We start from the raw sequence: 115343 nt of genomic DNA, 5'->3' as shown, positions 1-115343 counted from the left end.
CTCCCACATGTCGAAGGCTTCCGAGACAATCAGCAGGCCCATTTCATCGGCCAGCTCCATAAGTTCCACAGCTGGCATATTATGCGCGGTACGGATTGCATTCACGCCCATCTCCTGCAGCAGGACGAACTGGCGGCGCAGCGCCGCCTTGTTCACAGCAGCCCCCAAAGCGCCCAAGTCATGATGCTGGCAGACTCCGTTTATTTTGACATGACGCCCGTTGAGGAAGAAGCCCTTGTCACTGTCCAGCTCCAGGGTCCGGAAGCCGAACCTCTCCTGCTCCACTTCAATGACTTCATCATCAGCCAGCAGTTCAGTTTGCAGACTGTAGAGATAGGGACTGGAAATGTCCCATAGCAAGGGCTGGTCAACAGTCAGGCGGCTGTGGGTATGTACGGTTAATTCACCCTGCACCGTCACCTCAGTAACTTGCCCGGCAACTAGGGTTCCTGCTGCATCCAGAATGCTATGCCGCAGCTTCAGCTTCGTCCCTGAGCCCGCTGCTTCAGCGGTATGCAGTTCAGCATCCACATCTACAGTCCAGGCCTGACCTTCCGTTGCCCTGGCTGCAATATACAGCCCGTCAGCGGCGATATGCGTCTTCGGTACCGTCTTTAGCCAGACAGGCCGGTAAATACCGGCGCCGGAGTACCAGCGGGAATTCGGTGATTCGTGGATCACACGCATATAGATTTCATTCTCACCTGCTGTCAGGTGCGGAGTTATATCGAATTCAAAGGTTGAGTATCCATATTTCCACTCACCCGCTACCTGTCCGTTCACATATAGTGTCGAGTTCATATACACTCCCTCGAAACGCAGGAACACAAGCTCATTCACCGGCACTTCATCGAACCGGAGGCGGGTGCGGTACCAGCCTTCTCCATTCTCGTAGAGGTTACGGGTATCATAGATCAGCCAATCATGCGGCAGAGTAACAGCTATCCAGTCCGCACCTGCGGCCACCTTGGCAAGCTCCGAACGAAGCGGCTGCTTGCTGAATTGCCAACCTTTGCTGAGTTTCCTTTTTAGACTCATGGCTATACTTCCTCCTTATCCTCACCATAGCTAAGCTTCCTGAATGACTTCATGCCTCATCCCTTCAATGCTCCAACCATTACGCCCTTGACGAAATACTTCTGCAGGAACGGATACAGCAGCAGGATCGGTGCTGTGCTTACGATGATTGCCGCATATTTCAGCGTTTCGGTCACATCACGGCTATGGAGCAGTGTTGTAGTCCCCAGCATGCTGGCATTATCATTCTCAAGAATGATGTTTCGGACCACGAGCTGGATCGGGAACAGGCTCTGGTCGCGCAGGAAAAGCATGGCGTTAAACCAGCTGTTCCAATGGCCTACGCCGTAATACAGAATCAGCACCGCAACTACCGGCATGGACAGCGGAATGAAGATGCGGAACAGAATGGTGAAATGGCCTGCACCGTCCAGGAAGGCGGACTCCTCCAGCTCCTTCGGTATCGCCATGAAATAAGTACGCATAATGATTAAGTTGAACGTACTGACCGCCGTTGGCAGAATCAGCGCCCACAAGCTGTCGAGCAGGCCATAGGATTTCACGATCAGGTAGAAAGGCACAAGTCCTCCCTGGAAGAACATCGTGAACACGATGAAGAACATAATCGGCTTTTGCAGCATAACCCCTTCTCTGGACAGGAAATAGGCGCCCAGGGCAGTAAGCGTCATATTAATGACAAGTCCTACCGCCAGGATGAACAGCGTATTCTTGAAGCCGCTCAGAATCACGGGGTTGTTCAGCACCGCCTTGTAAGCTGCCAGCGAGAAGCCTTGCGGCCACAGCAGGATACCGTCGAAGGAGACCAGCTGGTTCCCGTTGCTTAAGGAGGAGAACAAGATATATAGCATAGGATAGAGTGTAAGAATAATCATTAGAACCATAATAATAGAATTGCAGATATCGAAGATACGTTCGCCGGGCGACGTTTTAATCATAGGTGTGCACTCCTTACCAGAGACTGTTCTTGCTTGCGCGTTTACTGAATGAGTTGGCGAGCAGCAGAATGGTGAAATTGATGACGGAGTTGAACAGGCCTACCGCTGCACTGTAGCTGTAGCTGAATTCCAGAATCCCTTTCCGGTATACAAAAGTGGATATGACATCAGCCGTCTCATAAATACTGGCGCTGTATAACAGAATGATTTTCTCGAATCCGACATTCATAATATTTCCGAGCGCCAGAATCAGCATAATCATAATCGTCGGCAGGATACCGGGCAGGGTAACGTGGCGGATCTGCTGTACCTTGGTGGCTCCGTCTATTTTGGCTGCCTCATACTGCTGCTGGTCAATGCCGGTAATGGCCGCCAGATAGATGATTGTGCCCCAGCCGATCTGCTGCCAGATCTCACTGATGATATAAATGGGGCGGAACAATTCAGGCTGTTGCAGGAACGAAATCCGCGCCCCGCCAAAAAAGGCAATAACATCGTTGATCAAACCATCCGATAAAGTGAAATAACGCACGATTCCTGCTACCACCACGAGTGTTATAAAATGCGGCATATACGTAATCGTTTGCGTGATCCGGCGGAAAAGCGGGCTTTTCAATTCATTCAGCAGCAAGGCCAGAATAATGGGTGCGGGGAAACCGATCAGCAGATTGAAGAAGCTTAGCAGAACTGTGTTCTTAATGACACGGATGAAGTAGATACTGGAGAAAAAAGCTTCAAAATGCTTGAATCCGACCCATTCACTGCCCCAGATCCCTTCGGAAGGGACAAATTGCTTAAAGGCGATAATGGTCCCGTAGAGCGGAACATAGTGGAACAATACATAGTATAGGATGACTGGCAGCACCATCAGATACAGCCATTTATTACGCTGGATGTCTTTCCCCAGTCTGGTTTTAAGCATATTTCTCTCTCCTTTGCTGCAACTGCATGGTCTTAGGCCGGGGCTGCCGGTACCTGTTGTATGTGTTGCAGCCCCTGCCCGCCCAAATTAACGGTTCAGATAACGTTCATACGCCGCTTGTTGAATTTCCAGTGCGCGTTCGATACCGAGGTCCTTCATCTGCTGCACATATTTATCGTAATTGTCTACGGAATCAGTGCCCAGGATGATCTTGAGCTCGGCCTCTTTCACAAAAGCGTTAATGTCGTTCATAATACTGCTCATTTCATCTGCTTCTTCGGCAGTCGGTGTGACCGGAGGAAGCAGGTGGCTCTCATGATTGGTTCGTTTCCAGATGCCGATAGATTCGGTTGTAGCCGGATACTTCGCCGGCAGATTATTGTCCTGCTGAATCATCGGGAAGTTGGTGCCATGAGAATATTTGCCCATTACCTGGTCGCTGCCGAGGCCATCCGGGTTCTGCACCACAAGATCGGTATACGCGGGCTTTCCGTCTTTGAGCGTGTAGGTAGTGCCTTCAACCCCATAGGTATTCAGCATTTTGCCTTCTTCGGTAAAAGCGTAATCGAGCCAGCGCATAGCAGCCTCGATATTCTTGGTTGTCGCTGAGATCGCTGCCGAGCTTGTCCCCGCGTAGGCATTATCCAGCTGTCCGAACTCCGGAAGCCCGCCCTTGACGGCAGCCGGGTATGGAGCGGCCACGAAGTCGGCCTTCGGATCTGCTTCCTGTACGGCTGAATTATATTTCTCAATATAATACTGCCAGCCGATTGTTGCTCCACTGACATTAGAGGTCATTTTCTTATCCACTGTAGCTGAATCAATCGAGGCGAAATCCTTATCGATCAGGCCTTCTATGTACCACTGGCTCATCGTTTTCAGATATTCCTTATAGCCGGGCTCCAGATAGCCGTAGACTACTTTGCCGTCGTTGACGTAGAAGTTCCCCATCACACCGAAGGCTCCGGCGAATCCGCCGGTCCGTTCTCCCAGGAACATCGTGCGGAAGGTTACAGGGGAGGCCGCCTTTTTCTTCTCTTTAAAAGCAGTCAGTACGGTGTGCCATTCATCAATCGTCTCCGGGACACTGAGCTTCAGCTCATCAAGCCAATCCTTGCGGATAATCGGCCCGCCGTAGACCCGTCCGGCCTCCGAGCGGATGAACGGGAAGGCGTAGTAGGTGCCGTCATCCGTTTTAATCATTTTGTCGATTTCCGGATTCTCCTGAAGCGTTCTCTTCAGATTCGGCGCGTATTGATCCATGAGGTCATTGAGCTTCAGAATATACCCCTGCTCAACGGCTTTATCGGGACCGCCAGGGTATTGCAGCCAGGTATTTAGGAAGATATCCGGCAGATCGCCCGAGGCCAGCAGCAGACTGAATTTCTGATCGGTCATGGGGGTTCCGCCCAGCTGCTTGATGGCGATGCCTGTACGTTTCTCATATTCGTCATCGACCGGCAGCCGCTCCGGTGTGCCTCCCAGTTGTTCATTCATATAGGTCAGCTCTATTCCGCCTTTCATCGGATAAGCAAAAGCTGCTGCGGCTTCATTGGAAGCCGGGCCGTTCCCCGCAGGGTTGTTAGGGGTACTCTCATCATTTGCATTCTTGGAACTAGTGCAGCCGGCAGCCAGTATGGTGAAACCTAACAAAATGGCAAGCGGTTTGTGGAGCCTTTTCATTCCAGATAATTTGATCACTAGTATGACCTCCGTAATTTGTGTAGTTGACGACTTAATGCCTCTACAATGTATGCTGAATCTTGTATACAAACAATATTCAAAATGCGTAATTCATTGTCAAAAACGCAAAAGAAGGATAGATCCGCCCTGCTTCTATCCTCCTGTCAGGAAATTGTGTATTCTGTTTGTTTATTGCAGAGCTTTGAACCGCCCCGGCGTGATGCCTTCATACTTTTTGAATACCCGGATGAACGCACTGCTGCTGGAAAATCCTACACGGGAGGATATCTCCTCAATGGTGACGCCTTGCTGAAGCAGTTTCTTGGCTTCGGCTGTACGAACCTGACTGATGTAATCATGCAGTCCCTGCCCGCTCTGTTCTTTGAACAACCGTGATACATACTGCGGCGTGATCCCGAAATGGGCACCAATCATAGACACGCTAAGGTTGATATCCGCATAATGATCCTGCACATAGGCGGATACCTGGTCACCGATTCCAGAATTTGAAGCAAGCTTTTCCGAGGCTTGGCTGCAGGCCAGCTGGATCAGCTCGGTCAGCTCGTTACGGAAATCTGCACGCGTTGAGCAGGCCAGGAGCCTTTTCATCGGACGCCATTCTTCCCATAGCTTCGAGCGCTTCGTCTCCTGGGGGACTGCCTTCATAATAGAGCTGCTTAAATCAATCATGGCATATCTCACAAGCTCTATAGACACCTGGGAGCCGAAGAAGCGGCCCAGAATCTCCTCCACCATCGCTGCTGCCTTCCCGAAGTCACCGCTTTTGACCAGATTAATAAAAACAACCTCGTCATTGATCGTCAGGTAATAATCCGTCTGCTGCTGCTCAATATCCCCATACCAGACCGTCGTATTTTCCTCCAGCACCAGCCGGTATTCCTGAGCCTCCAGCGCCTGCAGATACCCCTGATGCAAACTTCCCATGCCCGAGAGCAGCTCACTGCCGGCCATGGCGATCTGCAAACCGTATTTCCGCTGAATGAACTCCAGGGTTTGGCTGAGCGCTTCTTCAATATCCTCTTTCCATCTGCCGGAACGCCCGGTATTAATGTTCATCACTGCCGCCAGCATACCATCCATCTCGGTGAAGCTCAGGACGTGATCCGGTCCGGTGAAATCCATAATGATATTGGATACAATGAAATTGGACAGGCTTGGCGAAGGCCCCTCTTCCCCGCCGGACTGAATATAGAATAGAAGCACCGCAAAATCCTCGGAATCCCACTGAAAATGATGCACTCTGGCCACTTCCTCCAGCGATAATCCGTTCTCCGCCTGCCCTCTGAGCAGCTGCGACAAGTAGTAGGTCTGGAGCACACGGAGCTGCTTGAACTGCCGGCTGTTCACATCATCCCTCTCCCGGATGGTAGCCAGTGCACTCTCCCGGATGAAGGAGAATTCATCCAGCAACCGCTGCGTCTGTTCATCGGCGGAGGGCGAGAACATATGGACCAGCTCGCGGACAGGATTATAGTTCTTGCGGGCAAAGTAAGAAATAACCACCGTCCCGATCAAAAAGCTGATGAACAGCCCAAGCAGGTTCAAATTGCGGATTTGCCGCGCTTTTTCCCAGAATACGCTTGAAGGAAATACGCTGATATACTTCCAGTTCGTGTTATCGGAATCAATGAAGGAGACCATGTTCTCCGTGCCGGCAATATCCTGGAAAGAAGTACCCGCCGTCTCACCGCCAGCCTCAGCGTCAGGCATTGGCTGCTGCGGAGAAGCCTCATTATTATGAAATAATACCTGATTATGATCATCGGTAATGTACACATCACCGTTATTTACCCAGTCTACGTTCTTCAGCATGCTATGAATCTTACTGCCGTTCAGCGGAAGAACCAGCATCCCCTTCTGTCCATTGCTTGCAGTGGCACTGGCGAAGGGCTTCATCATCACAACCTTCTGCTCCCAGCGCTTAAACTCAATGAACGGAAGGGAGGCTTCCCGCCCTGCGGTCTCACCGTTCAGCTGTGCCAGCCACTCCTGATAAGACAATCCGATCATCTTACTGTTCATTGCATAAAAGGTTTCACTGTCCGTATAGGTCTCATCCGTCAGCACACTGTCCAGACTGCTTGAATACAGATAGATTCCATCGATGAAATCATTGGCGGATTTGTATTTGCTGAGCTCCTGCCGGAGCTGATAGATCTGAAAGGGACTGTCCCTCTCTGTGCCAGGTGTGAGGGATAAGTATTTGTTCACACCGCTATGAATCGATAACTGCATCGCCAATTTCTCAGCTTGATTAATCTCGCTGTCTACCGTATTCTGCATCTGCTTAAGCATGGCGTTGCCTGCACGTTCAATCTCATATTCGACAATCTGTTTGGTCTGCAAATAGATGATAGCGCTAACAATAAGCGGGATAATCATGATTACTGAATAGGAGATGATCCATTTGAAGGCTACACTTCTGCTGAACCTCAGGTGCTTGTGCTTCATCTTCTACGCTCCTTACCTCATATAGAATTCCACTATATGATAGTTGTGCCCGGGGGGCAATCCGCAATATGAACCAGATCGTCAATTTGTAAACAAGTCCGGTATACCATGCCATCCGGCTGGACAAACAAAACCTCTTTGCCGGCAGAAGACCTAAGGGGAAAGCCATTATTCCCGGGTCTTCAACCTTCAAAGAGGCTGCGCTATCTATACAATTTGAAACACTGGCTGCTCCGGAATGAAGTGAACCGGCATCTCCGGGAAGCGCCTGCTCAGCCGCTCTGCCAGCAGCTTCATTCCCGGCGCTTCGCTCTCGGCATGGCCGAGCATGATGAGTGCCCTGTCCTTGCCCTGCCTGACCGCATCACGGATATACTCAGGCACCTCCCATTCGAAGCCTTCACCGGCGATGACCAGATCAAGCGACTCCTGCTCATACATCGGGATGACGGTACTGCCGTTCCCCCGGAAACCCACCAGCACCCCCACCCTGGAGCATGCAGCAGAGAGGTTCCCGGCAGCACGGACATAAGGGATATTCAGCTTCTGCTTCACATAAGCGGCCACTTCCGAAACGGTCATCTCAGGGATGGTGAGGATCGACACCTCAGGCAGATGCCGCTCCACATATGCGCCCCATTCCAGCTCCTGCAGCAGCCCTTCGACGATTCCGTCCAGCGTGTAACGGTGTATCGTGTCATGGAAGCGGTAGAGACTTATTCCGCTACGGGCAATGAGCTCAGACTTCTGCTGGCAGACGGAATCCTGCGGCAGCCCGTCCGGGTGATCCCGGTGGGTATAAAATACACCTTCATGCGTAATCACCAGGTTGGCGCCAAGCCGGACCGCCTGCTCCACTACATATTGTGAAGCGGCGAAGGCCGTCACGATTCCCTGCACTTCTGTTCCCGCAGCATCCGGTTCCAGCTTATCCACCGTATCCGCTGGCAGCTGTACCCCTGCATTCAAGTGCTCCATCACATCACTGAAAGTCAGTGCCATGAGATCTATTCCTCCTTGATATTAGCCAAATGAGTTCCTGGAGCAGGCTGTCAAAAGACAGGACAGAACCATCGGGTACTCAGACGCTTCCTTAGTGGATGGTCCGGCCTAATGCATCTGCAATTCCGCTCTTTCGGTAGAAATACGTATTAATCTGGTCACGCCATTCCTTGGCATGAGCCGCCTGCCCCTTAAGGCGTTCCTCCACCTGCGTGTACAGGCCGTCTGCGATGCTGCCCTCCAGTCCGCCCCAGGCGTCCAGCAGCCCTTCGGCACGCTCTGCACCTTCGAAATGCGTATCGTAGATATGCTGGATCACGGTTTTGCCGGAATGCAGTACATGAGTGTATGGCACATGGTGGAAGAACAGCAGCAGCTCATCCGGGCATTCCTCCAGCGAATCGTAACGCACGGCATTGCTGCCCATGTATTGCGCGCTGTAGCCTGTTCCGGTTGCTACGGTGCGGTCTACCCCGATGCCCTGGTGATCGGCATAATGGTAGGTTCCCCACATCGAATATTCATAGCCGTCCACATTCGGGCCGTAGTGATGCTCAGGATTGATCATCCAGCCCACGCCAAGCGGAGATGTGTAAGACTCGTAGATTTCCCATGAATCGAGCAGAATCCGGCCGATGACTCCAGCCACCGCAGTGTCTGTACCGAAGGTTAATGCGATCCACTCCGCCGCAATCTCCTCCGCACTCAGCTCGGGATTCCAGGCCAGCCGGCCGAAGCCGTACAGGTTGGCCTGGGCCAGCAGATGGCCGGTCCAGTTCCGGTCATTGCCCACATTGGATACCGCTGCAATCCCGCTCAGGCGGTTGCCCCACAGCGATCCGTCAACGATACGCTTTACCGGAGCCGGGCCGCCCTTCGCCTGTGTATCGAATTCCATGATCTCCTTCCACTGGGGAACAAGATAGCAGACATGGCGCTGCTGTCCGGTGTATTCCTGGGCGATCTGGAATTCAATCACATGGTTGGTGCGTTCCAGCGCTCCGAACAGCGGAGATACCGGCTCTCTGACCTGGAAATCCATCGGCCCGTTCTTGATCTGCAGAATGACATTATCATGGAACTGGCCGTCCAGCGGCTTGAAATGATCGTAGGCCGCTCTCGCCCGGTCGGTTTTGCGGTCACGCCAGTCCTGCTTGCAGTTGTATACAAAGCAGCGCCAGATCACAATGCCGCCGTAAGGCTCCAGGGCTTCCGCCAGCATGTTGGCTCCATCCGCATGATTCCGCCCGTAAGTGAACGGGCCGGGACGGTTCTCCGAATCGGCCTTGACCACGAAGCCGCCGAAATCGGGAATCGCGGCATAGATGTCAGCCGCTCTTGTCTTCCACCATTCCCGCACGCCTGCATCCAGCGGATCAGCGCTGCCGACTTCCCCTTCGTGCATAGGTCCGGCGAAGTTCACGCTCAGGTACAGGCGGATGCCATAGATGCGGAAAATATCGGCGATTCCCGCCACATCCGGCAGATAGGCAGAGATAAACAGCGTCTCCAGTGCATGAACGTTAACATTGTTGATTGCTAGCGCGTTGATGCCGGCGGTAGACATCAGCCGCGCATAGTCTGTAATCCGGTCCATATCCTTCGTGAACTGGTTATTCTCATACAGGAAGGATCTGCCGGAATAGCCGCGCTCCACACTGCCGTCGAAATTATCCCAGTGATTAATCATCCGCAGCGAATTCACAGGATTCACTACTTCATCCAGATTCTCAATGTCCTTGCCGCTGGCGATCAGGCGCAGAAGATGGAAGACGCCGTACAATACACCTGCCTGGGAGGAAGCCCCTACAGCAATGCATTTACGGGACTGGCTGGTACGGATGGCGAACCCTTCTGCTCCCACAGCTTGGACTTCCTTGTCATCGAACAAGCCCTGAATCAGCGGATGATTACCCGCGAAGGTGCCGAAGGCCACACCGAATGCTTCCGGCTGCGGCTTGGATACAACCTCAATGTCCAACAGCGAGGCAATGCCTCTTGTCCATTCCTGAAGTGCAGCCTGGATGGTCTCCCCGCCTTCTGTAACGGATACCGCTCCGCACCATTTCACATATTGCTTATATAGCGGGCCTTGTTGAAGCTTAGGATAGCTTAACCACGCATTGTATCCGCTGTCATATTGTGCAGCATACTCATTCCCGGATTGTTGTCTCATGTCCATATCTCCTCTGCATACATCTTGTATACTAGATTTCTTTCAGGTTCATCCTACCACGCAGCCGCAGCCCCGGAACATTGTCAAATCACGCTAATATTTACCCAAATCAAGCAGAATCCTGTATACTAATAACAAGTCGAAACGGCTTTGCCCTCCTTTTAAAGGACGGTACCGTTTCAGCGGGAAATATAAATTCTTATATTCCGGATAAAACAGGCACATCGCCTGAACATCTATCACGAGAACGCAAAGTATCAGGGGGCGATCCTATTGGTTGCAGCTTTTGAACCGCCGGTCCCGGGTCAAAGCCTTAGTGAAACTATCATCCCGGATGTGAAAACCACGCTCAACCTGTTCGGCATGCATCTGCGCAAGGTGAGCGGGGAATGGGATTATCCGCAGCACGCCCATCCCCAATATGAATTTAATTATGTGCTTGAAGGAGAGCAGCAGCTCACGGTCAACAACCACAGCTATCTCCAGCGCGCCGGGGATCTGGTCCTCTTGAGGCCGGGCGATATCCATTCCAGCCGCAGCGGAAACGGCGGTTCCTTTACCTATTTCTGCATCCATTTCGATATCGATGACAAGCTGTTCATTTCACTTCTCAGCCGGCTGAATCATGTATTGTTCACCTCAGAGAGCAATGTTGCCCACAGATTAGGACCGCTCCTCAGCCGGCTGGTGGAGATTTCCACCTCCGGCTCCGGCAGCATCACGATCTCCCAGCGCATGAGGCTGCAGTCCGCCGTCTTCGAGCTGTTCGCCCAGCTCTGGGAGGTCTTCTCCCTGGAGGCTGACAATTCTTCTCCGGGCACTTATGAGCGAATGGAGCTGGCCCACCAGATCCGCAGCCGCCTCCAGAGCCTGGTCTATCAGCAGTTCAAGCAGGAGGTGCCGTATGACAGCCATTATGGTGTTGACGATATCGCGGCTGAGCTGGGGATCAGCCCCTCACACTGTTACCGCGTCTTCCGTCAGGTCTTCGGCCTCTCCCCCCGCGTCTACCTGTCGGAGCAGATGCTGCATGAGGCCAAGGTGCTGCTGGATGACCATAGCCTTAGCGTCAGCCAGATATCAGGTCTGCTCGGCTACCGCGATATCGCCCATTTCAGCAGACAGTTCAAGCGCTGGAGCGGCCAGTCGCCGCGGGAATACCGCGAGGGCCGGAGCTAGGCAGAGTGCGAAGCCTCAACAACCTTATATCAAGTAGCAACGGCTTCGCCGTCCTTTTAAAGGACGGTACCGTTTCAGCGAGAAACAGAAGGATAAGTTATCGTGTGAAACATATAAGTTCTTATATTTTTAGTACAAGCCTGCCCTCATGGATGATGAAGGCGGGCTTGTTGCGCTATTGCGGGCGGGATTTGATAAAGTCCTGCCCTATTTTTTGATATACGTGGCAAAATGCTCCTGGAGGTTCTTGGAGTCGATATCCGCCCGCAGATGATGGTGCAGCAGCTCGTTGATCCCCGCGGTGTCGCCCTGCACGATATAATCCAGAAGCTGCTGATGCTCCTGCCGAATCGCCGTCAGCTTCTCGTCCTTCAGCATATGCAGCTTGCGGTAGCGGATGTAGTGCACATTGAACTGCTGGAGCACCCCCCACAGGAACTCACGTCCGGCTAAGCCGAACATCGTGCGGTGGAACTGGTCATCCAAGTGCAGGAATACCTCCGCCCCCTCCGCCTGCTCGATACACTTCTGCTGCTGCGTTAGGTTATCCCTCAGCTCATGCAGCCCTTTTAGCGGGATATTCCCGGCCAGCGACTTCATAATCTCCTTCTCCAGCACATTGCGCAGGTAGATAATCTGTTCCACGGACTCCAGGTCTATGTAGGATACGAGATTGCCTTTTTTGGGATAGATATCGACGTATTGCTCCAGGGACAGCTGCTTCAGCACATCACGGATCGGCGTCCGCGACAGCTGGAAGCGCTCGGACAGAGCCGTCTCACTGATCATCGCCCCCGGCTTCAGCTCAAGGGAGAGAATCTCCTTCTTGAGGTAGGCCATTATTTCTTTTTTGGAAGTCATGCATAGACCAACTTTCTGTTCGGGATTGTTCTTCCCCCCATTATATAGAAAAGGGATATGAATTTCATTGACAAAGATGTACGCATATTCTATGATCATTACGAATCAAACTTGTATACAAGATTATGCCACATGTAACGCTGGTTCTGTAAGATCAATTGTCACAAGGCTTCGGAAGGTTATCATTTGTATTTATGCTTATCTTACTTAAGGAGGAAAATGACAATGAATATGACTTGGAGATGGTACGGCGAGGGCAATGACAACATCACTCTTGACCACATCCGTCAAATCCCGGGCGTTATGGGTATCGTCTGGTCGCTGCACCACAAGGTGGCCGGTGAGGTCTGGGAGATGGAAGAAATCCAGAAGGTTGCCGATCAGATCACAGCCAAGGGCTTCAGCACAGCGGTGGTTGAAAGCGTCAACGTTCATGATGATATCAAAATCGGACTGCCGTCCCGCGACAAATATATTGACATCTATATCGATACAATCCGCAAGCTGGCCAAAGTCGGCGTTAAGGTGATCTGCTACAACTTCATGCCGGTATTCGACTGGACCCGTACCGAGCTGTATAAGGAGCTGCCGGACGGCTCAAATGCACTCTTTTATGAAAAGGCTGCCATTACCGATAATCCGCGCGAGATGGTAGACCGCATCCTGAAGGGTGCCGGACAATTCACCATGCCGGGCTGGGAGCCGGAACGCTTGGCCAAGCTGGATGAGCTGTTCGCGGCCTATGCTGACGTTACTGAGGATAAGCTGTTCGACAACCTGAAGTATTTCCTGGAGCGCATCATTCCGGTGTGTGAAGAAGTGGATATCAAAATGGCGATTCACCCTGACGATCCGGCCTGGCCGATCTTCGGACTGCCGCGCATTATCCGCAGCCGCGATACGATCCGCCGCTTCCTGGACATGGTGGACAGCCCGTATAACGGCCTGACCTTCTGCACCGGCTCGCTCGGAACGAACCCTGAGAATGATCTGCCGGCGATGATCCGCGAGTTCAGTGACCGGATTTATTTTGCCCATATCCGCAATGTGAAGGTGTTCGATAACGGCGACTTCATTGAAGTATCCCACCGCGGACGCGACGGCAGCGTAGATGTGGCTGAGGTTGTTAAGGCGTATCATGAGAGCGGCTTCACCGGTTATGTGCGTCCGGACCACGGCAGACATCTCTGGGGCGAGGAGAAAAATTGCCGTCCAGGCTATGGCCTCTACGACCGGGCGATGGGCATCATGTATCTGCTGGGCGTATGGGACAGCCTGGAGAATGTTAAGGGGGCCAAGTAAATGCTGAGTCTGAACAGAAGCAGCATTGTGGACCGGGAAGCTTGGGAAGCCGCAGGCGTTGAATTGCCGCAATTCGATTATGATGCGGTGGCGGCGAATACGCTGAAGAAGCCGGAGTGGGTTCACTTCGGAGCGGGAAATATCTTCAGAGGCTTCGTGGCGAATGCGCACCAGAAGCTGCTGGACAGCGGAAAGGCCGACACCGGCATTATCGCGGCCGAGACCTTTGACTTCGAGATGATTGATAAGGTCTACAAGCCTTATGACAATCTGACTCTATTGGTGCTGATGAATGCGGCGGGCGACTTCCAGAAGCGGATCGTCAGCAGCATTGTGGAAGGCATCACGGCAGATAAGACGCGGGAAGCGGATTACAGCCGGTTGACTGAGATTTTTGAGAATCCCAGCCTGCAGATGGCGAGCTTCACGATTACGGAGAAGGGCTATTCCCTGACCGGTCCTGATGGACAGTACCTTGGCATTGTACAGAAGGACATCGCCGGCGGGACGGAGCATCCGGTTCATGCGATGAGCATCGTGGCTTCCTTCGCCTACAAGCGTTACCTGAAGGGCCAGTACCCGATGACCTTCGTCAGCATGGATAATTGCTCGCATAACGGCGACAAGCTTAAGCAGGGCATGGTCACCATCGCCAAGGAATGGGCAGCGAAGGGCCATGTAGAAGAAGGTTTCGTAGCCTACCTGGAGGATGAGCAGAAGATCACCTTCCCGCTGTCCATGATCGACAAAATCACCCCGCGCCCGTCCGAATCCGTCCAGGCCGCATTGCTGGAGCAAGGCATCGGAGGCATGGATGTGATCGTCACCTCCAAGAACACGTACACCGCTCCCTTCGTTAATGCGGAGATCAGCGAGTATCTGGTCATTGAGGATAAGTTCACGAACGGACGTCCGGCGCTGGAGGAAGCCGGTATTATCTTCACGGACCGCGACACGGTTAACAACGTGGAGACGATGAAGGTAACCACCTGCCTCAACCCGCTGCATACGGCGCTGGCGGTCACCGGCTGTCTGCTCGGTTACACGCTTATCGCTGACGAGATGCAGGATGCCACGCTGCGCAAGCTCGTGGAAACCATCGGCTACAAGGAAGGCCTGCCGGTTGTCGTTGATCCGGGCATCCTGAGTCCGAAGCAGTTCCTGGACGAGGTGCTGCAGGAACGGTTCGCCAACCCGTTCATCCCTGATACTCCGCAGCGGATCGCTACGGATACCTCGCAGAAGGTCGGCATCCGCTTCGGCGAGACGATCAAGTCGTACATCCGCCGGGATGAGCTTGACCCTAGGGATTTGACTGCCATTCCGCTGGCGATTGCAGCGTGGTGCCGGTACCTGCTCGGCGTGAACGATGAAGGCGCAGCGTTCACGCTGAGCCCTGATCCGCTGCTGGAATCGCTGCAGGCGCGGCTTGAAGGCATTGCTCTGGGCGCGGATGCGGCTACGGCCGCTGGCGTGCGCGCGGTGCTGGAGGATCAGGCCATCTTCGGCGTAGACCTGTACGCTGCCGGACTGGGCGGGACTATTGAGGATATGTTCACCGCGATGGTGGCTGGTCCAGGCGCGGTCCGGGCTACACTGGAGAAGTACACCGCCTGAGTTGTGGGCGGGTGCGCGCGAACACGCGAACTTAAGTAGAAAGGCTAGGCTCTCCTTTAACAAGGAGGGCCTAGCCTTTTTTTGTATAGTGAGCGTCGAAAGGATGGCAGGTGGCGAGGAAGGACTCCTCATTTACTCGTTGAGCCAACTTTCCCGGGATTCAGGGGCACTTGTGCTCCTCATTCGCTCGTTGAGCCAACTTTCCCGGGATTCTGGGGCACTTGTGCTGTTAGTGTTAACCGTGGACACCCGTTAAGAGAATAGAGATAATGAGTTTAACGAGGAGGTGTCCGCATGAGTGGAACACGGAGAAGCTACAATGAAGAATACAAAAGACAGGCCGTAAAGTACATCCAGGAGCAGACGAAAACGGTGGCGGAATTGGCCCTGGAGCTGGATGTCCCCGCCAAAACGTTGCATAAATGGCTAGGTCAGTACCGGCAGTTTGAGAATGAGCCCATCATTACTCCAGACAAATACAGAGAGCTGGAACGTCAACTGAAGGAGCGGGAGCAAGAACTCGCAGACCTGACAGAGGAGATGGCCATCCTAAAAAAAGCCGTGCACATCTTCAGCAATCCAAAGAACTGAGATTTCGGTTTATTGAAGATCATCGCTCCGAGTTCCGCGTGGAGAAGATGTGCAGTGTCTTTCAGGTGTCCCGGAGCGGGTATTACAAATGGAGAACAGCGAAGCCCAGCCCTCAAGCCACTCGTAAAGCCTTGTTGCTAAAGCGGATTGCCTATCATTTTCACGACTCTAAGGGTCGCTATGGCAGCCCCAAAATCAAGGTTCTCCTAGTGCGTGAAGGGCACCAGGTCAGTGAACGCACGGTAGGCAAGTACATGAAAGAACTGGGGCTGCGCTCTTGTGTCGCAAAGAGATTTCGCGTATGCACCACCGACTCCAACCATCCGCTACCCATTGCCCCCAACTTGTTAAACCAGCAATTTCACACGGAAAAGCCGAACCAGACGTGGGTAGCGGATATCACCTACATTCCCTGCCGGGAAGGACGAATGTACTTGGCGAGCGTGTTGGACCTGTGTACCCGGGAGATTGTCGGCTGGCGGCTTAGCGACCGGATGACCACTGACCTCGTACAGGGCGCTCTGGACGCTGCCTACCAGGCCAAACGCCCCGGAAAGGGCTTGATTCACCATTCGGATCGAGGCTCCCAGTACGCCTCTGCAGACTACCGGGAACGCCTAAAGACGTACCAGATGACCGCAAGCATGAGCCGCAAAGGAAACTGTTATGATAACGCCTGTATCGAATCTTTTCACAGCCTCTTAAAAAAAGAGTTGGTGTACTGGAATCGATTTAAAACGAAGCAACAGGCGTATGATGCCATTTTCCAGTACATTGAATTTTTCTACAACCGTAAACGAATCCATGGGGCACTGGGGTACGTTTCTCCGGTTCAGTTTGCAGCCACATTTAAGCGAAAAACGTTGTAGGTTTTGTCTACTTTCTTGACAGGAGTCCATTTATCCCCTTCATTTCCTCCTCCCGCCCTCTTTTGGCGGATTCAAAGGGATTTATCCCCTTCATTTCCTCCTCCCGCTCACTTTCGGCGAATTCAAAGGGATTTATCCCTTTCAATTGTTCATTGCCCTAGTTTCCCTTTCAGCCTTAGCCTTATGGCAACATCATTTTCGATGTTACAGCTATAGGCTACTTTACTCTTGCTCCAGATACTCAAAGTAATCAAAATCAGCCGGATGCAGCGTGCCGCTGAGGTCCTGGGCGCACATGCCGATGAAGGTGCCGGTAAACCGGATATAGGCCGGGAAATCATCGGACAGATGGTAGATTTCCAGAGCCGGGCCGATCTTCTCCCAATCGGAGCCGCCGGTGCTGTAATAGAACTGGGCCAATTCGCCGTCAATGACGACCTTGAGCGCTACACTTGCTCCGGGAGGCAGCGGTACTTCAGGCGTCAAGGTGTCTTCATAGACTCCATCCTTGGAGCGGATGAGTCCCAGGGTTCGGCCAAGGACTTCATCGTGCGTGATCCGCAGATAGAGGTAATCCATCGTATCGTAATAGACGATCAGGCCGGCCATCTGCTGGAAATGCTGCGGCTCGAAGTCCACCGAGGTCTCCGCGCTGCAACGGAAGGCCTGCTGGCGCAGGGCAACCAGGCTCTGGCGGTGCATGGAGCTCATCGATTCCCTGCCACGCAGGCGCAGATAGCCGGGACGCTCCTGGAGCGAGAGCCAGGTTTCATCGGCCGGCACGCGTAGTGTGCTCCAGCGGACATCCAGCTGCGGAGCGTCGAAGTCGTCGCGCGGAGCGGCTGGCGCAAAAGGATGCGCCGGAAGATCCGGGCCTTCCACCGTCAGCGATGGAGCATTTCCGCCCCCGGACAAGGCCAGCCAGCCGTCTGCTGTAAATTCAACGCGCTGAATCGCCGTCTCCCGGCCTAGGTTGCAGTACTTGTCCGTAACCGGACGGCCGCACAGATGCACCATGTACCATTCGCCGGTCTGCGTCTCTACCAGGCTGGCATGGCCTGCTTTTTGCAGCGCAAGCCCGGGGTGTCCTGCAGAGGTCAGCAGCGGATTAACGGGAGCGGTCTCGTAAGGACCTTCAATCTGCTTCGCGCGGGCTACCGTTACCGCATGATCATACTGCGTACCGCCCTCAGCAGTAATCAGATAATACCAGCCGTCCTTCCGGTACAGGTGCGGGCCTTCGGTCAGCTTCAGCTCCGTCCCTTTGTAGATGTTAGTAACCGGGCCGATCAGGCGCTGCTCCTCCACCGAATATTCCTGGAGCACAATCCCGGCGAAGCTGTTGCGGCCGGTGCGGTGATCCCACAGCATATTGACCAGCCATTTACGCCCGTCCTCGTCATGGAACAGCGAGGGGTCGAAGCCGCTACTATTTAGATAGACTGGCTCGGACCAGGGGCCTTCAATATTCTCGGCCGTCACCAGATAGTTAGGCGTATCCTTGAAAGCTCCCTGACGGCTTTTGACATCGGTATAGATCAGATAAAAGAGTCCATTGTCGTACGTGAGACAAGGTGCCCAGATGCCGCCGGAATCGGGGTCCCCCTCCATATTGAGCTGCGAGCTGCGGGTCAGCGCATAAGTCAGCGGCCGCCAGTTCACGAGATCGCGCGAATGATGAATCCGCACGCCGGGGAACCACTCAAAGGTTGAAGTAGCAATGTAATAGTCATCTCCAGCCCGGCAGATCGACGGGTCGGGATGAAATCCGCGCAGAATGGGATTATGAATCAGATTTCGGCTCATAGTTTCTCCTCCAATGCTTGCCGTCCTGCTTCCAGTAAGGCAATGATTTTATCAGTGTCGTAGATACAGCCCTTCCAGGTTCCGCCGCTGGCCGCCTGCAGAGCAGCCCACAGCCGGGTATCCTCCGGCAAGCCCGGGTCTACCGCCAGGCCCGGATGAGGTGTCCGCGAAGCCAGAATCAGCGTCCCCGCTTCCTTGGTCAGCGGCTCATTCCCCTCACCGACCAGATTCACGCTTCCTTCCAGATTCACAGTATCAATCCGCACCTCCACCCAGTCATTATCACGAAGCTTGCCAAGCGGGCCACCCGCCAGTGCCTCCGGCCCCATATGGCCGATGCAGGCACCTGTGGAGACGCCGGAGAAGCGGGCATCCGTGATCAGCGTGACATATTTGCCGTACGGCAGATGCTTGAGCGCCGAGGTGAGCTGGTAAGTCTCCTCCATCCCGGTTCCGCTCGGTCCACGGCCGATGACAGCCAGAATATCCCCCGCTTGAACCATACCCAGCTTGATGCTGCGGATGGCGGCTCTCTCTGTGGTGAACACCTTCACTCGCCCGGTATGGCGATAGACGCCCTCGCTGTCCAGAACGGCAGGATCAATGGCTGCCGATTTGATAACTGCACCTTCGGGGCAGAGATTGCCGATAGGGAACGTCATCGTAGACGCCATGCCCTGGCGTTTAGCCTCTTCCGGACTCATGATCACGGAATCCGGGTCTACGCCATCCGCTTCCAGCAGCCGCTGCCGCAGCTCCGTCCGGCGCTGCGAGCTCTCCCACCAGTCCAGATTCTCGCCCAGTGTGCGCCCGGTTACCGTCAGCACGGACTCATCAATCAGCCCCAGCTTCCGCAGATGCAGCATAACTTCAGGAACTCCCCCTGCGAGGAACACCCGGATGGTCGGATGCGGTACCGGACCATTCGGCAGCACGCTGACGAGGCGCGGAACCATCCGGTTCACCCGGTTCCAGTCCTCAACGGTCGGAACCTTCAGCCCGGCGGCATGGGCGATGGCCGGCAGATGCAGCAGCAGATTCGTAGAGCCGCCGAAGGCAGCGTGCAGCACCATGGCATTCTGGATCGACTGATCTGTCAGAATGTCACTCATCACGATTCCGTTCTGATCCAGATGCTGAAGGGCCCGGGCCGACTGGCGGCCGATGTTCTTCCAGATCGGCTGCCCCGAAGGAGACAGGGCCGAATGCGGCAGCGCCATGCCAAGTGCCTCCGCAATCACCTGGGCGGTTGCGGCGGTGCCGAGGAACTGACAGCCGCCGCCCGGCGTCGCACAGGCCCGGCAGCCGAGATCTGCCGCTTCCTCCAGGGACAGCTCCCCGTTGCTGTAGCGCGCCCCGATGCTCTGCACCTTACCTGCGTCCTCTCCCTCTATAGGAGGCAGGGTCACGCCGCCGGGCACGATGATGCCCGGCAGCTTGTGCATGCCGGCAAGGGCCAGCAGCATGGCGGGCAGTCCTTTGTCGCAGGTCGCTACGCCAAGCACGCCCTTACGTGTGGGGAGTGAACGGATCAGCCGCCGCAGCACGATGGCCGCATCATTGCGGTAAGGGAGGGAATCGAACATGCCTGTGGTTCCCTGGGACCTGCCGTCACAGGGATCGCTGACATAACCGGCGAACGGAATCCCCTCATTTGCGGTAAGCTCCTCCGCGATCTCTTCCATCATCACACCGATCTCCCAGTGACCGGTATGGTATCCGAGCGCCAGCGGAGTGCCGTCCTCACGCCGGATGCCGCCCATCGTTCCGAGAATCAGATACTGGGGCCGGTTCAGCAGCAGCGGATTCCAGCCCATGCCCGCATTCTGGGTCATGCCAAAAATCTCTCCGCTCGGCGCATTCCGCAGCACCTCCCCGGTGATCGGCAGCTGGCCTGCCGGCCCTTCTGCAGCGGTATGTACCGGAACAGCTTCAATGATGTCTTCCTTCATAATCTCTTGTACGGTCAATTTCACAGTAACCCCTTCTCTCCCTCAGTATGAATGATCTTGCCCGGATGCCTAAGCTAAGACAACGAGAGCTTCCCTGCCAGTGCCTTTACCTCCCGCAGCGCAATCTCCCGCTTCGCCTCGAATGCATGCTGAAGCATCGAGGTGCTGACAGCGGCAACTGCCTTGCCTGAGGCATCCAGAACCGGCGCTGCGGCGCAGCTGATGCCTTGGATAATCTCCTCCTGATCCAGCGCATAGCCGGTCTTACGGATCGCAGCCAAGGCTGCAGTGAACTTAGACCAGTCTGTGAGCGTGCGGGCAGTGACGGCAGGCAGCATTTTATCGGGATAACGCCGTTCCAGCTCACCCTCCGGCAGCAGCGCCAGCATCATCTTGCCCATCGCCGTCGCATATGCCGGAAACCGCATACCGGGGCTGGACTCCAGCCTTACCAGAGACTGCCCCTCCTGCTTGGCCAGGTAAATAATCTCATCGCGGTCCAGCACCGACAGCTGAAAGGTCTCGCCCACCGCCCCGACACTCTGCACCGACTCTGCCAGAAACCGCTCTACCAGATTCATATTCTGCTTAAGCGAATCATTGTAGACGGTATTATAGTAGGAGATCCCGGCGCCAAGCACATACCTCTCGCCCGCATCCTTCACCACCCACCCCAGAGTCTCCATTGTGCGCAGCAGCGAGAACATCGAGCTTTTGTTAATGCCGGTCTCCTCGCAAAGATCTGTCATTTTGAGCGCTCCGGTCTGTCTTGAGATGGCCTTAAGAATCAGATCTGCCCGTTCCAATGCCGGAACCCAGTACTTCTGGTCCACACCTTCATTCCCCTCTCATAAATCCATTGATTAAGCCTTTCAAGTTCACTATAATAATCATATGTTTATAATAACAAACCAGGAGGCAAAAATAAAATGAAACTTAGCCACCCGAATGCAGGTGTCATTCCTCCCGTCCCGACGATTCTGGATTCCGCCGGTAAATTCGACCGTGACGGAATGAAGCTGCTGATCGACAGCCTGATCGCCAAAGGGGTTCACGGTCTATTCTTCCTTGGAACAGCCGGAGAATTCACCCTGTTCACCGCAGAGCAGCGTGAAGAGATCGCAGAGCTATGCCTGGAGTATACGAATGGCCGTCTTCCAGCCTGGATTGGCACTGGCAGCAATACGGCCCCTGAGACCCTCCGGCTCTCCCGTCATGCCGCTGAACATGGAGCTACCGGCATCGTCATTATGAATCCGTATTACTACAAGCTGAGCGGGGACGCCCTGTTTGCGCATTATGCTGCTGTTCTGGAAGCCGTCGATGTACCGCTCATGCTGTATAACTTCCCGGCCATGACCGGCCAGGATCTGACTCCGGCCTTCGTGGCCCGCCTGGCCGCACATTATCCGAATGTACTCGGCATCAAGGATACCGTGGACCAGCTTAGCCACATCCGCCAGATGATCATGCAGGTCAAGGCGGTCAGCCCGGACTTCTCCGTCTTCTGCGGCTTCGACGAATATTTGCTGCCTACACTGGCTGCCGGTGGAGACGGTGCGATTGCTGCCAGTGCGAACTTCGCTCCACAGCTGATGCTTGGCGTGTATGACAGCTTCAAAAAGGGAGATCTGGCAGGCGTCCTTCAGTTCAACCGGCAGATCGTTGAAATTCCGGCACTCTATGCCATCGATGACCCGTTCATCGCTTCGATCAAGGAAGCTGTCCGCTTGTCCGGTGTTCCGGTATCCACCTTCAGCCTGGCTTCGCCTGGGGTATGGAGCGCAGAGCATGAGGAGAAGCTGAAGCTTATATTCAGCCGGGCGGGTATTGCCCAAGGGTAAGCGATATTTATAGTGCGGACCCATCCATTCTTATTTCTCAAGGTCCTACCGCCCTTCAAGGTCAGCCCAAGTCTGGGCTGGCTTTTTTGGTGCCGGGTGGTACTTCGTGCTACGGCTAGTGATGTTCCTCCTTTCTTCGCTGTGAAGGTTGGTCTATAATTTTGTTCAGATGCACAACGAGTGATTAAGAGGCAGTATAGGGCGGTTACCCGCTCAAGAGGAGGAGGGAGTTCCGGTTGTTTCAGCTATCGGAGAAGCAGGCTCAGGAGATTGTAGACAAGATGATGATGGATATCCCCTATAACATCAACATCATGAACGATCAGGGAATCATCATCGGCAGCGGACATAAGGCAAGGGTCGGCACCGTTCATCAGGGGGCTGTCGAAGCGCTGTCCACCGGGCATAGGGTCGAAGTCATGGAGGACGGGCGATATGAGAAAAAGGGCACCAACGAACCGATTGTCATCGGCAATACCCGCGTAGGTGTAATCGGAATCTCCGGCAGCCCGGAAGAGGTCCGCCCCTTCTGCAATATCGTGAGGACCACGGTATCGCTGCTCATTGAGCAAAGAAACACGCTGGAGCATCTGGCCAGCGAGGCCAACCGCAAGAAGGCGCTGCTGGAGATGCTTCTTAACCATCAGGGAGCTTACTCCCAGAAGCTGCGAAAAGAAGCGGCGGCCTATCAGATCGACCTTCTGCAGAAGACCACCGTGCTGTATCTCAAGCATGTGCAGCCGGAGCTGGATGAGACAAAGCTTTTGTTCCTGCATCCGTCCTTCCAGCTTGATGGGGATACATGGGTAATCCTGGTCCAGAACCGGCCGGACTGCAGCCGGCTGATTGCGGAGCTGCTGCACAATCAGCCGCAGCTCCTGCTGGCTTCGGGCCGGCTGGAGGCCAGTATCGCAGAGGGCTACCGTCAGGCCAAAGCTGCCCTCGGTGTTATTCTGGCACTCCGCCCTGCTGCGCAATCGATCCGCTACGAGGATGCGGAATTCCTGGTAAAGCTCAGTCAGGCGAAGCTGTCAGACAAGCCCGGCACGGCGATGAAGCTGGAGGATACCGCCGATCTGCTGGAGACGCTCCGCAGCTTCATCAATCACAATTGCAGTGTCTCGCAGACGGCTGAGCAGCTGAACATCCACCGCAATACGCTGCAATACCGCCTGAAGCGGATCGGGAGCATCACCGGCAAGGACCCGAGAAACCTGCTGCAGCTCTTCGAGCTTACGCATGAGCTGCTGGCGCTGTATAAGTAGCTTGTGGCGGGGATTGCGGAGATGCTGGGACGGAGTACGAATGGACGTCGGGGCAGACATTGAGGCGGAAGGAGCCGCGTAGCAGATCTGTTCAAGAGGAAGACGGGGCGCACTTCCGATAGGTAGCGTAGACGCGAGGAAGTAAGGTGGGGTTACAGAACAAGTTCCCCAGTGGGCACGCATGAGGGACAATGAAGGTAACACTAACTTGCTTCCGGCTAACTTTACGCGCTTATCGCATGACGCTAGGTGGATTAGGTACATCTAATTTTCGGCTGATTGACAAGCTGGGGAATTTAATTGGAAAAAGGGCATTTAATTCAGCCCAGCTCCCGCCAAATGCAGGTTTCCGGCTCAGCAGTTGTACTTTTTCCATCTAAAATCCCCAAATGTGCGGATTAGTGAGAATTAAATGCTCTTTTTCCACTTCTTTCATCCATATGGCCGATGCGGCTACGCCTCCATCCGTTCAACCACACAACACAAAACTATGGCCCCGGGGAAATCTTATTCCCGGGGCCATAGTTTGCACATTCTATTCAGCCAGCTTCAGCAGCCTGGCGATATTCTCGCAGGTCCGCTCGACATTGGCGGGGCCGTCAGCCAGCAGCTTCTCCAGGCTGGATGCGCCCGGCACAATGCCGAATACGGCATCGATGCCTTCGGCATACAGCGTATCAATCCCTTCGCCGATATAACCGGCCAGGGCGATCACTTTCTTGCCGCCAGCCTTGGCGGTGCGGGCGACGCCGTATGGTGTTTTGCCGAATTTGGTCTGGAAGTCAATTCCGCCTTCACCGGTGAAGACGAAGTCCGCCTGCTCCAGCTTCTGCTGGAGAGCAGTGTATTCGATGACGATCTCAATCCCCTTCTGCAGCGTTGCCTGCGTGAAGATCATCAGGCCCGCGCCCAGTCCCCCTGCTGCACCGGCTCCAGGCAGATCGCACACATCCTTGTGCAACTGCTGCTTCACCACCGCCGCATAATGGGCGAGATTGGCGTCAAGCTGCCGGACCATGTCAGGGGTGGCTCCTTTTTGCGGACCAAAGACCGCCGAAGCCCCCTGCTCGCCGCATAACGGGTTCGTCACATCGCAGGCAACGATGAGCTGAACCTGCTGCAGTCTCACATCAAGCCTGCTAACGTCAACACTGGCCAGCTGCCCCAGGCTGCCGCCGCCGCGCGGAAGTAAGTTCCCCGCCTCATCCAGGAATCTAGCGCCGAGCGCTTCGGCCATGCCGGCACCGCCGTCATTGGTGGCGCTGCCGCCGATGCCGATGATGATTTTGCGGATGCCCCGGTTCAGACATTCCAGAATCAGCTCGCCCGTCCCGTAAGTTGTGGTAATCAGCGGATTGCGCTCGGCCTTGTCCACCAGTTGAATGCCGCTGGCCGAAGCCATCTCGATCGCCGCCGTCTGCCCGTCGCCGAGAATTCCGAATTTGGCCATAACCGGCCCGCCCAGCGGCCCTGTTACCTCTTTATCGTGAATCTCTCCGCCGGAAGCATCGACAAGGGACTGTACGGTCCCCTCCCCGCCGTCCGCCATCGGAACATGGATGTAGGTTGCTTCTGGGTATATCTTGCGGAGCCCGGCCTCCATCGCTGTACATACTTCTTTCGCGGTCATGCTCTCCTTGAAGGAATCCGGCGCCAGTACAAAGGTTCTCTCTCTCATTTCTACACCTCATCTATCCTAATTTAATTATTATAGTAAAAATCCGTATACGATTGTAGCCACAACCGTCATCGTGCCGCCAACGATGGCCTCATACGGGATGAGCCCCATACGCTGCTTGATCGACATTTTCATACTGTCCGCCGTGACATGGAAGTAAGTGCCCTGCGGCAGCGAGTCGATGACCGTAGCTCCGGTATGAACCATCACAGCGGCAGCGAGCGGAGCCGTACCCATATTCAGAATGGCCTGCCCGAAGGAGCCTGTAGCGACAATAACACCCGTGGAGGTTGAGGCGGTAGCCGCAGCCATCAGTATCCCGGAAATCGGGGCCAGGAACGTACCGGAAATGCCGGACAGCTCAATCAGATGAACCACCTGGGCGGACAGATCGGAAGCCGAGATCAGACCGGCGATGCCGCCTGCCCCGATCAGGATCAGGACGGTTGCGGTCATTTTGCTAAGGCCGGAGGATGTATATTGCAGCACCTTGTTGCCTTGCCCCATCGCCAGCATCCCGATAATCCCCGCCAGCGGCAGAATGTATAGCGCATCCACCTTAAGCTTGGTGAGCGCTTCGATCCCGGAGATGGAGCCGATCGGGTTAATCATGAGCAGGACGATGGCCACCAGAGGAGCTACAATAGCTCTGCTGAGCGGCGGGTAAGCGGCAGTATTCGCGTTGTCTGTCCCGTTCGCAGCTTCCGCCGGGGTGACCATGACACCTTTTTTCTTCAGCAGAGTGGCTAAGATAACGGTTACAATTAACCCGCAGATGGCCGGAATCACGCCCGCCAGCATGACATTGCTCAGATCAAGATCAAAGCCGCGTGCAGCAGCAATCGTATTCGGATTGGGCGAGATGATGTTCCCTGCCTTGCCTCCGCCCGACAATGCCAGCAGCAGCGCCAGCTTCGAGATCCCCATTTTGTTACCTACGGATAAGGCAATCGGAGCCACAATCAATACTGCTACCGGGATGAATACGCCCATCGCCGTAATAACCATCGTTGCCAGCGCGAGTGCCAGAATGGCCTTGCTTCCGCCGAACTTTTTCACAATCGCCTGGGCTATGGCTTCCGCCGCTCCCGACTCCATCATCACACCAGCGAGCACACCGGCGGCCAGCACCCGCAGCACCGTGCCCATTACACTTTGTGTACCGCTTACAAGAACGCTTACCGTCTGTTCGAGATTGGCTCCGCCGATCAGCGCCCCTACAATGGCACCCAGGAAGAGAGCGTAGACCGGATTCAATTTTCTAAGAATCAGAATAATGGCAATTGCCAGTCCTGCAAGCGCTCCATACCAACCAATGATTAATCCTTCCATTTCAAAGTTCCCCCTAACAACTTGTTGAACACGCTCTCATTATAAGGTCTCCGGGGAGGAAAAGAATATTGATGAACGGACGAAATGCATTGTGCAAGTGACCAATGGATTAGGGGGTATACGGGATCATTGCTCCATTAGTGTGGTTAACAGCTTTTGCTGATTGCGGTACTCCAGCGGGCTTACACCTTCGCTTTCTTTGAACACTCTATTAAAATTCTTAGTGTTCCCGAAGCCTGACATACCGGCTATTTCATAGATTCGATCCTCCGTATCCCGCAGCAGCTCCTTCGCCTTATTGATCCGCAGCCGCTTCAGGTAGCTTACAAAATTCTCTCCGGTGTAGTCGCGGAAAGCCTGGCTGAAATAGGAGTAGTTAAAGGACACTATGCTGGAAACCATCATCATATTGATGTTATGCGAATAATTGTCGTGGATGTAATGAAGTGCATGCTCTATCCCCTCATTCTCCTTCTGTACGGGTATGATATCGGAAGCAGGCTGCAGAAATGAATCTTCCACTGTAACCTCCGCTTGTTCACAGGTTGTATGAAGCTGCTCCTTGCCGGGGTGAAGATTGCTTGACGAAACGTTTAGCTCCTCTTCAATCCGCTCCAGCACTTCAGCTAATTCCTCACGAATGACCGGCTTGAGCAGGTACTCATTCACTTCATAGCGGATAGCGGCTCTGGCATACGAGAAATCATCATACCCGCTCACAATTACAATGGCCGGCCTTGGCCTGAACTCCTGAAGCTTCTTAATCAAGCCAATTCCATCCAACTCGGGCATACGGATGTCCGTAATCAGAATTTCTATTTTCATTGATGCGATCATGTCCAGAGCTTCAAAGGCGTCACATGCCAAGTGGATATCATACCGCCCTGCAGCCTCCCGCTCAATCATGGCCCGTAGCCCGCACCGGATATTCTTCTCATCATCTACAATCAGCAGCTGTCTCATAGGCTCTGTATTCCTCCTCTAACGGGTGTCAACAAAGGTAGCTTAACCCTCACTGTGGTATAGCTTCTCTGCCTGCTCTCTACACAAATTCCATAATCCTCCCCATAATGCAGCCGGATGCGCTGATTTACATTACGCAAGCCGATCCCGTTATGTCCTGTGCTATACTCGGCAGTCTCCTGCGTTAATTGATTGAATTCTTCGTCACTCATGATCAACTTGTGATTCAACTGCTGTAGCCCATCCACTGGAATTCCGATCCCGTTGTCAGTTACCTCTATGTAAAAAAAACCCTGATCTGCATACGCATGCACGCTGATTATCAGCCCGTCACCACGCATCAGAGCCGAATACATCCCGTGCTTCAACGCATTCTCAACGATGGGCTGCAGAGACATTTTCAATAATTCATGAGCATGGAATCTGTCTTCTGCATGAATCTCAACCTTAAGCTTCTCATCGTAACGGATGTTCATGATCGAGATGTAATGCTGAATATGCTTCAACTCGTCTGCCAGCTGCACTGTATCGCCAGTCCATCTGAGATTGTACCGCATAATGCTGCCGAGTGAGGTAAGTGCATCCGATACGGTGTATTGGCCCTCTACCTCAGCGAGCATCTTCAAATTCTCCAGGGTGTTGTACAGGAAATGGGCATCGATCTGATTGCGTAAGGCCTGAAGCTCCGCTTCTTTAGTGGCAGCGCTGCGCTGTACAGCTTCCGCAATCAAGCCATTGATTGTGCCTAGCATCTCCCTGAAGTGGCGCGCCAGCTCACCGATCTCATCGCCGCCCTGTACATCAATCTCCACATGAAAGTCCCCCTTACGAACCTTCTGCATCGACTCCCGTAGAACATGCAGCTTATTCAGAACAATGGATTGAATCCAGTAAGTAATGACCGCAAGCAGAACCAGCAGAAGAACGATGAGCAGAATGACCTTATTTCTGGTACTGACGAATGTAGAATAGGTGCTGTGCAGAGAAATGACGTTTACCAGATCCACATGTAAGCGGTCGATGGGCTCAAGGAGATACAGGAAATCCTCACCCCCCGCTGAAAATAACAAGGACGAACCGCTTCCCTGCTTAACCTTAACGGCAGCCTCCAGGATCTGAGCTTCATTCAACCCACTGAGCGGGTCTATGCTGCTCATGTACAATTTGTCTTGCTGATCCAGAATGAAGAACCTTGAATCGCGTTCCCCGCTGTTGTTATACGCCTTGTCAAAAAGATTCTCAATCCGCATTTCTACTTTGACAATGCCAATGTGCTGCTTGTTGGCCAAGTTACTTTTAACTGCCAAGGAGACCATGGAGTTTGACCGTTCATCCACTAGCGGACCGGTATCCTCGAATATAGCATCCTCCGGCTGGATCTCCCATAAGGCATACTCCTTCTGATTCATCAATTTCGTGTACATGGGGCTGCCCTTAATCCGTTCTTCCTGATAAATAATCGGCCATAGCTCGCTGACCCGCGGATTGTTCACGAAGAAACGGACACTCGCAATATAGGGATTATTGAACAATACGCTCTGTAAGTAGTTTAGCGAGTAGTCCTGAAATTGCTTGATCTCATTCACTCCGGGCTCCGCTTCAGCAGTCACATACTCCCCCAGGCTCCGGTCTGAAATGAGCAAATAAAATGACTTCTCCATCATTTCAAGCTTGCTCATGATCGCTTGCTTCTCGTTATGGATCTGGAATCGGTTCTCTGTAATGATGTCATCGACCGTATCCTGATAGAAATCAGCAAACAAATAGTTAGAGATCACAATGACCGGGACCAGAATAATGACGACATACGCCCCGATTAACTTCAAATGAATGGATAAATCAGCAAACCACCTTTTCAGCTTCCCTGCCGAGCTCCTGATGCTGGCCATCTCCTGCCCTCTTCTCCTCCAACTGTTCTAATATCATTATTATATTTCATTCCTTTCCTCATCATAAGGCTTCAAAGTTCAGTCAGGGTTGCAGGATTTTAGGTAAAATATTTTCATGACATATATTGGCTGACGTTTTCGCGCTATACTCTATTGTAAGCGTTATTACAAATGTGCTAACGGAGGGGATTTCATTCGTGTATACCCGTATCATCACCTTCATGAACAACCTGAAGCTCAGGACCAAGCTCTTCCTCTCTTTCGGCAGTGTTGTCCTGATACCGGTGCTCATTGTGGGGGTGTTCCTGACCAGTGAGCTGCGGAATATGGCAATGAATAATGCGCTGAAGCAGATTACGGCGAATGTCGACCGTGTGAAAAAACGGACCAGCGAGATGCTGAACGTTCCGGTGGATATCGTCTACCGCCTGTCCAATGACAGCCGGCTGGAGGAGGCCGCGAATCACCGGTACGAATCAGTCTATGATGTGGTGCAGGCCTATTGGGATTACCCCGACTTCCGGGATTTCGTCCGCTTGTACAAAGAAGTCTCCAGCATCCGGCTCTATATCGACAACCCGACGGTGCTTAACAACTGGGAATTCCTCCAGGCCGACGAAGCGGTTACCCGGGAGCCGTGGTACCAGCTCGCCCTCGCCCAGAAGGGGCTGGCGTTCTGGAGTTACATTCCTGACAGCCGAAACGGACAGTATTATCTCAGCCTGATCCGCAAGGTAGACTTCCTTAAGCAGCGCACAACCGGTGTGCTGGTCGTGAATGTCAATTCGGATCAGCTCAGCAGCATCCTGAAGCAGGAGACCTTCGAGACCTTTATCGTTGATGAGAACGATAATATTGTCGCCTCCAACCGGGCTGGCACTCTCGGCAAGTCGCTGCAGGACATCAACCTCAAGCCGCTGTCCACCCTTGCCGGCCACGGGCCTGCGGACATCACGATTGACGGGCAGTCCTTCAAAATGCTGATCGACGACTGGCATCCCGAAGGCAGCCTGAACAGTCTGCGGATCATCTCTATTTTCTCTGTAGAAAGTATTGTGAGTGAGCCCAACCGGATTATTTCCCTGGCTACTTCCGTCATTATCTCCTCCCTAATTCTTGCAATCATCCTAATCTACTACTTCTCCCGCCTGCTCACCGGACGCATGCTGCATCTCAGCAAGCATATCTCCAAGGTCGCTTCCGGGAATCTGGAAGCCCGGCTTGTGATTGACGGCAAAGATGAGATCGGCCAGCTGGCCCGGCAATTCAATCACATGGTCCGCAATGTCAACGACCTGATGAGCGAGGTGCAGGAGTCCAACCAGCAGAAGAATGCCATCCTGCTGAAGCAGAATGAGATCAAATTCAAAATGATGGCCAGCCAGATCAATCCCCATTTCCTGTTCAATGCCCTGGAATCGATCCGGATGAAGGCCCACACCCGCGGCCAGACCGATATTGCGCAGGTTGTCCGGCTGCTGGGCAAGATGATGCGCAAGAACCTGGAGGTCGGCGGAGGCAGAATCACTCTGCAAAGTGAGCTGGAGACCGTGAACTGCTACCTGGTTATCCAGAAATTCCGCTACAATGACCGGCTCGCCTACGAGCTGTATGTAGATCCGGCAGCGAATACCCTAAGGATTCCGCCGCTTATTATCCAGCCGCTGGTGGAGAATTGTGTCATTCACGGCTTGGAGGACCGGATGGACGGCGGAATGGTCCGGGTGGATATCCGGGTGGAGGAGGGCAGCCTTACGGTTCAGGTCTCCGATAACGGAACCGGAATCTCGCCGGCCCGGCTCGCAGAGCTGCGACAGATGCTGGAGAACAACGATGACTATGAGACCCACAGTATCGGAATGCGTAACATCCATCTGCGGCTGAAGCTGACCTATGGCCCGGAATGCGGCCTGATTCTGGCCAGCCAGAGCGGATACGGCACACAAATCAGCTTCGCCATCCCTTTAAGGAGTGATTCCTATGTATAGTGTGTTAATTGTTGATGATGAATTGTCGATCCGCGAAGGACTTGCCACCCTGCTGGATTGGGAGAGCCTCGGCTACCGGGTGGTAGATACCGCAGCCAATGCGGTTGAAGCCAGGCATAAGGCTCAGCTGTATTCCCCGGATCTGATGATTGTGGATATCCGTATGCCCGGAAAGGACGGACTGGAGCTGATCGGCGAGCTGCGGGAGGATCATGAGGAGCTGCATATTCTCATATTGAGCGGCTATGCCGACTTCAGTTATGCCAAGCGTGCGATGTCCTACAATATCGATAACTACCTGCTTAAGCCGGTCGATGAGGAGGAATTGCAGCTGTATCTTACCGGCCTGTCTACCATACTGAATGCGCGGCTGGCCCACCGCAAGAATCATGAGGCTGTTAAGGTCTGGAGCCGGGAGATGCTGGTTCAGTCCCTGCTGATGGAGAGCAGTCTGCATCCCGCCCCCGCGCTGATGGAGTCGGCATTGGAAGCGGGGCTGCTCTGGGATTCCTACCAGATCGTGCTGATCCGGCTCCTGCTGCAGGATCATGCGGACAACGGACCCTCCAGCAGCGTCAAGTCCCGGCTGACGTCCAGCTTCGAGGATAACCGCTGGGGCATCGTTTTCGCGCTCGATTCTTATCTCGGGGTGCTGCTGCAGCCCTCTTACCAAAAGGAGCTGGTGCGTAAACGGATGGCCCAGCAGATTCGTGAAGCTGCTGCTGCAGAGGGGCTGGAGTGCATCATCACCGCCGGGGATATGGTGGACAGTCTGAGGGAGCTGCCGGTCTCCCATCAGTCGGCGCTGGCGCGGATGAAGGATCACTTCTTCTATGATGAGCCGGGGATGATTGGCCCCGATTCCCTTAAGCTGAAGCAGGGTATGCCTGCGAACCCCCAGGATACCGAGAGCAGGCTCGCTCCCGTGATGGACCGGCTGTATTTCGCCTTGGATACCGGCAATCTGAGCGTAATCTCTGCCCTGATCCAGGAAGCGGGGGACCTTATGGCTGCTGCGGGGTTATCCGAGATGGCGGTGAAATCCTATTATGTACGGGCCGTAACCTCCATGTCCGGGAAGCTCTCCGTTCATTATAAGGAGCTTAGCGCTGCGCAGAGCCGGATGGAGGAGCAGATTCAGCAGATCTACAGGCATACCTCCCTCCCCCAGCTCCAGCGCTATATCACAGGTCTGCTGGAGGAATACGCCAGTGGAATTATCCGCGACGATACGGATGTCCTGATAAAGCGGATGGTCGATCTGATCCACCGGCACTATGACGAGAATCTGAAGCTAGAGGCGCTGGCCGATGTGTTCACCTACAGTAGTGCCTATCTTGGCAAGCTGTTCAAGAATACTATGGGCTGCTCCTTCAACACTTATCTGGATACGATCCGCATCGAAAAGGCCATGGAGCTGCTGGACCAGGGCTGCAAAATCCATCAGGCAGCCAGCAGCGTCGGCTTCAGTGATGTCGACTATTTCCGCGAGAAGTTTAAAAAAATCGCAGGCATCTCCCCATCCGCTTACCGGAGAAAGGAGCCGGAGAATGCTTTTTCAGAAAGCGCTTACGAAAAAGACTGATTTTCCCCTGTTTTTACACTTAAATCTTCGGGTGTTTCCTGGCCAGGCGGCAGATTATGATAAAGCTATATCGAAGGAGGGACATAAATGAAAGCGATTACCACCGCGATGAAGCCGGAGCCGAAGAAATCCTCCTCCAGCTTCTGGGGGAAATTCCGGCAGCAGAAATACCTCTATATGATGGCTGTTCCTTTTGTCCTCTGGGCCTTTGTCTTCAGCTATCTTCCGTTATGGGGGTGGATGATGGCCTTCCAGAAGTATAAACCGGGCAAATCCTTTTTCGAGCAAAAATGGGTCGGCCTCCAGTACTTCCGGGAGCTGTTCCAGGATGAGCAGTTCTTCAACGCCCTGCGCAATACGCTGGCCATGAGTATCATGGGACTGCTGGCAGGCTTTATCATTCCGATTATCTTCGCTATTCTGCTGAATGAGGTACGGCTGCAGGTGCTGAAGCGCTTCGTTCAGACGGTGTCGTATCTGCCGCACTTTGTGTCCTGGGTGGTTGCTGCCGGGATCATCACCAAGATGCTCTCCACGGACAACGGCGCCGTCAATGACCTGCTAATGGGCCTTCATATCATCAGTGAACCGATCCAGTTCATGGCCAAGGGCAATCTGTTCTGGGGCATTGTCACCGCATCGGATGTCTGGAAGGAGACGGGCTGGAACACCATTATCTATCTCGCCGCCATCTCGGGCATCGGGCCGGAGCTGTACGAGGCAGCCAGGGTGGACGGAGCGAGCCGGCTCCAGCAGGTGCGTCATATCACTTTTCCGGGCATCCGCGGTACCATCGTGATTCTGCTGATTATGTCCATCGGCCATCTGATCAGCATCGGGTTCGAGAAGCAGTTCCTGCTCGGCAACAATCTGGTGCGTGACTACTCGCAGACCCTTGACCTGTACGCGCTGAATTACGGGCTGGGGATGGGACGGTTCTCCTTCGGGACGGCGATTAATATTTTCAACTCCGTGGTGAGTGTGATTCTGCTCTTTACCGCCAATGGCATCTTCAAAAAAATAACCAAGGAAAGCATCATATAGGAGGCCCTGCTCATGATCAAAAAACTGGCTGCGGCCTCCTGGTCGGACCGCATCTTCGATTTGGTTGTCTATCTGGCGATTACGGTGGTAACTGTTGCTACGCTGTACCCTTTTCTGAACGTGCTGGCGATCTCCTTCAATGACTCGACGGACAGCATCAAGGGCGGGATTACAATCTACCCCCGGGTGTTCACCTTCAAGAATTACGAGACGATCTTCGCCTTCTCCGGCCTGATTACCGGGTTCAAAATTTCGGTGCTGCGGACGATTATCGGGACTCTGCTCGGACTGGTCAGTGCGTCCATGCTGGCCTTCACCTTAAGCCGGGTGGACTTCCAGGCCCGTAAGTTCGTTTCCACCTTCCTGGCATTGACGATGTATGTATCTGGGGGCCTGATCCCCTTTTATATTCTGATCAAGGATCTGCATATGATGGGCACCTTCGGCGTGTATGTCCTGCCCGGTCTGGTGAGCGCCTTCAATGTGTTCGTGATCCGCTCCTTCATCGACGGTCTGCCTTACGCCCTGCAGGAATCCGCCAAGCTGGACGGAGCCAATGACTTCACCATCTACTGGCGTGTTATTCTGCCGCTGACCAAGCCAGCCTTAGCAACCATCGCCCTGTTCCTGGCCGTCGGCCAGTGGAATGCGTGGATTGATACCTATCTGTATAACGGCTCGAAGGACTCGCTGACCACGCTGCAATTCGAGCTGATGAAGGTCATTCAGAGCACCACGACCAATGCGGATAATTTCCGCGGGCGCAATATGACTGAGGTTATGGCCCAGATCTCCCCGGAATCGGTCAAAATGGCAATCACCATTGTCGTCACCGTGCCTATTCTGGTGGTCTATCCGTTCCTGCAGCGCTATTTCGTCAAGGGCATGACGCTGGGTTCGGTTAAAAGCTAAGCTGCTTACTGGTATCTTCAGGCTGACGCCTGTGAATACAATATGATTCTACCAGACAAAGGGAGGGTTTCTATTCATGACAAGAAAGACGGCGAAACCGGTTGTGGCGCTGATGGTGCTGACCTTGCTGCTCAGTGTGCTGGCAGGCTGCGGCGGAGGCAATAATAACGGCAACAAGAACACGGCCGAGAATACCGGGGCCAAGGCGACGAACAGCGGCAATGCCACGGCAACGGCTGAGGCTACGGCGGCGGCTGAGGACTTAAGTCCCCTGACACTATCCTTCTTCGCGGAAGACCCCAATCCGAACTGGAACAATATGAAGGATGAGGTCAGCACCGTCATTACGCAAAAGACCGGCGTGACCCTCGATGCCGAATTCGCTGTCGGTGATCCGCAGCAGAAGATTGCCCTCATTGCTGCCGGCGGGGATTATCCCGACATTATCTCGGCTAAAGGCGACATCGGTAAGCTGGTGGATGCCGGTGCAGTCCTGGATCTCACCGATCTGATCGATAAGCATGCTCCTAACATTAAGCGCGTACTCGGCGATAATCTCGCCCGGGCCAAGTATACGAACGAAGACCAATCGATCTATGCGATCCCGACCTGGGCAGCGGTGGATGAGAAGAAGTTCGTAGCAGGCGGCGGCTTCGAGCTGCAGCACCGGGTCTTGAAGGAAGCCGGATATCCCGAGATTAAGACCGTCAAGGATTATGAGAACGTTATTAAGGCGTACCTGGATAAGCACCCTACCGATGAGAACGGCAACAAGAACATCGGCGTCTCCCTGAACGCAGACGACTGGCATATGTACATTTCCGTTACCAACCCTGCGGTAGCCACTACCGGGGGCTCCGATGACGGTGAATATTACATCGATCAGGAGACTCACGAAGCGATCTACCACTTCCGCCGTCCGGAGGAGAAGGAATATTTCCGCTGGCTGAACCACATGAACGATATCGGCCTGCTTGACAAAGAGAGCTTCGTGCAGAAATACGACCAGTACAAAGCCAAAGTAGCGACTGGACGTGTACTCGGCCTGATTGACCAAGACTGGGACTACAATGACGCGCAGCAGGCGCTCAAAGCCGCCGGCAAATTCGATCAGACGTACGGACACTATCCGGTCACTTTAACTGATGAATACAAGGAAACCAGCTTCTGGCCTACCGGCTTCATGGGCGGCTACGGGATCTCCATCTCCACCACTAACCCTGATCCGGTCCGCACCATCAAGTTCCTGGATTATCTGGCCTCCGATGAAGGCCAAATCCTGAACAACTGGGGAATCGAAGGCAAGCACTATAAAGTAGAGAACGGCAAACGTGTCGTTCCGCAGGAAGTTCAGGACCGCATCAACAATGACAATACCGCCTTCACCAAGGAAACCGGCATTGGCTTCTACTGGAATATGATGGTTCACTACGGCGACGGAGCCAAGGATTCCACCGGCAACTATTACACCAAGAACTTCCCTGAGCAGCTCGTGCTTGGCTATAGCGATGTGGAGAAGGAGACGCTGGCGGCTTACAAAGCTACGACCTGGAAGGACCTGTTCCCGAAGGAAGAAGAATTCAAGGAAAAAGCCTACGGCGCAGCCTGGAACATTTCGATTCCCGGTGAGGACGAAGTCGCCATTCTGGGCAATAAAATGAAGGATATTACCTGGAAGCGCATCCCGCAGGCCATTCTGGCCAAACCGGCTGAATTCGATAAAATCTGGGATGATTACATGGCCGATCTGGAAAAAGCCGGCGTTAAGAAAATGGAAGCCGGCTACACCAAGTATGTGCAGGACCGTGTGGAGCTGTGGACCAGCAAATAAGATTCCATAAACCTTGATGGAAAAATCTTAGTAATAGAGTAGTCGCCACTGCGGAGCTTTTGGACTTCCGGCCGCTGTTGTTGTAAGAATTTCCTGATTTAGACCGCTGGTTGCGGTAGAAATCCGGAGACTGCTGATGCTTCCGAAGCTAGCTTTCCTGCGGAAAGCTTTCAGGCGGACGCTAACGCTCCTACAGTTCCAAAATCTCCTCCGCCGCTCCCTCCTATTTACTAAAGTTTGTAGTTCAACCTATATTTCATTGCAGAAGGGCACCCGTGCGGAATAGCACGGGTGTTGTTTGCTGCGTAATAAGGGTAGTTAGTAGCTCATCGGATCTAAATGCGTGAATATTACTTTAACTAATGGCTTGCTGAGGAGGTACCGTGCCGATTAGGGTGCGAGGGGTAGGCTTAATTGTAATTTGTACAACTAAATCGTCCGGTGTGCCACCAAATCTCCATTTAGATGTAGTTCGTGCAATTAAAATGCTCCTATACCTGGATTTTCGCCCATTCTAGCAGATTTAGTTGTATGGAATACAGTTAGGAGAGGAATGCCTTCCTTTTCACTGTTTTTAGATGTACGGAATACAACTATCACCGACTGGCTCGGTTCAAACGCAACTTCATACATTACTTTATTTATTGAATAAATTCACTTGTTTAGCTCTGATGCTCTATTAGTTATGCAGCTCGCGGTAAGTTTCGTTGATCATTTCGGTGTATATGGAAGGCGGGTATTCCATCGCCTGATCATAGGCAAACCCGGCCAGCCGCTGTGCCTCCTCCTTCATGCCCCGGCGCATACAGATTCGTGCGCGGTAGGCATAAGCGGTCAACAGGTTGCCGCGGTCAAGCGGGTGGTAGACCTGTTCCCCCGGCTCAGCCTTGGTCAGGCAGCTCAGTGCTTCATCGTCCTGGCCGAGATGATACCAGGCGATGCCGGACATGAGCTGAACGCTTGGCGCGTACTGTTCATCCTCCTGCGGATACTGCCGCGCCAGTGCAAGTACCTTGCTGTATTCTCCCTTAGCTACCGCAAGTCTGATCTCTCCGATCAACACCAGCTTCAGCGAATCCTGAGACTCGGTGAATTCGGCGAATGCTCTGGCCTTCTTCAAGGCCTCCTCTGCCGCCAAGGTCTCTCCTTCGGTCAGCGCCAGAATCCCGAGCACCCGGTACAGATGATCCGTCATATAGTAGATTCCCTCTTCCCGCGACACTTGAAGCGCCGCCTGTGCAGCTTCACGGCTTCCCGCATAATCCCCCAGGGCAGACAAGCTAATGCTCTCGGCATAATGAAGATCGATTTCAAAGATAAAATCATTCCCCACCTTGTTAGCCTCGTATTCCTTGCGGACCCGGCGGATCAGCTCCAGCCCTTCCGCGTATCTGCTCTGTGCGAAATTCAGGGCATAGGAAATATACTGCACCTTCGCACGTTCCACAAATAAACCGAAGCGTTCATAGATCAGTGCCGCCCGCTCCAGCTCCGCTTCCCCGCCTCCGGCACCTGTATAGAAAAGGGAGCTTACATAGAACTCCAGCAGACGCGCAGCGTCAATCGTCATCGGCAGCGTACGCTCTGTGAACGGCTGTAGCCGCCGGATGACCTCACTGTAATTCTTCGCCTTGAACTCGGCCTCCATCTCCCGGACGAGCGGAGCCAGCTCCGCCTCCTCCTCACCTTCGAGGAAGTAGCCCGGATCCACTCCCAGCCTGCCGGCCAGAACTTGCAGGCTGTTCATCGAGGGCAAGGCGCGTCCATTCTCGATTTGACTCAGCATGCTCTTGGTCATATGGTCTCCGGCAAGATCCGTCTGCGTAAGCCCCTTAGCCTTGCGCAATTGCTTGACTTTCTCTCCGATAGTTTGTTTGGTGGTCATCTGCTTGCCAACTTTCCAGGTAGCTTTTCTTTTCAGTATAGCTTACCTATACCCTAAGAGAAAGATAGAAATACGTTAAAGTTAAATTAAATTAAACTTTTTGTTGCATTTCCGAACTTTTACTCATACAATAAGTTTAATTAAATTTAACTTTTTGATCAAAGGGAGTGCTATTATGTCTCAATTAACATCCGCAACCCATGATAAGGCAGCGGCTAACCGTAACATATTCCTCTTCTTCAGCAGCAAGCTGGTCTCTGTTCTCGGCTCCAGTATGTATACCTTCGTAGCCGGTCTGTACATTCTAAACGAGACTGGCTCAGGGAGTAGCTTCGCAGTTACACTGCTGTGCGGGCTGCTGCCCGGTATCCTGCTGTCCCCCTTCGCCGGTGTGCTCGCCGACAGAGTTAACCGCCGCAGGCTGCTGATCGGTTCGGATCTGGCCAGTGCCCTGATTATGTCTCTGGCCTTTCTGTTTGTCTCGCTGGAGGGGATGTCACTATGGACTATCTATCTGTCGCTCATTCTATTATCTATCTGCTCTACCTTCTATAGTATTTCAGTCTCCTCCTCGATGATGATGCTTGTAGACAGCAGCTCCGTCCAGCGGGCCGGATCACTGAATCAGATTGCCGGATCAGCTGGCCACCTGCTGGCTCCGATTCTCGCCGGTCTTCTGTATGCCTTCCTCCCTCTTCAGGATTTCATGCTGCTGAACGCGGCAGGCTTCACCGTTTCAACCGTGATGGGCTCTATGCTGAGATACAAGCCGGTTCCACGGCTTCAAGCTGCCCTTGACCCTGCCGAAGCCGCAGACCCCCAGCCGCTCCGCGAACGTATGGGCACTGCTGTTAACGGGGTCCGAATGAATCTGAAGGAAGGCTTCGCTTATGTCATCCGCCGTCCGGTCCTCCGCTCCCTGATGGGGATTGTATTCTGGATTAATTTCTTCGTCGTCGCCCTGAATGTTGTGCTGCCCTACGTTGCAGTACAGACACTCGGGCTCTCCTCGAAGCAATATGGAGTCCTCGAAGCGATGCTGGCGGCAGGTGTACTTCTGATGTCGCTGCTGCTTGCTGTACTTCCCCAGAGCAAGAGTCCAGTAAAGCCGATCCTTGGAGGATTAAGCGCACTGGGACTCTTATTCCTAGCGCTGGCGGTGCCGCTGCTGCTTGATTTCACCCCGACTGCCACCTTCCTTCTCTTCCTGCCGCTGCTGGTCATTATCGGCGTCATGATTATGGTCATTAACATTCCGGTTCAGGTCTATCTGCAGCAGACCACTGAGGAAGAGTACCGTGGACGCGTATTCGGGCTGGTCGAGGGCGTGGCCGGTTCTATCGCTCCGCTGGGAATGCTGCTCTACGGGGTGCTTCTGGACCGGATTCCCGGCTCGGTCATTCTGCTCGTCTCCGGTGCAGCTATTCTGGCAGTCACCTTCGCCGGACGGAGAGGCCTCATCCGCAGCGGTGCCGCCGAGCAGCCGGGTCAGGTGAAGACGGAGCAGGCGGGTGCCTGAATGTCTGAATTGACCATAGCTGGCAAGCTGTTCAGTTGATACGCTTAACGCAGCAGAATTTATTCAAGGAGGCTGAACGCTATATGTACGCGCACCACAGGCAGACGCTGGGGAAGCTGGCGGAGAAGATGGAGCAAGACCCTTCTTGTCTGGCGGCAATCACCAGCGGATCAGTAGCCAAGGGAACCGCCAGCGAGACCTCGGATGTGGATGTCCATCTGGTCTTCACCGATGAAGCGTATGCGGAATATGAGCGGAACAGCAGACTGTCCTATTTGGACCGCGAAGTCAGCACCTATGAAGGCGGATATGCAGATATCAAGGTGATCAACCGCCGGTTTCTGGAGCTGGCAGCCCGGCAGGGCAATGAGCCGACGAGGTATGCTTTTACCGGTGCAGAGGTGCTATTCTCCAGAATCCCGGAGCTGAATGAGCTGGTAGCCCGGATTCCCGTCTATCCTGAGGAGAACCGCGAGCACAATTTGCGGGATTTCTGCGCCCAGATCTATCTGTACGGGCTGTATTTCGCCACGGAAGCGGGCAAAAAAAATGACGCCTACCTACTCGCTCATACGGCGGGCCAACTGGTCTTTTTCAGCGGACGGATGATTCTGGCGTATAACCGGCTTCTGTTCCCAAGCCACAAAGGACTGCTGGATGCCGCCAGTGCTGCTGAAGCCCAGCCGAAGAATTTCCGTACGCTGGCAACAGAGCTGCTGCAATCGCCCAGCGCAGATAAGAGTATGCGTTTCGCCGCGAAGATGCTGGCCTTCTATAATCACGGCCTTTCCTTCGAGCAGGCGCTGGGAATATATGTGCTGAACAACGAGCGTGTCTGGATGGAGCATCCTCCTTCGTTGCAGAACCGATAAGACACAAGCAGCGACTCTCCGGTAACGGAAGTCGCTGCTTGTGTGTTTAGAGTATTGGCGGGTTTGCTTCACAGATAGACCCGGTGCTGCTGCGCCTCGTCCCAGATTCAGGAGCTCTTCGTTTGCAAGCAGTGATATAACAGCTCTCTGAACATTTCCCTTTAACATAGCCTAGTCTCTTTTTAATCAAAGGCATCAAATTTCATAATGTGTTGCTTAACATACGTTTCGTGAGTATCTGCTGGTTGTATTCATGGGAATGTCGTACTAATATCATATCAAACAGGCGTTGCCTAAACAACTTGTGACTACTTCTTCAAAAAGAAAGGAATGGATATAACAATGAAAGCAATGGCTTTAACCGGCTTCGGAATTCCTGAATCGTTGGAGGAGCAGGAAGTGTCTGTTCCTGCAATTAAAGACACCCAGGTACTCGTGAATAGTGCATAAGGATGAAAAAGATAGCCGCCTTGCCTCCGTACAGGGAATACCGTATTTTCTGTTTAATAAAACGCATTCCGTATCGGGTGCCCGAGATCAATCAGTATTCAAAGAAGTGCTGAATCAGGCATGGTCTAAGGCGGAGACTGTATCCGATAATAATACCGAATCCGCCACCAGCCCCGGATGTCTGGATGGCTCCTGTCCTATCAGATAAACATGCACTAGCAGCGACTCTCCGGTCAGGGGGGCGCTGCTGTGGCGTTTGGTTTCGGTCATTGACGGTCCGCTTCACAGATAGACCCGGCGCTGCTGTGGCGTTTGGTTTCGGTCATTGACGGTCCGCTTCACAGATAGACCCGGCACCGCTGCGCCCCGGCCATGATCCGGGCTTGCAGCTGCACCCGTTCCCAGGTAGCGCCCAGGCCCTCTGCTTGTTGCCCGCTCATAATTGCTGCAAAAGTCTCCAGCTGGCCCACATAATAGTTCAGCGGTTCGAATTCGCATAGAGTGGTGCGGTTGTCCGGCAGATCATGCCGGATTTTGAGCTTGTAGAACCCCTTGACCGGCCGGAAGAAATCCGGGACGCTCAGCACGGTATGGTCGAAATACAAGGTATGCGAGGCCCGGAATGGCAGTTCGAAGGAAGTGAGGCATTCGGCCCTCAGCCCGTTCTTGTACTGCAGCGCCGCCTGAAAGGTCCAGTCGCAGCCATCCGGCCCGTCAAAGGCCGACTGCCCCAGAATCTCCTCCGGCTGAAGACCTGCAAGGGTCTGCACGAACTGCAGCCAATAGCAGCCCAGATCATTAAAAGCACCTCCGCCCTTCTCCCGGACACTCCGGTAATTTCCGGCATGCCCGTTCTTGGCAGGAACGGAAATCCGGGTGCTGATCCTGCGCAGCGAACCGAATTCGCCAGAATCGACGATCCCCTTCAGTGCCTGCTGCCAAGGGTGACAGGCAATCATCAGCCCCTCGGAGAGCTTCGGGGCAGCAGGGTTGTCCTTCGCCTGCCTTAACTGCTCCGCTTCTTCGGGATAGAGGCAGATCGGCTTTTCCACCAATACATGCTTGCCCGCATTCAAAGCCCGGATCGCCCACTGCGCATGAAGCTCATTGCTGAGCGCAATATATACTCCATCCAGTTCGTCTAGCTCCAGCAGCTCGTCCAGACTACCTGCCACATAGGGAATCTGGTATGCCTCGGCCATGGCCTCCGCCTTCGCCAAGGTACGATTGGCAATTGCCGTGACTTTTACCTTGTCCACCACCCGTGCAGGCTCCAGCATCGCTGGAACAGCAATACTTGAGGCACCCAGAATGCCGAGCTTATAGGCGGGCTGCTCTCCCCCGCTGCTCATATCTGGGCCAGCGCAGCATAGGTGTTCAAGTACAGCACATTACATTTGGAGCAGGCCGGCGACAAGCCTTCATCCAGAATCCGCCGCAGCCGGTCATAACGCGCAGAATTCCATATGTCTGTCAGCGTCTGCTCCTTCACATTGCCAATAGCCAGCTCGCCAAAAAATTTACACGCACTCACCATCCCGTTCGGGGCAATATCCACCCGGGTGCTGAGCGCCAGACATTTGGAGGTACTGCGGGACAGCATCGGCTTCCCGGCCACGAAATCCTCAATCTCATCAAAGTCCAGCCCCGGCTGATAGCGGATTCGGGTATTATTCCAGGTGTTGCTGTTAATCCGCCGCAGGTCATCGGTCAGCCTGGTGATATTCTCCGGCTTGATATGGTATTTGAACGCGTGCCAGCTGCTCCGGTGATCCGGCGGAAGCTCAGCCAGCCACTGGAAGTGCTCATCGTAGAAGCGGTCCATCTCAAGACTGGTGTCTTCCGAGATATACCAGGGGAAGCAGAGCAGCACCAGATCAACACCCTTGCGCTCAAAAAACTCCACCAGCTCATACAATCGGCCGATCATATTATCATTTATGACATTGTGCACGGAGATCCGGCCGCGGAAGCGGCCTTGCTCGCGCAGCTCCAGCAAACGGTCAACGGCGTCGATGACCTTCTGGAACGAATTTTTGCCGCGCAGGAAATCATGCTCCTCCTGGAACCCCTCGATCGGGATCAGCAGCTCCAGATTGTCGGAGACCGCGCACAGCTCCTCTTCGAACTTAGGGATCATGTAGGCATTGGTACAGATCGTAGTATCGCGGGGATGCTCCTTAAGAAGGTCCAAAATCTCCTTGGCCTGCCGGTGAAACAGCGGCTCCCCTCCCCATAAATACAGGCGGGACTGCGCCTCGTCCGTCTCCTCCAGCAGCCTCTGGATCATGCCCAGATCCATATCCAGATTCTGCTCGGCGGTATCCATATCATGATGGTAGCCGTCTTCATTCCATTGATAGCAATGCTTGCAGCGCAGATTGCAGCGGTTGGTCAGCTTGAGGGACATAATCTCCGGCATCACCGTCTTGAAGCCGGGATCATGCTTACGTTCCCGGTGCGGAACCACCACATTCTTGATTGTACGCTTCAATGCCTCAAAGGACTTGGCGTCCAGACTCACTTTACTGGTAGGCTGCATTAGCTTCTCCCTCCTGCTGCGGATAGTTGTCCGGCATAGCTTGCCGCATAATCCGGGTATTGGCCGCCGGCGTCCCTGAGGTTATCCGCCAGCTTAAGCAGCTCATCATCATCATAACCTGACGCAGCCCATTCTCCGTAAGTAATGCCGTAACCAAGCTTGACCCACAGATCGCTGTTGATCTTCTCATGCGGGCCGAAGGGATCAAGCAGCACCAGCGGTGTGCCCGAAGCCAGCGAATCGATCAAAGCGCCGCCGCCCGGCTTGCTGATGACTGCGTATGCCTGCCGGATGACTCCGAACATCCCCTCCCCATAGCTCTGACAGGGCGGGAAATGCTCCGTCCGGTTACCGGTTACCTCTGCAAACGGCGGGAAGGTATACTGCCCGCTGCTGTCCTTCGTCCAGGTGCGCCACTGCGGATCATTCATATAATAACGTCTTCCATGGGTAGCCTCGCCAATCTCCTGAATACTGTAAGCGGCGATATCCAGCTCGTACCCCGCCGACTCCAGCGCACCAAACTTCTCACGGAAGGTTCCAATCCCCCAGCCGCCCCCATGAACGACCAGCCGCCCGTTCCTCGCCGCGGCAGGCAGTGCTTCCCCAGCTCCGGCATCGATGCTGCACAGAATCTCCTGCTTCCCGGGATCATACAGGCTTACTTCATGATAGCCTTCCACATAACCCGGATTCAGTTTGCGCAGATTTTTCCACGATGGCGACAGGCCGGCGTCAATATACAGCAGGTCAGCATATACGCTCACCCCCGCCAGTCTACGGTACTGGTCCATGACATGCACCCAATGCCCGGACAAGACGATGAAGTGCTGCCGTTCCTCCCGCTTCCATTGCTCCAGCAGTTGTTCAACGGCTGCAGGGTCAAGACTGCTTCTTATATCGGAAGGTATTTTCTGTGAGGTCAGGGCTACGGCGAAGCTCTGCTGGTACGCCCTGCGGCTGTTGTCTGTCTGCTCCTTTTTGCGCTCAGGCATTAAGGTCTCGAACACCTCAATCTCCGCCTGTAGGCCCAGCGCGGTTAACTTGCGTTCCAGCAGCAGGCCAGGAACATAGAAGCCCAGGCCAAAGCCCGAGCATAGAATCGTCACGGTGTTATTCATTGGAGGGTTCCTTTCTTTATCGCAGGATAGTATAGCCTGTGCGCATGAGAGACTCGTCCAGCGTACGGATGAGCCCATGCTTGCGGTCTTCGTTCCGGTAAGTCAGGGCCGCATACAGCTTGCCCTTCACGGAACCGGCAGTACGGGCGGGGTCCAGCGGCTGGAGCGCGCTTGAGGTTAAGGGCATCACACCTTCCCCCGTCTCCAGCGAGAACAAAATCCCCGTCTCCTCCATCCGCTCCAGCAGCTCCTGATAATGAACCTTGCCCATAGCCGCCAGCGGTACCTGAATCAGGCAGGTGTGCAACCCCTCCTGCTTGAACCGGAGGTCCACATGATGCTTAATCAGACTCATCGACTTGCGGGCATTGATCTCTACCAAAGGCGCCAGACTTCCGTCACGCAGCAGCATTGAATCGACACATACGTCACCGTAATATCCGTCAGAGTACAGCTCCCGGCCTATGCCCTGCATTGTCTCCCAGTAGCCTTCCTTATCCAGCTTGTCCAGCAGAGAGGGCTGCGGGGAGTGGGATTCTCCGAAGGCAAAGCCCTGGTTCACCAGCTGCTGAACGGACAACAGGGTGATCCGGCCTTCCGGATCAATCTGAAACTGGCAGGAGAAGTCTGTCTCCCGGTCCAGCAGCGGCTCAAGGACAAACCGGATTCTTTTTCCCTGATTGCGGCTCGACTCCAGATACCCGGTCATCCGGCGCAGCATACGCTCTGAATCCACCAGTTGATTCCCTTTACCAGATACCCCGTACTCATCCTTGATCAGAAAAGCTCCCTTCTCCAGCAGCGCTTGTCCCGATTGCAGCAGCTCCTCCATACTCTGGACCACTACCGCAATATTCGGCAGCTCCAGCCGGTCACGCATCGCCGTAGAATAGCTCTTGGTATTCACTGCCCGTACAATGTCTTCATTAGGCAACGTAGGCAAAAGCTTGTACCGGCTAACCGCCTCCTGTGTCCCGGGAAGCACGGCGAAGGGCTCCAGCAGCGCTCCTTCCGGTATTAAGCGGTCCGGCTCCTGCCCGGCGTCCATCCGGCCCAGCAGCTCAAATACATTCAGCGCCGCCTGTGCGGGAACAGACTCCTCTGCCTCCAGACTGAGCGTATCCATATTGGTGCTGAATGCATAACCGAGCGATTGCAGATAGTCATATTGTGCCCGGTTCATCCCCTGGCGGGTTAAGAGAACATCACCGCTTCCGCAAAAGACAAACAGCATTTCATCCATCGCTTGTACGATAGCCAGTGCCTTCGCATCGGGAATGGCCGGCAAGGAGGCCAGATCCTCCTCCCGCCAGTACCGCTCCGACTCCAGGCTGCCGCAGTGCACAGCATTCCTCATTGTACGGCAAGCCCGGCAACATAAGCGGAGAACCGGTCCACTGATTTCAGGTGCTCCAGATCAAAGGTGTCGAAATCTACCTCTATATTGAATTCGTCTTCGACTCTCAGAATAAAATTAATGATCTGCAGGGAGTCAAGTGCGGCGTCCAGGGTCAGGTCAGAAGCTCCGCTGAGCGTCTGAAGCAAGCCTGGTTCCTCCTTGATTTCGGCGATAATCTCAATGACTTTCTGCTGCATGTGTCTACCCCTTTCAGGTTGCATAATTGGAATGAATAGGATGAATATACCAAATTTTAAGTTGTTAATATATGGTTGAATGCGCCAAAATATTCAGATATACTAGGGTGGATTCCAGTCATCCAACATAAGGAAGCAGGAAACGGAGGTTTGTTTATGGAAGCTTTTCCGGTATTCACGGGGGATTATGTATTCGACTCCTGTTCACCCGTACAAATGCTCCTGACTCAAAAAACGGTCACTTCTGTACGTCATCAGCATGATTTCGTAGTGCTGGCCTACGTGGTTCAAGGAACGGGCATACATCTGGCGGGCGAGGATAAAATGCAGGTAACGCAGGGGGATGTGATAGTGATTCCGCCGGGGATATCCCATGTCTTTCATCCGCAGGATCTGAGCGGTACCGAGCCGCTGCTGATCCTGAATTGTATGCTCAGGCCCGGACTTGACAAGGTGCTTAGAGAGCTGCCCGGGCCCTTGTCCGAAGAGGTTCTCATGCCGCTGCTGAAGCTTCTGGAGGTGCGGCAATGGTTCGGATACAGGGAGAAGAACAAGGAAATCCTCTTTCTGCTTGGGCGGCTGCACGGGATGCTGAACTCCGGCCTGCCTGTAGTCGAGCAGCGGCTATACCCTCCGCTGCTGGAGCTGGCGAAGCTGATTATGCCCGCTGCAGATCTTCCCTTCACCGAACGTCCGGGGACTCAGTATGACCCGCTGCATGATGTCCTCTTATATATGATCAGTAACTATAGTGAGCGGATCACGCTGAATGAGATGAGCCGCCAGCTTGCGATGAGCTCCCGCCAGTTCCAGCGGCTGCTCAAGAATAAGACCGGCAGGTCCTACATCCAGATCTTCCAGGAAATCCGGATGAAATACAGCTGTCTCCTGCTCCTGTTCACGAAGCTTGGCGTGCAGTCCGTGGCCCTAGAGGTCGGCATTTACGACATGAAATATTTCTACCGGCTCTTCCGCGAATTCAGCGGCATGACTCCCGCTTCTTACCGCGACCGGCTGCACAGCCACTTCAGCTCGGCGAAGGAGATGATGAGCAGTGTTGAACATTGCTCCTGTTAAGAGTACCCTGTACCCCAAGCTGCGCAGCTGTATCGATGATTGCATCCAGTCTGTAGCGCAGTGGCAGGGACTGGACAGCAAAGGCATGTACGGCGATGCCTGGCAGATGTACCTGGATGAGCCGCAAGCCCCGGACCAGCCGCTGATTGAGCGGATACGGCTGCCCCGGATCAATACCGGCTACCTGTCTGCATACCATGGCCTTACCTTCAGTTATATCGAACGGACCGGACCGGCAATGGCCCGAAGCTACATGCTTGACTTGCTGGAGCATCAGCTGTCCTCAGGCATGCCGGTTCTGGTCGGCTTCGACTCCTATGACTGTCCCTGGTGTGTAGCCTACCGCAGGCTGCATACGAGCCATGCCTGTCTTGCCGTAGGTCTGGACCGGGAGAAGAATCTGATCTATCTGACAGATGCTTACTATGGAAGGGAACTTGAGACGGTGGATTTCAGCATCCTTGAAGGGGCTTGTCATTTCTACGCCTTATTCGGGCGGTGCGAAACCTCCCGTTCCTGCTCAGACTGGCAGACGATCCTGCAAGAGGTGCTTACCAGCCCTGCCCGACAGGTTCGGCCAGATCAGGTGGGCGTCCAGCTCAGGGCGTATGCCCAGGCCTATCTGGAGACCGGGATACGGCCTGATAACACAGCTGAAGCCAGTTCAGCCTTCAAAATCTACGCCAACGCCCTGCCGATCAGCCGAATCCGGTTCAGCCAGTTCCTGCAGCTGCTGGAGCGCGAAGGCCCCGCACCTGCTCTTTCCCGCGGGGCTGAAGGCTACCGTCAGGCAGGCGAGAAGTGGGATCTGGTGAATCAGTTCATGATTAAGGGGATGTGCTCGGGCAACAAGCCCGCCGCACGGGTGAAGCTTCACAAGAATATGTGCGGGATCATCCGCCTGGAGGAGCAGCTTCTGGAGGAGCTGACAGATTTGACGATGACGACGCAGCCTGGCAGATAGTTCCCTCTACCATACACAACAAATAGAGCAGCGGCCCCCAACCGGGAACCGCTGCTCTGCTCTTTTAATCAAACTATCCTGCTACTTGCGCACCGAGAGGACGAACCGCTCCAGCGCGCTTATATCCGTAATGCTCTGATTGCAGCCCTGATTATCCATACATACATACTGGCCCACGGAAGCAAAATTATCTGCCGCCGCCAGCTCCGGCTTGGTCTTGACGGTCAGGAAGGCAAGCTCCTGCTGCCGGTTGCAGAACAGGCAGTAGCCCTTCTTGTGCACAGGCAGCATCCGGCCTTCCACGCCAATGAACTGCCCTTCATGCGGATAGACGATGAACAGCTTGTTCGTTGCGATGTCCGCCCAGGCCAAGTAAGTGACATAGCGGAAATCAAAAGACTGCAGATCAGGCAGCTTCATCTTTTTATTCTTGGGAAACAGCTTCTGAATCTGCTTCAGCGTAATCGGCGGAAACTGCTCCAGATAAGGCTCCAGCCCGCTGGTATACTGCTGGAAGTCCTCGGCCTTCTCGAAGGTGGAGATGGCCCGCAGCATCTGCTCCTGCCCGGCGGTCAGTGAAGCAAAGGCCCCCGTCACGTTGAGCTCGGCGCTGTATCTTACGGTCTCCAGGACACGGCGGTCTGCTACCGAACGCAATGTTTTCAGCACAAAATCCGCTTGTTTCTTAATGTAATTATATTGATGGTTTCTAATAAATGTTGGTGTCACAGCTCTTCAGCCCCTTATTATGATTGATTACAGCAATAAGGTGCAGAGCCTGCGATTAGAAACGATAATATCTGTTTGGGCGATCAAGATTGTCCTGCCGCACCCCACGCAAAGTATCGCCCCGGATCAGGCTCTGCATGAGGACTCCCTAGCTAATGAGCAATTCGTTGCCATCCGTGTAACCCCCTATCAAACTAACCTGTCAAAAGTATAGCAGGAAATTACGGAGGGAACAATTCCATATCCCTGCCTGATCCTCAAGGTCCTATGATATGACAGGTGTGCACAGAACAGGCCCGGTGGTAGAATATTGTGGTGTGCATCAATGTTACAGCAGTAAGGAGGAAGACCCGGTATGAACATTCATACATACGAACCGCTTGTGCCGAACATCGTGCTGTTCGTGGACCGCAGGTCTTTTGCAGAGTGGGAGATTGTCAGCAGCCCTATCGATTTCCATGATCTGACGTTCATTGTGGAAGGCAAAGCGGTCTATTATATTAACGGGGAGCGGTTCCCGGTGGAAGCCGGTGATATTCTCTATGTCCCTTCCGGCAGTACCCGGGAAGCCCATACGTTCGCAGAGGCACCTATGCATTCCTATGCGTTCAACTTCTTCTGGGAAGGAGCGGACAATCCGGTGCATCTGCCATTCGCGGCCGTAACCAAGGGCTGGATGACCAAAGAAATCCTGGAGGATATCAGGGAATTCTCGCATATCTGGATGAGCTCCCAGCCGCTTTACCGGATGAAGGCCCGGGCTATTTTTCAGCTGATTATCTATCGTCTGCTTAACATCGCTTATCATCAGGAGGCACCGCTGCTTGATCCGCGAATCCATAAGGTAATGGCTTATATGATGGATCATTATGCGGAGGAGGTTACGATCAGGGATCTGGCGGAAGGCATCGGACTGAGCCCGGTCTATCTGGGCAAGCTGTTCAAGCAGAATACCGGGTACACCTGTAAGGAGTTCCTGAACAAGGTCCGGGTGAACAACGCCGAAATGATTCTGTCTGCGGGGGGCTTTAATGTATCGGAGGTGGCTGAGCATTGCGGGTATCATGATGTGGCGTATTTCAGCAATGTGTTCAAGAGCCTGAAAGGATATCCGCCGTCATCGGCTCTGAAGGGATGACGGCGGCATGGTAGAGCTATTGTATAACAGGAGTGCCCCGTTTAATTAATAATCATAACGCCCCAAGCATCAAGTGTAAGTTCTTCATCCTGCCCGACCGTATCGCCGGACAACAGCTCCTGACCAGCCTCATGCGGATACTTGAAGCTGAGCGGCTGGGCGGAGTAGTTGTAGTAGTAACGGATAGTGCGGCCCTGGCGGTTCACGCCGGACTTCACGATGAGCGGGAACGACAGCTGCTGGTCCGCACCCCATAACCCGGCCAGCTGGAGCGTGTCGCGCAGGATCTCCGCAAGTGCGGCAGGTCCGGTCATACAACCGATGTAGGTGGCTGTTCCTTCGCCGAAGGTATTACGGGTGACGGCAGCATATTCGCCCCACTGGGGATGATCGTAGCTGGCCAGCACCTCCGCTGAACCGGGAACGATCATTTCCATCCAGGTGTGGACGGTGTGAACGCCTGCTTCGTCTCCCTCAGGGAACAGCTTGCCGGTAAGTCCCGTAACCGCATTCGGCGTGGCAAAATGACTGTAAGCAATGCCGCAGGCCTCATGAATGATCCCGGGCTGCGCCGTGTGACGTACCTTCACCTGTTCATCAGTGAATCCGCTCTTGAAGGAGTAGACCACATGCCCGCCGCTGCGGACGTAGTCATTCAACTGCTGGAGTGCTTCGTCCCCGGCGGCATACAGTGCAGGAACCACAACCAGCTCATACTCGCTGAGGCGCGGGCTTCCCGGCTGGATGAAATCGCAGGCGATGTTCATTTTATAGAGCTCATCGTACATCCAGCGGACCACATCGTTATAGATCAAACCGCCGGGCAGCTTGAACCATTCGATCGCTGACAATGCTTCATTGCTGACCATAACGGCCACCTTGCTGCTCTTCTTCAGTCCGATAAGCTGATCGCTTAACCGCTTGAAGTCCGCGCCGATAGTCTGGGCTTCCTTATATACCGGATTCGGCAGGAAATCATGGCTGAGCAAGCCCTTCCAGTAGGTCTCGAAGGAATTATGAATCGAATGCCAATGCCAGTAGGCGACCATTGAAGCGCCTGAGCCCAGATGGCTGAACGCCAGCTGCCGCAGCTGTCCCGGATAAGGCGTCCACTCGGGGAATGCTTGCGCCTGGGTCTCCAGCACGAAGTAGTTATCCTGCTTCAGCGAGCGGGTCATATCTCCGCCGAAGGCAATCTCGGCACCTGTAAGCTGATCCTGAGACGGGTGATAGATATCTGTGCCTGCAATGTCAAAGGGCTGCGAAGCCGCAAAATGATCCACCGAAGGCTGAACGCCGAACGAATACCCCCGCCACTCAAAATCGAAATTATGGGTGGTGAACTGCCCCGGCTGCTTATACTCATTCACGATTCCGACCTGCCATGCCAGGAACTCATTCACCAGTCCCCGCTGGAACCGGGCGAATTCCGCCCCCAAGCTGCCGTTGATCGTCCCCACCATGGACGGGAAGTCCTCCCAGCTGTCGATCCGGTTACTCCAGTAATCCAGACCGAACTGGTGGTTGATGGCTTCAAGTGTTCCGTAGGTTTCCCTCATGTATTTGACGAATCTAAGCTGGACGTTCGGTCCGGCTGTCTCATAATGCTTGGTCTCATTATCGATCTGGTAGCCGATGACTGACGGATGCTTATGTACCACAGCCATCAGCTTGCGGATGATCCGCTCCGAGTGGAACAGATACGCCGGACTAGTGATATCCATAATCTGTCTGGCGCCATATTTGCCTTCCCCTTTCACAGTCACGGCCAGCACCTCAGGGTGCTCCTTGACCATCCAGGCCGGCACCGCATAGGTAGGTGTTCCCACAATGACATGAATTCCGGCCTCATGCATCGCATCGAGCACTCTCTGTACAGAAGAGAAGTCGAATACCCCGTTCTGCGGCTCATGCGTGCTCCAGGTGGATTCGGCGATCCGGACGGTATTAATGCCCGCATCCTTCATCATTTGGATGTCCTGCGTAAGACGGTCATAAGGCATGTATTCATCATAATAAGCAACGCCGTATAACAAGTGATCCATTATAGTCCTCCTGAAAGTTTTGATAGCATATTCATCCTGAATCTCTTCGCAAAACTGGCTCCGGAAGCATACGCTTAGAGTTTTGTTAGCATACACATCCTGAATTCTCTTCGCAAAACTAGCTACGGAAGCATACGCTAAGAGTTTTGTTAGCATACACATAGAGCTTGGTTCGCTTTAAGTTTAGCCTTTTACCGCACCTGCTGTCACACCCTTGGTAATCTGTTCATTGAAAATGGCGTAGATGACAATGGCCGGTATCGATGTCAGCACCATGACCGCAAATTGTGAGCCGTAGTCTGAGGAATACTGGCCGGCGAAGTTCATGACCGAGAAGGGCAGCGTCTTCAGCGCATCTTTACTGAGGAAGGTCGATGCCATAATGAATTCATTCCAGCAGTTCAGGAACGTTGTAACGATGACCGTAACCAGTGCAGGCGCGGTAAGCGGTGCAATGATCTGGAAGACAATCCGGTAAATGTTCGCGCCGTCTACTACAGCGGACTCTTCCATCGCCTTCGGAATGCTCCGCATGAAGCCGGTCAGGATGAAGGTCCCCAGCGGTACAGACACTGCGGTGTAAGGCAGGATCAGCCCCAGATAGGAATTGGTCAGTCCCAGCGCCTTGAAGATGGCAAAGTTAGGCAGCAGGGTCGCATGAATCGGAATCATAATCCCCAGCAGGATAATGGTGAAGAAAATGGGGCGCAGCTTCCACTGCATACGGGTAAAGGCATAGCCCAGCGTAAGGGACAGAATCACTGTTAACAGAATGGTTACCGAGGTAACGAAGGTACTGTTAATGAAGTAGCGCAGGAATTTACCGTCCACCCAGGCATTGATATAGTTCTGCCACTGGGGATCACTCGGCCATTTCAGGACGCTGGAGGAGTAGAACTCATTGCTGCTTAAGAACGAGAAATCAATCAGCCAGATGAGCGGGAACAGCTGGACCAGGGCGACGATCAGGAAGAACACCCATAGTATGGTTTTTGTGCTTTTTGTCATGGTGATTCCTCCTTAGAATTCCGTCGCATCACTGCGGGTCAGTTTGTTGCTGATATAGGTGGCAAGCAGGCAGACAATAATGAACAGAATTGAAATGGCGTTGGCATAACCATATTGGCTGGCCGAGAACGCCTTGTTATAGAGATACACAGCCAGGAATTGGGTGGAATCACCGGGACCGCCGTTAGTGGTCAGGAACACGGTTTCCATCTGTTTCAAGGCGGTAATCATAGCCAAAGTAATCTGCACCGTAATAACCGGTGACAGCAGCGGAACTGTAATCCGCCAGTGCAATCGGAAGCCGGAGGCTCCGTCCAGTGAAGCGGCTTCATACAAATCATCGGGAATGCCTTTGAGTCCTGCATAATAGAACAGCAATCCCCAGCCGAAGCCGGCCCAGATCAGGATGAACAGCATGGAGATCAGCGCGGTGCTGCTATCCCCCAGCCAGGCATGCTTAAGCATTCCAAGCCCCAGGGAATCAAGCATTTTGTTGAAGGCGCCGAAGGTAGGGTCCAGCAGGGACAGCCACATTTTTGAAATAACGACTACAGAAATGACACACGGGATGAAGAAAATCGTTCTGAACCACTTCTCTGCCTTACCGCCGAGGCGGTCCAGCATAATGGCAAAAAAGATGGCAATCGGGTGTTGGATCAGGATGAAGCCCAAACCGAGCAGTACAGCATTTCTAAGCGCCAGCCAGAACCGTGAATCGTGGAACAGCAGCTGCGTATAGTTGGCGAATCCGATGAATGCCGAGGGCGTTCCCGGAGACAGGGTGTCTCTGAACGAGTAATACGCGCTAAGCACAATCGGCACGAGAAAGGTCAGGGAGAACAGGAGAATCCCCGGAAAGACGAACAGAAAGATTGCCATTTTGTTGTTAAATACTTTTTGCATGGAACTCCAACTCCATCCTTAAGATTAGAGAGGGGCAAGAATGCTTCCCGCCCCGTCTCCTTTCACTCTCTATAGTAGTAATCTATAATCTGTATTTGTGATCTGTTATTGTGTTTCCGCAGCCTTTTGAAGATCGGCCAGCAGCTGCTCAGGTGTTGATCCGCCGGCGAAGAACTTGCCGAAGGCATTCTGTGCATCATCCTTGAACTTAGGTGTACCGGAGTCGAGGGCGATAGAACCCGCTGTGCTGGTAGCGCCTGTCAGGACTTCAGTCAGCTGCTTCTGCAGCTCGCTCTCTTTGCCGGTAAGCTCATATTTCTGTGCCGGTACAGCCGCTCCGGTATCCCATACAATCTTGGCCCATTGATCGGCGGACATCATATAGTCGAAGAACTTCTTGGCTTCTTCAGGATGCTTCGAGCTGCTCACCAGTGAATATCCGCCGCCGTTCCAGGCCAGAAGATCGGTGTCCTTGCCTTTGCCGCCTTCAACAACCGGGAATTTCAGGACATTCACATTGTTGCGGAAGTCTTCCGGCAGCTTGTCATTCGTTGCCATCCCTGCTTCCCAAGAGCCCATATACCACATAGCAGCCCGGCCTTGCGTGAACAGGTTCTGGGAAGCGCCGTAGTCTGCTGTCATGAACGATTCCTGGAACAGCTTGGTGTCTCTGGCCTGGGCCAGCAGCTCAGCAGCCTTGGTGAAATTCTCGTCGCCAGTGAAATTCTTCTTCTTCGCTACCGCATCCAGCATCAGGTTCTGATCGCCGGTAAGGCGTACCACAAGGTCCTGGAAGAAGGCCGCGAAGCTCCACAGGTCCTTACCGTTCATCGACATCGGCTCAATGCCTTTGGCGCGGAACTGCTTGCCTGCTTCCAGCAATTCGGCGTAGGTGGTAGGAATCTTGATGCCGTTGTCATCGAACAGCTTTTTGTTATAATAGATCACTTCATAGTCACTGTTGCGCGGCAAGCCATACAGCTTATCATTGAAGGTAAAAGATTTGTACACGCCCGGCAGGAATTTATAAGTATCTCCTTCATATTCCTTAGGGTCCAGCTCTTTCACATAGCCGGCTTGTACCAGCGTATTCAGCTCTGCTCCGCCGTGAACCATGGTCACATCCAATGCTTCGTTGGAGGCCATGTACGCCTTCAGCTTGTTTTTGAACGGCTCCTCGGCGAGGGTCTCGATATCGATCTTCACATTGGGGTTCGCTTTGATGTAGTTGTCGATTACCATTTGCTCTGCCAGCCCCTGGCCGGATTTACGGTCGGGAAGGTTCGAGAACAGACGCAGCGTCACTTCCTTGTCGGTAGAGCCAGTTGTACCGCCGTTCGTGCTGCTGCCTGCATTATTGTTCTTGTCATTACCGCCTCCGCATGCGCTAAGCACCGAGACCGCCGCAAGGGCCGTAACCAGCAGTATATTACGTGTGGATTTTGAATTCATAACCATGTCAATTCCCCCTATTTGTTATGGATCGTGGGTTGCTTTCTTTGTTTCTGAACACATCGTACCAGAGCATCAGAGTCAGGGTCAGTAGAGAAAAAGAGAGTAATGTTGAAAATTGTCGACTTCGTTTGTCAGCTCCCTTGTGTATATTCGGCATTGCGCATAAGATAAAAAACAAAAAGGTTAGTGATCCTGTGCTGCGCTACTACTTGAATTTGAACCTGCGATACAAGATAACCATACTGATCTTCCTGCTGATTACCGGGGTGGCCTGCACGCTCGGCGCTTATTCCTATAAGATCTCCAAGCAGCAGATTATCAATAAGGTGAGCAATTCCAACCAGAGCGTGCTCAAGCAGATTGACAGTAATCTCGCCCGTATGCAAAAGACGTTAGCCGACTGGGTCACGGTATTCAGCCTCGCTCCAGTCGTCCAGGACACTCTGCGGAGCAATACCCCGGATTCCGCGAAGATCGAGAACCAGCTCTATAACGGACCTACTGCGTCGATTATGAACCAGATGCTGGTGACCGGAAGCTTCGACTATCTGGCTCTGTACGGCAGCTTGTCCGAGCCGCTGTTTCAGGTTGCCACCGATGACAGCAGCGGTGCGTATAGTTTGAGCAAAATTACCTCAAATGATACTTATAAACAGACCGTTGCCTTAAATGGTGCCTCCTACTGGTTCCCGCTGACAGAAGAGAACAATGTATTCATTCAAAGCAACCGCAATGACAAGCTCGGCATGACCCGGATTATCCGTGATATTGTGAACGGGAACCGGATCGGCTTCGTGTTCGTCGGCATTAATCTGGAGACCATCCGCAGAACCTATCTGACAAATCTGTATGACAAGGATCACGGCATCCTCATTCTGAGTGAACAGGGCACACAGCTGCTGTCGGCAGGCAAAGAGACCTATAGTCCCGCAGCCGTAAATTTCGTGATGAAGCAGGGGAAGGCCGGCATCCGATCCGGCAACACCATTGTCAGCCTGGAGGGTAAGGATACGCTGCTGAATTACAACATCAACGAGGATGGCTGGATTACCCTGTACAGTGTTCCACTCTCTTCGCTGACCGGGGAGCTGAATTCCATTAAATCGGCAGTGCTCATTATGGTATTAGCCAGCCTGGTGCTTAGTATTCCTCTGCTCATGTTCTTCTCCTCCTTCCTGACAGCGCCGATCAAGACGCTGCTGTTGTCCATGCGGCGCTTCCAGAACGGGCAGTTCGAGGAGAAGGTGGAGATCAAATATTGGGATGAGATCGGCCAGCTGAGCCGGGGCTACAATAATATGGTCAGCAACATCAAGGCGCTTGTGGACGACGCCTATCTGCTGAAGCTGAAGGAGCAGGAAGCGGAGCTGAAGGCGCTGCAATCCCAGATCAACCCCCATTTCCTCTACAACATGCTCGACACGATCTTCTGGGAAGCGGAGGCGGCAGGACAGGACAAGATCAGCGAGATGGTCATCAACCTCTCCCGGCTGTTCCGGTTAAGTCTGAATCAAGGCAAGAGCTTCACCAGCGTAGCCAAGGAAAAAGAGCTGATTGAGCTGTACCTTACGCTCCAGAAGATGCGGTTCCAGGAATCTCTGGAGTATGTGATCGACATTCCTGAGGAGCTGTACCCCTATGTCATCCTGAAGCTCAGCCTGCAGCCCTTCATTGAGAACGCACTGATCCACGGCATCGAACGCAAGCGCGGCGGCGGACGGATTAGTATCAGCGGACAGCGGACCGGAGATCAGCTAAGGTTCGTGATCGAGGATAACGGGGGCGGGATGAGCAGTGAGACGCTGCAAAAGCTTCTTGCCATGCCTGACGAGACAGATGTGTACACTGCCCGGGATGTCGGCGGCTATGCGGTGCAGAATGTACAGGCACGGCTGAAGCATTTTTATAAAGGTGACTATGCCTTGAACTATACCAGTGTTCCCGGAGAGGGCACGCGCGTAGAGATCGTAGTACCGGTGATCGTAAATGACATGCAAGAATAGACACAGCCAGGCGGACAGACAATACAAATACAGATCGGAGGGGATGGTCCCTTGTATAATATGATTATTGTGGATGATGAGGAGCGGGCGCGGGTAGGCATAACGACCCTGATTGACTGGCAGGCGCACGGCATCCATATTGCAGGCGAAGCCAGAGACGGACTGGAGGCACTTGAACTTCTGGATACCTATGCGGTCGATATCATGCTAACGGATATCCGGATGCCGCAAATGGACGGACTGGAGTTAATTAAGATTGTCTCCGAGAAATACCCCAGCGTCAAATCTGTCATTATGAGCGGATACGATGATTTCGCCTATGCCCAGCAAGCCATAAGGTCGGGAGTCAGCAACTATCTGCTGAAGCCGAGCCGCCGGCAGGAGATTCTGAGCACTGTGCTGGCCATCACGGAGCAGATTCAATCGGAGAAGCTGGAGATTAGTACGCTTGAGCATCTGCGGCAAGGCTTCCGGGAGAGTCTGCCCCTGCTGAAGGAGAAGACGTTAAGCCAGCTCATTCTCACCGAGAGTCCCTCGTATTCCCGGCTGCTGGCTAATCTGAAGATGAACCAGCTGGTTTTCCCTTATCTGCTGTACGGCATCATTCTGCTGCGGATCGACAATTTCCAGCTGCTGCATGAGAAGTATATGCATGAGGATACGGAGCTGCTGAAGTACGGGCTGAAGAATATTTGCGAGGAGTCGCTGCCGGAGACTGTGCTGTGTGTTGCCTTCGAGCATCAGGACGATATTGTGCTGATTCTGAATACGGATGAGCTGCCGGATCAGGCTGAATTAAGCGGTTATATCCGGATTATTCAGGAGAATATCGCCAGCTTCTTGAAGTTCACTGTGTCCGCCGGGATCGGAAGCATTGACAAGAATATTGAGCATCTGCGCCACTCCTTCGTGGAGGCCTGCCAGGCTTTGAATACAACCAACTACACTGGCATTGCTAAAATCGTGGAGTACAGCGGGGAATTCGATGCCGAGTCCTCTCAGTCCTCCTATCCCCTGCATGAGGAGCAGGAAGTGCTGAAGGCGGTACGCGGCGGTTCTCCCGGCGACATTGCCGATAAGCTCACGCTGTTCAATGTAGCCCTGAAGCCTGAGACGGTATCCAGGGACCAGGTGATCAAGTCGAGCTTCGCCCTGTTCTTCGCCCTGTATAAATTATGTATTGAGAACAATGTCAATGTAAATAAAGTCTTCGGGCAGAATCTGACCGAGCTGATCCATGTCCTGTCCCGCTCCAGTCTGGATAACCTGTTCCAGTCGCTGCTGGAGACGGCAGAGCGGGTCAGTGAGCATCTGACGTCCAAGAAGAACAGCAACAAGCTGCTCGAAGCGGCCAAGAGCTATATCGGCGAGCACTTCATGAAGGATATCAACCGCGAGATCGTTGCCAGGGAGATCTATATTACCCCCGGATATTTAAGCTTGCTGTTCAAGCAGCAGCTTAAGATCAGCTTCATCGATTATTTGCACAAGGTCCGCATTGAGCATGCCTGCCAGCTATTCAAAGATCCCGGAATGCGGATCGAGGATATCGCTCTGCAGTCCGGGTATAATGATACGAAATATTTCTATCAGGTGTTCAAAAAGTATAAAGGCCTCACACCCAATCAGTTCCGCAGCAATACGGAGTGAGGGGTCAGGAAGCTCTCCTGCGGCCCCAGACAGGATGCCGGCAGCGGCCCGCGGGACAGCACCAGCTTCTGCAGGACCAGCCCGGCATCCAGGCCGTAAAAGCGCAAGGTATGCTGCCCCGCTGTCAGAGGGTGACGGGTCACGGAAACATGGGCATTGTCCATTACTGCGCGGCACCAAGGCCCGTTGCTGTGATTGCCGCCTTCATAATCCGGCGGCAGCGCATCGGCGGTGACCGGCGCTTCCCCGTCGAACCCGGCAGCATACCTCAACCCGCTGACCGGCGACAAATGATTCGTCGGCGCCAGGAAGACGCTAAGCAGGTATTCACCCTCGTGCCGGACGAACAGCCGGTACTCCAGGTAAGGGGCCTTCTCCGGCCGGCCGAAGGAGACGCCGGCCGGGAACATTTTGACAGCTGACAGCGTCCGTCCGTAGTTCTCGATAATCTTCCATTCCACCCCGCCGCGCGATACGCGGCTGATGGCATGCTCCGCTTCCATAGACACCACTCCATGAGCCTCAATAAAAGTAGCCGGCTCGAATCCCTCAAGATCTGTCCAGTCCACAGCAACAGTAACCGTTACGCTTCCTCCGGCACCTGTCAGGATAATCTCGCCTGTTAAGGCTCCCGTTACCTTCGTCCAGTCCACAGTTACGCCAATCTCCGCCCCGCTGTCTATCCAGCCCTGCTCCTGCTCCAGCCTGATCCAGTCTGCGCTGCTTACCGCCTGATACTGGAACCCTGCTCCGCCCGTGCTGACGGTAATCAGGTATCGCTCTTGCAGCAGATTGGTGAACGGCGGGAGCGCGGCGGTCCCTGCTGTGTATCCCTGCTCTACTCCCTCCACCCCTGCAATCATTGCGGCCTCCCGGCCGGGGATCACTCTGCTGACCTCAGGATAGCTCCAGCCCTCCGCATCCCAGCGGACATAGCCGACATGCGGGGAGCTCATCATGCCCTGCCATTTGCCGTTCGAGATTCCTGTGTTATAGCGCTGCTCCAGCTGCTTGTCGCGCTGAATGGCCTCTTCCACAAGAACAGCATAGCTATTAGCTAATATACTCCCGCGCCCTGCATGCAGCCTGTTCAATCCGGCATAGATCTGCATAGCGTTCACATTGGCGGAAGCGGCTGCGGGATAATAGACCAGCTGGTAATATGCATCCCTGAGCGCTTCAGGCAGCCCCAGCTCATACGCTGCCGCTGCCCGCTCCAGACGGAGCGCCTCGGCAAGCAATCGCTGCGCCTCCTGATGATGCAGCAGGCTGAAGGTATCAGGCCTGATAATCTCGGGCTTGCGGCGCCCGTTCATCCGGGTGTAATCCGCCAGCACTTGGGCGATTCCGGCAACCGTCTCCGGCCGGGCTCCGGCCCCGAACTGCTGCCTGGTCCAGCGCTCCGTATACTCCGCCGTCCGGTTAACCGCATCTGTTCCCCAAGCCTCGTAATCATAAGCCAGGTCCAGGAAATAAGAGACCGGCAGTTCCATCGGCTTCAGATCGCCGGCATTCACCACCCATAGCTCACGGATGCCGTAATCGAACGCCATCGTCATCTGCTCCCACACCTTCTCCAGCGGAGTGGTATTCACCCATTCATAGGAGTGGGGACCGCCGTGATAGTCGAAATGGTAGTAGATTCCCCAGCCAGGGGAGCGCTTTTGCTCATGCTTTTCCGGGATTTTGCGCAGATTGCCGAAGTTATCGTCCGACAGCAGAATGATTACATCCTGCAGAACATCCCAGTCCTTAAGCCCCTCCGCTTCGGATGTACCGTACCAGTAGGTCTCAACCTCCTTGTAGACAGCCAGAACCTGCGGCAGATGCTCCAGGTTATACTGCTTCAGCAGCGCCTTCTGGGTCAGGATAATCTGCTTCAGCAGCTCAATATTCTCCTGGTCCGAGCCTTCCAGCGCCGAGTCGCTCTCGCCCCGCATGCCGAGCGTCACCAGGCTCTCATATGCCCCATTGCGCTTGAGTCCGTCCTCCCAAAATGCAGTAATTGCCCGGGAATTCCGGCGGAAATCCCACAGGTTACTTGTCCCGTACTGCGCATAGACCTTCTGCCATTCACTGCCGGCCCGGAACAGCGGCTCATGATGCGAGGTCCCCATCACAATGCCGTATTCATCCGCATGCACCGCATTCGCAATCGGACTGCTTGCCCCGTTCAGGCTGAATTCCGCACTCCACATCGCCGGCCACAGGAAATTCCCCTTCAGCCTCAGAATGAGCTCGAATACCTTGTCATAGAAATGCTCATTGAAATCGCCGAAGGCATGGGTTACCCAGGAGCCGAGCGAAGGCCAGTCATCGTTAAGGAAGATCCCCCGGTATTTCACTGACGGCTCTCTGGAGCTGCGGTTCAGTCTGCTTGCGGGAAGGGCCAGACTCTCCACCTGCTGCGGAACCACATCGGCAAAATACACCCACGGACTCACTCCGATCAGCTCAGAAATAGCATACATGCCGTAAATCGTCCCGCGTTTATCGCTGCCCGCAACGACCAGCGCCCGCTCCACTCCCGGTAGCGGCTGCTCTATAATTTGCAGCCGGTAGCATTCCCGCTTGCCTTCAATAGCAGAGACATCCAGACGGTGCTCTGCAATCAGCCTGCTGATCAGCCCGTTCCCGCCGGCCGGCCCGGCGATAATAACAGTGCCCGTGAGCTGCTCTGCTTGGGTGAGTATTGCAGGTGCGATTCCGCTAACCAGTCTGATATCCGCACACAAAGACTCCGCCACCCGGCGCAGCCCCTTATAGTCAGTCCCCTTCGGGTCCAGATATAGCTGAACCGCCCCTTCCGGGGCGGCAATGATAAATTTCTCGTCCGATATCATGCTCTCATATCCTCCGCTTCTTTCGTCTTCGCATACTTATCACATTATATCGGGAGAGCGGTTACAGACTCCATGGTCTAACTAGCAAGAGTTTGTAATTTGTAAAGGAGGCGGTGTTGGGCGACTTGGGACGTTTAGCGGGTTGGGACGTTCAGGTGGCTGAAAGAGATAGGGTAGGTTGGGCGGGTTACGATGTTCAGGTGGCTAAAAGAGGTAGGGTAGGTCGGGGGCATTCGTTGACTGGGGGCGTTCGAAGCGAATATTCGGTGTAGTTGTATTCTGTACATTTAAAAACAGTAAAAGGGACAGAATTACTCTTTTAGTTGTATTCTGTACAGCTAAAACTGCCCCAATATGTGAAAAACCGATTATTGAGGCAGTTTAATTGTATGAAATACACCTAAACGGTTATTCGGCTATACATCAGATGATTTAGTTGTACAGATGGCACTTATACATAGCGCTTGATTAGACTAATGAATGGGTTCAGAGACGAAACCACTTGCTATTTCCACTATATTAAATCCAATGCCGACGTCCTATTGAAGATGCAGCTAATGTTTTATTGTAACGGAACTATAATCTCTGACCCGCCAATAGTGGTAATTGAAATGCGCTCCTTGCTGAACTTAACCCTCAGCATTGCTTCAGGCGATTGGTCCAGAATTGAGCTGACTTCGCCCGTACTGTTGGCAGATCCATCTACTGAAGGATCACCGTACACGGCGGAGGCCAGCCAATGAACTCCAGGCTCTAGGGAGACCGTTAAGGTTGGCAGCACTGTCCGGGGACGAAGCAGGTTCGTATTTGCATTTGGCCAGATTAACTCAGCCTTCGAGTAGCCCGTCAGCCCCTTGATGCCGCTTGTGCCCCATGCAGTAGCTGCCGCTGTGCCGATTCCGCCGAACTGCTGCGCAGGCTTCGCTTCCTGTCCCAGCGCGAACCCTCCCTCGGCTGCATCCAGCGTCCGTCCTGTCTCCAGCCGGTGAATGCGAATATGCCAGGGCAGTCCTGCTATGACCCAGGTGTGCACCTCAACGTCCGTCCAAGGCTTCCAGACCGACCGCAGGACGTTGTCCGTGATCTCAGATTGCAGATTCCGGCGCCGTACCCGGTAGAGGTTATCTCCCCTTTCGCTCAGCGCAAGCATAGAATCATAGGCACCCTGTGACAATCCCCATTCTGAGCGGGGAACGCTGAATCCGAAGCCCGTGGAATAGACGAATTTCTCGTATTTGGCTGAGGTATGCGTATGCTCATTGGTAGATAAATGCCCGCTGTTGAAGGCGGCCACATGACCGGAAGCCGGTTCGTGGACCAGAACAAGATGCGGCGGAAGCTGCACACTCAATGCCGGAAGCTCCGGCAGCGGCAGCTCCGGTTCGCTCCAGAACGGATGCTCCGCGCCGAGGGCAAGCGGCAGGAATGTCTTCAGCGCCCAGTAAGGCGAGCCGGGAGCATTATAATTCTCTGCCATGACCAGATTCGGATACGTGTATCCGATCGTCAGTACACCCGCAGCATCGAAGATCGGCTGGCGGAACCACCAGCGCAGATTGCGCAGGATGATACCTTTGACCACTCCGGCAGGGAAGCCTTCCACCTCTGCATACGCCAGGGCGCTCCAGAATGCAGACTGGGCGAACCGGTAGGCCAGACTGCGGCCGTAGGGAAGCGCAGCGCCGTCCGGGGCGAACCAGCCGATGAATTCAGCAGCGAACAGCCGGGCGCGTTCTTTGAACAAACGGGAACGCTCCGGGTCTTCCCGTTCCATCAGCTTCGCATACAGCAGCGAATAGTAATGGATGGCGAAGGGCCCGTAATAATCACAGTGTCCGTTAACGCCGTCGCTGTACCAGCCTTCCCCCAGATAGAACGCATCCATCCGCGTCAGGTTCCTCTCCAGCTGCACCGCATCATAAGGCCGTCCTACCGTACGGAAGCCGACATTCACTAACACGTTGAAGAACAGCCAGTTGCAGTCGTAGCAGGGATGGGAATTGATCTGGTTTAGCCAGTTGTACAGATGCTCCTGCTCCTGCGGAGCAAGCGGGGACCAGATATGCTCCGGCACAGCCGCCAGCGCGAAGCCGAAGGCGGCCATCTCGACCAGCCGCTGGTCATAGTCTCTCACATTGCCCCAATATTCCTCATGGGCCGGATCGGTGCCGTGCCGGATGCCCTCCAGCACAGTGGCCCATAGCCTACTTTCCCCGCCTCCGGCGAGCAACGGAATCATTCCCCAGAGCACCCGGGAGAAGCCTTCCATTCCGGCAGTGGTTGCCGGATAGCTAGCTCCCGTAATTCCGATCTCAAGTCTGGCGCTGCCTCTGCTATAGAGCGGCTGAAGCGGCTCTGTCAGCTGGTCAAGGGCAGCCAGCAGATCGCCGCGAGTCTTCAGCGGATTGCTCTGAATTGCCAGATTGCCCCTCGCCAGGCCGCCTGCCGCCGGATTTCCAATTACCGGAGTCATCTTATTATTCGTCATTGTCATACTCCTCCTACTCCCAGTAGAACGGGCCTGCTCCCTTGATCCGGGCCAGTGCCTCGACATAGAAGAAATCCCCGTAGATCAGCGGCACATCGATGTTCCGGTCCTCAGGATAGTTGCTGGTGCCGTGAAGCAGCAGCCCCTGTTCGCCGGGATTGTCCCAAGTTCCGTAATTGCGGTAGAGAGATTCCGTGATTCTAAGCGCCCCGTTCCGGTAGACATGAGCCTCAGATTCTTCCACCAGCCCGGCCAGGAGCAGCAGACCGCTTGCTGCGCAGGAACCGGCTGAAGTATCGCGGATCTCACCAACCTCACCTGGAGCGCGGAAATCCCAGTGCGGTACCTGATCCTCAGGCAGCCGGGTCAGGAAGAAATGTGCAACCTGCTTGGACGCATTCAGATAGCTCAGCTTGCCTGTATGGTGATAGGCCAGCGCCAACCCGTATAGTGCCCAAGCCGCACCGCGCGACCAGGCCGATTCCGGCGCATAGCCCTGTCCGCCCAGCTTCTCTGCCACTTCGCCCGTCTCCGGGTTGAAGCTGACAATATGATAGACCGAGCCGTCCGGCCGGATGAAATGCTCCAGCACCGTATCCATATGCGCCTCCGCGATATGCCGGTAACGCGGGTCTCCGGTGACTTCGGAGGCCCAGAACAGCAGGCTGGTGTTCATGCTGCAGTCGATAATGGCCACCCCGCTGTTGTCCTCGCCTTCTCTCCAGGGATTCCAGGCCCGGATATAGCGGCCCTTCAGGTTGAAGCGGGCGGCCAGATAGTTGGCGGCCTTCAGCCCGCGAACCCGTGATTCTTCTCTGCCCGTCAGCTTGTAATTGGCAACGCTGGTCAGCAGCCACATGAAGCCAAGATCATGGTCCAGCTTCACATAGCCGTCCAGCACCTCATCCAGCCGCTCCTCGCAGCGCTCGGCTACAGCCTTCAGGCTCTCATCTCCGCTCCCTGCATAGAGCTGCCAGAGCATGCCCGGCCAGAAGCCCGCAGTCCACCAGCTCGGCACTTCCAGGACATACTTGCCGCCTTGACTGGCATGCGGGAACTCGGCCCCGATGCTGATGCTGTTCGTTCCCGTCTTCTCCAGCGCCTTACCCCAAGCCTCATCTACCCAAGTCTGATCTATGGTTCTGTTCATTTGAATCCCGCCTTTATGTGAATGTAGTACCCGTGCCGTGCGTCTTACATAAACTCAAAAGTAAGCACCAATACGCCCTCTGCCCCGGGCTGGAGAACCTGGAAGTCCAGGCTATGCCACACCGTGTCCTGGCCATAGTGGTCCTGGTACACATGTGCGGTAATCTCCGGCCGCATGATCTGCGGATCGTAGGTTACCTGAACGCCGTGTCCTTCAGCACCCGGTAGCAGTACTAGCCCTGGAGCCGACAGCTCCGGTCTGTGCCACGTTACGAACCGTTCCGTCCAGCTTGCCGGAGCTCCGTCATACTGATAGGTGTCAGTCAGCTCCAGACGGGGCAGCTCCTCCTTATGCCAGACCAGCGAACGGACCAGGGATTGCAGTCCGGCTACCGGGTACGCCCGGGCCAGCTCCAGCGTCAGCTCATCCTTCACCTCCGCCGCCGATGCATGCAGCACCGTTGCCTCGAACTCCCGGCCGGCCCCCTGAAACTGGCCGTCAATAATTGGCACGCTATGGCCCTGCGACCCGTTGCAGTCATAGCCGTAACGGCCGGCACCGAAATAGTCCGCCGTGTACTCTCCGCTGCCCAGATCAGCCGCGAAAATCTCCCCCCGGCCGCTCAGAATAAATTGGCCCAGGTCATTATGGTTATGCGGCTCGTCGTTATGGCCTCCCTTGGCCGCGAAGCCGTAGGCGCCCGCAGCAGAGACATGCCGCGATACGAGCCAAGCGGCATCAGGCAGATAGCTGCTGCCTGCCTCCCAGGACTCGTTCTCCTGCCCGGCTCTTGTCCAGATCAGATTACGCAGCGCCGGTGCGAAGCGGCTGCAGTGATCCTCCGTGAACGGGGCGCGCAGCGCAGACGGCGGGCGCAGGACATCCGGATAGACGTCCGCCAGATAATGGGAGAGTCCCATATGCACCCGCACCCGGGGGACAGAATCAGAGAAATTGGCGACATAGCTGTCGTCCATAAAGCATTGCTGCTGGAAGCGGGCGATCTGTGCCACCTTCACCTGCTTGAACCAGTCCAGCCTGCCTCCGCTTCTTGAACGGAGCAAATCACTGTAATAAGTGAAATAGCCGAATCCGTAATTCCAGTAGCCCAGCCCCTCCTGGCAGGCCCCGTCTTCCCCGAAGCCCTGCAGATAATAATTCATGCTGCTCTCTGTCTTCAGGAGAATATCCGCCAGCAGGTCCTTGTCCTTCACAAGGAGCAGTGCAGCAGCACCCACAGAACCCGCGCAGACTGCCGCCCAATTGTGAGTGGAGGTCTCCCAGAAATACGGGCCATGCGCAAGGAACGGCTGGAAAATCCTGCGCTCCACCTCACTGCGTATCCGGGAGCGGAGCAGCAGCGGGAGACGCTCCCCGAGCAGCAGCAGACACTCGCTTAACGTAAAGCCTGTCTCGGAGGAGAACAGATCGATATGCCGGTTAATCTCAGCAGCATCATGCTTCTCAGGAAGATGAGCGGGAACACACCACGTGTACTCATCGCAGATCGCCCATAGAATATCTGTAAGCTGCTCCAGAGCTGCTGCGTTCTCCGGCTCCAGCAGACTAAGGAACACATACGTATTCAGCCTTCTTCTGCGTTCAAAATAAGGGCGCTCATATTCCAGTCTCGACCCCGTCTGCCGGAAAAGGGTAAACAAACTATACTTCAGCAGCGGTATAGACCGCCCTTCCAGCCGCTGTGCTTCTGCGCGAATCTCACTGATACTGGCCTGCAGCACTTCAGAAGATGCTGCCTTACTCCAAAAAGCAGCCGAATCTCCCTGCGGATAATATAGGCTGAGATCTGCCGGCTTCATGTTCTCTACGATTGCCTTAAGTTCCTGTATGTTCATGCCTAAGCTCCCTCTCATGTTCAGTCTGTCTGTACTCCTTATTCCAAAGCATGGTCCCGCATCACGTTCTCGCCGTCTGCGATTCTCCGTGCCGTCCATTTCATGTCCCCGCCCGACCAGAAGGGGTCAGCAGGAGAAAGGCCCAGCGGCAGGAACACGGCGGCGCACAGATACAGACTGCCCGTATTAATGTAGCTCTCGGCCAGCTCCGGCTGATAGCCGTAGATCCCCGGCTGCAGCCAGCCGTTCTCATCCAGCGTGCCCGGGTATTGCATAATCCGGCTAATGACAGCGGTCAAGGCGCAGCGCACCTGGGCCGGAGGCAGCGAGTCTTCCAGGAAATGCTGGAGCGCCGCCTGCGACAGCAGCTGAAATGCCCCGAACCGGTAGACAATAGAACGCCCAAGGAACGGATATGTTCCGTCCGGGGCAATGCTGCGCTCCAGCACAGATGCATATCTCTGCGCCCGCTGCAGGACCAAGGGTCTAAGCCGGGCATACTCCTCATTCTCCTGTTCGAAAAGGGTAACCACATCCACCAGCATCGGCTGAATGACAAAGCTGTTGTAGTAATCCCAGTGGAAATCCTTCCCGTCTCCGTATACTCCGTCACCCTTGTACCAGTCCATGAACATGTGGACCGCATAGCCCACCCGCATCCGGTCATAATCCGGGTCGCCCAGCAGATATAAGGCTGCTTCCACCATCGCACTGAACAGCAGCCAATTGCTGCCGCTGGGAGCGGTCCGCCGCGTCTGCTTCAGCGCCGCAATCAGATTGCCCTTGACCCGTGCGTCCAGCCGGGCTGTAACCGCTTTCGGTGCACGCACCAGCGCATGGGCCAGAAATGCCGCATCGACCAGCGGCTGGCCTTCGGTCTTGAATTCCATATAGTCAGGCGACTGCGGATCGACCGCCGCATCAATTGCCTCAAGCAGCAGCCCGGCATAACGGGCTCTTAAGCGCTCTTCTTCTCCCTCAAGCCCCTCAAGCTCCAGCCAGGGAGCCATTCCGCATGCCAGCCTTGCAAAAGCCTCCAGATGTGCAAACTGGCTGCGCCCGCTATGAAACTCCGCAGGTAACCGTTCTTTCAGTTTCCGTGCGGCAAGCGCCTCCAGGACCGGTGTTCCAATCCGCAGCATCGTATCCAGCCAGTATTTACGCTGTTCTATCCCACTCATCCCTAGTTCCACCCTCTCAGGTATTCTTCTTCTCTAGTGTATTGTGGTATTATTGCAATGTCTTTGCGAATAATGATGATTTATTGCGTATGTTGTGATCAACATGAAAGGAGCTGTGACTATTGAAGCATGCCCGGTATTATGAAACCTTCGACGGCGATATTCTGGCCGGGATCGGCAATTCTCCGATCTCTCCGACGAGGGATTTCCATATCCATGACCACTATGAAATCTTCCTGTTCCTGGGCGGCAGCGTGAACGGCTTCGTGGACCAGTACAGCTATCCGCTGGAGCGAGGCGACGTCCTGTTATTCAACAATCATGAGATTCATAAAATCATTAACCGCTCCCCCGAGCCTTATGAGCGGCTGACCATTCATTTCAAAGCACCGCTGGTCTATCCGTTCTGTACGGCGACCACGAATCTGCTGGCCTGCTTCCAGAACCGCCAGCCCGGGGAGAATAACCTGGCCCGGATGGAGGAGCCGCTGCTCTCAGAGTACACCGCCCTCTCCTCACAGCTGATTACAGCCCTGGAGCGCAAGCAGTACGGCAGCGAGGTGCTGGCCCTGACGTACCTAATTCAGATTCTGGTGCTGGTCAACGAGCTGTACAGCCGCACCCGTGCCGCCGTGCCCAGCATTATCTCCTCCCATATTCAGTCTGCGATGAGTTATATCGACAACCACCTGCACCTGAATCTGTCGCTGGGGCATATCGCCGGGGAGCTGAAACTGGATAAATATTATCTCAGCCATCTGTTCAAGCAGCAGACCGGCGGCACCATCTACCGCTATGTCCTGCTCAAAAAGATCGCGTTATCCAAGCAGCTCCTGTCCGCCGGCAACTCTGTGTCCGATACCTGCTACCTGTCCGGCTTCAATGATTATGCCAATTTCATCCGCACCTTCAAGAACATCACGGGCATTCCACCCGGAAAATACGGCAAATGAAAACGGCAGCGCCTATCCTCAGCGCTACCGTCTCAGCAAGTGGAAACGGCTTCGCCGTCCTTTTAAAGGACGGTACCGTTTCAGCGAGAAATAGAAGAATAAATTATCGTGTGCAACATATAAATTCTTATATTTGAACAAAATGCCTACGGCATCCCTATTGTGATCGGTTTTCCGACCTTATCCGGCTCGCACGTCTCTGCCGCACCAAATGTAGTCGGTTTTTCGACCTTATCCGGCCCACTCGTCTCTATCGCACCGAATGTAGTCGGTTTTTCGACCTTATCCGGCCCATTCGTCTCTGCCGCACCAAATGTAGTCGGTTTTTCGACCTTATCCGGCCCACTTCGTATCTATCGCACCGAATGTAGTCGGTTTTTCGACCACATTTGGCCCAGATGACCATGCGCTGTACATGTGTTCGGTGAAATCAGCGAAGTCATTCCTATGACTGATCCAGAATATAGTCATCCTGCCGATGCGAGCTTTCCAGTAGAAAGCTTTCAGACGGTCGCTACCGCTCCTCATACCCGCTACTGCTGCCGCTCCCCTCCCCTATACTCCGTAGGACTTACGCCCGTATAGTCCTTGAACACCTTAGAGAAATAGTGCTGGTCGCCGAAGGACAGCAGCTCCGACAGCTCCTTGACCTTCAGCTCCGGCCGGAGCGCAATCAGCCGGCAGGCTTCGGCTATCTTCAGCCGCATGCTGTAATGCACGAAGGTCTGGTTCGAATAACGCTTGAAGATCCGGCTGACATAGGAAGGGCTTACGTGGAACTTAAGCGCTACTTCCGTAATGGAGAGCGGAGCGTAGAGCTGCTCCTGCAAATATTGCTCCAGCTGCCGGAACAGCTCCTCGCTGCTCTTAGGCCGGGGCGGCCCGGGTGAGGCCAATCCCTCCGGCAGCCCCATTCTGCTGCCCTCCTGCTCCTGCAGATGGGCGACCAGCCGCTGCATGACTTCGGCAAGCTGCTGCCGCTCCACCGGCTTCAGCAGATAATCGAATACCTGCAGATTCAGCGCTTTGCGCGTATACTCGAAATCACTGTAGCCGCTGATCAGCACTGCCTTGAGCGCCGGATTCACCAGCCTGCACTCCCCGATCAGCGCAAGTCCGTCCAGCTTGGGCATGCGGATATCGGTCAGCAGGATATCCACCGGATGCGCGCGAATATATTCAAGCGCATCCAGCCCGTTCGAGGCGGTGGCGGCGATGCTAACAGGCAGCTCCATGGACTGCATAAGAGCCTCAATATTCCGCAGAATCGGCTTGCTGTCCTCGGCAATGATAGCGGTATACATAGCGGTCCCTCCCTAGCTCTAGTAGAAGTCTTTACTCATAGATGCGATAATCTGGACCGTGGCACCCTTTTCCCCGTCCAAGTGGTTGTAGATGTTGAAGAACAGCCGGTTCCTGTACATCAGCTTCAGCCGGTTCACCGTATTCACAATCCCCATATTGCCAATCCCTGAGGTATCATGCCGAAGCTCGTTGACCCCGGAATCCGAGTCCTCAATATTGTCCAGAATGTCCCTGATCCTGCCCGGCGCGAAGCCCTCTCCGTTATCCCGGATTTCGATGGCCCACAGGCCGTTATATACCTTCACCCGCACCTCAATCCTCCAAGGAGGGTCCGTATTCTTAAAGGCATGCTCGATACAATTCTCCACGAACGGCTGGATCACCAGCCGGGGCAGCTCAATCCGCTCCAGGCCCCCGTCCCCGTCAATCTCCCACTCCAGGTCATCCTCGAAATTATGCTGAATCAGGGACAAATAATGCCCGGTATGCTTCAGCTCCTCCGTCAATGTCACATGCTGATAAGGGGAGGATACAATATAACGGAGGCTGTCCGAGAGATGCTTGCACATTTCGGTCACCACGCTATTCTTTCCTTCCTGGGCGGCAATACTGATCAGATACAGCACATTGTGGATAAAATGCGGCGCGATCTGGGCCTGCAGGGCGGAATTCCGCGACTTCACTTCTTCGTGCAGCGCAAGCTTTTCCCGTTCGATAGATTCCTGTAACCGCTCCAGCAGCTCCTGAAAAGCGCTATTCAGTTGAATCAGCTCATTGTTGTGGGTACGCGGGCCCGCCTTCATATTCAGGTTGCTGTAGTTCATCCGCAGAATCTGGCTGCGCAGCTTACGGATCGGAAGCAGCAGGTTCCGGGTCGAGAAGTAGATGAAGATGAACGAGAATAGAATCAGCGCGGTAATCAGCAGAATAGAGAGGTATTTCACCGAATTGACCGGGCCCAGCACCACATTCCTGGGATTCACCACATAGGTGGTCCAGCCCGTCTCGGCAGAGCGGTGGTAAGCCACATAGTTCTGGCCGCTGCTCAGATAGATTCCGTTAGCTGCTGCAGACTCAGAGGGAGACGCTGCGAATTCGGGGACCTTCTCCCCTTCCCGCAGTGCCGGAGAACTGGAGACCAGCCGCTGGTCCTGATCCATAATATAGACCTTGCCGCCCGCCAGGCCCGCAGCAGATCTGTTCAAGTACCGCTGGTCGAGCTGCACCGCCAGATAGCCGAACACCTGACCATTCTGGTTCCTGATCGCCCGCACAAAAGAGATGGCATCCGCCCCCTGCCGGTACAGCGCGTAACCGCTTGCATTCCAGGTCGGCAGCTGGCTGCTCTCTTCCAGAAACGGCCTGAGCGAAGCCGGGCTATCCGCGTATCCGATATAAGAGGCCACCCGCTCCCCGGTCAGATCATAGATCATCATATCCTCAATGTTCAGACTCGGCCCCAGCGCCTGGAACATGATGTCCTTCAGCCTGCGGCTCCGGGTCAGCCCTTCAAGGGTAAGCTGTGAGTAATCGCCTGCGGACAGCAGCGTGAACACCTCTTTGTTCGACAGAATCCGCTGGGAGAGCTGGTTCTGGTTATTGATGTAGAGGTTCAGCTGATCGCTGACCTGGACAGCCGCCAGCTTCATTTCGTTCTCCGTCTTGTCCTTGAGCGGCTGGATCACCATATAATTCACATAGACCAGGAAGCAGCCCAGCACAATCAGCAGCAGCAGCATGAAGGTGAAGAAGAATTTCGTTTGCAGACTGGCCTGAACCCTTCTCTTGCTTAGTCTGTCGTAAAAAGTAGCCAAGCTAAAGCCCCCCTGAATCTTAGGATGCTGCCTACTTTACAACCAATCGGACGAAATGACAAGCCGTCCCGGAGTTCAGAATATTACACAGAAAGTGTCAAGTACAAACATGTACCTTGCGCCGTCCTCATTCTATAATGGGCAATGTAAACGGATTCAGTTCACAGAAAATTCACTACGGGGGCGATCACATGAGTAAGCAAATGAAGAAAATCGCAACAGGCCTGCTCGCTGGAATCATGACCTTAACGCTGGCGGCATGCGGCTCTGACAATTCAGGCAAGGGCAATGCTGCGGCAACGGACAGCGGAGGCGGTAACAGCGGAGGCGGCAGCGGCAGCGGCAAAAAGGTAACCATTGAACTGGCCATCTCCAAAAGCTCGCAGGATTCAGCGTTCGTGGCTCAGGATGTGCTGGATGAGTTCGAGCAGAAAACCAATATCAAAATCAATCTGCAGCTGCTTCCGGCAGAGCAGACCGCCACCGTATTACAGACCAAGCTGGCCGTTGACGAGGTGCCGGATCTGATTCAATACAATCTCGCCAGTGCGACTACGGACCTGAATCTGGAGCGTAATTTCGAGATTCTCGATAACGAGCCTTGGGTGGGCCGTCTGCTGAATAAGGATGTGCTCTCGGCTTACGATCACGTCTACAGCTTCCATTACAGCCAGGATACCGGGATGCAGGGCGTCGTCTACAACAAGGATATTTTCAAAGATCTGGGGCTAGAGATTCCGAAGAATTACGAGGAGTTCCTGGCGGTCTGCGAGATAATCAAGGCCAGCGGCATTACGCCGGTCTTCATGCCGTTTAAGGATAACTGGGCGGCGAATATCTGGCCGGCGGCTGCTTTTGCCGACTGGGCTGCCAAGAACGAGCCTTCCCTGTTCGAGGACATTAATGCCGGCCGCAAGAAGTGGTCCGATGTTCCCGAGTTCGCTACCTTCCTCGATCAGCAGTATGAGGTCTACAAGAAAGGCTACACCAACACCGACATTCTCAGTGACAGCTACGATATGGCGGTAGGTAAATTCCTGAACAAGGAAACGGCGATGATGTTCATGGGCGACTGGCTGATTGTAAACGTGGCCGAGAAGGACCCGAATGTGCATCTGGGCCTGTTCGCTATTCCATCTTCAGAGGATGCGAATCTTGGCGCAAGTCCACTGGGCGGCCAGCTGTTCATTCCGAAGAAAGCCAAGCACATGGCCGAAGCGAAGCAGTTCCTGGAGTTCCTCGCCAGCAAAGAGGTCGCCCAGAAAATGGTTGACAGCCAAGGCTCCGTCTCCAACTTCAGCGATGTGACGACACCGAAGCTCCCGGACTACAAGCAAGAGATTGTCGATCAATATATCACGCCTAAAAAGACTACGCTGACCACCGATGCCTACATGATCGTGGACCGCAGCGAGCTGTACCGTCTGCTTCAGGATGAATTCGCCGGCGGCCTGGACGCCAAGGGCGTGCTTAAGGCCTGGGATGAGAAATTCAGCCAGCTGATGAAGGACAAAGGCGTGGAAGGCTTCTAATCCGCTATTCAATCATATAAACCATACCGCAGGCAGAATAAAGTCCGCTCGGGGCTTTATTCTGTCCTGGGCTATATAGGAGTGTGAAGAGATGAACGTATCCAAGAAGCTGTATTCGTATTACCTGATCTGGCCTGCGCTGCTGATCTATTCTATCTTCTTCGTGCTGCCGGCGCTGATCGGACTCTTCTATTCCTTCACGGACTGGCGGCTGGACCGGGAAGCCATTAAGTTCATCGGCTGGGATAACTTCGAGCGGATTTTCACGGATAGAACCCTATTGCTTGCGATGAAAAATACAGCGATCTTCGCCATCGTTACCGTGCTCGGCAAAAATCTGCTCGGCATCGCGCTTGCGGTCGGCCTGAACATGAAGCTAAAATCCAAAAACCTGCTGCGGGCGGTCTTCTACTCTCCGTCGATCCTGAGCGTTTTGGTTATTAGCATTGTGTTCACGCCCATGCTGCGCTCCGACGGGACGATTAACCGCATCTTCGAAGCCGTTGGCTTGCCGTCGCTGAGCCAGGCCTGGCTGACCAATCCGGCGCTGGTCATCTGGACCGTGGCATTTGTGTCCATCTGGCAGCATACCGGCTTTCAGATGGCCATCTATCTGGCCGGGCTCCAGTCGATCTCCAAGGAATATTATGAAGCCGCAACCATTGACGGGGCCGGCTCCTGGCGCAGCTTCCGCAGCATCACCATTCCGCTGCTGCTCCCTGCGATCAATATCAACCTGATGCTGACGCTGATCGGCGGCCTCAAGGTATTCTCCGAGGTGTTCGTGCTTACCGGCGGTGGACCCGGTAATGCCTCTCAGGTGGTCGGCACGATCATCCTCCGCTCCTTCGGTGAAGGCAGCTGGGGGCTGGGCACAGCCGTCAACACCCTGCTGTTCGCAGCCGTAACGGTCATCGCCATTCCACTGTTGATCTTCATGCGGCGTAAGGAGGTATCGGAATAATGAGCTTTTCCCGTAAAATGGCCTGGCGCAACTATCTGGTCGAAGGCTTCCTGATTCTGGCCTCGCTGCTGATCATCCTGCCGCTCCTGATTATGCTGTTCGGCAGCTTCATGACCAGCTCCGAGGTGCTGAAGTTCTCATTGCGGCTCCCGGAGGAATGGAAATTCTCCAACTATACGACCGTCTTCCGCGAAGGCGGTCTGGGACGGGCATTCCTGAACGGGATGCTGATTACCGGCATCTCATCCGTGCTGAATATCTTCACCTCCTCGGCAGCCTCCTTAATTCTGGTGCGCCGGGAGACCAAAATGTCAGGCTTCCTGTATATGTTCTTCTTCATGGGCCTGATCGCGCCGATGTCGACCATCACCACGATCCGTGTCGTGCAGTGGATGGGCTTCTACGGCAGCATCACCAGCGTTATCCTGATCTACGCCTCGCTGAATACGGCGTTCAGCGTGTTTCTGTATAGCGGATTCATCCGGTCCATTCCGAAGGCACTGGATGAGGTTGCTTTTCTGGAGGGGGCTAATACGTTCGATGTCTTCTTCAAGATTGTGACCCCGCTGATCGTCCCGGTCAACGCCACCGTAGCGATTATGGTGTTCATGTCCGTCTGGAACGACATCACCATTCCGCTCTACTTCCTGACGGACAGCTCGGACTGGACGATGCCGCTGTCGGTGTATAATTTCTACGGCAAGTACAGCCGGGACTGGAACCTGATCTTCGCGGATCTGGTGTTAACCTCCCTTCCCGTGCTAATCCTGTATATCTTCTGCCAAAAGTACATTGTTAGCGGACTTACGGCGGGAGCGGTGAAGGGGTAACCTCTGCCCTTTTTGTGGCTTTCTTGGACGAATGGATTATTCGGGCCGGAGCATCCGGACATACCCTACAGCAGACAACCTGATGCGGCATCCGGGAGAATCCGGCGCGCCTGCCCATCCGGTTGTCCGTCCGCCGGGCCCGGCGAGTCCATGAGCCAGAAGCACATGAAAGGGGAATTTATTATGAATACGGAAATAGCAAACCGCAGAAGAAATCTAGCATCAAATTTTAATCCTTACGTGTTTGCGAGTTATGAGCTTTCCCATTATTTTGGCTACGTTGCTGTCATTGATCCTGTATACAATAAGGTCACCAAACGGATTCCAGTAGGCCTTAACCCTGGTCCTATGTGCTTGAATCCAAGTCTGGATAAGCTCTATGTAGTAAATACGGGCAATGATTCGGTCACTATCATTGATGCATATAACTTCAACGTTATCAAAACCCTTCACATTGGCAGCTCATCCAATTATAGTGCTCCTGTTGCTATCTTCGCTGCTCCTAACGTGAACAAAGTCTATGTAGCCCATTCGGGTGACAGGGCCGTTACAATTATTGACTCCGTCACAGATACGGTTATTAAGCAAGTGGATTTGCCTAGCGGAAGCGGCTACCCTTTTGCCTTTGCCGGTAAGATGAACAGCTTCTTTGTCTTTGTTGCATGTAAGTGTGATGATAGTGAAAAAGGCAATGTTGTCGCCATTGCTGTTGACGATGACACCGCCCATCCCGTTGGGGAGGATACTCCGCTTGAATTTGACGGGACCCACAACCCCTTGACCGTGTACCCAGGCGGAGTGGAGCTGGTCACACTTGGAACGACTGGCATGTTGACTTTATTTTCATTTCATTTAATTTTGGATTCCAAAGCTACAAGTCTGCTGGACAATACGGTATCCGGAGTCTACCTGGACAACAATTTGTTATTTTGCACATCGCAAAAAGATAGAGCTTATCTGAAAAAATTTAAAAAGCTAACTCTTAGCGGGACAGGAAACATTACCTATGATGAATTTACAGAACCCGCCAGCTTCAAGGGCCAAGATAAAATTCGTGCTTCACGTAGTCAAAATTATATTGGCGTCACCATACAGCCCACCACTTCCCCGACAGGTGGTCTGCAACTCTACGATGTAAACACTTCTAGTTCAAAGTTTGTTCCGCTCTCCTATGTAGGTGATTTAGCGTTTGCCGGTGACAGCACGGCTTATGTAGGAGAGGTGAACTCGATTGTTCCGATTGATGTGGGAACGGCAACAGCGCTGCGCCCTCTTCTGATTGGCTCCAATTCCACTGATCGCATCACCGTCAATAATATAATCTGCGGTTACAGCAATCAATCCTTGTAATGCATATTTAGTATAAAAATTGAGCTGCCGCTTCAAGTCGAACTGGACTTGGGGGCAGCTTTTTTTCTATCTTACTGGACATTAGGACTACTCGGGCCGGAGCATTCAAACATAACATACAGCAGACAACCTGATGAGGCATCCGGGAGAATCCGGCGCGCCTGCCCATCCGGTTGTCTGTCCGCCGGGCCCGGCGAGTCCATGAGTTAGAAGACATGAAAGGGGATTTTATATATGAATATGAATCAAACAGCACAGCAAAGCAGAAATACACGAGGCGGCGTTTCTTATGTCTATGTGTCTTATGTAACTAGCAATGCTGGGTATATCGCTGTTATTGATCCTACTACTGATGAGATTATCAAACGGATTACGACCGGCCGCAACCCTACCGCAATGTGCTTGAATCCCTCTGGGGATAAGCTTTACGTGGCGGATGCCTATGTGCCCGCAGTCTTTGTCTATAGTACGGAGACCTTTAACCTAATAGGAGAAATTCCAATTTCAGGAAAAAATCCTGCTGCTATCTTCGTAGATCCTAGCGGTAAAAAGGGCTATGTAATCAACTATGGAGATTCCAGCGTGGCGATTTTTCATGCCATCACTTTTAAATCATTAGGAACTGCATATTTGTACAGGACACCTCTCGGCTTTGCGGGCAATGAGAACAGTCCATTCCTCTATCTTGCCTGCAATGTACTCCCTCCCGATCCAGATTCTATTCTTGTAATTGCCACTGCCACTGACACTGACACTGACACTAACATTGACATTGACACTAATAATAGTGTGGCTAATTTTGACATTGGAACAGACCAGGTAGGTATAAATGACACGCCCCCCAACCCCTTGACCGTTCACCCGAATGGACACACTGTGGTGCGGCTTGGAAATAGCGGATACCTTTATTTTGTTAATCCTAATAGTAATTTCATTTCAAAGGAGACCAGTTTGCTGGACAATACGGTATCCGGGGTTTATCTGGACAACGGCATGTTATTCTGTACTATGCGTGAAGAAAGGGACTTTTTGAAATTATTCAAGAACCTGGATATCGATAAGAACGGGAACATTACCTATGATGATTTCAAAGAAATTCCCAGTTACAAAGGTCAGGATAAAATTCGCACTTCGCTTACGCAAAAGTATATTGGTGTCACCATAAAGCCCTATGATTCCCCGCTGGGTGGTCTGCAAATCTACGATGTAGACCGTGGCACTTCCCGGTTCGTTTCGCTTGCATCCATTGGCGATCTTACATTCTTCTCAGACTCCAAAGCTTATGTAGCAGGATTTAACCAGGTTACTCCCTTTGATCTGGCTACTGCAAGACCTCTAACACCCATCGCCATCGGAACAGTGCGCTTCAGAGTGAAGAATGTTATTTGCGGTTATAGCAATCAATCTTCCTAACACAAAGGAGATTTCATTCATGAATATGAATAAGGCAAATCACAGCGGGAAGCTGTCATCAGGTCATCCTTATGTGTATGCGAGTTATGAAATTGGTTATGATTTCGGATATGTCGCTGTCATCGATCCTGTACAAGATACGATCATCGAACGGATTAGGGTGGGCAGCGAGCCTGGTCCCATGTGCATGGACCCCTCGGAGAAAAAGCTGTACGTCATTAATACCCGTGAGGATTCAGTCAGTATCATTGATGTGGATAGCTTAAAGGTTCTCAATACCGTTCACATTGGCAATCCGTTCGTCAAGTTCTATCCTAATTCTATCTTCGCTGCTCCTACGGGTAACAAAATATATGTAGCCCAATCAGGTCCGGGCATTACCATAATTGACTTCCTCACAGATGAGGTTATTAAGGATGTGCAACTGGCAGGAGGGATTACTTGGCCTTTCGCCTTTGCTGGAAATGAGAACAGCTCCTTTGTCTATGCTGCCTGCCGGAGTAATGATGTTATCGCCATTTCCATTGACGACGACACCGTTCATCCCTATACAGACGGAATGGAGTTTACCTTTGATGTGAATCATAATCCATTGGCCGTTCATCCCGATGGGCACACCCAGGTCACATTTGGGCCTGCTGGTATGTTAACCTATATTGACAAACATTCTATTGGGTACTCCAGTACGTCAAGTCTGCTGGACAATACGGTATCCGGGGTCTACACGGACGACAAAAGATTATTCTGCACCTCGCAACAGGATAAGGCCTATCTGAAGCAATTTAAGGACCTGTCCATTGATATAAATGGGAACATTACCTATGACCAATTCAGCGAAATCCCCAGTTCCAAAGGCCAGGATAAAATCCGGATGTCCCGTACTGGGCGATATATTGGCGTCACTGTTCAGCCCGCTACATCTCCGACAGCTGCTTTGCAAATTATTGATGTAAAGACTGGCAGTTCAAGCTTTGTCCGGTTTCCTTATGTCGGTGATCTCGCATTCTTCTCCGACACCAAAGCCTATGCGGGACAATTGTCCTCCATTCGCCCGATTGATGTAGCGACCGCAAAACCCCTGCCTGCTATCGTGTTCGGGGACGGCACGGATGGCCTCAAAATCAATAATATTATCTCCGGTTACAGCAAGCAATCCTTGTAATATGATTTGAACATACGCAGAGCAGCGGTTCTCCAATAGCCGGAGAACCGCTGCTCTGTTTTGACTTAAATCATTCGTTGAAGTTACATATGTCCCAGCAGGTTAGCGAGGACCTGCGCACTCTCGGCACGGGTCATGGCCGCCTGAGGTGCGAATTGCTGATTGCCGCGTCCACGGATCAGGCCTGCCTGTTCGGCAGTAACGGCTGCATTCTTCGCCCATTCCTGAATCCGGGTAGCATCACTGAACAGGCTTGCCGCCATGCTATCCGCTTGCCCTCCTGACAGGTTAGCACTGATCTGGCTTCCCGGCAGGGTCGCATACGCCCGGACGATCATAACCGCCATCTCCTCGCGGGTAATACGTTCATCTGGAGCAAAAGCATCCTTGCTGCGTCCAAGCACAATGCCTGCTTCATTCACAGCGGCAACCGCGTCAGCGTACCAGGCCTTGGCATCCACATCCGTGAAGGCCGATGCGGCTGGGCTTGCCGCCTTAAGGCCAAGCGCACGTGTAATCATGGCGGCGAATTGCGCTCTGGTCACTTCCCCTTGCGGATCGAAGCGGCCACCAGGCACACCTTCGATTATATGCTTCGCAGCCATGGATTTAATGACTGAGCTTGCCCAGTGGCTGCTGCTGACATCGGTGAAGCTCTTATCGTACTCCAGCACAGCGTACTGGCTGAAATGCTTCACTTCAGAAACAAGCTTACGATTACTATCCACCAGCTTACCGCCCACATATTCCACTGCTCCGCTGGCAGCGATATGGTAGACGCCAAGCAGATCGCGGTTCGCCTTAGGGTCTACATTGAAGGTCACAGCCAGCGGCTTGGCAAAATCCGTTACCGGTATTAAGCTTCCGTCCGCAGCAACAACCTCCAGGCTGAAGCTGATGACCTCGCTTGCCGCTGTTAACCGGACAGACCCGTTGATGGCCAGATTATTCATCCGCTGCTGTAAGCTGTCAGCGTCTGACTTCACCGCCGACAGTCTGATGGCAGCTCCCTCCGGTTGAACTCCACCTGCTGCAACGGTATTCAGGATGCTCTTCAGAGCGTCCGGGCTCAGATCCACAGCAACCGTATTCCAGACAAGACGCAACGTATTCGCGCCTGTCATGCTTGTGACTCCTGCCGGCAGCAGAACGGATTCAGCAGCGTCCGTGAGTTGAATGGTTATAGCTCCGCCCGCCGGTGCCTGGAAATCAGCCGCTGCAAGAACTTTCTCCTTCCGTGGGGATGGTGCTACAGTTGGTTTAGGTGTTGGTGTTATAGTCGGTGCCGGTATCCAAACCGGTTCATTCGTTGGAGCCGGTGTTGCTGTCGGCACCGGAGTTGGCGCCTGTGTTGGATTCACTTCCGGCGGCAGCTTCTCTTCTATTACAGTGACCTTTCTTATCACTTCAGCAGCCGCATTACCCGCTGTATCAGTCACATTATAGTGATAGACGTAGCTGCCTGAGGCCGAAGTGTCCAGCACTGGCACTGTCTCACCACCATGCGTAATCGTTGCAACAATACGCTCTGTAATATCGCCATCTCGATCATCTGCCGCCGTAGCTCCGGCATCCGTATAGCTTGCCCCCTTTTCCAACTGAACAGATGCTTCACCCAGCAGGGTAATCACCGGCTTCGTAACATCCGGGTCCAGCGTAACTACGACCCGTCTGGTCACCTCAGCCGCCGCGTTGCCTGCCTTATCAGTGACATTATAGTGGAAGGTATAGATATCTTCCTTGGCCGTATCCAGCTCCGTCAAGCCATATACTTCACTGGTCACAGTTGTCGTAATACGGGCAGTGATGTCCCCGTCCTGATCGTCATAAGCGGTAGCACCCGCATCGGTGTATTCCGCACCGATTGGCAGATTGACTGTTGCTTCGCCAATGAGCGTAATAACCGGCAGTACCGTATCCGGCTCCGGCAGCGTGATCTTACCGCTGGCCGAGCTGTCTGCTCTTGCTTCGCCCTTACTCAGCGTTACTGAGAAGGTGAAGCTACCTTCAGTATCCTCTGCGGCTGCCTGGAAGGCAGACAAGGTAATATCCCCCAGGGTAACTCCCGTATCACTGAAGCCCGGCAACCCGCCAATGGTCTGCGCCAACCAGACCCGGACAGCTTCTTCACTATTCGCTTGCGCCATCTTGACGCTGTAAGCTGCCCCTTCAATCATACTCTTCGCCTCAAGTACAGCCTGTTCATTGGCCGCGCTGACCATGTCCTTCGCCACTGCCAGATAGCTGATCAGCGAAGCCTGGCTGAACGTATTGTTCACCGTATATTTCACCGTACCGCTGACCGGCAGCGTGAAATCATGTTGAACCAGCACTCCGCCCAGGCCAGCAACCAGTCCGGTCTTCACCGTCTCACTCACGATCTTCCCCTCTGCGTCAGGGTAACTGAGAGTAATGTCCATCGTCCGGCTCCCATTATTCCACCAATCCAGATGATAGGAAGTAACCGTATATTTGCCTGCACTCAGAGGCAGGTTGTAGACCAGCGGCGTATTCCTCGTATTCGAGCCGTATACTCCGGTCTGGGCTTTATTGGTGATGACTACATCACCGCCCAGCCCTTTGACACTATAGTTAGCGCCCGTATTTGTATGGCCCCATACCGTATCTCCTGTGGACAATTGATCTGCCTTCTGATTCAGCAGGCTGACGCCTGATAGATCCCGGATGGCTGTATATGGCGGGGTGCCTCCATCCCCGGCAACACCCATATCCAGGAAGTACACCAGCCCCTCAGGAACCACTTCCACATAAGCAATGGTCTTCAAGCTTCCATAGGTGCCGGTGACCGCTACCCGTTCGAATGGCTTGCCGAAGCTAACCGCATCCAGATTCCACTTCACAGCCACCTGTATTTTAGAGCCGTCTGCGAGCGTGGCTTCTACCTTGGCTGGCAGCTCCGGCAGCTTCCCTGCATAAGTAGCCCTATCGGGAATGGATGCAAGCTCTCTCACATCTCCGAGCAGCAACAGATTCAGTGCGGAAGACAGACGTTCTGCAAGCTGTGCTGCCCCTTCCTGGTCCAGCCGGTAGAGAACGGGATCATCCAGCGCTGCCTGGGCAGTATCCAGGGCATTCGTGAACAGCTTCCAGTCCTTCTCCGGGTAGCTCTCTTCCCTGCTGACCGTAAGTGCAGCACTCACCGCCTGCTGAAGCCCCGCTGTATCCGGGTTGCCTGCGCCTTCCCCGCCAATGACCGCTACGGAATCCACAGTGAGGGTCCCGCTCAGCACTTTGAGCTGAACCGTATGCTCACCGTATTTCAGTCCACGGAGCGTGAAGGTCTGGTACAGCTCCTTCGCAACACCCGCAGCACCTGATACTACCAGCGTCTCGCCGTCTACCACAGCTTCCAGCTTGGCGGAGCCGTCGTTCGGCCCCAGAATATCAAGTCCCGTACCGGTAAAAGTATACTTCAGCACCGCACCGGCCCCTTGGCTGGTAGAGAGGGAACGCTGATAGACATACATGCCTTTCCCATTCTCATGGGCCCAATTGCCTTCATAGACCAGCTTCATTCCCGGGACTTCAGCCAGATCCGTCATCTCCAGGTTATCCAGCTGCTCGGCATAGTAAGGGGTATATCCGTCTACCCTCTCCACCTTCAGATTATCGAAGCGGGTATGATAGAAGCCGCTGGCAAGCTGCACGCGCCCGGAGAGCTTCGGATTCGGATCGGTATAGGAAGCAAGCTCAACCTGATCCAGATAAGCAGTGACCGTATCCCCAGCCACCTGAATGGCAATGTTATGCCACGCGTCATGTGCCGTATTGAAATCAGGAATCTTCACCCCCCCGGAGCCGGAAGCTGCGTTTCCGCTGGCCACCACAGTCCCGCTGGACAGCAGCTGCCAGCCGCCATCGAACCAGAACTTGAGCGCATAAGGGGTGCCGTTAATCGTCTGCGGCCCGCCTTGGTATCTGGCCCCAATCGCTGCGTAATTGGTTCCGCCATACGTGCTATTTTGTTCAAAAGACACATCGGCGCTGGCCTTATAATTAGTCCAGCGGTAATCTCCGATGGCCGTGACCGGGTCGCCGCCGTTCCAGGCACCGCCTACTCCGGTGGTCGTCTGGTCCAGCTGCTGCCGCAGCACATAGTTATTTGTGCCATCCACCAGGTAGCCCTCGAATGCCCCATTGAGGTCCTGCGTATAACGCGGCATAACGCTGTACGGACCGCCGCGCGAGCTGACATAGCTCTCTTCGCCGGTAATCTGTCCGCCCTCTCCGATCACCGGAACACTCCGGCCGCCATAATTGAAGTCATCGGCATATAGCCACTGGTCTTCCGTATTCTGCACGGACCCGGTAGCATCGGTATCCAGCACGGTGCGTTCGCCCTCCACCGGAAGCGGTGTGCTGAACCCTTCCTTATTGCGGTTATCCAGCGTGGTGACAGTGACAATAGAGAACGGCTTCACACGAATGGTGTACTCACCGCTGCCATCTGCCTGAACATCCCCAAGATCTTTCATATAGTTGTTATTAAAAGCCTGACCTGTCTCTGCGCCGCGGGTCTCCCACATCTCCAGAGACGGGTTGCCGGTATAAGCCATGTTGACGGCCTGAAGCTTGTAGATCTTCTCCGTCTCGCTGTCATTGATGATCACCGTCGAGAAATCCTGCTTGTCAGGTGAAGCCAGGGTCATATAGCTTGGAGTCCCGTTACGCCCGCTGACCGGGTTGGTGCCGGTTGCTCCGGTGTAGCTCGCCTGAGGAACGGCCCTCCAGATTCCTGCCGTATTGTCTTCGTTCTCCCAGCCGGTTGTCGCAAACCCGTTAAAATGCTTCAGAACCAGCAGTCCAGCATCATAATGAATGAAGCCTGACCACGGGTCGCGGGCGCTGAGCAGCTCCTTGAACGAGTACTGCCCGCCTTCATAGAAGGAGCCGATCGCCGGCTGATAGATGAAATGCGTCCGGCGCGAATTCACAAAGCCCTTAATAATGGTATTACCCATCTCCAGCGGTCCGCCGGTACCGCCGATCCCCGTCCCGGGCACTAACGGGTCCTTCATATTATTGTGGGGACGGAAGGCCGAATTACTGAAGGTGGCCTGGGCTTCACTATTCCAGATTTCCTTGTCAAGTTCATCCGCCAGCCGCTTGAAATTGCCCTTACTGTCATCATCGGTGTTGTAGTGATAACCGGCAGCGGCTACCGCTTCTCGCAGGGACAGATCATTCACCAGCGCATCGCCGAAGGAGCCGATGCCGACTTCATCGGAAATGACCAGCTTAATGCTGTGGTACAGCTCCTTCTCCTGCTCGTCCTTGAAGTCTGACGTATCCGCTTTGACCCTCTCGCCATACTCCTTCGTCCAGGCCAGATCCGGCGCGTGCTCATTGATATGAGGATTCACATAATCCACCATATAGCCGTATTCTCGGTAAGCGGCCAGAATGGTTTTCTTGTACCACGTATAAATTTTGTCGTTATTGCCCGCCCAAGCCGGAGCATTCCAGCGCAGGAAGCTCACCTTAACCGCCGGATTGACAGCCTTGGCATCGGCCGCAAGCTGGAAGCCGGGATGCCTGGCTACATTGGCCTCCTCATCCTCCGTGCGCATAGTCGAAGGGTCGGGACCGGTAGAGTTATTGCGGTCATTGCCCATCTCGATTTTGACATGGTCCATCAAGGGGCGGTCGCCCCCGAACAGAATCTGCAGCAGCTGTGCATAGGCCTCCGGCTGCTCGGACTTATAGTCCATCAGCAGGGCGCTGGTGCTGTTGCCGCTGAGTACGCCGAACCCCTTGAAGGTCAGCCCGTTAACATTCCCGTCCTTGATGTCCTTACCGTCAAGCTGAATCCGGACCGCAGAAGCATCATTCTCACTGGCAGATGCTACAGACGTACCTAGTGCAGGGAACATTCCGGCTACAAGTGCAGCCGATAACAGCACGGAGAATAGCCTTTTCTTAACACGGTTCTTTCTGTTCATTCATTAATCCTCCTCTTTCTTAATGAAGTAAGCGCATTCAAAATACAGGTATAAAAATACCTGGCAGACTGCGAAAAGCTGCAACTGCCAGGCTGTTACTCAACTACCCTCAATCCACTACCCCTTAATCCCCGAAGCAGCAACTCCCTGTACAAAGTACTTCTGAAGCGCCAGGAACACAATCACTACCGGAATGATTGACACCACACTCGCCGCCATAATCAGGCCATATTCTGCAGAATACTGTGAGATGAACATCCGCAGACCGATCTGGATGGTCTTAAGCTTCGTATCGGTCAGATAGATCATTGGCCCCAGGAAGTCATTCCAGGTGGCCACGAAGGTGAAGATGGTCAGCGTGGACAGCGCAGGCTTGGATAGCGGAAGCATAATTCTCGCCCAAATTCCATATTCGCTCAGTCCGTCAATCCGGGCTGCTTCACATAATTCATCCGGCACCCCCTGATAGAACTGGCGCATCATGAACACCCCGAAGGCCGAGAAGGCTTGCAGCAAAATGATCGCCAGGTGAGTATTGTTCAAGCCCATATAGCGCATCAGAATGAACTGCGGCACCATGTAGGCCTGCCAAGGGATCGCGATCGTGGCGATGTACCCCAGGAAGATCACATTTTTGCCTCTGAAATGCAGCTTGGAGAACGCATACGCGGCGAAGCTGGAAGTCAGGAGCTGCAGAATCGTAACGATAATTGACAGCTTCGCTGTATTGTAGATGAAGCGCCCGAGCGGAATCCGCGTCCAGATATCCTGGAAGTTCTCCCAGCGCGGATTCGCCGGAATCCACTTCATCGGGAAGGAGAAGACATCCTTATTCAGCTTGAGCGAAGACGACAGCATCCAGATGTACGGCACCAGCATTGCCAGCACGGTCAGAATTAACAGGGCATATACAAGCACCATTAAGCTGATTTTAAGTCCTTTACTTTTACCAACCATATCTTATAGATCCCCCTATTGTCCGTATTTCTTCTCGCCGCGGAACTGGACGATGGTGATGCCGAGTACCAGCAGGAATAGTACAATTGCCATGGCACTGGCATACCCGTAATCCAGCGAGCGGAACGCCGTGTTGTAGATCTGATAGACCATGACCCGTGTAGCATTGTTGAGCTGGTTATCGGCGCCGGCGAACAGGTTGATGAAGATATCGTAGACCTTGAACGAGTTGATGACCAGAATCATCAGGACAAAGAAGGTGGTTGGTGCCAGCTGCGGCACAGTCACATTGCGGAATCTTCTCCACGGGCCTGCGCCGTCCAGCTCAGCAGCCTCATACAGCTCCGGGTTAATCCCCTGGAGACCAGCAAGATAGATGACCATATAATATCCCATGTTTTTCCACACGGTGAAAAGCACTACTGTAAACATCGCCCACTGCTTATCCGCCGCCCAGCGGGGCAGCTCCTCCAGCGGAATGCCGGTAATCAGATGCAGGATGTTGTTCACCGGACCCATGGTCGGGCTGAAGATGAAGTTCCATACCGCAGCAACCGCGACCAGCGATGCCACATATGGAAAAAAGAAGACCGTTCTCATGAAATTACGGCCCATGATCTTCTGATTGAGCAGAATCGCCAGCGCCAGCGCCACGATCATGGTCAGCGGCACGACACCGATGGTGTAGACAATCGTGTTCCACAAGGCTTTGTGGAAGGTGGTATCCGAGATCAGCCGGGAGAAGTTGTCCAGCTGGGTGAACTTCATCGGATTGGCCCCGTCCCATTTCACAAACGCCAGAATAAAGGCAAAGATCATCGGTACCAGGGTAAACAGGGCAAATCCGATAAAGTTCGGCGCAATAAAGCTATACGCGACCAGGTTATCCCGGAGTCCGCGCGACAACTTGCTTTTTGGGCTCTTATTTGTACGCAATATGGTTTCGTTCTGCATTCGTTCTCCTCCAAACCTTATCTAACATCCCCGCAAAGTGGGAATTACTTCAATGCCTGTTCATGTGAGTGCTGTGATGTCCCTTATTTATATGGAAGGCGGGCCTCCGCCCGCCCTTCCTTCAGGACACTAACGTTACACATTCACCTTAATTGTTCAAAAGCTGGCCTACCCGGTCATTCATATCCTTCAAGCCTTCGTCGATTGTAGCGTTCTTGGTCATGATGTTGTCATGCGCTTCATTCAGAATAACCTCAATGTCCGCACTCTTCTCATGAATCGGCATTTCCAGATAAGTCTGAACTGTATTCAGCGCAGCCTTGCTGTTCTCGTCTGACGGGAAGCCATCGATGGAGGTAATGGAATTGATAACCTCATCGTTTTTGATCGCAGGAATCGTACCGGTAGAAGCAATCACCTTAGCGCCTTCCGCTCCGGTTACAAAGTTCATGAAATCAAGGGCCGCTTCTTTGTGCTTGGACTTTTGGTTCACGGCCAGGGAAGTAATCGTTCCCAGCGTCGTTCCGGCTTCTACGCCTTCAGGATGAGGATACTTCACGATGCCCCATTCTGCGGACTGGGATTCGCCGCTCTTCACCTTCTCAATCTGAGTGGCAATGAACCAGCTGCCCATGTTCATCATGGCTACAGAGTTATTGTAGAATACGCCGGAGTAATGCGTGCTGGAGGTCTTCAGGGTAGCGTAATCCATAACGATGCCATCTTCCTGCTCCTTCAGAATGCGCTCATAGGTAGGCTTCAGGAAGTCATAGTTGCCGCCGACCACGGTGTTCTTGCCATCCAGAATGCCGAACAGTTGAACCGCGCTGCGCCAGGTGTGGTAGTGGGCACCGTATACTTTTTCCGAGCCGCTGCCGGAAGTCATCTTGCGGGCCAGTTCATCGTATTGGTCGAAGGTCATATCGTTGGTCGGATAATCCACGCCTGCTTTGTCGAACAAGGCCTTGTTGTAGTAGATCAGCCAGAAGTCACTGCGGAACGGAAGCGCATACACCTCGCCGTTCACTTCAATCTGCTCCACCGTACCGCCGTATACCGAAGGATTGATCGATTTGTCACCCATGTACGTCTTCAGCGGCTCCAGGTGATTCTGCTTCACAAGGTTCGAGTAGCCCGGAATGTCTTTGATCGTCAGAACGTCCAGATCTGCCCCGCCCGAGAGTTGAGTGCTGAGCATGGTCATATAGTCGGTGGAGCCAAGGTCCACATACTCAATAGTTACGTTCGGATGTGCAGCCTTGTAAGCATCGATCAGCGGTTTGTAGTAGGCAGTTGCTTCCCAGTCCCACAGCGCCCACTTCAGTGTTACAGGCTCCTGACTTGGCTCGGAGGAAGCGGTTGCAGCGTTGCCCGAAGCAGGTGCATTCGTTGCAGCAGCGTCTTTCGTATTGTTATTGCCGGAGCATCCGGCCAGCAGGCTCACGGAGAGCGCGGCGCTTAGGGTCATGCCGTAGAATCTTTTTAAGTTCATGTAAGTATCCCCTTTATCCTCTTATGGTCTATCAGTGGCCGGCACATTTGCTTACCCGGCCTTAGTTCAAATTGTAAGCCTTTTCAGACCCGATGGGGATGCAAAATCAAACACAGTTCATTCACTATTCTGTGCTCTTCTCCGCACGGCCTGCCCCAAACCTGTAATTTCTTATCCGAAACCTGTAAAATTCTCAGCTTCTCCCCCTGACCCTATATTGAAACGCAGGAATATGCTATGGTAGTTGAAAACGCTTTATATAGGTTCATTATTCATGAAGGAGTGTTCACCACGGTACGTAAATCTACTATTAAAAGCCGCATTATTCTGCTCATGACCGCCTTTGCGCTGCTGATTGCCTCGCTGCTGTCCTGGTTCAGCTATGAACTGATTACGTATTATCAGCGCAAAACGACCATCCAGGCGACGGAGTTCAACCTCCAGCTCGTCTCCCATATTATTGAACAGGATCTGATTGACCTGACCACCCTGGCAATGACCAGCAGCACCAACTCGTCCACGAACACCCTGCTTACCGAATATTTCGAGTCGGCGGAGGCCAGCCCCAAGCAGGCGCTCAATGTGTTCAACGCGATGCAGGACGATGTGCGGATCAACCGCTCCTATAGCTATGTACGCCGCCTAATTGCTACAGATAACAGCGGAAAGTTCCTGCAGGTGGAGAATTTCGGCACCTCCGTTCCGCTAACGATCCATAATATCGGTCAAGTCACCGGTCTGACGAATGAGGCCGAAGAGCAATGGGACCGGGTCATTAAGGACCCGCTCTCCAATTCCTACGGAATTCCCTTCGTGTTCCCGATCTATGGCCGGGGAGCCACCCGGGTGGGCACCGTCTACCTACTCGCGAATACCTCCGTCATTACGGACAAGCTGAAGGGCTATGCCCTGCCGGAGCACTCCCGGCTGCTCCTTACGCTCGGCGAGCATCATTATCAGCTTACCGGCGATCAGGTCAAAGCCATTGAAGGTCCGTATGAGCCGGTAGCCTATACCAGTGACAAGCCTGTCGGTCCGGGTACCGAGCTGTCTATGGTGAAAATGCAGGATGATCGTGAAAGGCATATCGTGGTATCGTATCCGGTACGCAGCGGTGTCATGCTCTCGCAGACCTTGTCCAGCGACCAGTTCGCGCCCCGGAGCAATATATGGATTCTCGTCCTGCTGGGCGTCTGTCTGCTCGTGCTTGTCTTAAGCGCAATCATTACGCTGTATTTGACCCGCACGATCAGCCTTCCGGTGGAGAAGCTGAAGAAGCGCATGGACAAGATTGCCCAGGGCAACTTCCTGCTGGACTCGGGTATTGAATGGAACAGCGAGCTGGGCGATGTCGGCCGGGGCATTAACCGCTTGTCCCAGGACATCGTAGCCCTTATGGACAGCCGGCTGGCGGACGAGAAGCAGAAGCAGGAGCTGGAATACCGGATGCTACAGAACCAGATTAATCCGCACTTCCTGTATAATACCCTGAATTCAATCAAATGGATGGCTACGATCCAGAACGCCACCGGCATTGCGGAGATGACGACCTCCCTGTCCCGGCTGCTCCGCAGCATTGCCAAGGACAACCGGCGGCTGATGCCGCTGAAGGATGAGCTGAGCCTGCTGGAGGACTATTTCCTGATTCAGAAATACCGCTATGGCAGCACGGTTACCATGGTCACAGAGATTCAAGAGGAAGCGCTGCTCGCCGGGCTTATTCCCCGCTTCACCCTTCAGCCGCTGGTGGAGAATGCGATCTTCCATGGCATCGAGCCTAAGGGCAGAGGCGATATTGTGGTCCGGGTCACGAAGAGCGGCTTCGCGGATCTGCTCATTACGATCGAGGACAACGGGGTCGGGATGAAGGAGGAGCAAATCTCCACCATCCTAACCGTTCCCGGGGACGAGGCCAAGGGAATGCTGGAGAATATCGGGCTGCGCAGTGTGAACGAGCGGCTGCAGCTTGCTTTTGGCGGGGAGTACGGCTTGTCGATTGAGAGCGAGGTCGGCCGTTTCACCAAGATGAAGCTGCTGCTGCCCTTCCGGCTGAGAGAATAGTCCCCGGCGCCCTGCAAACTGAGCAAGGATGTGATGAGCTTGATCAAATTATTAATCGCAGACGATGAAGCCCTAGTCTGCATCGGACTCCAGTCCATGCTGAAATGGGAGCAATATAACATTGAGATTGTCGGCATCGCCCACAACGGTGCGCAGGAGGAAGAGATGATCGACACCCTCCGCCCGGACATCGTAATCAGCGATATCAAAATGCCGATCAAAAGCGGCCTTGAGGTCGCCGGCTCGGTCCGCCGCAAGTTCGGGCGGCTTCCGCTGTTCATCATGCTGACCAGCTACGAGGAATTCCAGTATGCGCGCGGAGCGATTGAGGTCCAGGCCACCGATTACCTGGTGAAGCTGGAGCTGACCCCGGAGGCACTGGCCGAATCGATCCGCCGGGCCATTAGTATTCTGGAGGAGTACCAGACCATGGAGAGCTATCCGAAGCTGGTCCACCGCGGCAATCTCCAGGCCGAGCGGGATAAATTCTTCATCCGGCTGTTAAGCGGTCTGTTCGAGAACAAGAACCAGTACCTGCTGCAAAAGGAGGATCTGGAGGTGGACCTCTCCGCGCCGGCCTATCTGGTCTGTACCTGCCGCATTCTCGGGCCGGACACTGTCCCGCCGCGCGGGGATAAGCTGGTCGCCTTATGCTCCAGCACGGTGCAGATGGCCAGGGATACGCTTGCCGTGAGAAGTGCCTGCTATGTCACCAGTCTGGATCTGCGCAATTTTGCGCTGACCCTGCCTGTGCCGGGCCCGGACCCGCAGCTCTGGATGCCTGACATCCAGAAGCTGCTGGCGGATATGGCTTCGGTGTTGCATAATTATTTCAATGTGACCATTATCGGGGCGATTGGCTTCGCGGCGGAAGATCCGTTTTTGCTGCAGGGAAGCTATCTCGCCGCCCGGAAGGCACTGCCCGCCGCAGTGAAGGAGCGCTCCTTCGTCTTCTTCACGGAAGGCGAAGCCCCGCTGCAGGAGCACCTGCTGTTTGATTTCTCGGAATCACGGCAGGAAATCCGCAGAGCTTTTGAAGAAATGGATACCCGCGCCCTGCACAGCATTATCTCCCGGATGATCGAGAGCTTCGACGGACGGCCTGACCTGCTCGTTCCCGCCACTGATGCCGCCTGCAACATTCTGTATATGGCGACCTCCCTGCTCGCGGACGGAGACAACATGGTGGAGCAGATCTTCGAGCAGGAGCCGGAGGGCTACCGGGCGATCTACCAGATGCATACGATTGAGGAGATTATCAGCTGGCTCGTCCAGTTCCGGGACGGCTGCGTCCGGATGCTCTCCACCCGCAGACAGAGCTATAAGGAGCAGGTGGTGAAGAATGTCCAGGAGTATATCAAAAGAAATCTCGGCACCAAGCTCTCGCTCCATCAGGTAGCGGATGTGTTCAACTTCAGCCCCAACTACCTGAGCCACCTGTTCTCCAAGGTCGCCGGGGTGAACTATGTTGAGTATATCACAGAGACCAAAATCACCGCCGCCAAGGAAATGATGATCCGCGGCGAAGGCCGGATCTACGAAATCTCCCAGAAGCTCGGCTATGAGAGCGCCTTCTATTTCAGCAAGGTGTTCAAGAAGGTCACCGGGCTCTCTCCCCGGGATTATATGCAGCAGATTGAGGGGGATGCGGGAGGGGAGTAAACAAAGGGAAGAAACGAAAGAAAAAATTAAACGAAGCATGAAAGGAAGGAAAGACCAATGAACAAAGGACAAATCGTATTTCTAAACGGAGTGACCAGCTCCGGCAAAACCTCAATCGTCGAAGCCATACAAGCGAGGTCGCCGGAATTCTTTTATGTGGTAGCCAATGATCTGTTCGAAGAAACCATCGGGGAACGTTACTTGCGTGAAGACTACTGGAAGTATCTTAGTGAAGCTATTATCATGATGTATCATACCGCCAAACTATTCTCGGATCATGGCAAGCATGTGCTGATAGACGGCATTATCGTGGAACGTCCCGGACTTGCGCCTCATTATGAGAAGGTAAAGGAGATTTTCAGCGGATACCCGCTATCCATTATTGAAGTATTCTGTCCTCTGGACATCTGCCGCCAGCGCAACCTGGCCCGGGAGCACAGAGGCGAAGACCAGTCTGAGGAGCAGCACAAGCTGATGGCCCATGGTATCGAGTATAGCTTTAAGGTGAACACGCATGAGAACACTTCTGAAGAATGTGCGGATCTGATTGTGGGGCATGTGTTTGGTGAGCACACCGCAGAATGATGGGGATGAGATAGCGTTATTTGCTCGAAAAAAAACGGACGAGGCTGCCTGGATAGGCAGCCTCTCTTCTATTTGCACACAAACTGGATTACGGGCTTCTGCTTCACTACTCTTGTGTCAAACTCGTACCGGGTTGGGTCCGCCTCTGGCAGGTCCTTGATCTTCTGTGTGCCGAACCCCCCAGTTAATGCCCCCTCCTGCTCTTCAGCAAATACGCCTGTGACCCATGCATAACCGTCTGGCCGGACCACCCACGCCGTAGTCATGTCCTCATAGGGATGAAAATCAGCCACAAACACCTGCGCATTCTTCCAGTCAGCCGCATCCGCTCCACGGGTCAAGTCTGCACATAGCGCTCTGACCTGCTTATCCATGACTGCAACCACTTCCCGCTTGTGCGGTGAATCCCCATACTCGATCTGGTGAGGCGGGTTCACCTTTACCGTGAAGCTCCCGACGGTCTCGTAGGAATCTCCCGGCCAGGCATCCGGGGACTCTTCGCTAACCTGCCCATCTGCGTACACATAACCGTCCTCATTCTTGAAAATCACCAGCCAATCCCCGATGTCGGTATGGCCGTATAGCTTGTCTTGGCCCTCAGCATCCTTATATACACGTACCTCCACCTGGAGGGTATGGCCGATGAAGGCATCGAATTTGTCCATCCCCTTGCCCTCTATCTTCTCCGGGTAGTACCAGAGCCGCTCGTTTATGTAATTTTCCATGGCTGTCTGGAGCGTACCGATGGAATATCCGTCCGCTAATTTAGCACTATTGCTGGCGCTGGCGGCTCCGGAGGAGCAGGAGCCTAGCAACAGAGCCAGCCCTGCTATAGCCATTATCCAAATCCCTCGCAGATTCATTTCACCACTCCACTCTATTTCATTTGCTCTTCTGTGCACTATTGATATTTTAGCATGTGACGGACTCAGAGGACGCTATTGCGTGAAAAAACAGACTTTTGGTGGTTTCGCGGACTCAGTGGCCGTTATGTTGCCGTGTAGCGCTGGAAACGAGGGGAATATTGCTCATTATCGGAATCTGCGTCCGCCTGCCCCGGTTGGATCGCAGAATGAATACAAATAACGGCCTATCAGTCCGCGCAGTCTCAGGGCAGCACGATGCTGATGCGGCGGCAAGCAAAATGTAAGCGCTCAAAAAATCCTCTTGAAAGAACCTTCGGCGGATGATAGGATTAAGGCAAATATTTAGTAAATTTATTAACTAAAAAGGCGTGATCAGCTTGGCAACGATTAAAGACATTGCCCGTGAGGCCGGCGTATCAGCCGCAACCGTATCCAGAGTGCTGAATAACGACCTGTCCCTGGCTGTCAGCGAGGAGACACGCAGCCGTGTATTCGCCGTGGCCGGGCAGCTTGGCTACAAGCCCTCACGGGTACGGCAGCTGAAGCGGGAGAATGAGCTGGGCAGCAAGACCGTCACGCTTCTGCTCTGGTGTACAGCCGAAGAGGAACGGGACGACCCTTATTACGGCTCCATCCGGCGCGGCGTGGAGCTGCGCTGTGAGGAGCTGGGCATCCGGCTGGGCCAGACGCTGCGCGGGCACAGCACGCCCGCCCCGCTCCGGCCCGCCGGTGACGGGCTTATTGTAGTCGGCGGAAGCTTCCAGCCAGGAGAGCTTGCGAAGCTGCACCCGGACCCAGGCACCACGGTGCTGGTCGATCATTACTCGGAGCGCACGGAATATGACTCCGTACGGACACATTTCCGGCAGGCTGTCGACCAGGCGCTGGGCCATCTGCTGGAGCTGGGCCACCGCGAGATCGCCTTCATCGGAGGCGGCAGCGGGGAGGAGCGCCGCAGGCATCATTACACCCGGATCATGCAGAGCCAGGGCTGTTATGATCCGGTGCTGATCCGCACGGGAAGCTGGACCAGTGCTGACGGCTACCGGATGATGAGCGAGCTGCTGACAGGTGTAAAGCGGCCTACGGCCTGCTTCGCTGCCAGTGATCCGCTGGCGGTCGGCGCCCTGCGTGCCCTGCATGATCACGGGATACAGGTGCCTGCCGGGATGGCTGTCGTCGGCTTCGATGATATCGAGATGGCAGCCTATGTTCAGCCTCCGCTGACAACGGTCCGCGCCTATCCCGAGCAGATGGGCAAAGCGGCGGTTCAGCTGCTCGCCGAGCGGTTCGAAGGACGCGAAGCTCCTTCGCACACGATGATCGGCACGAAGCTGATTGTCCGTGAGACCAGCGGCGGGATAGCGGATTAGCCGCAGCCCGGCTGCCCAGCAATCGTAGATTGCTTTTTCCAAGATATCCAAACCTTATCCCAATACACAAGGAGTGTTAAGATCATGAACATTTATGCAGACGAATCACTAGGCTTGTTCCATCTTCAGGCCAAAGACACCAGCTACATCATCCGGCTGGTAGAGGGGTACCCTGCCCATGTCTACTGGGGCGCACGGCTCCGTCATGATGACAGTCTGGCCGGAGCACTGGAGCTGCGTGAACGCGCCTCCTTCTCGCCGACCCCGCTGCCGCAGAAGCCCGCCCTCTCGCTGGATGCCCTGCCTCAGGAGTATCCGCAGTATGGCAGCGGTGACTTCCGGCGTCCGGCGTACCAGGTGCAACTGGCTGACGGCACACGGATCTCTGAGCTGAAGTATGCAGGCTATGCAATCACGCCGGGTAAGCCGGCACTGGATGGACTGCCAGCGGTCTATGCAGAGAGCGAAGCAGAAGCGCTTACGCTTGAGCTCACCCTGAAGGATGACTACACCGGCCTTACGGTCAGACTGCTCTATACGGTGTTCGCTGACCATCAGGCGATTACCCGCTCCGTCCGCTTCGAGCATAACGGCGAAGCCCCGCTCCGGCTGGAGCAGGCCCTTAGCGCGTCGGTGGATTTTGCCGATTCCGCTTATGACACCCTGCACCTGAGCGGCGCATGGGCCAGAGAGCGCCATGTTCAGCGCCACCCGCTTAACCCTGGAGCCGCGCTGTCCCTGGAGAGCCGCCGCGGATCAAGCAGCCATCAGGTCAATCCCTTCCTCGCGCTTCTGCGCCCGGGTGCAGATGAAGATCAGGGTGACGTCTATGGCTTCAGCCTCGTTTACAGCGGCAGCTTCAGCGCTACGGCCGAGGTGGAGCAGTTCGGCCAGACCCGTGTAAGCATCGGGATTAATCCGTTCGACTTCTCCTGGCTGCTGGAGCCGGGCGAATCCTTCCAGACCCCGGAGGCCGTGCTTGTCTATTCCAGCGAGGGCATCGGCGGCATGTCGCGCACCTATCACCGGCTGTACCGGACCCGGCTCTGCCGCGGGGTTCACCGTGATCAGGCCCGGCCGATTCTGGTCAACAACTGGGAGGCGACTTACTTCGACTTCAATGCGGACAAAATCGCGACCATCGCCAAAGCAGCAGGCCCGCTCGGCATTGAGCTATTCGTCCTTGACGACGGGTGGTTCGGCAGACGCGACAAGGATAACAGCTCACTCGGCGACTGGTTCGAGGACCGCCGCAAGCTGCCTGAAGGTCTGGCGGATCTGGCAGACCGGGTCAACAAGGAAGGCATACAATTCGGTCTATGGGTGGAGCCGGAGATGGTCTCGCCGGACAGTGATCTGTACCGCAAGCACCCGGACTGGTGCCTGCATGCCGAGGGACGCCGCCGCACGGAAGGCCGCAACCAGCTGATCCTGGATCTCTCCCGCCCGGAGGTATGTGACTATCTGTATGAGACGTTAAGCGCGGTCTTTTCCAGTGCCCCGATCCGCTATATCAAGTGGGACATGAACCGCAATATGACTGAGATTGCATCGGTGAAGGCCGCCCCGGAGCGGCAAAAAGAAACCGCCCACCGCTATATGCTCGGCCTGTATCATCTGCTGGAGCGCCTGACCTCCCGCTTCCCTGACATTCTGTTCGAGAGCTGCTCCGGCGGCGGCGGCCGGTTCGATCCGGGTATGCTGTTCTATATGCCGCAGACCTGGACCAGCGACAACACCGATGCGGTGGAACGCCTGGCGATTCAGTACGGCACAAGCATCGTCTACCCGGCCAGCAGCATGGGCGCGCATGTATCTGACGTTCCTAACCATCAGGTAGACCGCATTACCTCCCTCGCTATGCGCGGCGATGTGGCGATGAGCGGTAACTTCGGCTACGAGCTGGACCTCACCAAATTCACCGCAGCCGAGAAGGATCTGGCCGCCCGGCAGATTGCCCAGTACAAGGAGATCCGCACACTGGTGCAGCAAGGGGATATGTACCGTCTGCTGAGTCCGTTTGGCGGCAGCGGTGAGACCGCCTGGATGTTCGTCAGCGAGGACAAAACCGAAGCCTTCGTCGCTTACTTCCGCGTACTCGCGAGACCTAATCCGCCAATCTCGCGCCTTACGCTCAAGGGGCTGAACCCGGAGCTGGATTACGTCATCGAGACCGGGGCTGCCGGCAGCAACGAGCATGTCCACGGCGGCGCAGAAGCTGCTGCGGCAGCTGGAGGCGACAGCTCCGGTCCGTTCCAGAAGGCCTTTGACGGCACACCGCTCGGCGGCGACCGCCTGATGCGAATGGGCCTTGTGGTCTCCGACCTGCGCGGAGATTACGCAAGCTGCACTTACCGCCTGAGAGCAGTGGAGCGCTGATCAACAGCAGATTGATTCTGCGGGTGGTGTAGCGCTGAACCTCAGCGGACTTTCGTTCTGCGGCGGTACAACGCTGATCAACAGCTTACTTATCATTATAAGGCTGCTGCTTCGTGCAGCTTCAGACACACCACAGGCGTCAGCCTCCTTTTGGAGATTGACGCCTGTTTTTTGTGGAGAGCTGCAGTCAGGAAGGCGGATTTGCTGCCGGTTCATCAGCTACTTACCGCCTACTTACTTCTACTTCCTGCCTACCACTACTCCTCTCCTAGTCCTGTTCTTGTTCATGCTCCCGGCCAAGTAACCCGCTAAGCGCCTCTGTTACATTCATGCCGGTCAGCGTCTTGGTCAGCTCAGGCACCTGGGCCATGATTTTGGCGATATCGCCGGTGATTTTGTTCACGCCTGCGGAAGCCCCGTCCTGGGAGATGACGGTGATCTTGTCTACCTTGGCCAGCGGGGAGGCGATTTTGTCAGCCAGCTCAGGCAGGATTTTCAGGAATTCCACGGTCAGGGCCGCTTGAGTGAACTGTTTGTACGCCTCAGCCTTCTTCTGCAATGCTCCCGCTTCCGCCGCTCCGGCGAGCTGGACGATCTCTGCATTCGCCTTCCCTTTTGCCAATTCCGCCTCCGCTGTTGCCAATCCGCGCTTGGTCGTCGTAGCTGCTTCGGCTTCCGCCTCCAGAATCTGCCGCTGCTTGGCGGCTTCCGCTCTCATGATTGTCGCCTGATTCTCCGCCTGGGCAGGCTTGATTACCGTTGCCTCCAGCTCCCGCTGTCTCAGCTCGACCTCGATCTCCCGGACTGTGCGGTTGGCTTCAGCCTCCATCTGAGTGATTCGGACCTGTTCCGTAACCAGTGACTGCTTGATCTTGTTCTGCTGCAATTCGTACGCCAGATCCGCCTGCGCCTTCTTCACTTCTGTCTCCAGCTTGAAGTCCGCCTGCTTAATATTCAGCTCCTTCTCGAACAGGGATTCCTTGGCACGGGCGGCGGTTCCCGCCTCTATGGTCGCCTGATGGGCATTGGCTTTGGCAATCGCAGATTCCTTCTCTGCTTCGGCCTGCTTGATCTGAATGTCGCGTTCGGCTTCGGCCTTGGCAATACTGGCGTCGCGGCGGATACGCTCAATCTCGGGCACGCCCATATTGTCGATGTACCCCTTATCGTCGGTAATTTTTTTGATGGTGAAGCTGACTACCTCCAGCCCCATTTTGTCGAGGTCCTCTGAGCAGGTCTCCCGCATCTTGCTGTTGATTTCGTCTGGGGTCTTAAGTATAGATTCTACGCTGAGCTGGCCGATCAGGCCGCGCAGATGCCCCTCCACCGAATGCAAAATAATCGTCTCACGGTCCTCTTCCGGCCGGTCAATGAACTGTTCACTGGCGGTGAGAATAGCGGTTGGATCGCTTTTTATCTTAATTTGGGCCACCGCCTCCAGGTTCAGCTTGATGCCCTGGCGGGAGAACATGGCCTGCGCTGGAATAACATCGAAGCTCATCAGCATCATGGAGATGGTTTTATTGTTCTGGAAGCCGGGGATGACGAACGTCCCACCGCCCTGGACGACTCTTTTGCCGCCGAGGCCGTATACGATCATGGCCTGATTGGGCGGCACTTTTTTATACGCGGTCACAATACTGGTTAACGCCAGCAGAATCACTACAACAATAGCTCCGGTTACATATAAAATTAACATTTGCTCCGACACTCCCCGTTAGTTATGTTCCATTTCCCGTTCGAACAGGGTGACCGCTGCGATCCCCTTATCCGTCTTCACAATAATCACCCGATCGCCCCGCAGCAGCGACTGACCGGATTTGGCCCGCACGCCGATGGAACGCATGGTTCCGTGCAGCACATACTTCATCTCTCCCACGGCCCCATCCGCGGCGGCGATGCTGATATACCCGAGCTGGCCGGCCGGATCATAATCCAGTTCACTCATACTGCTGTCGTACCGGGTCATCACCCGGGCCAGCACGGTGTAGAGCAGAATGCCCGGCAGCAGGGCGATTAAGCTACAGACCAGCACCACGGCGAGCAGCTGCATCCCGCTGTATTTGACAAGCATATACCCGGTGCCGCCCCAGACGGTGACAAACACCGTCAACGGAAGAACCGGCAGAAAGCCCGGCCCCCCGCTATCCCCTCCCCCGACATGCAGGTGGCCTGCCAGCCCGTGACCATGAATGCTGCCACTGAGGATAAGCAGAAGGCCCACCCAGAAACAGACGATAAATACAGTAGCGATGGTAATCCCACCTTTCAATGCAATATGACGATGTAGTAGCTGACTATTTCGATGATGCGGAAACAGACTATTGTGGCGATGCGGAAACAGACTAATGTGGTACCTACAAGACTAATTCATATTAAATTGACTAATTAATGTTGTTATATGATTTAAATGCGCTCCACTCCGTCACTATTCCTCCTAATTTCCACTTAGGGCTGCTTGGTTAGTAGGGTGCTGAGGCGCAACTTGGCATTACCGGGATTCAGGTGCACTTGTGCTCTTCATCCTCCCACTTTCCGTTGCATTTGAGGGATTTATCCCTCTCATTTCCACCTCCAGCCCATTTTCAGCGCAATTAGTGGGATTTATCCCTCTCATTTCCACCTCCAGCCCATTTTCAGCGCAATCAGAGGGATTTATCCCTCTCATTTCCACCTCCAGCCCATTTTCAGCGCAATCAGAGGGATTTATCCCTCTCATTTCCACCTCCAGCCCATTTTCAGCGCAATTAGTGGGATTTATCCCTCTACTGCGCAGCAAAAAGACCACAGCAGCGGCAGGGCTCTCCGTGGTCGGTTAATCGATCATGGCGCTCATCCTCTCTCTTCGAGGCTTACGGGGTTAGCTGACGGATTCGGGCAGCGAGATTGCCCTACCTCACCAGAGCCATAGCAGCACGCTGGCAAGGATTCACCCCGGGTACCCAGCAGCCCATCCTTAAGCCGCCTGCACCAGTTGGTTCCCCCGTTCCCGTTATGGAATTCAGCCATTTCAAGAACAGTGTCATTTCATTCGGTTGTTGATTGAATCTTACGCCTGCAGCCATTTAATGTAAAACCTCGAGGATGACAAAAGAAGCCAAAATTGCTGTCCCTTCGTGAATGAAGGCGCATTCTTCAGCTCTACTCTTATCTACCCGGGGATTTGCTCGTGCTATCGTCTGTTTACACCCATGTTACTCTTCCTCCCACGTACTGCTTATTGCTCACCTAATCTCCTCCCACTCTCATTCTCACTCCCCTACTCTTACGCCCACACTAACTCTTACTCATTTACCTACTCGCTTACTCTCTTACTCTCTTACTCCCTTACTCACTTACTCACCTACTCACTTACTCACTTACTCTCTTACTCCCCCTACTCCCTTACTCTCTTACTCTCTTACTCTCTTACTCTCTTACTCTCTTACTCTCTTACTCTCTTACTCTCTTACTCTCTTACTCTCTTACTCTCTTACTCTCTTACTCTCTTACTCTCTTACTCTCTTACTCTCTTACTCTCTTACTCTCTTACTCTCTTACTCTCTTACTCTCTTACCTTCTTACCCTCTTACCCTCTTACTCCCTTACTCACCTACTCAATTACTCTCTTACTCCCCTACTCATCTCCCCTTACTCACCTACTCACTTACTCTCTTACTCCCCTACTCATCTCCCCTTACTCCCACACTAGCTCTCACTCACTAATTCACTCACTTACTCCCCACGCCCTCCTAACCTAATTCCCTAACTCCACCTTTCTTCCCCTGCCCACTACTCTAAATTTGAAATATTCACATTTCCGTCACTCGATGCTCATTGTGCAATCTTTCCCTTTGAGCAATAATAGAACCTATAGATTCTATAGTGCTTGTAGATCTTAGGGAAAGGAGGAACGTTGAAATTTGAATTCGAAACTGAATCTGCGGGACAAAAAAAAGGAAGCCACCTCCTACGCCCTAGCCGTAGCGGCCTTCGAGCTTGCGCTTGAGCATGGCATGGACGGCTTCATTGTTGACGATGTTGTTCAGATGGCTGGATATTCCCGGCGTACTTTTGCGAATTACTTCTCCTGCAAGGAGGAGGCGGTAGCCGCCTATTTCATTGGCATAATTGCTGTCCAAGAGAAGGAGGAAGAGAATAACCCGCTGGCCGCGCTGCCGCCAGATGCTACGCCGCTTGATGCCCTGTACAATCTGCTGAAGCTGCAATTCACCTCAGAGTTCCTGCATAAGCTGCGGCAGTTCGTCTCCCTGGCGAATCAATACCCGTCCCTGGAGCCTTACATTCTCAATGTCTTCCGGCATTTGCAGATCACCGCCCAGGAGACGCTGGAGCAGTTCACCCGTGGACGGTATGCCGATGGGTATACCCACCTGCTGGCCGGTGCCGTCTACGGGGCCTTCGTGCCCATTCTGGACGGACGGCTCAATGTTATGCTGCCGGGTGAACAACTGAGCGAAGACTCCACTGCTATGTCTTTTGACCAATACCTGAATTCCATGTTTGCTTATTTACGCAACGGCTTCTAAATTCACAGATAAAGAGGAGAAACCAATACATGTCTACCTTTCTATACCGCTTAGGAAAATCGGCTTATGCCAAGCCCTGGGCCTTCATTGCAATCTGGATCCTTATACTCGGAGTTGTAGGTACCCTGATTGGAGTCAACGGCATTCAATCCAGCTCCGAGATGAAAATTGAAGGCACAGAATCGCAAAAAGTGCTGGATAAGCTGACAAAAGAGCTGCCCGCTGCGGCCGGCGGCCAGGCTAGTATCGCCTTCACTGTACCGGACGGGGAGCGTCTTGACACGCCCGAGCGTACAGCGCTGCTGCTGAAGGCTATTAATGATGTATACAACATGGAATATGTCATTAACCCTGCCGAGCTGGCAGCACAAGCAGCGGCCGCCGCTGCCGGTCAAGCCGCCGCCGCTCAAGCAGTACCGTTCGGTCCGCTGATCGTAGACGGCGCTCCGGTACCCGGCGTGATGCTGTCGGCTAACGGCAGCATTGCCCTGTTCCAGTTCCAGTTCACGGTGCAGCAGACATCACTGCCAGCGGATGTGCCGGATAATATCATCAATACCGTAGCCGAGGTTGAACAGTCCGGTTCGGGGATTACCGCGATTCCAAGCGACTCGCTCAAAAGCATGCCGGCCATCGGCTCTACGGAGGCGATCGGCGTGGCCGTTGCTGCCATCGTATTGTTCCTGACACTGGGCTCAGTTGTAGCCGCAGGCCTGCCGCTTCTGACCGCGCTTCTCGGAGTCGGCATCAGCGTCGGAGGTGCGTTTGCTCTGGGCAGCCTGATCCAGATGAACGATATCACACCCGTTCTTGCCGTGATGATCGGTCTCGCCGTGGGGATCGACTACTCGCTGTTCATTGTGAACCGCCAGCGCCGTCTGATCCTGGATGAGAAATTAAGCGCAGCCGAAGCTGCCAGCCGTGCTCTGGGCACCGCAGGCAGTGCTGTATTCTTCGCCGGTCTGACCGTTATTATCGCCCTGTGCGGCATGCTCGTCATCGGCATCGGCTTCTTATCGACAATGGCACTTGTGGCTGCAGCCAGTGTTCTAATCAACGTGTTGCTGGCATTGTCCCTGCTGCCTGCGCTGCTCGGACTGGTCGGTGAACGTATCGTAACCGCCAAAGCCCGGACCAAGCACAGCACCGCCGCCAAAAAATCACAGCACAGCTTCTCCCATCGCTGGGCGAATGCCACAGTGAAATACCGCTGGGCCATCATAGTGCTCGTGGTGCTGGTGCTTGGAACAGCTGCTATTCCGGTGACCAAAATGGAGCTCGGTATTCCATCCGGTGCCTCTGCGAACCTGGATACCCCGGCCCGCCAGAGCTATGATGTCATCTCCAAAGGATTCGGCGAAGGCTTCAACGGCCCGCTGCTGCTGGTCGCTGAGACGAAGAATCCGTCTGAGAAGATCTCCATGCCGATCCTGGGCAAGCTGGTTCAGGAGCTGCAAATGCATGATAATGTGACCCTGGTCTCTCCGCTAGGAGTCAGTCCCACTGGCGATCTCGCCATTATAAGTCTGATTCCGAAGACGGGTCCCACTGACACCGCTACCAGAGATCTGGTTCAGGAGCTGCGTGATCCGAATTCCGCTCTGACCTCCGGGAACAATATTAATCTTGGGGTGACCGGCTTCACTGCCATCAATATTGATATGTCCTCGAAGCTGTCCGATGCTTTCCCTGTATACATCGGGATCATCGTGATCCTGTCGCTGATCATTCTGCTGCTGGTGTTCCGCTCAATTATCGTGCCAATCAAAGCGACCGTCGGCTTCGTGTTAAGTATTATTGCCACCTTCGGCGTGACCACTGCCGTCTATCAATGGGGCTGGCTGCATTCGCTGTTCGGCTTCGATACCGGTGGCCCGCTGCTCAGCTTCATGCCGATCCTGGTCACTGGTATTCTATATGGGCTCGCCATGGATTATCAGGTGTTCCTTGTAAGCTCCATGCGTGAAGCCTATGTCCACGGCCGTCAGGGCAAGGACAGTGTCATTCACGGCTATGATCTGGCCAGCCGGGTCGTACTGGCTGCAGGTGTAATCATGGTATCCGTCTTCGCAGGCTTCATCTTCGCCCCGGATGCGATGATTAAGCAGATTGGCTTCGCATTGGCCTTCGGCATCCTGATCGATGCCTTCATCGTCCGGATGACGCTCGTTCCGGCCGTCATGGCCGTCTTCGGCGACAAAGCCTGGTGGCTGCCGAAATGGCTCGACCGCCTGCTGCCGAATCTCGATGTCGAAGGCGATAAGCTGATCGCAAGGCTCAATGCCGAGAGCGGACAAAACAAGTAGAAACGACTTGCCGTTCTAGTAAGGACGGTACCGTTTCAGCGAGAAATAGAAGAATAAATAGAGCCTGCGGCATCGTCCGCAGGCTCTATTTTGATATAATGGCTATAATTGAATTCAGATCCTAAGGAGGCATACCCATGAACATCATAGAACTGGGCCTTACTCAGAATCAGCAGGAAATCTCCAGACTGCTGGAGGAACACAGCCGCCGCATGGACAGCAGCATTCCGGCCTATCAACGTGAGGTAATCTCCCTTGCCGCTTACGAGAACGGCATCTTCATTGGCGGCATTACCGGGGAAATGGTCTGGAATATCCTGAACGTGCACTTATTGGCCGTTGACCCCGCCTACAGAGGCAATGGACTAGGCAAGACCCTGCTGGAAGAGCTGGAGCACAGAGCCTCACTACGCGGGTGTAAGGTTAGCGAATTGACCACGATGAGCTGGCAGGCGCCGTATTTTTACCAGAAGCAGGGATATGAGATCTTCGGTGAAATCAAGGATTGTCCCAATGAAGGCCAGACGAAATATTATCTTCAGAAAAAATTGCAGCCGTAACCCCCACTCCCATACAGAAACGGTACCTCCTAGTAACAAGGACAGTACCGTTTCTATAAGCAATGTTAAGAGAATACTTCAAGCCACACTGAAAATCACATGCTTCCCGGCAGCCGCTGCCCTCCGGTAAAAGTCCAGCAGTCCGGTAAACTCACTTGTCACCTGCTCCTTCAGCGCCTTTTTAATATCACCCGTCTCCAGCTTGTCCAGATCCACCTGCTGCATTGCCGCAATAATATCTTCCAGTTCATCCTGCTCCGTGCACGCGAAGAACCCGTCCTCTTCTTCCACCTCAAACACGTGCACGCCTACAACTGCTTCACTTAACGGGTCGCCTTCGATAGGTTCACTGGCCGAAACTCCGGTTAGCGCGAGATGCAGCTCCTCCCACAGCTTGTCGATATCGTAGTGTTCACTCCCGCCTTCAATCAGCTTCTCCAGCGTATCCATCAGCTCTGTACCATCCATCTCCATCATGCGCTCCAGCGTATCCTCATCCACCATCACATATTGACCCAGCATCCCCATCTGTCCTTCCTCCTTCTATAAAATACAGCTACCCGCGCTCCACCCTCCTTACAGAATAGGCGACAGCAGCCGGGAAATCCCCTCTTTCAGCTTGATTACCAGCGAGCGCTGCGCATAGCGCTCCACGGTCAGCTCCGAGCACAGCCTGACATCATTCAGGAAAATGTCCTGGAGCTGTTCGGCAATCGCCCGGTCGTACACAATGGCATTGACCTCGAAGTTCAGCCGGAAGCTGCGCGAATCGATATTCATCGTCCCGACAGAGGCAACCTCACCGTCAGCGACAATCGTTTTGGCGTGCAGGAAGCCGTTCTCGTAGAGCAGGATTTTGGCCCCGTAATTCAGCAGGTCTCCGGCGTACGCCCAGGTGGCCCAATACACGAACGGATGGTCAGGCTTATTCGGGATCATGATCTGCAGATCCACACCGGAGAGCAGGGCGATTTTGCAGGCATCCATGAAGCTGGTGTCCGGTATGAAGTAAGGGGTCTGGATATACACGCTTTCCTTGGCTGACAAAATCAGCTTAATATACATGTTCTTAAGATGCTCCGTCGACGAATTAGGACCGCTCGTAATGATCTGGACCGGGCTTGTCCCCGTATGCTGCTCCATGTTGAAGACAAATTCCCCGTAATCCCCGCGCTCATGCTTCCCGGCCTGATGCCAGTCGAGGATGAATCTGCCCTGGATATGACTGACGGCGTTACCGGTAATCCGGAGGTGAGTGTCCCGCCAGTAGCCGAACTTCGGAACCTGCCCCAGATATTCATCCCCCACATTGAACCCGCCGATATAGGCAATGCTTCCGTCAATAATGCACAGCTTGCGGTGGTTCCTGTTGTTGATCCGAAAGTTCAGCGGCTTGATCAGAGAGGGGAAGAACACCTCAACTTCGCCTCCTGCTGCACGCAGCTCCCTGAAAAAATGCCGTGAAATCCGCTTGGAGCCGACTTCATCATATAGCAGTCTTACCTTCACGCCTTCACGCGCCTTCAGGACCAGCTCGTCCCTCAGCTTCGTACCAAGCTGGTCCGGCTGGATGATGTAATACTGAATATTGATCTCTGCGCGGGCTGAGCGGATATCCTCGAACAACGCGGCGAATTTCTGGTGGCCGTCACTATAAATGACAATCTCATTATCGCTGGATAACAAGCCGTGCGACGAGCGGATATTCATGTTGATGAGCTGGGCATAGTTCTGCAGCAGCTGCGACCTGTCATCCGCCCCTTCCGCAAAGGCCGCCAGCTGCTTGTCGGCTTCAGCCTGGACATATTCCTGCTCTTCGATGAAGAGCTTGTAGAAATTCTTCTTTTTGAGATTGCGCCCGAAAAAGATATACAAGACAAATCCCAGAATCGGGATGAAAAACAGCACCATCAGCCAGGCCCAGGTGTACCCCGCCTCTCTGCGTTCAATGAACAGAAAGCCCAGGGCCAGAATAATGTTAATGAGGGTGACGACTGTGGTTAGACTTGCAAATTCCATGCTCTTTCCCCTTTCCTCTCTGTCTCTCTCTGCTGCCTAAAAGTCCTCCAGCACCTTGGACCTGTCGCCATGAATTCTATCCAGATGCTCCTCTCCCCAGTAGCATAACAGGTCCAGCGCCGGCTTCAGCCCCCAGCCGTAGGCTGTCAGCTCATACTCCACTCTGGGCGGAATCTCCTGGTAGATGGTCCGCGAGATAATCTCATCGTTCTCCAGCCCTCTTAGCTGGGCAGTCAGCACCTTCTGGGTTAAGCCGGGGATGAGCCGCAGCAGCTCGGAGGTGCGCTTCTGTCCGTTCATCAGATGGTAGATAATTAACGGCTTCCACTTGCCGCCCATGACCTCAAGCGCTGCCTCCACGCCGACTCTATACTTTTTGGGAACGCTATCGCCGCTCTGTTCAGTCATTGCTTCTGCCTCCATTATGTAGGGTACCTCAATGTTCCTATGGAACATACACCTTCCTATAGAACAGCAAAGTGCGTACTTCCGGTTAAGCATGATTCCTGTATATAATAGCATCAGCCAAGCAACAAGGCTACAAACCTGTAAGATAAGAAAGGTCGTGAAGATACTAACATGAGCGTATTAATCGTCGTATCGCATCCGAGACAAGATTCCCTGACCTTCCAGGCTGCCCGCTGCTTCGCAGAGGGACTTACCGCAGCCGGACACGGCTATGAGATATTGGATTTACATGGGATTGGCTTTGATCCTGTTCTGCAAGGAATGGAGGAACTCCATATGACCGCAGGTGAACAGGAGCAGCCCTATTCTCCTGAATTAGAGAGGGAAATGGAGCGGGTGCGGCAGCATGACGGCCTGGCATTTGTATTTCCGCTGTGGTGGTGGCATCTGCCGGCCATGCTGAAGGGGTATATCGACAGGGTGGTGAACAACAGGGTTGCCTACGGCACAAATAATCTGCAGGGTTATCGTGCACTGTGGCTGGCGCTAGCAGGTGTAACAGAGGAGCAGATGAAGAAGCGCAGCTATGATGAAGCAACCGCCCGTCTGCTTAACGTGGGGATTGCCGATTATTGCGGAATCACAGACTCCAGAGTAGAATTCCTCTACGATACTGCGAGTTCCGCACCCGGACACCGTGAAGCATTGCTGGAACAGGCCTATCAGGCGGGGTTACATTATGGCAAGGGGGAAAGCTGACAAATCGCAGGAATGAGGGGAGCACAACATCACATTCATTCACATAAACGGCGTTACCCGTCACTTCTATAGTATTACCGTTGTCCGATACCAACCCCTGCCGGGTTTCCCTTGTTTGGAGTACTGCTGAATGCATCATAATGATAGACTTTGATGTTCTATATTATCATAAATGTATATAAAGTGAATTTAAGATATTTTAGGCATTAATGGTATCATCATGGAGAAAATCTGCAGTCAGTGCAGAGAACTTCTCAGGCTCTTCTATAAAAGGCAGGTGGCCGCAGTTCGGCAATATTATTTTTGTGGCATGCCTGATGCCTTTGTGCAGGATTTCAGCGGTCTCTCTATTGTATGTGTGGTCCAATGCTCCAATGAAGATAAGAACTGGTTGACCAATCTCCGCTAATCTATGAATTGCATAAGGCTTGGACACGTGCGCCAGGCTTGGAGAGAACCGGCAGAAGTTACCGGGATTCCGCACATTCGCTAACGTTTTCTGTCTGGCCTTTTCTTTGGCAGCCGCAGGGAAGTAATAATTCCAAAAGGGGTTAGCGATAAAATGCTCCATGGCTTGTTCAGCACCCTTCAGCCTGACCTGAATATGCTGTTTGATCCCCTGCCATAGCATCCTCGCTGGATAGCTGCGGCCGCTGACAGAAGGCGCTGCCATAATGAGGCGGTCCACATCGCCGGGATAGGCCAGCGTGAAATCTACGGCGACACTGCCGCCCATGGATGAACCCACCAGAGTTACTTTTGTGAGCCCGAGTGTGTCCAGAAGCATCTTCAAGTCCTTCACATTGGAAAAAGGAGTCCGGGGAGTGTCAGAATGTCCATAACCCCGCAGATCATAGCTGATAACATCGTAGCCAGTGGAGAACCTCTCCATCTGCTCCTCCCATATCAGATGGTCATTATAATTGCCATGGATAAAAACGATAGGCTCACCGCTGCCCTTTCTCTCATAAAACAGCGCTCCGCCTTTAACCTCTATGTACTCCGGACTGTTTATCTTATTCATGCCGCTTGACACTTGGTTGTCTTCCATAATTGATCACCCGTCATTATCATTACACATCCTGATGGGATGTTCAATTTATGCTACTTTAATCAAAATGCATCATCCGGTCCATGAACGCCGCACGTGCCAATGTAGTCGGTTTTTCGATTACATTTGGACTACACGCCCACGCCACGCCCAATGTAGTCGGTTTTTCGATTACATTTGGACCATGCGCCTGCGCCACGCCCAATGCGGTCGGTTTTTCGATTACATTTGGACCATGCGCCTGCGCCACGCCCAATGTGGTCGGTTTTTCGCATACATACAAAAAAAAAGCAACAGACGTCCCCCTAAGCGGACGGTATCTGTCGCTGCAACCATAAATTACGATTTGTCTACTCAAACCATTTATTCAGCCATCTACTCCGCCGCATCCTTCTTCCCCAGCCAAGCCAACTCCGCCATCGCCCGCAGCGGGCCGCGGAGGCCTGCCGCCACTTCAGCTTCGCTCTGCGCTTCCGGCTTATCGCTCCAGATGGAGAAGGTGGTGCCGACCAGTTCACGCGGATAGGCTCCCGTGTATTCCTGCTTGGCTTCCCCGGTGCGGGCCGGGAACAGGCCGGGATGCCAAGAAGCGCTGATTTTCTCGGCTGTCGGATACGTGTAGCCCGCATGTTCTCCCAGCACATAATACAAATAGCCATCGTTGTAGTTAATCACCTGATGACCCTTGGCGAGAATGTCCTCCACCGGGGCCATCATCGGGTGCCACTTCGTCCAATATGTGATCTGAATAGACGGCTTGGGCGCGACCCGCTGGATCTGATCTGCACGGTAAAGGCCATCATTCCAGGCACGGACCGTCCAGCCCTTGGACTCCAGATGCTCAGCGACTTCATTAAGGTAATCAATATACGTGTCCACGCCCGTGCCGCCGCTGATGTTCAGCACATTCTGAGCATACTCCGCAAGCTGCGGATACTTATCGAACTCCGCGAAGTTGATGAATTCATCCCCGCCGATATGAAAATAGCAGCTGCCGGTAAATAATTCGGCGTATTCGTCAATCAACTCCAGCACGAACCGGCGGGCCGCCGGATTCGTAATGTCCAGCGCACCCGGCGCCGGGGTTCCCGCTGCATCCTTAAGCAGCCACTCGGGATGAGTGCGAAGCGCCTGTCCGAGATGCCCCGGTGAATCCAGCGAAGGGATAATATCCACATGATAACGCTGTGCTTCAAGGATAATCGCCCTCATCTCCTGCTTGGTCAAAGCCTGCTCCGACACCACCTCAGGATGGCTCTCACTCATCAGCCGGAAGCCCTCGTTCTCGGAAAAATGCAGCTGCAGCGTATTCAGCCGCAGCCGTGACATCTCTCTGATCCGCGTAAGGAGCCAATCTTCGCTGTAAAATTTGCGGCCGATGTCGATATGAAGCGCCCGCTCCTGCATCACAGGATAATCGGTAATCGTTCCGTACGGCACGAAGCCGTCCTCCGCCAGCCTCTGCAGCAACGTCCGCAGGCCATACATCACGGCCCGTTCACTTGAGGCGGTAAGCTTGGCAACACTTCCAATCTCAATAACATAAGCTTCCTTGCTGTCCATGTCTGCCGCTGCTTCATGCTCTAACAGCTCAATGACGATATCGCCAGAAGCCATTTCGTCCATTTGCCCATAAGCGACAGTCATGATTCGGTCAGCAGGTGTCAGAATGCCCGCGTACTCACCCAGAACCATAAAGACCGTTTCGTTCAGAACACTGTTATTATCCGCTCTGGCATTGTCCACAATCCGGGCTTTGGACCCGGCAGTCAGCCGCCATTGCTCCCCGGATGCCGCAGCAATTTGTTGCTGTACACCGGTAAGCGGGCCGCTATTGAAGTCGTGTCGGTCTGATGGTTCATTCATATACATATCTATATCCATACCTCCCAACTCATCCTTCCCCGCGTGGATCAGCGCAGCCGGATACCAACCGTGGTAATCTCATGTCCGCCAAGCGGAAGCTTAAGCGAAGCGGTGCCTTCTGACTGAAGCTCTTCACCTTCTGCTTCCAGTACATTCGAAGTATAGAAGGCCGCAGCAGGCAGTGCGGCTTCCAGCTTCAGCTCGCAAGGCTCTTCCGTCAGGTTGAACCAGCGGAGCAACACATCGCCGCGTTCCTTGTTCAGCTTCATAGAGGAGAAGGCAGCGGTCTCGCCGTTCCAGCGGACAGCCGAATACACGGCAGGAATCGTACCTGCATGAACCTCTGCCTGTGCGCAGGTCCACGGAATCTGGAACTGGTAAGCGGCAGCAGCGGCACCGGAGGTTACGGCATCCCCGCTATGCGGCAGAAGCAGCATGTCTGCGGTCTGTTCTCCCAGGCACTGGGCTTCCGGCGTAGGGAACCAGCCCCAGTCGCCCATCTCACCGACACTGCGGAGCAGCGTAACGGCAATCGTACCACGGCCATCCCGCAGAATCTCGTATTCGTGTAATCCGAGGTTAGCGACCGTCAGACCTGCATTCTCTCCGGCAACATCCACGAAGCACTGCTGATGCTGCGCATTGCTCGGGTTCTGCCATTCCGGTGCCGGCTCATTCGGACGTTCCGCAAGCTCGAACATCGAATCCACACTGTGCGAGGCAGTAGCCAGATCCGCAGGGAAAAGCATCCGCAGACGGTGGTCTTTAGCCGTATTATCGATATAGCTCTTTACTTCCAGTCCTTGGCCGCTTCGCTCCAGTCTTAAGACTGTCCGCAGCTTAAGGGTTACAGTAGTGGCACTACGCTTAGCTTGCCGCTCCGGGTAATAGACCAGCGCCCGCTGCTCTTCTTCCAGCAGAGCATCGGCCGAAGCCGGGATCTCCCAGGCATGGGTGATTTCAATGGAAGCGCGGTATGGCGTATCTTCAATAACAGCAATCTGCGCGTCAAGCCCCAGAGTCGTCAGCGGTACTTCACCCGCAGGCTGTCTGTACATGTATTCATTCCCGATGTCCCCGGTATTCTCATAGACACCAAGGTCACGATAAATCTTGCCGCTAGGCTTATGCTCCAACGTGAAAGAGCCGTCAGCCATAACCTCGACCCGCAGCGTGTCGTTCTCCAGCACGCGCGCGCCGCGAACCAGCGAAGCCGGGGCTGAAGCCACCGCTTGCAGCTTCGCCGCCGGAGCGCTTCCGGTAGACGAACCTTCAGCGGCAGCCGCCCCAACGAAGCGGACCCAGGCATAGGTGCGCAGCCCCAGGGCAGGCACATCCGCCGCCTCGAAGGTCAGCCGCACCTTGCGGCAGCTGTACGGCTGGCGGAAGCGGTCATCCGGCAGGTCATAGCCGAAGGACAGGCCGAGATCCTCTACCGTACAAGGAACCGGCTGGCCTTGCTCATCAACCAGGACCCGTCCGGCCAGGTCCATGGTTTTCATCAGCCGGGCATTCTCTTCGAGAGGCAGCCCGTCGCGCAGATATTGGCGGGCTGCGTCCAGCTCAACGGTTACCGTACCGGTGCGGCTCCAGCCGCTGGTATTCGACACAACAAGCGGAAGGGCCTCTTCACCGTAAGCAGCGAAGCCGGAGGTGTCCACCGCTGCGGTGATGGCCTGCATACTATCCGCTACGATACCCTCGGCGGTGTGGTAGCTCTTGTCGAAGCGGGCGACCATCTCACGGTGCACCTCATCCACGCTGCAGCCGCAGATGGAATCATGCGGATGGTTCTGCAGCAGCGTCTTCCACGCATAATCCAGCAGATGCTGCGGATACTCCCCGCCGTGCAGCTTAGCGATAACCGCCAACGGCTCAACCACCTTCTCAAGCATGGCCTGGCCCCGCTGATTGAGCTGCTTCAGGTACACGCGGGCGGAAGCGGTATTAACCAACGTTCCCCAGCCGTCCGTGCGCTGGCTCCGCAGCTCGCCCTTCACCGTGGACAGGCTGCGGCCAGCCAGTGAAGCTTCCACTGCCTTGATATAATCCGGGAAGTTGGAATGAACGAAGGAGACCTCCGGGTGCAGCTTCTCCGCCGTGCGGATCGCCTCCGGCAGGTCGGTCTGCAGCGGCTGGTGATCGCAGCCGTTCATGAACAGCAGCTGATCGGTCGCTGCATATTGCCGGGCATCGCCCAGCTTGCGCTCCCAGAAGCGCCGGGCTTCATCCATCTCAACGGGAACCTCATTCCCGTTGGAATACCAGTTGGCGAACAGGATGCCCAGCACCTGCGAGCCGTCCGGCCCTTCCCAGACCAGCTCCGAGAACGAGGATTCATAGCCGTCATCCGAGACCATATTATTGAAGCCCGTCGGCTTCACGCCGCGCCCGAAGAAGGCGTTGGTGATACCCGCCTGCTGCATGAGCTGCGGAATCTGTCCGGTCAGACCGAAGGTGTCCGGGAAATAACCGATTTTGGACACTTCCCCATAGACTGCCGCATCCTGATGTCCCAGCTGTAAGTTACGCACATTCGCTTCCGGGCTGGTCAGGAACGCATCCTGAAGAATGTACCACGGTCCGATAAATATCCGGCCCTCCCGGATATGCCGTATCAGCCGCTCCCGGTTCTCCGGGCGGACCTGCAGATAATCCTCGATGATAATCGTCTGCCCGTCGAAGAAGAAGCTGCGGAAGTCCGGGTTCTGCTCCAGTGTATCCAGCAGCGTATCCACGAGCTGAATCAGCCGGATGTGATGGCGCTCATAAGGCAGATACCATTCCCGGTCCCAGTGCGTATGCGAGATAATATGTGCCGTCTGTTGTTTGGTCATAACCGGTTACCCCTCAATCTCCAGCGGATATTCATCCATATAGCTGATCAGCTCATCCACGGTCGTGAAGGCCAGCCCCGTCACCGTATCCGCACAGCCGTAGTAGATGGCAATCCGTCCGGTAGCCGCATCGGTCAATGCCGCGCAAGGGAACGTCACGTTCGGCACATCGCCGACACATT

Annotated in this window: 84 protein-coding genes and 1 riboswitch (2 of these 85 running past the window's edge); of the genes, 35 read left to right on the top strand and 49 right to left on the bottom strand. The window is 54.1% G+C overall.

Going from position 1 to position 115343, the window contains the following annotated elements:
• The 7 genes from MKX63_RS14820 to MKX63_RS14790 form a co-directional block, all read right to left on the bottom strand.
• On the bottom strand, positions 1–1038 hold the 5' end (the start) of the coding sequence (locus MKX63_RS14820) for a glycoside hydrolase family 2 TIM barrel-domain containing protein (protein WP_341017965.1). The gene continues 2448 nt to the left of window position 1, outside the view; the window shows 1038 of its 3486 coding nt (coding positions 1–1038); the start codon lies at positions 1036–1038; its stop codon lies beyond the left edge, outside the window.
• A 56-nt stretch (positions 1039–1094) separates the two neighbouring features.
• Entirely contained in the window at positions 1095–1973 is an 879-nt protein-coding gene (locus MKX63_RS14815; protein ID WP_341017963.1) for a carbohydrate ABC transporter permease, read from the bottom strand.
• A 13-nt stretch (positions 1974–1986) separates the two neighbouring features.
• On the bottom strand, positions 1987–2895 hold the full coding sequence (locus MKX63_RS14810) for an ABC transporter permease (RefSeq protein ID WP_341017962.1): 909 nt from the start codon (positions 2893–2895) through the stop codon (positions 1987–1989).
• Between the two features lie 87 nt (positions 2896–2982).
• Complete coding sequence (locus MKX63_RS14805) at positions 2983–4578, bottom strand: extracellular solute-binding protein (protein WP_341018659.1); 1596 nt, start codon at positions 4576–4578, stop codon at positions 2983–2985.
• A 189-nt stretch (positions 4579–4767) separates the two neighbouring features.
• Complete coding sequence (locus MKX63_RS14800; RefSeq protein WP_341017961.1) at positions 4768–7050, bottom strand: AraC family transcriptional regulator; 2283 nt, start codon at positions 7048–7050, stop codon at positions 4768–4770.
• Between the two features lie 207 nt (positions 7051–7257).
• A complete protein-coding gene (locus tag MKX63_RS14795; RefSeq protein WP_341017960.1) occupies positions 7258–8052 on the bottom strand; it encodes a Nif3-like dinuclear metal center hexameric protein in 795 nt (264 codons plus the stop codon).
• 91 nt (positions 8053–8143) lie between these two features.
• The gene (locus MKX63_RS14790) at positions 8144–10228 is read right to left on the bottom strand and encodes an alpha-glucuronidase family glycosyl hydrolase (RefSeq protein ID WP_341017958.1); all 2085 of its coding nucleotides are present in this window, start codon (positions 10226–10228) and stop codon (positions 8144–8146) included.
• Positions 10229–10501: 273 nt separating this feature from the next.
• Here MKX63_RS14790 and MKX63_RS14785 point away from each other — a divergent pair, with 273 nt between their 5' ends.
• Positions 10502–11407, top strand: a complete 906-nt coding sequence (locus tag MKX63_RS14785; protein ID WP_341017956.1) for an AraC family transcriptional regulator — start codon at positions 10502–10504, stop codon at positions 11405–11407.
• Between the two features lie 207 nt (positions 11408–11614).
• Here the strand turns inward: MKX63_RS14785 and MKX63_RS14780 are convergent, their stop codons facing one another.
• A complete protein-coding gene (locus tag MKX63_RS14780; RefSeq protein WP_341017955.1) occupies positions 11615–12268 on the bottom strand; it encodes a GntR family transcriptional regulator in 654 nt (217 codons plus the stop codon).
• A gap of 225 nt (positions 12269–12493) precedes the next feature.
• On the opposite strand from MKX63_RS14780, the gene uxuA reads away from it, so the two are divergent.
• From uxuA to MKX63_RS14760, 4 genes are all read left to right on the top strand, one after another.
• A complete protein-coding gene (gene uxuA / locus MKX63_RS14775; protein WP_238650303.1) occupies positions 12494–13570 on the top strand; it encodes a mannonate dehydratase in 1077 nt (358 codons plus the stop codon).
• Positions 13571–15187: a mannitol dehydrogenase family protein gene (locus tag MKX63_RS14770; protein ID WP_341017953.1), complete on the top strand. Its 1617-nt coding sequence runs from the start codon at positions 13571–13573 to the stop codon at positions 15185–15187.
• A gap of 294 nt (positions 15188–15481) precedes the next feature.
• Complete coding sequence (locus MKX63_RS14765) at positions 15482–15778, top strand: transposase (RefSeq protein ID WP_341016938.1); 297 nt, start codon at positions 15482–15484, stop codon at positions 15776–15778.
• On the top strand, positions 15664–16647 hold the full coding sequence (locus MKX63_RS14760; RefSeq protein WP_341018601.1) for an IS3 family transposase: 984 nt from the start codon (positions 15664–15666) through the stop codon (positions 16645–16647). The genes MKX63_RS14765 and MKX63_RS14760 overlap by 115 nt, the downstream gene beginning before the upstream one ends.
• A gap of 222 nt (positions 16648–16869) precedes the next feature.
• Here MKX63_RS14760 and MKX63_RS14755 read toward each other — a convergent pair whose 3' ends face one another.
• The 3 genes from MKX63_RS14755 to MKX63_RS14745 all read right to left on the bottom strand — a co-directional run bounded on the left by MKX63_RS14755 (position 16870) and on the right by MKX63_RS14745 (position 21238).
• On the bottom strand, positions 16870–18453 hold the full coding sequence (locus MKX63_RS14755; RefSeq protein WP_341017952.1) for a glycoside hydrolase family 43 protein: 1584 nt from the start codon (positions 18451–18453) through the stop codon (positions 16870–16872).
• Positions 18450–20405 carry a YjhG/YagF family D-xylonate dehydratase gene (locus tag MKX63_RS14750; protein WP_341018657.1) on the bottom strand — a complete coding sequence of 652 codons (1956 nt, stop codon included), beginning with the start codon at positions 20403–20405 and terminating at the stop codon, positions 18450–18452. The genes MKX63_RS14755 and MKX63_RS14750 overlap by 4 nt, the downstream gene beginning before the upstream one ends.
• Before the next feature lie 74 nt (positions 20406–20479).
• Positions 20480–21238: an IclR family transcriptional regulator gene (locus tag MKX63_RS14745; RefSeq protein ID WP_341017950.1), complete on the bottom strand. Its 759-nt coding sequence runs from the start codon at positions 21236–21238 to the stop codon at positions 20480–20482.
• Positions 21239–21334: 96 nt separating this feature from the next.
• Between MKX63_RS14745 and MKX63_RS14740 the strand changes: the two genes are divergently transcribed.
• Both MKX63_RS14740 and MKX63_RS14735 read left to right on the top strand, forming a co-directional pair.
• Positions 21335–22249, top strand: a complete 915-nt coding sequence (locus tag MKX63_RS14740; RefSeq protein WP_341017948.1) for a dihydrodipicolinate synthase family protein — start codon at positions 21335–21337, stop codon at positions 22247–22249.
• Between the two features lie 236 nt (positions 22250–22485).
• Entirely contained in the window at positions 22486–23514 is a 1029-nt protein-coding gene (locus MKX63_RS14735; RefSeq protein WP_341017946.1) for a CdaR family transcriptional regulator, read from the top strand.
• Positions 23515–24049: 535 nt separating this feature from the next.
• On the opposite strand, the gene MKX63_RS14730 is transcribed toward MKX63_RS14735, so the two are convergent.
• From MKX63_RS14730 to MKX63_RS14715, 4 genes are all read right to left on the bottom strand, one after another.
• Entirely contained in the window at positions 24050–25192 is a 1143-nt protein-coding gene (locus MKX63_RS14730) for a glycerate kinase family protein (RefSeq protein WP_341017945.1), read from the bottom strand.
• Between the two features lie 30 nt (positions 25193–25222).
• The gene (locus MKX63_RS14725; protein ID WP_341017944.1) at positions 25223–26524 is read right to left on the bottom strand and encodes a GntP family permease; all 1302 of its coding nucleotides are present in this window, start codon (positions 26522–26524) and stop codon (positions 25223–25225) included.
• A gap of 126 nt (positions 26525–26650) precedes the next feature.
• Complete coding sequence (locus MKX63_RS14720; RefSeq protein ID WP_341017942.1) at positions 26651–27487, bottom strand: response regulator transcription factor; 837 nt, start codon at positions 27485–27487, stop codon at positions 26651–26653.
• On the bottom strand, positions 27484–29376 hold the full coding sequence (locus MKX63_RS14715) for a cache domain-containing sensor histidine kinase (protein WP_341017941.1): 1893 nt from the start codon (positions 29374–29376) through the stop codon (positions 27484–27486). The genes MKX63_RS14720 and MKX63_RS14715 overlap by 4 nt, the downstream gene beginning before the upstream one ends.
• A 197-nt stretch (positions 29377–29573) precedes the next feature.
• Between MKX63_RS14715 and MKX63_RS14710 the strand changes: the two genes are divergently transcribed.
• The 5 genes from MKX63_RS14710 to MKX63_RS14690 all read left to right on the top strand — a co-directional run bounded on the left by MKX63_RS14710 (position 29574) and on the right by MKX63_RS14690 (position 36736).
• Positions 29574–31364 carry a cache domain-containing sensor histidine kinase gene (locus MKX63_RS14710; protein ID WP_341017939.1) on the top strand — a complete coding sequence of 597 codons (1791 nt, stop codon included), beginning with the start codon at positions 29574–29576 and terminating at the stop codon, positions 31362–31364.
• On the top strand, positions 31357–32949 hold the full coding sequence (locus MKX63_RS14705) for a response regulator transcription factor (protein WP_341017938.1): 1593 nt from the start codon (positions 31357–31359) through the stop codon (positions 32947–32949). Before MKX63_RS14710 ends, MKX63_RS14705 begins: the two co-directional genes overlap by 8 nt.
• A gap of 87 nt (positions 32950–33036) precedes the next feature.
• Positions 33037–33993: an ABC transporter permease gene (locus MKX63_RS14700; protein WP_076081235.1), complete on the top strand. Its 957-nt coding sequence runs from the start codon at positions 33037–33039 to the stop codon at positions 33991–33993.
• Between the two features lie 12 nt (positions 33994–34005).
• Complete coding sequence (locus MKX63_RS14695; RefSeq protein WP_341017936.1) at positions 34006–34905, top strand: carbohydrate ABC transporter permease; 900 nt, start codon at positions 34006–34008, stop codon at positions 34903–34905.
• A 76-nt stretch (positions 34906–34981) separates the two neighbouring features.
• On the top strand, positions 34982–36736 hold the full coding sequence (locus tag MKX63_RS14690) for an ABC transporter substrate-binding protein (RefSeq protein ID WP_341017935.1): 1755 nt from the start codon (positions 34982–34984) through the stop codon (positions 36734–36736).
• Positions 36737–37415: 679 nt separating this feature from the next.
• Here the strand turns inward: MKX63_RS14690 and MKX63_RS14685 are convergent.
• Positions 37416–38621, bottom strand: coding sequence for a helix-turn-helix domain-containing protein (locus MKX63_RS14685; RefSeq protein WP_341017934.1), 1206 nt, complete (start codon positions 38619–38621; stop codon positions 37416–37418).
• 175 nt (positions 38622–38796) lie between these two features.
• Between MKX63_RS14685 and MKX63_RS14680 the strand changes: the two genes are divergently transcribed.
• On the top strand, positions 38797–40140 hold the full coding sequence (locus tag MKX63_RS14680) for an MFS transporter (protein WP_341017933.1): 1344 nt from the start codon (positions 38797–38799) through the stop codon (positions 40138–40140).
• A 35-nt stretch (positions 40141–40175) separates the two neighbouring features.
• Positions 40176–41012 carry a nucleotidyltransferase domain-containing protein gene (locus MKX63_RS14675; protein WP_341017932.1) on the top strand — a complete coding sequence of 279 codons (837 nt, stop codon included), beginning with the start codon at positions 40176–40178 and terminating at the stop codon, positions 41010–41012.
• A 564-nt stretch (positions 41013–41576) separates the two neighbouring features.
• On the opposite strand, the gene MKX63_RS14670 is transcribed toward MKX63_RS14675, so the two are convergent.
• The 6 genes from MKX63_RS14670 to MKX63_RS14645 all read right to left on the bottom strand — a co-directional run bounded on the left by MKX63_RS14670 (position 41577) and on the right by MKX63_RS14645 (position 46721).
• Positions 41577–41732: a hypothetical protein gene (locus tag MKX63_RS14670; RefSeq protein ID WP_341017931.1), complete on the bottom strand. Its 156-nt coding sequence runs from the start codon at positions 41730–41732 to the stop codon at positions 41577–41579.
• A gap of 68 nt (positions 41733–41800) precedes the next feature.
• Positions 41801–42814 carry a Gfo/Idh/MocA family protein gene (locus MKX63_RS14665; protein ID WP_341017930.1) on the bottom strand — a complete coding sequence of 338 codons (1014 nt, stop codon included), beginning with the start codon at positions 42812–42814 and terminating at the stop codon, positions 41801–41803.
• Positions 42811–44004: a radical SAM/SPASM domain-containing protein gene (locus MKX63_RS14660; RefSeq protein WP_341017928.1), complete on the bottom strand. Its 1194-nt coding sequence runs from the start codon at positions 44002–44004 to the stop codon at positions 42811–42813. Before MKX63_RS14660 ends, MKX63_RS14665 begins: the two co-directional genes overlap by 4 nt.
• Positions 44004–45125: a UDP-glucuronosyltransferase gene (locus MKX63_RS14655; RefSeq protein WP_341017926.1), complete on the bottom strand. Its 1122-nt coding sequence runs from the start codon at positions 45123–45125 to the stop codon at positions 44004–44006. The genes MKX63_RS14660 and MKX63_RS14655 overlap by 1 nt, the downstream gene beginning before the upstream one ends.
• Before the next feature lie 16 nt (positions 45126–45141).
• Positions 45142–46482: a hypothetical protein gene (locus tag MKX63_RS14650; RefSeq protein ID WP_341017925.1), complete on the bottom strand. Its 1341-nt coding sequence runs from the start codon at positions 46480–46482 to the stop codon at positions 45142–45144.
• A complete protein-coding gene (locus tag MKX63_RS14645; protein WP_340752608.1) occupies positions 46479–46721 on the bottom strand; it encodes an acyl carrier protein in 243 nt (80 codons plus the stop codon). Before MKX63_RS14645 ends, MKX63_RS14650 begins: the two co-directional genes overlap by 4 nt.
• 156 nt (positions 46722–46877) lie before the next feature.
• Here MKX63_RS14645 and MKX63_RS14640 point away from each other — a divergent pair, with 156 nt between their 5' ends.
• Both MKX63_RS14640 and MKX63_RS14635 read left to right on the top strand, forming a co-directional pair.
• Complete coding sequence (locus MKX63_RS14640) at positions 46878–47798, top strand: AraC family transcriptional regulator (RefSeq protein ID WP_341017924.1); 921 nt, start codon at positions 46878–46880, stop codon at positions 47796–47798.
• Complete coding sequence (locus MKX63_RS14635; protein ID WP_341017923.1) at positions 47776–48762, top strand: hypothetical protein; 987 nt, start codon at positions 47776–47778, stop codon at positions 48760–48762. The genes MKX63_RS14640 and MKX63_RS14635 overlap by 23 nt, the downstream gene beginning before the upstream one ends.
• Before the next feature lie 81 nt (positions 48763–48843).
• Here MKX63_RS14635 and MKX63_RS14630 read toward each other — a convergent pair whose 3' ends face one another.
• Positions 48844–49491 carry a FusB/FusC family EF-G-binding protein gene (locus MKX63_RS14630; protein ID WP_341017922.1) on the bottom strand — a complete coding sequence of 216 codons (648 nt, stop codon included), beginning with the start codon at positions 49489–49491 and terminating at the stop codon, positions 48844–48846.
• Between the two features lie 355 nt (positions 49492–49846).
• Here MKX63_RS14630 and MKX63_RS14625 point away from each other — a divergent pair, with 355 nt between their 5' ends.
• Positions 49847–50629: a helix-turn-helix transcriptional regulator gene (locus MKX63_RS14625; RefSeq protein ID WP_341017920.1), complete on the top strand. Its 783-nt coding sequence runs from the start codon at positions 49847–49849 to the stop codon at positions 50627–50629.
• A gap of 41 nt (positions 50630–50670) precedes the next feature.
• Here the strand turns inward: MKX63_RS14625 and MKX63_RS14620 are convergent, their stop codons facing one another.
• The 4 genes from MKX63_RS14620 to MKX63_RS14605 all read right to left on the bottom strand — a co-directional run bounded on the left by MKX63_RS14620 (position 50671) and on the right by MKX63_RS14605 (position 56043).
• Positions 50671–52674: a beta-galactosidase gene (locus MKX63_RS14620; protein ID WP_341017919.1), complete on the bottom strand. Its 2004-nt coding sequence runs from the start codon at positions 52672–52674 to the stop codon at positions 50671–50673.
• A gap of 183 nt (positions 52675–52857) precedes the next feature.
• Positions 52858–53682, bottom strand: coding sequence for a carbohydrate ABC transporter permease (locus MKX63_RS14615; protein WP_341017918.1), 825 nt, complete (start codon positions 53680–53682; stop codon positions 52858–52860).
• 12 nt (positions 53683–53694) lie between these two features.
• Positions 53695–54585 carry a carbohydrate ABC transporter permease gene (locus MKX63_RS14610; RefSeq protein ID WP_341017917.1) on the bottom strand — a complete coding sequence of 297 codons (891 nt, stop codon included), beginning with the start codon at positions 54583–54585 and terminating at the stop codon, positions 53695–53697.
• Positions 54586–54690: 105 nt separating this feature from the next.
• Positions 54691–56043 carry an ABC transporter substrate-binding protein gene (locus MKX63_RS14605; RefSeq protein WP_341017915.1) on the bottom strand — a complete coding sequence of 451 codons (1353 nt, stop codon included), beginning with the start codon at positions 56041–56043 and terminating at the stop codon, positions 54691–54693.
• A gap of 206 nt (positions 56044–56249) precedes the next feature.
• Here MKX63_RS14605 and MKX63_RS14600 point away from each other — a divergent pair, with 206 nt between their 5' ends.
• Both MKX63_RS14600 and MKX63_RS14595 read left to right on the top strand, forming a co-directional pair.
• The gene (locus MKX63_RS14600; RefSeq protein ID WP_341017913.1) at positions 56250–58043 is read left to right on the top strand and encodes a sensor histidine kinase; all 1794 of its coding nucleotides are present in this window, start codon (positions 56250–56252) and stop codon (positions 58041–58043) included.
• A 60-nt stretch (positions 58044–58103) separates the two neighbouring features.
• Positions 58104–59693, top strand: a complete 1590-nt coding sequence (locus MKX63_RS14595; protein ID WP_341018655.1) for a response regulator — start codon at positions 58104–58106, stop codon at positions 59691–59693.
• Here MKX63_RS14595 and MKX63_RS14590 read toward each other — a convergent pair.
• The 5 genes from MKX63_RS14590 to MKX63_RS14570 all read right to left on the bottom strand — a co-directional run bounded on the left by MKX63_RS14590 (position 59669) and on the right by MKX63_RS14570 (position 69211).
• Positions 59669–62536 (bottom strand): glycosyl hydrolase 115 family protein, encoded by a 2868-nt coding sequence (locus MKX63_RS14590; protein WP_341017912.1) that lies wholly within the window; start codon positions 62534–62536, stop codon positions 59669–59671. The two genes, MKX63_RS14595 and MKX63_RS14590, sit on opposite strands and share 25 nt — an antisense overlap.
• A gap of 562 nt (positions 62537–63098) precedes the next feature.
• On the bottom strand, positions 63099–65009 hold the full coding sequence (locus MKX63_RS14585) for a DUF2264 domain-containing protein (protein WP_341018654.1): 1911 nt from the start codon (positions 65007–65009) through the stop codon (positions 63099–63101).
• 28 nt (positions 65010–65037) lie between these two features.
• Positions 65038–66174 carry a glycoside hydrolase family 88 protein gene (locus MKX63_RS14580; protein WP_341017910.1) on the bottom strand — a complete coding sequence of 379 codons (1137 nt, stop codon included), beginning with the start codon at positions 66172–66174 and terminating at the stop codon, positions 65038–65040.
• Positions 66175–66218: 44 nt separating this feature from the next.
• Positions 66219–68030 (bottom strand): hypothetical protein, encoded by a 1812-nt coding sequence (locus tag MKX63_RS14575; RefSeq protein ID WP_341017909.1) that lies wholly within the window; start codon positions 68028–68030, stop codon positions 66219–66221.
• Positions 68031–68068: 38 nt separating this feature from the next.
• Complete coding sequence (locus tag MKX63_RS14570) at positions 68069–69211, bottom strand: DUF2264 domain-containing protein (RefSeq protein WP_341017908.1); 1143 nt, start codon at positions 69209–69211, stop codon at positions 68069–68071.
• A gap of 122 nt (positions 69212–69333) precedes the next feature.
• On the opposite strand from MKX63_RS14570, the gene MKX63_RS14565 reads away from it, so the two are divergent.
• Positions 69334–70164 (top strand): helix-turn-helix domain-containing protein, encoded by an 831-nt coding sequence (locus MKX63_RS14565; RefSeq protein WP_341017907.1) that lies wholly within the window; start codon positions 69334–69336, stop codon positions 70162–70164.
• A gap of 533 nt (positions 70165–70697) precedes the next feature.
• Here the strand turns inward: MKX63_RS14565 and MKX63_RS14560 are convergent.
• Entirely contained in the window at positions 70698–71468 is a 771-nt protein-coding gene (locus tag MKX63_RS14560) for a response regulator transcription factor (RefSeq protein WP_341017906.1), read from the bottom strand.
• A gap of 18 nt (positions 71469–71486) precedes the next feature.
• Positions 71487–73283, bottom strand: coding sequence for a sensor histidine kinase (locus MKX63_RS14555; RefSeq protein ID WP_341017905.1), 1797 nt, complete (start codon positions 73281–73283; stop codon positions 71487–71489).
• Positions 73284–73474: 191 nt separating this feature from the next.
• Here MKX63_RS14555 and MKX63_RS14550 point away from each other — a divergent pair, with 191 nt between their 5' ends.
• The 6 genes from MKX63_RS14550 to MKX63_RS14525 all read left to right on the top strand — a co-directional run bounded on the left by MKX63_RS14550 (position 73475) and on the right by MKX63_RS14525 (position 80534).
• Positions 73475–74815 carry an ABC transporter substrate-binding protein gene (locus MKX63_RS14550; RefSeq protein WP_341017904.1) on the top strand — a complete coding sequence of 447 codons (1341 nt, stop codon included), beginning with the start codon at positions 73475–73477 and terminating at the stop codon, positions 74813–74815.
• A gap of 91 nt (positions 74816–74906) precedes the next feature.
• The gene (locus tag MKX63_RS14545) at positions 74907–75779 is read left to right on the top strand and encodes a carbohydrate ABC transporter permease (RefSeq protein WP_341017903.1); all 873 of its coding nucleotides are present in this window, start codon (positions 74907–74909) and stop codon (positions 75777–75779) included.
• Positions 75779–76609, top strand: coding sequence for a carbohydrate ABC transporter permease (locus MKX63_RS14540; protein ID WP_341017902.1), 831 nt, complete (start codon positions 75779–75781; stop codon positions 76607–76609). The genes MKX63_RS14545 and MKX63_RS14540 overlap by 1 nt, the downstream gene beginning before the upstream one ends.
• Positions 76610–76792: 183 nt before the next feature.
• Positions 76793–77959, top strand: coding sequence for a YncE family protein (locus MKX63_RS14535; protein ID WP_341017901.1), 1167 nt, complete (start codon positions 76793–76795; stop codon positions 77957–77959).
• A 234-nt stretch (positions 77960–78193) separates the two neighbouring features.
• A complete protein-coding gene (locus MKX63_RS14530; protein ID WP_341017900.1) occupies positions 78194–79372 on the top strand; it encodes a hypothetical protein in 1179 nt (392 codons plus the stop codon).
• 19 nt (positions 79373–79391) lie between these two features.
• Complete coding sequence (locus MKX63_RS14525) at positions 79392–80534, top strand: YncE family protein (protein WP_341017899.1); 1143 nt, start codon at positions 79392–79394, stop codon at positions 80532–80534.
• An 83-nt stretch (positions 80535–80617) separates the two neighbouring features.
• On the opposite strand, the gene MKX63_RS14520 is transcribed toward MKX63_RS14525, so the two are convergent.
• The 4 genes from MKX63_RS14520 to MKX63_RS14505 all read right to left on the bottom strand — a co-directional run bounded on the left by MKX63_RS14520 (position 80618) and on the right by MKX63_RS14505 (position 89900).
• Positions 80618–86497 carry an S-layer homology domain-containing protein gene (locus tag MKX63_RS14520; protein WP_341017898.1) on the bottom strand — a complete coding sequence of 1960 codons (5880 nt, stop codon included), beginning with the start codon at positions 86495–86497 and terminating at the stop codon, positions 80618–80620.
• A 117-nt stretch (positions 86498–86614) separates the two neighbouring features.
• Positions 86615–87454, bottom strand: a complete 840-nt coding sequence (locus MKX63_RS14515; RefSeq protein ID WP_341017897.1) for a carbohydrate ABC transporter permease — start codon at positions 87452–87454, stop codon at positions 86615–86617.
• Positions 87455–87469: 15 nt separating this feature from the next.
• Positions 87470–88408, bottom strand: coding sequence for a carbohydrate ABC transporter permease (locus MKX63_RS14510; RefSeq protein ID WP_341017896.1), 939 nt, complete (start codon positions 88406–88408; stop codon positions 87470–87472).
• Positions 88409–88556: 148 nt separating this feature from the next.
• A complete protein-coding gene (locus MKX63_RS14505) occupies positions 88557–89900 on the bottom strand; it encodes an ABC transporter substrate-binding protein (protein ID WP_341017895.1) in 1344 nt (447 codons plus the stop codon).
• A 237-nt stretch (positions 89901–90137) separates the two neighbouring features.
• Between MKX63_RS14505 and MKX63_RS14500 the strand changes: the two genes are divergently transcribed.
• The 3 genes from MKX63_RS14500 to MKX63_RS14490 are packed head-to-tail and all read left to right on the top strand — an operon-like array spanning position 90138 to position 94208.
• Entirely contained in the window at positions 90138–91961 is a 1824-nt protein-coding gene (locus MKX63_RS14500; RefSeq protein ID WP_341017894.1) for a sensor histidine kinase, read from the top strand.
• 39 nt (positions 91962–92000) lie between these two features.
• Complete coding sequence (locus MKX63_RS14495; protein WP_341017893.1) at positions 92001–93623, top strand: response regulator transcription factor; 1623 nt, start codon at positions 92001–92003, stop codon at positions 93621–93623.
• 57 nt (positions 93624–93680) lie between these two features.
• The gene (locus tag MKX63_RS14490; protein WP_341017892.1) at positions 93681–94208 is read left to right on the top strand and encodes a phosphotransferase-like protein; all 528 of its coding nucleotides are present in this window, start codon (positions 93681–93683) and stop codon (positions 94206–94208) included.
• Positions 94209–94276: 68 nt separating this feature from the next.
• Here the strand turns inward: MKX63_RS14490 and MKX63_RS14485 are convergent, their stop codons facing one another.
• A complete protein-coding gene (locus MKX63_RS14485; protein WP_341017890.1) occupies positions 94277–95047 on the bottom strand; it encodes a hypothetical protein in 771 nt (256 codons plus the stop codon).
• Between the two features lie 404 nt (positions 95048–95451).
• On the opposite strand from MKX63_RS14485, the gene MKX63_RS14480 reads away from it, so the two are divergent.
• A complete protein-coding gene (locus MKX63_RS14480) occupies positions 95452–96447 on the top strand; it encodes a LacI family DNA-binding transcriptional regulator (RefSeq protein WP_341017889.1) in 996 nt (331 codons plus the stop codon).
• An 84-nt stretch (positions 96448–96531) separates the two neighbouring features.
• Positions 96532–98826 carry an alpha-galactosidase gene (locus MKX63_RS14475; RefSeq protein ID WP_341017888.1) on the top strand — a complete coding sequence of 765 codons (2295 nt, stop codon included), beginning with the start codon at positions 96532–96534 and terminating at the stop codon, positions 98824–98826.
• Positions 98827–99094: 268 nt separating this feature from the next.
• Here MKX63_RS14475 and MKX63_RS14470 read toward each other — a convergent pair whose 3' ends face one another.
• Both MKX63_RS14470 and MKX63_RS14465 read right to left on the bottom strand, forming a co-directional pair.
• Positions 99095–100525: a flotillin family protein gene (locus tag MKX63_RS14470; RefSeq protein ID WP_341017886.1), complete on the bottom strand. Its 1431-nt coding sequence runs from the start codon at positions 100523–100525 to the stop codon at positions 99095–99097.
• An 18-nt stretch (positions 100526–100543) separates the two neighbouring features.
• The gene (locus MKX63_RS14465) at positions 100544–101098 is read right to left on the bottom strand and encodes a hypothetical protein (protein ID WP_341017884.1); all 555 of its coding nucleotides are present in this window, start codon (positions 101096–101098) and stop codon (positions 100544–100546) included.
• A gap of 562 nt (positions 101099–101660) precedes the next feature.
• A riboswitch (cyclic di-AMP (ydaO/yuaA leader) is annotated at positions 101661–101843 on the bottom strand.
• 885 nt (positions 101844–102728) lie between these two features.
• On the opposite strand from MKX63_RS14465, the gene MKX63_RS14460 reads away from it, so the two are divergent.
• From MKX63_RS14460 to MKX63_RS14450, 3 genes are all read left to right on the top strand, one after another.
• Entirely contained in the window at positions 102729–103355 is a 627-nt protein-coding gene (locus MKX63_RS14460; protein WP_341017883.1) for a TetR/AcrR family transcriptional regulator, read from the top strand.
• A gap of 29 nt (positions 103356–103384) precedes the next feature.
• Positions 103385–105661 carry an MMPL family transporter gene (locus tag MKX63_RS14455; protein WP_341017881.1) on the top strand — a complete coding sequence of 759 codons (2277 nt, stop codon included), beginning with the start codon at positions 103385–103387 and terminating at the stop codon, positions 105659–105661.
• 137 nt (positions 105662–105798) lie between these two features.
• The gene (locus tag MKX63_RS14450; protein ID WP_341017880.1) at positions 105799–106221 is read left to right on the top strand and encodes a GNAT family N-acetyltransferase; all 423 of its coding nucleotides are present in this window, start codon (positions 105799–105801) and stop codon (positions 106219–106221) included.
• 78 nt (positions 106222–106299) lie between these two features.
• Here the strand turns inward: MKX63_RS14450 and MKX63_RS14445 are convergent, their stop codons facing one another.
• Genes MKX63_RS14445 through MKX63_RS14435 form a run of 3 tightly spaced genes read right to left on the bottom strand, consistent with a single transcriptional unit; the run spans position 106300 to position 108648 of the window.
• Entirely contained in the window at positions 106300–106749 is a 450-nt protein-coding gene (locus MKX63_RS14445; RefSeq protein WP_341017879.1) for a DUF1877 family protein, read from the bottom strand.
• A 48-nt stretch (positions 106750–106797) separates the two neighbouring features.
• Complete coding sequence (gene cls / locus MKX63_RS14440) at positions 106798–108240, bottom strand: cardiolipin synthase (protein ID WP_341017877.1); 1443 nt, start codon at positions 108238–108240, stop codon at positions 106798–106800.
• A gap of 36 nt (positions 108241–108276) precedes the next feature.
• Complete coding sequence (locus MKX63_RS14435; RefSeq protein ID WP_341017876.1) at positions 108277–108648, bottom strand: winged helix-turn-helix transcriptional regulator; 372 nt, start codon at positions 108646–108648, stop codon at positions 108277–108279.
• Between the two features lie 171 nt (positions 108649–108819).
• Between MKX63_RS14435 and MKX63_RS14430 the strand changes: the two genes are divergently transcribed.
• On the top strand, positions 108820–109407 hold the full coding sequence (locus MKX63_RS14430) for an NAD(P)H oxidoreductase (RefSeq protein ID WP_341017874.1): 588 nt from the start codon (positions 108820–108822) through the stop codon (positions 109405–109407).
• Positions 109408–109606: 199 nt separating this feature from the next.
• On the opposite strand, the gene MKX63_RS14425 is transcribed toward MKX63_RS14430, so the two are convergent.
• The 5 genes in view from MKX63_RS14425 to MKX63_RS14405 are tightly spaced (at most 58 nt apart) and all read right to left on the bottom strand, a layout consistent with a single transcriptional unit that may run on beyond the window.
• Complete coding sequence (locus MKX63_RS14425) at positions 109607–110458, bottom strand: alpha/beta fold hydrolase (RefSeq protein ID WP_341017873.1); 852 nt, start codon at positions 110456–110458, stop codon at positions 109607–109609.
• Positions 110459–110516: 58 nt separating this feature from the next.
• A complete protein-coding gene (locus MKX63_RS14420) occupies positions 110517–110816 on the bottom strand; it encodes a hypothetical protein (RefSeq protein ID WP_341017872.1) in 300 nt (99 codons plus the stop codon).
• 17 nt (positions 110817–110833) lie between these two features.
• Positions 110834–112324: a beta-N-acetylhexosaminidase gene (locus tag MKX63_RS14415; protein ID WP_341017870.1), complete on the bottom strand. Its 1491-nt coding sequence runs from the start codon at positions 112322–112324 to the stop codon at positions 110834–110836.
• A gap of 47 nt (positions 112325–112371) precedes the next feature.
• The gene (locus tag MKX63_RS14410; protein ID WP_341017868.1) at positions 112372–115161 is read right to left on the bottom strand and encodes an alpha-mannosidase; all 2790 of its coding nucleotides are present in this window, start codon (positions 115159–115161) and stop codon (positions 112372–112374) included.
• Positions 115162–115167: 6 nt separating this feature from the next.
• A protein-coding gene (locus MKX63_RS14405) for a glycoside hydrolase family 130 protein (RefSeq protein ID WP_341017866.1) crosses the window boundary here: on the bottom strand, positions 115168–115343 show its 3' portion. Its footprint extends 823 nt past the window's final position; only the last 176 of its 999 coding nucleotides appear in the window; its start codon lies off the right edge, out of view; its stop codon occupies positions 115168–115170.

This window comes from Paenibacillus sp. FSL R7-0179 (genome assembly GCF_038002265.1).
Lineage (GTDB): Bacteria > Bacillota > Bacilli > Paenibacillales > Paenibacillaceae > Paenibacillus_AQ.
Note: the sequence above shows the minus strand (reverse complement) of the source record. Positions and strands in the feature narration are given on the sequence as shown.

Bases quoted from the DNA above. Each gene is read 5' to 3' on its own strand.
- MKX63_RS14720 (WP_341017942.1), bottom strand. From the start codon at position 27,487: ATGAGACAGCTGCTGATTGTAGATGATGAGAAGAATATCCGGTGCGGG.
- MKX63_RS14415 (WP_341017870.1), bottom strand. From the start codon at position 112,324: ATGAATGAACCATCAGACCGACACGACTTCAATAGCGGCCCGCTTACC.
- MKX63_RS14585 (WP_341018654.1), bottom strand. From the start codon at position 65,009: ATGACTCCGGTAATTGGAAATCCGGCGGCAGGCGGCCTGGCGAGGGGC.
- MKX63_RS14805 (WP_341018659.1), bottom strand. From the start codon at position 4,578: ATGAAAAGGCTCCACAAACCGCTTGCCATTTTGTTAGGTTTCACCATA.
- MKX63_RS14575 (WP_341017909.1), bottom strand. From the start codon at position 68,030: ATGAACATACAGGAACTTAAGGCAATCGTAGAGAACATGAAGCCGGCA.
- MKX63_RS14755 (WP_341017952.1), bottom strand. From the start codon at position 18,453: ATGAGCCGAAATCTGATTCATAATCCCATTCTGCGCGGATTTCATCCC.
- MKX63_RS14770 (WP_341017953.1), top strand. From the start codon at position 13,571: ATGCTGAGTCTGAACAGAAGCAGCATTGTGGACCGGGAAGCTTGGGAA.
- MKX63_RS14790 (WP_341017958.1), bottom strand. From the start codon at position 10,228: ATGAGACAACAATCCGGGAATGAGTATGCTGCACAATATGACAGCGGA.
- MKX63_RS14430 (WP_341017874.1), top strand. From the start codon at position 108,820: ATGAGCGTATTAATCGTCGTATCGCATCCGAGACAAGATTCCCTGACC.
- MKX63_RS14595 (WP_341018655.1), top strand. From the start codon at position 58,104: ATGATTATTGTGGATGATGAGGAGCGGGCGCGGGTAGGCATAACGACC.
- MKX63_RS14685 (WP_341017934.1), bottom strand. From the start codon at position 38,621: ATGACCACCAAACAAACTATCGGAGAGAAAGTCAAGCAATTGCGCAAG.
- MKX63_RS14690 (WP_341017935.1), top strand. From the start codon at position 34,982: ATGACAAGAAAGACGGCGAAACCGGTTGTGGCGCTGATGGTGCTGACC.
- MKX63_RS14570 (WP_341017908.1), bottom strand. From the start codon at position 69,211: ATGAGTGGGATAGAACAGCGTAAATACTGGCTGGATACGATGCTGCGG.
- MKX63_RS14705 (WP_341017938.1), top strand. From the start codon at position 31,357: ATGTATAGTGTGTTAATTGTTGATGATGAATTGTCGATCCGCGAAGGA.
- MKX63_RS14715 (WP_341017941.1), bottom strand. From the start codon at position 29,376: ATGGCCAGCATCAGGAGCTCGGCAGGGAAGCTGAAAAGGTGGTTTGCT.
- MKX63_RS14650 (WP_341017925.1), bottom strand. From the start codon at position 46,482: ATGAGGAATGCTGTGCACTGCGGCAGCCTGGAGTCGGAGCGGTACTGG.
- MKX63_RS14530 (WP_341017900.1), top strand. From the start codon at position 78,194: ATGAATATGAATCAAACAGCACAGCAAAGCAGAAATACACGAGGCGGC.
- MKX63_RS14525 (WP_341017899.1), top strand. From the start codon at position 79,392: ATGAATATGAATAAGGCAAATCACAGCGGGAAGCTGTCATCAGGTCAT.
- MKX63_RS14750 (WP_341018657.1), bottom strand. From the start codon at position 20,405: ATGAAGGAAGACATCATTGAAGCTGTTCCGGTACATACCGCTGCAGAA.
- MKX63_RS14485 (WP_341017890.1), bottom strand. From the start codon at position 95,047: ATGGCTATAGCAGGGCTGGCTCTGTTGCTAGGCTCCTGCTCCTCCGGA.
- MKX63_RS14660 (WP_341017928.1), bottom strand. From the start codon at position 44,004: ATGCAGCCTACCAGTAAAGTGAGTCTGGACGCCAAGTCCTTTGAGGCA.
- MKX63_RS14795 (WP_341017960.1), bottom strand. From the start codon at position 8,052: ATGGCACTGACTTTCAGTGATGTGATGGAGCACTTGAATGCAGGGGTA.
- MKX63_RS14725 (WP_341017944.1), bottom strand. From the start codon at position 26,524: ATGGAAGGATTAATCATTGGTTGGTATGGAGCGCTTGCAGGACTGGCA.
- MKX63_RS14470 (WP_341017886.1), bottom strand. From the start codon at position 100,525: ATGTTAATTTTATATGTAACCGGAGCTATTGTTGTAGTGATTCTGCTG.
- MKX63_RS14815 (WP_341017963.1), bottom strand. From the start codon at position 1,973: ATGATTAAAACGTCGCCCGGCGAACGTATCTTCGATATCTGCAATTCT.
- MKX63_RS14505 (WP_341017895.1), bottom strand. From the start codon at position 89,900: ATGAACTTAAAAAGATTCTACGGCATGACCCTAAGCGCCGCGCTCTCC.
- MKX63_RS14560 (WP_341017906.1), bottom strand. From the start codon at position 71,468: ATGTATACCGCTATCATTGCCGAGGACAGCAAGCCGATTCTGCGGAAT.
- MKX63_RS14610 (WP_341017917.1), bottom strand. From the start codon at position 54,585: ATGCAAAAAGTATTTAACAACAAAATGGCAATCTTTCTGTTCGTCTTT.
- MKX63_RS14445 (WP_341017879.1), bottom strand. From the start codon at position 106,749: ATGGGGATGCTGGGTCAATATGTGATGGTGGATGAGGATACGCTGGAG.
- MKX63_RS14800 (WP_341017961.1), bottom strand. From the start codon at position 7,050: ATGAAGCACAAGCACCTGAGGTTCAGCAGAAGTGTAGCCTTCAAATGG.
- MKX63_RS14455 (WP_341017881.1), top strand. From the start codon at position 103,385: ATGTCTACCTTTCTATACCGCTTAGGAAAATCGGCTTATGCCAAGCCC.
- MKX63_RS14620 (WP_341017919.1), bottom strand. From the start codon at position 52,674: ATGGATCACTTGTTATACGGCGTTGCTTATTATGATGAATACATGCCT.
- MKX63_RS14645 (WP_340752608.1), bottom strand. From the start codon at position 46,721: ATGCAGCAGAAAGTCATTGAGATTATCGCCGAAATCAAGGAGGAACCA.
- MKX63_RS14680 (WP_341017933.1), top strand. From the start codon at position 38,797: ATGTCTCAATTAACATCCGCAACCCATGATAAGGCAGCGGCTAACCGT.
- MKX63_RS14810 (WP_341017962.1), bottom strand. From the start codon at position 2,895: ATGCTTAAAACCAGACTGGGGAAAGACATCCAGCGTAATAAATGGCTG.
- MKX63_RS14590 (WP_341017912.1), bottom strand. From the start codon at position 62,536: ATGATATCGGACGAGAAATTTATCATTGCCGCCCCGGAAGGGGCGGTT.
- MKX63_RS14780 (WP_341017955.1), bottom strand. From the start codon at position 12,268: ATGACTTCCAAAAAAGAAATAATGGCCTACCTCAAGAAGGAGATTCTC.
- MKX63_RS14665 (WP_341017930.1), bottom strand. From the start codon at position 42,814: ATGAGCAGCGGGGGAGAGCAGCCCGCCTATAAGCTCGGCATTCTGGGT.
- MKX63_RS14670 (WP_341017931.1), bottom strand. From the start codon at position 41,732: ATGACCGAAACCAAACGCCACAGCAGCGCCCCCCTGACCGGAGAGTCG.
- MKX63_RS14605 (WP_341017915.1), bottom strand. From the start codon at position 56,043: ATGGTTATGAATTCAAAATCCACACGTAATATACTGCTGGTTACGGCC.
- MKX63_RS14695 (WP_341017936.1), top strand. From the start codon at position 34,006: ATGATCAAAAAACTGGCTGCGGCCTCCTGGTCGGACCGCATCTTCGAT.
- MKX63_RS14515 (WP_341017897.1), bottom strand. From the start codon at position 87,454: ATGGTTGGTAAAAGTAAAGGACTTAAAATCAGCTTAATGGTGCTTGTA.
- MKX63_RS14700 (WP_076081235.1), top strand. From the start codon at position 33,037: ATGAAAGCGATTACCACCGCGATGAAGCCGGAGCCGAAGAAATCCTCC.
- MKX63_RS14625 (WP_341017920.1), top strand. From the start codon at position 49,847: ATGAACATTCATACATACGAACCGCTTGTGCCGAACATCGTGCTGTTC.
- MKX63_RS14435 (WP_341017876.1), bottom strand. From the start codon at position 108,648: ATGACTGAACAGAGCGGCGATAGCGTTCCCAAAAAGTATAGAGTCGGC.
- MKX63_RS14410 (WP_341017868.1), bottom strand. From the start codon at position 115,161: ATGACCAAACAACAGACGGCACATATTATCTCGCATACGCACTGGGAC.
- cls (WP_341017877.1), bottom strand. From the start codon at position 108,240: ATGGAATTTGCAAGTCTAACCACAGTCGTCACCCTCATTAACATTATT.
- MKX63_RS14510 (WP_341017896.1), bottom strand. From the start codon at position 88,408: ATGCAGAACGAAACCATATTGCGTACAAATAAGAGCCCAAAAAGCAAG.
- MKX63_RS14730 (WP_341017945.1), bottom strand. From the start codon at position 25,192: ATGAGAGAGAGAACCTTTGTACTGGCGCCGGATTCCTTCAAGGAGAGC.
- MKX63_RS14545 (WP_341017903.1), top strand. From the start codon at position 74,907: ATGAACGTATCCAAGAAGCTGTATTCGTATTACCTGATCTGGCCTGCG.
- uxuA (WP_238650303.1), top strand. From the start codon at position 12,494: ATGAATATGACTTGGAGATGGTACGGCGAGGGCAATGACAACATCACT.
- MKX63_RS14640 (WP_341017924.1), top strand. From the start codon at position 46,878: ATGGAAGCTTTTCCGGTATTCACGGGGGATTATGTATTCGACTCCTGT.
- MKX63_RS14535 (WP_341017901.1), top strand. From the start codon at position 76,793: ATGAATACGGAAATAGCAAACCGCAGAAGAAATCTAGCATCAAATTTT.
- MKX63_RS14550 (WP_341017904.1), top strand. From the start codon at position 73,475: ATGAGTAAGCAAATGAAGAAAATCGCAACAGGCCTGCTCGCTGGAATC.
- MKX63_RS14490 (WP_341017892.1), top strand. From the start codon at position 93,681: ATGAACAAAGGACAAATCGTATTTCTAAACGGAGTGACCAGCTCCGGC.
- MKX63_RS14520 (WP_341017898.1), bottom strand. From the start codon at position 86,497: ATGAACAGAAAGAACCGTGTTAAGAAAAGGCTATTCTCCGTGCTGTTA.
- MKX63_RS14475 (WP_341017888.1), top strand. From the start codon at position 96,532: ATGAACATTTATGCAGACGAATCACTAGGCTTGTTCCATCTTCAGGCC.
- MKX63_RS14765 (WP_341016938.1), top strand. From the start codon at position 15,482: ATGAGTGGAACACGGAGAAGCTACAATGAAGAATACAAAAGACAGGCC.
- MKX63_RS14655 (WP_341017926.1), bottom strand. From the start codon at position 45,125: ATGAATAACACCGTGACGATTCTATGCTCGGGCTTTGGCCTGGGCTTC.
- MKX63_RS14580 (WP_341017910.1), bottom strand. From the start codon at position 66,174: ATGAACAGAACCATAGATCAGACTTGGGTAGATGAGGCTTGGGGTAAG.
- MKX63_RS14500 (WP_341017894.1), top strand. From the start codon at position 90,138: ATGGTAGTTGAAAACGCTTTATATAGGTTCATTATTCATGAAGGAGTG.
- MKX63_RS14450 (WP_341017880.1), top strand. From the start codon at position 105,799: ATGAACATCATAGAACTGGGCCTTACTCAGAATCAGCAGGAAATCTCC.
- MKX63_RS14740 (WP_341017948.1), top strand. From the start codon at position 21,335: ATGAAACTTAGCCACCCGAATGCAGGTGTCATTCCTCCCGTCCCGACG.
- MKX63_RS14425 (WP_341017873.1), bottom strand. From the start codon at position 110,458: ATGGAAGACAACCAAGTGTCAAGCGGCATGAATAAGATAAACAGTCCG.
- MKX63_RS14615 (WP_341017918.1), bottom strand. From the start codon at position 53,682: ATGACAAAAAGCACAAAAACCATACTATGGGTGTTCTTCCTGATCGTC.
- MKX63_RS14540 (WP_341017902.1), top strand. From the start codon at position 75,779: ATGAGCTTTTCCCGTAAAATGGCCTGGCGCAACTATCTGGTCGAAGGC.